Origin of the sequence: Geobacter grbiciae (assembly GCF_018531165.1) — a bacterium.
Taxonomy (GTDB): domain Bacteria; phylum Desulfobacterota; class Desulfuromonadia; order Geobacterales; family Geobacteraceae; genus Geobacter; species Geobacter metallireducens.
In genome coordinates, this window is record NZ_JAHDIW010000007.1 from 1 (window position 1) to 114,583 (window position 114,583).

Annotated in this window: 105 protein-coding genes (1 of these 105 cut by a window edge); 71 read left to right on the plus strand and 34 right to left on the minus strand. The window is 60.8% G+C overall.

What is annotated here, in order from left to right; translation table 11 throughout:
• Positions 1–88: 88 nt before the first annotated feature.
• Positions 89–1,546 carry a carbon starvation CstA family protein gene (locus tag KJB29_RS19695; RefSeq protein WP_425514113.1) on the plus strand — a complete coding sequence of 486 codons (1,458 nt, stop codon included), beginning with the start codon at positions 89–91 and terminating at the stop codon, positions 1,544–1,546.
• Between the two features lie 124 nt (positions 1,547–1,670).
• Positions 1,671–2,669 (plus strand): D-2-hydroxyacid dehydrogenase, encoded by a 999-nt coding sequence (locus KJB29_RS09980; RefSeq protein WP_215734446.1) that lies wholly within the window; start codon positions 1,671–1,673, stop codon positions 2,667–2,669.
• Between the two features lie 27 nt (positions 2,670–2,696).
• On the opposite strand, the gene pnpS is transcribed toward KJB29_RS09980, so the two are convergent.
• Together pnpS and KJB29_RS09990 are read right to left on the minus strand one after the other, a co-directional pair.
• A complete protein-coding gene (gene pnpS, locus KJB29_RS09985) occupies positions 2,697–4,466 on the minus strand; it encodes a two-component system histidine kinase PnpS (RefSeq protein WP_215734447.1) in 1,770 nt (589 codons plus the stop codon).
• A complete protein-coding gene (locus KJB29_RS09990) occupies positions 4,463–5,143 on the minus strand; it encodes a response regulator (protein ID WP_215734448.1) in 681 nt (226 codons plus the stop codon). The genes pnpS and KJB29_RS09990 overlap by 4 nt, the downstream gene beginning before the upstream one ends.
• A gap of 462 nt (positions 5,144–5,605) precedes the next feature.
• Between KJB29_RS09990 and KJB29_RS09995 the strand changes: the two genes are divergently transcribed.
• The 4 genes from KJB29_RS09995 (at position 5,606) to KJB29_RS10010 (ending at position 10,386) form a co-directional block, all read left to right on the plus strand.
• On the plus strand, positions 5,606–7,264 hold the full coding sequence (locus KJB29_RS09995; RefSeq protein WP_215734449.1) for an AMP-binding protein: 1,659 nt from the start codon (positions 5,606–5,608) through the stop codon (positions 7,262–7,264).
• Between the two features lie 12 nt (positions 7,265–7,276).
• A complete protein-coding gene (locus tag KJB29_RS10000; RefSeq protein WP_215734450.1) occupies positions 7,277–7,426 on the plus strand; it encodes a hypothetical protein in 150 nt (49 codons plus the stop codon).
• A 46-nt stretch (positions 7,427–7,472) separates the two neighbouring features.
• The gene (locus KJB29_RS10005; protein WP_215734451.1) at positions 7,473–8,666 is read left to right on the plus strand and encodes a M24 family metallopeptidase; all 1,194 of its coding nucleotides are present in this window, start codon (positions 7,473–7,475) and stop codon (positions 8,664–8,666) included.
• Between the two features lie 394 nt (positions 8,667–9,060).
• Positions 9,061–10,386, plus strand: a complete 1,326-nt coding sequence (locus tag KJB29_RS10010; RefSeq protein WP_215734452.1) for a citrate (Si)-synthase — start codon at positions 9,061–9,063, stop codon at positions 10,384–10,386.
• A gap of 121 nt (positions 10,387–10,507) precedes the next feature.
• Here KJB29_RS10010 and amrA read toward each other — a convergent pair whose 3' ends face one another.
• Positions 10,508–11,050 (minus strand): AmmeMemoRadiSam system protein A, encoded by a 543-nt coding sequence (amrA, locus tag KJB29_RS10015; RefSeq protein ID WP_215734453.1) that lies wholly within the window; start codon positions 11,048–11,050, stop codon positions 10,508–10,510.
• Positions 11,051–11,784: 734 nt separating this feature from the next.
• Here amrA and ndk point away from each other — a divergent pair.
• The 14 genes from ndk to coaBC all read left to right on the plus strand — a co-directional run bounded on the left by ndk (position 11,785) and on the right by coaBC (position 24,752).
• Positions 11,785–12,198, plus strand: coding sequence for a nucleoside-diphosphate kinase (gene ndk, locus KJB29_RS10020; RefSeq protein WP_215734454.1), 414 nt, complete (start codon positions 11,785–11,787; stop codon positions 12,196–12,198).
• A gap of 63 nt (positions 12,199–12,261) precedes the next feature.
• Positions 12,262–13,302, plus strand: a complete 1,041-nt coding sequence (gene rlmN / locus KJB29_RS10025) for a dual-specificity RNA methyltransferase RlmN (RefSeq protein WP_215734455.1) — start codon at positions 12,262–12,264, stop codon at positions 13,300–13,302.
• 26 nt (positions 13,303–13,328) lie between these two features.
• Positions 13,329–14,192, plus strand: a complete 864-nt coding sequence (gene mtnP / locus KJB29_RS10030; RefSeq protein WP_215734456.1) for an S-methyl-5'-thioadenosine phosphorylase — start codon at positions 13,329–13,331, stop codon at positions 14,190–14,192.
• A 20-nt stretch (positions 14,193–14,212) separates the two neighbouring features.
• The gene (locus KJB29_RS10035) at positions 14,213–15,130 is read left to right on the plus strand and encodes a carbohydrate kinase family protein (protein WP_215734457.1); all 918 of its coding nucleotides are present in this window, start codon (positions 14,213–14,215) and stop codon (positions 15,128–15,130) included.
• Between the two features lie 132 nt (positions 15,131–15,262).
• Complete coding sequence (locus KJB29_RS10040) at positions 15,263–16,006, plus strand: tetratricopeptide repeat protein (protein ID WP_004511778.1); 744 nt, start codon at positions 15,263–15,265, stop codon at positions 16,004–16,006.
• Positions 16,007–16,015: 9 nt separating this feature from the next.
• Entirely contained in the window at positions 16,016–16,858 is an 843-nt protein-coding gene (locus KJB29_RS10045; protein WP_215734458.1) for a RodZ domain-containing protein, read from the plus strand.
• A gap of 87 nt (positions 16,859–16,945) precedes the next feature.
• Positions 16,946–17,635 (plus strand): GAF domain-containing protein, encoded by a 690-nt coding sequence (locus KJB29_RS10050; RefSeq protein WP_246561107.1) that lies wholly within the window; start codon positions 16,946–16,948, stop codon positions 17,633–17,635.
• A 75-nt stretch (positions 17,636–17,710) separates the two neighbouring features.
• A complete protein-coding gene (locus KJB29_RS10055) occupies positions 17,711–18,100 on the plus strand; it encodes a response regulator (protein ID WP_011366081.1) in 390 nt (129 codons plus the stop codon).
• A 40-nt stretch (positions 18,101–18,140) separates the two neighbouring features.
• On the plus strand, positions 18,141–18,590 hold the full coding sequence (locus KJB29_RS10060; RefSeq protein ID WP_215734460.1) for a universal stress protein: 450 nt from the start codon (positions 18,141–18,143) through the stop codon (positions 18,588–18,590).
• 89 nt (positions 18,591–18,679) lie between these two features.
• The gene (locus KJB29_RS10065; protein WP_215734461.1) at positions 18,680–19,867 is read left to right on the plus strand and encodes a hybrid sensor histidine kinase/response regulator; all 1,188 of its coding nucleotides are present in this window, start codon (positions 18,680–18,682) and stop codon (positions 19,865–19,867) included.
• A gap of 84 nt (positions 19,868–19,951) precedes the next feature.
• Positions 19,952–21,553 carry an NAD(P)/FAD-dependent oxidoreductase gene (locus tag KJB29_RS10070; RefSeq protein ID WP_215734462.1) on the plus strand — a complete coding sequence of 534 codons (1,602 nt, stop codon included), beginning with the start codon at positions 19,952–19,954 and terminating at the stop codon, positions 21,551–21,553.
• Positions 21,550–22,704 carry a 3'-5' exoribonuclease YhaM family protein gene (locus tag KJB29_RS10075; RefSeq protein ID WP_215734463.1) on the plus strand — a complete coding sequence of 385 codons (1,155 nt, stop codon included), beginning with the start codon at positions 21,550–21,552 and terminating at the stop codon, positions 22,702–22,704. The genes KJB29_RS10070 and KJB29_RS10075 overlap by 4 nt, the downstream gene beginning before the upstream one ends.
• A 196-nt stretch (positions 22,705–22,900) precedes the next feature.
• On the plus strand, positions 22,901–23,530 hold the full coding sequence (locus tag KJB29_RS10080) for an MBL fold metallo-hydrolase (protein WP_215734464.1): 630 nt from the start codon (positions 22,901–22,903) through the stop codon (positions 23,528–23,530).
• A 10-nt stretch (positions 23,531–23,540) separates the two neighbouring features.
• Positions 23,541–24,752, plus strand: a complete 1,212-nt coding sequence (coaBC, locus tag KJB29_RS10085) for a bifunctional phosphopantothenoylcysteine decarboxylase/phosphopantothenate--cysteine ligase CoaBC (RefSeq protein ID WP_215734465.1) — start codon at positions 23,541–23,543, stop codon at positions 24,750–24,752.
• Positions 24,753–24,755: 3 nt separating this feature from the next.
• Here the strand turns inward: coaBC and KJB29_RS10090 are convergent, their stop codons facing one another.
• Entirely contained in the window at positions 24,756–25,673 is a 918-nt protein-coding gene (locus KJB29_RS10090; RefSeq protein ID WP_215734466.1) for a zinc dependent phospholipase C family protein, read from the minus strand.
• Between the two features lie 40 nt (positions 25,674–25,713).
• Between KJB29_RS10090 and KJB29_RS10095 the strand changes: the two genes are divergently transcribed.
• The 19 genes from KJB29_RS10095 (at position 25,714) to KJB29_RS10185 (ending at position 45,244) form a co-directional block, all read left to right on the plus strand.
• Positions 25,714–26,475 (plus strand): uracil-DNA glycosylase, encoded by a 762-nt coding sequence (locus KJB29_RS10095; RefSeq protein ID WP_215734467.1) that lies wholly within the window; start codon positions 25,714–25,716, stop codon positions 26,473–26,475.
• Between the two features lie 11 nt (positions 26,476–26,486).
• Positions 26,487–26,864, plus strand: a complete 378-nt coding sequence (locus tag KJB29_RS10100; RefSeq protein ID WP_215734468.1) for a hypothetical protein — start codon at positions 26,487–26,489, stop codon at positions 26,862–26,864.
• A gap of 25 nt (positions 26,865–26,889) precedes the next feature.
• On the plus strand, positions 26,890–27,333 hold the full coding sequence (locus tag KJB29_RS10105) for a PaaI family thioesterase (protein ID WP_215734469.1): 444 nt from the start codon (positions 26,890–26,892) through the stop codon (positions 27,331–27,333).
• Between the two features lie 351 nt (positions 27,334–27,684).
• Positions 27,685–27,981, plus strand: coding sequence for a hypothetical protein (locus KJB29_RS10110; RefSeq protein WP_215734470.1), 297 nt, complete (start codon positions 27,685–27,687; stop codon positions 27,979–27,981).
• Positions 27,982–28,112: 131 nt separating this feature from the next.
• Positions 28,113–28,577, plus strand: coding sequence for a BPTI/Kunitz-type proteinase inhibitor domain-containing protein (locus KJB29_RS10115; protein WP_246561109.1), 465 nt, complete (start codon positions 28,113–28,115; stop codon positions 28,575–28,577).
• On the plus strand, positions 28,577–29,743 hold the full coding sequence (locus KJB29_RS10120; RefSeq protein WP_246561111.1) for a radical SAM/SPASM domain-containing protein: 1,167 nt from the start codon (positions 28,577–28,579) through the stop codon (positions 29,741–29,743). Before KJB29_RS10115 ends, KJB29_RS10120 begins: the two co-directional genes overlap by 1 nt.
• Before the next feature lie 3 nt (positions 29,744–29,746).
• Positions 29,747–30,988 carry a class I SAM-dependent methyltransferase gene (locus KJB29_RS10125; protein ID WP_215734471.1) on the plus strand — a complete coding sequence of 414 codons (1,242 nt, stop codon included), beginning with the start codon at positions 29,747–29,749 and terminating at the stop codon, positions 30,986–30,988.
• Complete coding sequence (locus KJB29_RS10130; RefSeq protein ID WP_215734472.1) at positions 30,985–33,255, plus strand: ankyrin repeat domain-containing protein; 2,271 nt, start codon at positions 30,985–30,987, stop codon at positions 33,253–33,255. Before KJB29_RS10125 ends, KJB29_RS10130 begins: the two co-directional genes overlap by 4 nt.
• A gap of 36 nt (positions 33,256–33,291) precedes the next feature.
• Complete coding sequence (locus KJB29_RS10135) at positions 33,292–34,152, plus strand: ankyrin repeat domain-containing protein (RefSeq protein WP_215734473.1); 861 nt, start codon at positions 33,292–33,294, stop codon at positions 34,150–34,152.
• Positions 34,149–34,943: a hypothetical protein gene (locus KJB29_RS10140; protein ID WP_215734474.1), complete on the plus strand. Its 795-nt coding sequence runs from the start codon at positions 34,149–34,151 to the stop codon at positions 34,941–34,943. Before KJB29_RS10135 ends, KJB29_RS10140 begins: the two co-directional genes overlap by 4 nt.
• A complete protein-coding gene (locus KJB29_RS10145) occupies positions 34,918–36,297 on the plus strand; it encodes a hypothetical protein (RefSeq protein WP_215734475.1) in 1,380 nt (459 codons plus the stop codon). Before KJB29_RS10140 ends, KJB29_RS10145 begins: the two co-directional genes overlap by 26 nt.
• Positions 36,276–39,296 carry an ankyrin repeat domain-containing protein gene (locus KJB29_RS10150; protein ID WP_215734476.1) on the plus strand — a complete coding sequence of 1,007 codons (3,021 nt, stop codon included), beginning with the start codon at positions 36,276–36,278 and terminating at the stop codon, positions 39,294–39,296. Before KJB29_RS10145 ends, KJB29_RS10150 begins: the two co-directional genes overlap by 22 nt.
• A gap of 36 nt (positions 39,297–39,332) precedes the next feature.
• Positions 39,333–39,683 (plus strand): hypothetical protein, encoded by a 351-nt coding sequence (locus tag KJB29_RS10155; RefSeq protein WP_215734477.1) that lies wholly within the window; start codon positions 39,333–39,335, stop codon positions 39,681–39,683.
• Between the two features lie 43 nt (positions 39,684–39,726).
• Positions 39,727–40,797 (plus strand): hypothetical protein, encoded by a 1,071-nt coding sequence (locus KJB29_RS10160; protein ID WP_215734478.1) that lies wholly within the window; start codon positions 39,727–39,729, stop codon positions 40,795–40,797.
• The gene (locus tag KJB29_RS10165) at positions 40,794–41,903 is read left to right on the plus strand and encodes a thioredoxin domain-containing protein (RefSeq protein ID WP_215734479.1); all 1,110 of its coding nucleotides are present in this window, start codon (positions 40,794–40,796) and stop codon (positions 41,901–41,903) included. The genes KJB29_RS10160 and KJB29_RS10165 overlap by 4 nt, the downstream gene beginning before the upstream one ends.
• A 12-nt stretch (positions 41,904–41,915) precedes the next feature.
• Positions 41,916–43,043 (plus strand): hypothetical protein, encoded by a 1,128-nt coding sequence (locus KJB29_RS10170; protein ID WP_215734480.1) that lies wholly within the window; start codon positions 41,916–41,918, stop codon positions 43,041–43,043.
• A gap of 28 nt (positions 43,044–43,071) precedes the next feature.
• A complete protein-coding gene (locus KJB29_RS10175; RefSeq protein WP_215734481.1) occupies positions 43,072–44,112 on the plus strand; it encodes a thioredoxin domain-containing protein in 1,041 nt (346 codons plus the stop codon).
• Between the two features lie 20 nt (positions 44,113–44,132).
• On the plus strand, positions 44,133–44,345 hold the full coding sequence (locus KJB29_RS10180) for a hypothetical protein (RefSeq protein WP_215734482.1): 213 nt from the start codon (positions 44,133–44,135) through the stop codon (positions 44,343–44,345).
• A gap of 26 nt (positions 44,346–44,371) precedes the next feature.
• A complete protein-coding gene (locus KJB29_RS10185) occupies positions 44,372–45,244 on the plus strand; it encodes a metallophosphoesterase (protein WP_215734483.1) in 873 nt (290 codons plus the stop codon).
• 67 nt (positions 45,245–45,311) lie between these two features.
• On the opposite strand, the gene KJB29_RS10190 is transcribed toward KJB29_RS10185, so the two are convergent.
• The 6 genes from KJB29_RS10190 to KJB29_RS10215 form a co-directional block, all read right to left on the minus strand.
• A complete protein-coding gene (locus tag KJB29_RS10190; protein WP_004511812.1) occupies positions 45,312–45,683 on the minus strand; it encodes a pyridoxamine 5'-phosphate oxidase family protein in 372 nt (123 codons plus the stop codon).
• Positions 45,684–45,709: 26 nt separating this feature from the next.
• On the minus strand, positions 45,710–46,090 hold the full coding sequence (locus KJB29_RS10195; RefSeq protein WP_215734484.1) for a VOC family protein: 381 nt from the start codon (positions 46,088–46,090) through the stop codon (positions 45,710–45,712).
• A 55-nt stretch (positions 46,091–46,145) separates the two neighbouring features.
• Positions 46,146–46,367 carry a cupin domain-containing protein gene (locus tag KJB29_RS10200; protein WP_343213554.1) on the minus strand — a complete coding sequence of 74 codons (222 nt, stop codon included), beginning with the start codon at positions 46,365–46,367 and terminating at the stop codon, positions 46,146–46,148.
• 254 nt (positions 46,368–46,621) lie between these two features.
• Complete coding sequence (locus KJB29_RS10205; RefSeq protein WP_215734486.1) at positions 46,622–47,251, minus strand: flavodoxin family protein; 630 nt, start codon at positions 47,249–47,251, stop codon at positions 46,622–46,624.
• Between the two features lie 112 nt (positions 47,252–47,363).
• The gene (locus tag KJB29_RS10210; RefSeq protein ID WP_215734487.1) at positions 47,364–47,894 is read right to left on the minus strand and encodes a carboxymuconolactone decarboxylase family protein; all 531 of its coding nucleotides are present in this window, start codon (positions 47,892–47,894) and stop codon (positions 47,364–47,366) included.
• Between the two features lie 85 nt (positions 47,895–47,979).
• Positions 47,980–48,564, minus strand: a complete 585-nt coding sequence (locus tag KJB29_RS10215) for a TetR/AcrR family transcriptional regulator (RefSeq protein WP_215734488.1) — start codon at positions 48,562–48,564, stop codon at positions 47,980–47,982.
• A 399-nt stretch (positions 48,565–48,963) separates the two neighbouring features.
• On the opposite strand from KJB29_RS10215, the gene KJB29_RS19825 reads away from it, so the two are divergent.
• From KJB29_RS19825 to KJB29_RS10240, 6 genes are all read left to right on the plus strand, one after another.
• The gene (locus tag KJB29_RS19825) at positions 48,964–49,098 is read left to right on the plus strand and encodes a hypothetical protein (RefSeq protein ID WP_425514114.1); all 135 of its coding nucleotides are present in this window, start codon (positions 48,964–48,966) and stop codon (positions 49,096–49,098) included.
• A 110-nt stretch (positions 49,099–49,208) separates the two neighbouring features.
• Positions 49,209–50,117, plus strand: a complete 909-nt coding sequence (locus tag KJB29_RS10220) for a putative 2-dehydropantoate 2-reductase (RefSeq protein WP_215734489.1) — start codon at positions 49,209–49,211, stop codon at positions 50,115–50,117.
• A gap of 174 nt (positions 50,118–50,291) precedes the next feature.
• A complete protein-coding gene (locus KJB29_RS10225) occupies positions 50,292–53,942 on the plus strand; it encodes a response regulator (RefSeq protein WP_215734490.1) in 3,651 nt (1,216 codons plus the stop codon).
• Positions 53,943–53,944: 2 nt separating this feature from the next.
• Positions 53,945–54,787 (plus strand): CheR family methyltransferase, encoded by an 843-nt coding sequence (locus KJB29_RS10230; protein WP_215734491.1) that lies wholly within the window; start codon positions 53,945–53,947, stop codon positions 54,785–54,787.
• Positions 54,765–55,343 (plus strand): chemotaxis protein CheB, encoded by a 579-nt coding sequence (locus tag KJB29_RS10235; protein WP_215734492.1) that lies wholly within the window; start codon positions 54,765–54,767, stop codon positions 55,341–55,343. The genes KJB29_RS10230 and KJB29_RS10235 overlap by 23 nt, the downstream gene beginning before the upstream one ends.
• A gap of 98 nt (positions 55,344–55,441) precedes the next feature.
• Positions 55,442–56,632 carry a response regulator gene (locus KJB29_RS10240; RefSeq protein WP_215734493.1) on the plus strand — a complete coding sequence of 397 codons (1,191 nt, stop codon included), beginning with the start codon at positions 55,442–55,444 and terminating at the stop codon, positions 56,630–56,632.
• A gap of 83 nt (positions 56,633–56,715) precedes the next feature.
• Here the strand turns inward: KJB29_RS10240 and KJB29_RS10245 are convergent, their stop codons facing one another.
• The 4 genes from KJB29_RS10245 to KJB29_RS10260 all read right to left on the minus strand — a co-directional run bounded on the left by KJB29_RS10245 (position 56,716) and on the right by KJB29_RS10260 (position 60,178).
• A complete protein-coding gene (locus KJB29_RS10245; RefSeq protein WP_215734494.1) occupies positions 56,716–58,569 on the minus strand; it encodes a phosphoenolpyruvate carboxykinase (GTP) in 1,854 nt (617 codons plus the stop codon).
• Between the two features lie 134 nt (positions 58,570–58,703).
• Positions 58,704–59,183, minus strand: a complete 480-nt coding sequence (locus tag KJB29_RS10250; RefSeq protein WP_215734495.1) for a DUF2127 domain-containing protein — start codon at positions 59,181–59,183, stop codon at positions 58,704–58,706.
• A gap of 7 nt (positions 59,184–59,190) precedes the next feature.
• Positions 59,191–59,628, minus strand: coding sequence for a DMT family transporter (locus KJB29_RS10255; protein WP_215734496.1), 438 nt, complete (start codon positions 59,626–59,628; stop codon positions 59,191–59,193).
• A gap of 130 nt (positions 59,629–59,758) precedes the next feature.
• The gene (locus KJB29_RS10260) at positions 59,759–60,178 is read right to left on the minus strand and encodes an Hsp20/alpha crystallin family protein (RefSeq protein WP_246561114.1); all 420 of its coding nucleotides are present in this window, start codon (positions 60,176–60,178) and stop codon (positions 59,759–59,761) included.
• 299 nt (positions 60,179–60,477) lie between these two features.
• On the opposite strand from KJB29_RS10260, the gene cydD reads away from it, so the two are divergent.
• From cydD to KJB29_RS10275, 3 genes are read left to right on the plus strand one after another with little or no spacing between them, the layout of a single operon-like run.
• A complete protein-coding gene (gene cydD / locus KJB29_RS10265; protein WP_215734498.1) occupies positions 60,478–62,196 on the plus strand; it encodes a thiol reductant ABC exporter subunit CydD in 1,719 nt (572 codons plus the stop codon).
• Positions 62,193–63,839, plus strand: coding sequence for a thiol reductant ABC exporter subunit CydC (gene cydC, locus KJB29_RS10270; protein ID WP_215734499.1), 1,647 nt, complete (start codon positions 62,193–62,195; stop codon positions 63,837–63,839). Before cydD ends, cydC begins: the two co-directional genes overlap by 4 nt.
• Positions 63,832–64,287, plus strand: coding sequence for a DUF2141 domain-containing protein (locus tag KJB29_RS10275; RefSeq protein ID WP_246561122.1), 456 nt, complete (start codon positions 63,832–63,834; stop codon positions 64,285–64,287). The genes cydC and KJB29_RS10275 overlap by 8 nt, the downstream gene beginning before the upstream one ends.
• 36 nt (positions 64,288–64,323) lie before the next feature.
• Here the strand turns inward: KJB29_RS10275 and KJB29_RS10280 are convergent, their stop codons facing one another.
• A complete protein-coding gene (locus KJB29_RS10280; protein ID WP_246561131.1) occupies positions 64,324–64,797 on the minus strand; it encodes an RNA recognition motif domain-containing protein in 474 nt (157 codons plus the stop codon).
• Positions 64,798–65,033: 236 nt separating this feature from the next.
• On the opposite strand from KJB29_RS10280, the gene KJB29_RS10285 reads away from it, so the two are divergent.
• Together KJB29_RS10285 and KJB29_RS10290 are read left to right on the plus strand one after the other, a co-directional pair.
• The gene (locus tag KJB29_RS10285; protein WP_215734501.1) at positions 65,034–66,671 is read left to right on the plus strand and encodes an ABC-F family ATP-binding cassette domain-containing protein; all 1,638 of its coding nucleotides are present in this window, start codon (positions 65,034–65,036) and stop codon (positions 66,669–66,671) included.
• Between the two features lie 271 nt (positions 66,672–66,942).
• Complete coding sequence (locus KJB29_RS10290; RefSeq protein ID WP_215734502.1) at positions 66,943–69,405, plus strand: putative bifunctional diguanylate cyclase/phosphodiesterase; 2,463 nt, start codon at positions 66,943–66,945, stop codon at positions 69,403–69,405.
• A gap of 116 nt (positions 69,406–69,521) precedes the next feature.
• Here KJB29_RS10290 and KJB29_RS10295 read toward each other — a convergent pair whose 3' ends face one another.
• The 3 genes from KJB29_RS10295 to KJB29_RS10305 are packed head-to-tail and all read right to left on the minus strand — an operon-like array spanning position 69,522 to position 73,653.
• Complete coding sequence (locus tag KJB29_RS10295) at positions 69,522–71,792, minus strand: phospholipase D-like domain-containing protein (RefSeq protein WP_215734503.1); 2,271 nt, start codon at positions 71,790–71,792, stop codon at positions 69,522–69,524.
• 25 nt (positions 71,793–71,817) lie between these two features.
• Positions 71,818–73,110 (minus strand): hypothetical protein, encoded by a 1,293-nt coding sequence (locus KJB29_RS10300; RefSeq protein ID WP_004511834.1) that lies wholly within the window; start codon positions 73,108–73,110, stop codon positions 71,818–71,820.
• 51 nt (positions 73,111–73,161) lie between these two features.
• Complete coding sequence (locus KJB29_RS10305) at positions 73,162–73,653, minus strand: cytochrome P460 family protein (protein WP_215734504.1); 492 nt, start codon at positions 73,651–73,653, stop codon at positions 73,162–73,164.
• 14 nt (positions 73,654–73,667) lie between these two features.
• Between KJB29_RS10305 and KJB29_RS10310 the strand changes: the two genes are divergently transcribed.
• Together KJB29_RS10310 and KJB29_RS10315 are read left to right on the plus strand one after the other, a co-directional pair.
• On the plus strand, positions 73,668–73,820 hold the full coding sequence (locus KJB29_RS10310; RefSeq protein ID WP_215734505.1) for a hypothetical protein: 153 nt from the start codon (positions 73,668–73,670) through the stop codon (positions 73,818–73,820).
• Positions 73,821–74,235: 415 nt separating this feature from the next.
• On the plus strand, positions 74,236–75,534 hold the full coding sequence (locus KJB29_RS10315) for a BamA/TamA family outer membrane protein (protein WP_215734506.1): 1,299 nt from the start codon (positions 74,236–74,238) through the stop codon (positions 75,532–75,534).
• 113 nt (positions 75,535–75,647) lie between these two features.
• On the opposite strand, the gene KJB29_RS10320 is transcribed toward KJB29_RS10315, so the two are convergent.
• Positions 75,648–76,796 (minus strand): TIGR03118 family protein, encoded by a 1,149-nt coding sequence (locus KJB29_RS10320; protein ID WP_215734507.1) that lies wholly within the window; start codon positions 76,794–76,796, stop codon positions 75,648–75,650.
• A gap of 538 nt (positions 76,797–77,334) precedes the next feature.
• On the opposite strand from KJB29_RS10320, the gene KJB29_RS10325 reads away from it, so the two are divergent.
• From KJB29_RS10325 to pgl, 7 genes are all read left to right on the plus strand, one after another.
• A complete protein-coding gene (locus tag KJB29_RS10325) occupies positions 77,335–79,797 on the plus strand; it encodes a c-type cytochrome (RefSeq protein WP_215734508.1) in 2,463 nt (820 codons plus the stop codon).
• A 23-nt stretch (positions 79,798–79,820) separates the two neighbouring features.
• The gene (locus KJB29_RS10330; RefSeq protein ID WP_215734509.1) at positions 79,821–81,722 is read left to right on the plus strand and encodes a GMC family oxidoreductase; all 1,902 of its coding nucleotides are present in this window, start codon (positions 79,821–79,823) and stop codon (positions 81,720–81,722) included.
• Positions 81,723–81,867: 145 nt separating this feature from the next.
• Entirely contained in the window at positions 81,868–82,440 is a 573-nt protein-coding gene (locus KJB29_RS10335; RefSeq protein WP_246561133.1) for a thioredoxin fold domain-containing protein, read from the plus strand.
• 49 nt (positions 82,441–82,489) lie between these two features.
• Positions 82,490–82,942 (plus strand): RpiB/LacA/LacB family sugar-phosphate isomerase, encoded by a 453-nt coding sequence (locus KJB29_RS10340; protein ID WP_004511840.1) that lies wholly within the window; start codon positions 82,490–82,492, stop codon positions 82,940–82,942.
• Between the two features lie 2 nt (positions 82,943–82,944).
• Positions 82,945–83,955, plus strand: coding sequence for a phosphogluconate dehydrogenase (NAD(+)-dependent, decarboxylating) (gene gnd, locus KJB29_RS10345; RefSeq protein WP_215734511.1), 1,011 nt, complete (start codon positions 82,945–82,947; stop codon positions 83,953–83,955).
• A gap of 43 nt (positions 83,956–83,998) precedes the next feature.
• Positions 83,999–85,525 carry a glucose-6-phosphate dehydrogenase gene (zwf, locus tag KJB29_RS10350; RefSeq protein ID WP_246561135.1) on the plus strand — a complete coding sequence of 509 codons (1,527 nt, stop codon included), beginning with the start codon at positions 83,999–84,001 and terminating at the stop codon, positions 85,523–85,525.
• Complete coding sequence (pgl, locus tag KJB29_RS10355) at positions 85,522–86,247, plus strand: 6-phosphogluconolactonase (protein ID WP_215734513.1); 726 nt, start codon at positions 85,522–85,524, stop codon at positions 86,245–86,247. The genes zwf and pgl overlap by 4 nt, the downstream gene beginning before the upstream one ends.
• Positions 86,248–86,257: 10 nt before the next feature.
• Here pgl and KJB29_RS10360 read toward each other — a convergent pair whose 3' ends face one another.
• The 8 genes from KJB29_RS10360 to KJB29_RS10395 all read right to left on the minus strand — a co-directional run bounded on the left by KJB29_RS10360 (position 86,258) and on the right by KJB29_RS10395 (position 99,588).
• The gene (locus KJB29_RS10360; protein ID WP_215734514.1) at positions 86,258–86,545 is read right to left on the minus strand and encodes a barstar family protein; all 288 of its coding nucleotides are present in this window, start codon (positions 86,543–86,545) and stop codon (positions 86,258–86,260) included.
• Positions 86,536–87,057 carry a ribonuclease domain-containing protein gene (locus KJB29_RS10365; RefSeq protein WP_215734515.1) on the minus strand — a complete coding sequence of 174 codons (522 nt, stop codon included), beginning with the start codon at positions 87,055–87,057 and terminating at the stop codon, positions 86,536–86,538. The genes KJB29_RS10360 and KJB29_RS10365 overlap by 10 nt, the downstream gene beginning before the upstream one ends.
• A gap of 60 nt (positions 87,058–87,117) precedes the next feature.
• Positions 87,118–87,441: a protealysin inhibitor emfourin gene (locus KJB29_RS10370; RefSeq protein WP_215734516.1), complete on the minus strand. Its 324-nt coding sequence runs from the start codon at positions 87,439–87,441 to the stop codon at positions 87,118–87,120.
• Between the two features lie 152 nt (positions 87,442–87,593).
• Positions 87,594–88,637 (minus strand): M4 family metallopeptidase, encoded by a 1,044-nt coding sequence (locus KJB29_RS10375; RefSeq protein WP_215734517.1) that lies wholly within the window; start codon positions 88,635–88,637, stop codon positions 87,594–87,596.
• A 34-nt stretch (positions 88,638–88,671) separates the two neighbouring features.
• Positions 88,672–92,175: a sialidase family protein gene (locus KJB29_RS10380; protein WP_215734518.1), complete on the minus strand. Its 3,504-nt coding sequence runs from the start codon at positions 92,173–92,175 to the stop codon at positions 88,672–88,674.
• A 55-nt stretch (positions 92,176–92,230) separates the two neighbouring features.
• Positions 92,231–96,220, minus strand: coding sequence for a PLL family lectin (locus KJB29_RS10385; protein ID WP_215734519.1), 3,990 nt, complete (start codon positions 96,218–96,220; stop codon positions 92,231–92,233).
• Between the two features lie 225 nt (positions 96,221–96,445).
• On the minus strand, positions 96,446–97,069 hold the full coding sequence (locus tag KJB29_RS10390; protein ID WP_215734520.1) for a hypothetical protein: 624 nt from the start codon (positions 97,067–97,069) through the stop codon (positions 96,446–96,448).
• A gap of 113 nt (positions 97,070–97,182) precedes the next feature.
• Positions 97,183–99,588, minus strand: coding sequence for a hypothetical protein (locus KJB29_RS10395; protein WP_215734521.1), 2,406 nt, complete (start codon positions 99,586–99,588; stop codon positions 97,183–97,185).
• 482 nt (positions 99,589–100,070) lie between these two features.
• Here KJB29_RS10395 and KJB29_RS10400 point away from each other — a divergent pair, with 482 nt between their 5' ends.
• Positions 100,071–100,349 carry a hypothetical protein gene (locus tag KJB29_RS10400; RefSeq protein ID WP_215734522.1) on the plus strand — a complete coding sequence of 93 codons (279 nt, stop codon included), beginning with the start codon at positions 100,071–100,073 and terminating at the stop codon, positions 100,347–100,349.
• Between the two features lie 5 nt (positions 100,350–100,354).
• Here KJB29_RS10400 and KJB29_RS10405 read toward each other — a convergent pair whose 3' ends face one another.
• Together KJB29_RS10405 and KJB29_RS10410 are read right to left on the minus strand one after the other, a co-directional pair.
• The gene (locus KJB29_RS10405) at positions 100,355–101,164 is read right to left on the minus strand and encodes a GAF domain-containing protein (RefSeq protein WP_215734523.1); all 810 of its coding nucleotides are present in this window, start codon (positions 101,162–101,164) and stop codon (positions 100,355–100,357) included.
• A gap of 52 nt (positions 101,165–101,216) precedes the next feature.
• Entirely contained in the window at positions 101,217–101,702 is a 486-nt protein-coding gene (locus tag KJB29_RS10410) for a class II SORL domain-containing protein (protein WP_215734524.1), read from the minus strand.
• A 135-nt stretch (positions 101,703–101,837) separates the two neighbouring features.
• Here KJB29_RS10410 and KJB29_RS10415 point away from each other — a divergent pair, with 135 nt between their 5' ends.
• The 3 genes from KJB29_RS10415 to KJB29_RS10425 are packed head-to-tail and all read left to right on the plus strand — an operon-like array spanning position 101,838 to position 103,253.
• The gene (locus tag KJB29_RS10415; RefSeq protein ID WP_215734525.1) at positions 101,838–102,398 is read left to right on the plus strand and encodes an RNA polymerase sigma factor; all 561 of its coding nucleotides are present in this window, start codon (positions 101,838–101,840) and stop codon (positions 102,396–102,398) included.
• Positions 102,395–102,754, plus strand: coding sequence for a DUF3619 family protein (locus KJB29_RS10420; RefSeq protein ID WP_215734526.1), 360 nt, complete (start codon positions 102,395–102,397; stop codon positions 102,752–102,754). Before KJB29_RS10415 ends, KJB29_RS10420 begins: the two co-directional genes overlap by 4 nt.
• A 10-nt stretch (positions 102,755–102,764) precedes the next feature.
• Complete coding sequence (locus KJB29_RS10425; protein WP_215734527.1) at positions 102,765–103,253, plus strand: DUF3106 domain-containing protein; 489 nt, start codon at positions 102,765–102,767, stop codon at positions 103,251–103,253.
• Positions 103,254–103,303: 50 nt separating this feature from the next.
• On the opposite strand, the gene KJB29_RS10430 is transcribed toward KJB29_RS10425, so the two are convergent.
• A complete protein-coding gene (locus tag KJB29_RS10430) occupies positions 103,304–104,011 on the minus strand; it encodes a YkgJ family cysteine cluster protein (RefSeq protein ID WP_215734528.1) in 708 nt (235 codons plus the stop codon).
• A 259-nt stretch (positions 104,012–104,270) separates the two neighbouring features.
• On the opposite strand from KJB29_RS10430, the gene KJB29_RS10435 reads away from it, so the two are divergent.
• Positions 104,271–104,987 (plus strand): PEP-CTERM sorting domain-containing protein, encoded by a 717-nt coding sequence (locus KJB29_RS10435; protein WP_215734529.1) that lies wholly within the window; start codon positions 104,271–104,273, stop codon positions 104,985–104,987.
• 201 nt (positions 104,988–105,188) lie between these two features.
• Positions 105,189–106,016: a UDP-3-O-acyl-N-acetylglucosamine deacetylase gene (gene lpxC / locus KJB29_RS10440; protein WP_214184760.1), complete on the plus strand. Its 828-nt coding sequence runs from the start codon at positions 105,189–105,191 to the stop codon at positions 106,014–106,016.
• A 69-nt stretch (positions 106,017–106,085) separates the two neighbouring features.
• Here the strand turns inward: lpxC and rnk are convergent, their stop codons facing one another.
• Positions 106,086–106,514 (minus strand): nucleoside diphosphate kinase regulator, encoded by a 429-nt coding sequence (rnk, locus tag KJB29_RS10445; RefSeq protein WP_004511855.1) that lies wholly within the window; start codon positions 106,512–106,514, stop codon positions 106,086–106,088.
• 376 nt (positions 106,515–106,890) lie between these two features.
• Here rnk and KJB29_RS10450 point away from each other — a divergent pair, with 376 nt between their 5' ends.
• Positions 106,891–107,169: a hypothetical protein gene (locus tag KJB29_RS10450; RefSeq protein WP_215734530.1), complete on the plus strand. Its 279-nt coding sequence runs from the start codon at positions 106,891–106,893 to the stop codon at positions 107,167–107,169.
• A 102-nt stretch (positions 107,170–107,271) separates the two neighbouring features.
• Here KJB29_RS10450 and KJB29_RS10455 read toward each other — a convergent pair whose 3' ends face one another.
• The 3 genes from KJB29_RS10455 to KJB29_RS10465 are packed head-to-tail and all read right to left on the minus strand — an operon-like array spanning position 107,272 to position 108,558.
• Positions 107,272–107,958, minus strand: coding sequence for a PTS sugar transporter subunit IIA (locus tag KJB29_RS10455; RefSeq protein WP_215734531.1), 687 nt, complete (start codon positions 107,956–107,958; stop codon positions 107,272–107,274).
• Positions 107,959–107,963: 5 nt separating this feature from the next.
• Entirely contained in the window at positions 107,964–108,329 is a 366-nt protein-coding gene (locus KJB29_RS10460; protein WP_215734532.1) for a type II toxin-antitoxin system PemK/MazF family toxin, read from the minus strand.
• Positions 108,322–108,558, minus strand: a complete 237-nt coding sequence (locus tag KJB29_RS10465; protein ID WP_004511859.1) for a hypothetical protein — start codon at positions 108,556–108,558, stop codon at positions 108,322–108,324. The genes KJB29_RS10460 and KJB29_RS10465 overlap by 8 nt, the downstream gene beginning before the upstream one ends.
• A gap of 194 nt (positions 108,559–108,752) precedes the next feature.
• On the opposite strand from KJB29_RS10465, the gene KJB29_RS10470 reads away from it, so the two are divergent.
• The 5 genes in view from KJB29_RS10470 to KJB29_RS10490 are tightly spaced (at most 43 nt apart) and all read left to right on the plus strand, a layout consistent with a single transcriptional unit that may run on beyond the window.
• Positions 108,753–110,735, plus strand: coding sequence for a proton-conducting transporter transmembrane domain-containing protein (locus tag KJB29_RS10470; protein WP_215734533.1), 1,983 nt, complete (start codon positions 108,753–108,755; stop codon positions 110,733–110,735).
• Between the two features lie 43 nt (positions 110,736–110,778).
• On the plus strand, positions 110,779–111,687 hold the full coding sequence (locus KJB29_RS10475) for a respiratory chain complex I subunit 1 family protein (protein WP_215734534.1): 909 nt from the start codon (positions 110,779–110,781) through the stop codon (positions 111,685–111,687).
• Between the two features lie 4 nt (positions 111,688–111,691).
• The gene (locus KJB29_RS10480; protein WP_004511862.1) at positions 111,692–112,333 is read left to right on the plus strand and encodes a hypothetical protein; all 642 of its coding nucleotides are present in this window, start codon (positions 111,692–111,694) and stop codon (positions 112,331–112,333) included.
• A gap of 6 nt (positions 112,334–112,339) precedes the next feature.
• Entirely contained in the window at positions 112,340–113,776 is a 1,437-nt protein-coding gene (locus KJB29_RS10485; RefSeq protein ID WP_215734535.1) for a proton-conducting transporter transmembrane domain-containing protein, read from the plus strand.
• Positions 113,773–114,583, plus strand: partial view of a hydrogenase large subunit gene (locus KJB29_RS10490; protein ID WP_215734536.1) — the 5' portion only. Its footprint extends 710 nt past the window's final position; the window shows 811 of its 1,521 coding nt (coding positions 1–811); it begins with the start codon at positions 113,773–113,775; the stop codon falls past the right edge of the window. The genes KJB29_RS10485 and KJB29_RS10490 overlap by 4 nt, the downstream gene beginning before the upstream one ends.

The following is a 114,583-nucleotide window of genomic DNA, read 5'->3' on the forward strand; positions in this document are numbered from 1 at the left end:
CGTATTTGCCATGAACTTCTCCGCAAACACGGCCGCCGCTTGAGTTGGGAGTGTCTACTATTGACAGGACACCTCAGCCGCGGGGAAGGTGGCTTCCGTGGCCATTCTCTTCATTCTCATCCTGACCCTGGCCGGCCTCTCCATCGCCGTCGTGAACGCCATGTTCAACAGCCCCTGGGGAACCTACACCGTCTTCTGCACCATTCCCATCGCCATGGTCATGGGGGTTTACATGCAGAAGATCCGGCCGGGGGATGTGAAGGGAGGGAGCATCATCGGCGTTGCGCTCCTCGCCCTGGCGATCCTGACCGGGCCCTACGTGGCTGCCAGTCCCGAGCTGGCGGCGTTCTTCACCTTCTCCAAGAAGCAGATCGCGCTCCTCATCCCCATCTACGGATTCTTCGCCTCGGTGTTGCCGGTCTGGTTCCTCCTGGTCCCCCGCGACTATCTCTCAACCTACCTGAAGATCGGCACCATCGCCCTGCTGGCCCTCGGGATCGTCGCCGTGCATCCCCAGCTCCAGATGCCCGCCATCACCAGCTATGTGAGCGGCGGCGGTCCGGTGATCCCCGGCGCGGTCTTCCCCTTCATCTTCGTGACCATTGCCTGCGGCGCCCTCTCCGGTTTCCATGCCATCATCGGCTCCGGCACCACCCCGAAGATGATCGCCAACGAGCGGGACATCCTCTTCGTCGGCTACGGCGCCATGCTGACCGAAGGGTTTGTGGCGATCATGGCCCTCATCGCCGCCTGTGTCCTGGTCCCGGCCGACTACTTCGCCATCAACGCCGCCCCCAAGGCGTTCCAGGCCCTTAATATGGCCCCCGTGAACCTGCCGGCACTCTCCCAGGCGGTGGGCGAGCAGGTCCAGGGGCGGCCCGGCGGCGCGGTCTCCCTGGCGGTGGGGATGGCCTACATCTTCTCGTCGATTCCGGTCATGAAGAGCATGATGGCCTACTGGTACCACTTCGCCATCATGTTCGAGGCGGTCTTTATTCTCACTGCCGTCGATGCCGGCACCCGGGTCGGCCGCTATCTCCTCCAGGAGATGCTCGGCAAGCTCTATCCGCGCTTTGCCGATAACACGTGGACGCCAGGGGTCATCGTTGCGAGTATCCTCTTTACCTCCGCCTGGGGCTACCTGGTCTACACCGGCGACATCACCACCATCTGGCCCCTGTTCGGCATGAGCAACCAGCTCCTCGCCACCTGCGCCCTCATCGTCGGCACCACCATGCTCATCAGGCTCGGCAAGGCCCGCTACGCCTGGGTCACCGCGGTCCCGGGGATCTTCATGATTCCGGTCACCATGACCGCAGGGTACCTGAACATCACCAAGAACTTCCTGCCCAAGGGGCTTACCCTGCTCGTGGTCCTGTCCGTCGTGCTGATGGTGCTGATGGCCATCGTCTTTATCGAGGCGTTCCGTAAATGGTATGCGTTGTTGCAGATCCGGGAGAAGGTGCTCGATGCCAACGGCGACCTGGTTCTGGTGCCGGTGGAGTCGCCGGCCGAGAGGTACGAGCCGCTCCCCTTGCAGGAGTAACGGTTTCCGTCCCGTTGCGGTTGCGGATGGTTATGGCATGATTGCGGGGAGGGGAGGAGAAGGTTCCCTCCCCGTGGTCATCGGCGGTGTTGAAATTTGAATATTCTTGCAAGGAGAGGAATCAATGGGAGAGAGGACCCGCATTGTCATTCTGGACGGCTACACCATCAACCCAGGAGACAATCCCTGGACGCCGGTGGAAGAATACGGCGACTGCACCATCCATGACCGTACCCCTCCCGAGCTGAAACTGGAGCGAGCCCGCGATGCGGAGATCATCCTCACCAGCAAGGTGAAGCTGGACGAGGCGACCATCGCGGCGCTGCCGAGGCTTCGTTACATATCGCTCCTTGCCACGGGGTACAACAACGTGGACGTGGCGGCCGCGGGCCGGCGCGGCATTCCGGTTTCCAACGTTCCGGCCTACTCGACCGAATCGGTGGCCCAGACCGCCTTTGCCCTGTTGCTGGAGCTCACCACGCGGGTGGGGCTCCATGACGCCGCCGTTCGGGGCGGCGAATGGAGCCACTGCCCCGACCACTCCTTCTGGAAAACATCGATCGTGGAGCTGGACGGCCTTACCCTGGGCATTGTGGGCTACGGCGCCATCGGCCGCGCCGTGGCCCGGATCGCCCAGGCCTTCGGGATGCGGACGATCGCCCATGCGCCCCGTATTCCCGCCGATCCGGGGCCGGGGCCGGTTCCGGTGCGTTTCGTATCCCTCGAAGAGCTCTTCGCCACCGCCGACGTGGTGACCCTCAACTGTCCGCAGACCCCGGAAAACACAGAATTTGTCAACGAAGGGCTCCTCTCCCTCATGAAGCGGAGCGCCTACCTCATCAATGTGGCCCGGGGAGGGTTGGTGAACGAAGCCGACCTGGCCCGGGCGCTTCGGGATGGCACCCTGGCCGGCGCGGGGCTCGATGTGGTAGCCCATGAGCCGATGCTTCCCGACAACCCCCTCCTGGCGGCACCCAATTGCATCTTCACGCCGCACCTGGCCTGGGCGTCGCTGGCGGCCCGCCGGAGACTCACCGGGATCGTTGCGGCCAATGTGGCTGCGTTTCTGGCCGGTTCGCCGATCAATGTGGTGAATGGCCCGTGGCTGGCCGAGGGACGGTGACGGCAGCGGACCAGCCCCGCCTCGGCATCAGGCCTTCTTGATGGTAAACCAGAATTCCGATCCCTTGCCGGGCTCGCTCTCCACCCCCACGGCGCCGCCATGGAGCTGGACGATGTGCTTCACGATGGAGAGCCCGAGGCCGGTCCCCCCCTCGTCGCGGCTGCGGGCCGTGTCCACCCGGTAGAAGCGCTCGAAGATCCGGGGGAGGTCCTTGGGAGGGATGCCGACGCCGGTATCCTTTACGCCGATGCGGACCATATTCTCCTTGACTGCGGCGGAAAACGAGATTGCCCCCCCCGCCGGGGTATATTTGATGGCGTTGTCGAGGAGGTTGACCAGCACCTGCTCGAGCCGGCCCGGATCGGCCAGCACCGACTGCGCCCCGCTCAACCCCGAGCAGTCGATGGTAATCCCCTTCCGGGCCGCCTTCGGCTGTAAAAGCTCCATGGCACGCTTTGCCACCTGCTCCGGTCTGACCGTCGTCTTTTCAAGGTTCATGCTCCCCGCCTCCAGCTGGGAGAGGGTGAGGAGGTCGCCGATCAGGGCGGCGAGCCGCTCCGAGTGGCTGAGGATGATCCCGACGAATTTCCGCGCCCGCTCGGGATCGGTTTCCATGGCGCCGTCGATGAGCGCCTCGGCATACCCCTTGATGACGGTAACCGGCGTTCTCAGCTCATGGGAGACGTTGGCCACGAAATCCCGCCGGATGTTTTCCAGCCGCGTCAGATCGGTGATGTCATGGAAGACCGCCACGACCCCCTGCAACTCCCCGTTGTCCACAAGGGGCACCCAGTGGGTCAGGACATGCTTCTCCTCCCCCATGGTGAGAGTCATCTTCTCGACCCGTTCGTCCCCGGAGGCGACGATGGCCTTGAAGGCATCGTTGAGGACCGGATGCCGCGCGATCTCGATGATGTGTCTTCCTTCCACGCTTTCATTCAGGGAGAAGAGACCGAGAAAGGCTGGATTGACCAGGGTGATCAGACCGTTGGCATCCGTTACCATAAGCCCTTCCCCCATCCCCCGCAGGATGGTGTCGAGCCGGTTTTTCTCTGCCGAGGTTCGCTCCAGCTGCTGCTCTATCCGGGCCGCCATGTCGTTCATCACCCGGGCCAGCTCCCCCACCTCGTCGCGGGTCGGGACCGGGATCCTCCGGTTGAAGTTCCCCTTGCCGATCTGTTTCGCCAGCGCCGTGATGGTGCGCAGTGACCGGGACGTCACCCGGGAGAGGATGTAGCTCAGAACGAGGGCAACGAGGAGTGAGACCGCCAGGGATGCCCCCAGGAGTGTTCTGATGCTCCCCTCTGCCTTCTCCAGGGCGGTGAGGGGAAGGGAGAGCCGGACAAATCCCTCTTCGCCGCCGGCGGTCTGCAGCGGAACCGCCACGTAGAGCATGGGGGTCTTGATCGTCGCCGAGTAGCGGATTGATTCCCCACTGCCGCTCTTCAGCGCCTGCTGGACCTCCGGTCGATTCAGGTGGTTCTCAAGTTCCTTCAACTGGCCGGGAGCAATCTCCGAATCCCCGACCACCTCGCCGCCGGCGAGGATGATGGTCACCCGCGCCCTCGTCTCCCGCGAGATTGCGGCGGCCACTGCCGGGGCATCGTCCTTCATTCTGCCGATGTCGCGGTGGGCGATCATCCGGGTCAGCCGGGCCTCAGTGGCGAGGTTTTGCCGGATCTCCGCCGTCAGGTGCTGGTTCAGGGTGTGGTTCAGGTAGGCGAAGAAGACCCCGCCGATGAAGAGCACGAGAAGGAGGTAGGAAGCCATGAGCTTCCACTGGATGGTGAATCTCACGGCTCCTCCATCTTGTAGCCGAAACCGCGAACCGTCCGGATCAGGTCGCCGGCCGGGCCCAGCTTCGTGCGCAGACGCGTGATGTGCGTGTCAACCGTGCGGGTGTCCCCCACGTAGTTGTATCCCCAGACGTTTTTCAGGAGAAGGTCGCGGCTCTGGACCCGCCCCAGGCGTTCGGCGAGATTGAGGAGCAGCTTGAATTCAGTGGTGGTAAGGACTATCTCTTCCCCTGCCACGGCCACCGTGTGGCGGTCCGGGTCGATGGCGATCGGCCCGATACTCATGGTTTTTCCCGAGGGTTCGTCCGGCAGCGAACGGCGCAGCACCGCTTTGATCCTCAGGAGCAGTTCCCGGGTGGAGAAGGGCTTCACCACGTAATCGTCGGCGCCCACCTCGAACCCCACCACCCGGTCGATCTCTTCTCCTCGGGCCGTCAGCATGATGACTGGGATTTTCGCGGTTTTCTCCGACTTTTTCAGTATCTTGCAGACTTCGGTTCCCATCATGCCCGGGAGCATCAGGTCGAGTAAGATAAGGTCCGGGACCTGCCTCTGTGCCTCGTCGAGGCCGCTGATGCCATCGGGGGCCGCGATGGTCCGGTATCCTTCCTTCTCCAGGTTGAAGGAAACGAGTTCCGCCAGGTCTTTTTCGTCTTCGATGATCAGGACGGTTTGCATTCGTTTGGTATCTCCTTGCCGGAGATGGTATGTTCTGAATATTGCATTCGTGTTACAGATGTGAAAAAAAGCCGTAAAAACGGCCTGTAAGCGGACTTTCCACACAAAATGTGGATACCCTTGTGGAAAAAAACAGAAACGAAATGCAAAGGGTCATTAATACGGCCACAAATAGCATAATGCATAAAAAATGTGCAGTTAAAGTCGGCGGCTGCAGATGATAAAAGTCAATTAAATCAGGCTGTTGCTGTAAGTGTCCGAAAGGTGGACCTTACTTGCTGTCAAGCATTATTTTCGGAAATGTGTACCACGGAAATGGTGAAGAAGCGTACTAAATAATACTCCGTTCTAATTCCTTGACTTGCCGTCTGTAGCGTGATAATTCATCAAAACTCCATTAAATCAAATGGTTGTGGTTTGTCAAAGGTGGGGTCGACAGAATGAAACAATGGAGGGGGTTCCATGGCGCAACATCTTGATTTTACGATCGGCGGACTGCTCGACCACATGGCTGTAACGTTTCCCGACAATGATGCCCTTGTCTACCCGGAACGGGGGCTCCGGTACTCCTACCGGCAGTTCAACGACATCTGCCGCCAGGTGGCCAAGGGGTTGCTGAAGCTCGGCGTCAGGAAGGGGGACCATGTGGCCATCTGGGCCTACAACGTTCCCGAGTGGGTCATTCTCCAGTTCGCCACCGCCAAGATCGGCGTCGTTCTGGTGACGGTCAACCCTGCCTACAAGTCGGCGGAACTGGAATACCTCCTTGACCAGTCCGATTCCACCACTCTCTTCATGGTCCGGTCCTGGAAGGACACGGACTATGTGGCGACCCTTTCCGAGGTGGTGCCAGAGCTGGCATCGGCCGAAGCGGGTCTCCTCACTACTCCCAAGCTCCCCTTCCTGAAAAGAGTTGTCTTTATCGGTGAGGATACGCCGGCCGGGATGCTCAATTTCGAGAAGATCGCGGAGATGGGGAAAGAGGTGCCCGATGAGCAGCTGGCGGCGGTTGAGTCCTCCCTCGATGTCCACGATGTCATCAATATGCAGTACACTTCCGGCACCACCGGCTTTCCCAAGGGGGTCATGCTGACCCACTACAATCTGGTCAACAACGGCTATCACGTTGGCGAGTGCATGAAGTTCACGGATAAGGACCGGCTCTGCATCCCCGTTCCCTTCTTCCACTGCTTTGGCTCTGTGCTGGCTGTCATGGCCAGCGTAACTCACGCCACAGCCATGGTGCCGGTGGAGATTTTCGACCCGCTCAAGGTTCTTCAGACCGTTGAAAAGGAGCACTGCACCGCCGTCCATGGCGTGCCGACCATGTTTATTGCCGAGCTGGAGCATCCGGATTTCGCAAAGTTCGATCTCTCTACCCTCCGCACCGGCATCATGGCCGGGTCGGTCTGTCCCATCGAGGTCATGAAGCGGTGCGTCAAGGATATGAACCTGACCGAGATTACCAGTGTCTATGGGCAGACCGAATCCTCCCCGGGAATCACCCAGACCCGCACCGATGATTCGGTTGAGCTGCGCGTCTCTACTGTCGGGCGGGCGCTCCCCGGCGCCGAAGTAAAGATCGTCGATATCGAGACCGGCGCCACGCTGCCGCCGGGGAAGCAGGGCGAGCTCTGCGCCCGGGGCTACATGGTCATGAAGGGGTACTACAAGTTGCCGGAGGAGACCGCCAAGGTCATCGATGCCGATGGCTGGCTCCATACCGGCGATCTGGCGGTGATGGACGAGAACGGCTACTGCAAGATCACCGGCCGCATCAAGCAGATGATCATCCGCGGCGGCGAGAATATATATCCCAAGGAGATCGAGGAGTTTCTCTACACCCACCCGAAGATCTCCGACGTGCAGATCTACGGCGTGCCGGATCGCAAGTACGGCGAGCAGGCCATGGCCGCCATCATCCTGAAAAATGGGGTGGAGATGACCGAGGACGAGGTCAAGGAGTTCTGCCGGGGGAAAATTGCCAACTATAAAATTCCCAAGTACGTGAAGTTTGTGGCTGGCTATCCCATGACCGCCAGCGGCAAGATCCAGAAGTTCAAACTGCGGGAAATGGCCATCAAGGAACTGGGCCTCGAAGGTGCGGGCGATGCCGCGTAGGGGGGCTCGGTTATGAGAGAAAAGATACTGGGCACACTTCTGGTTCTTTTTGTCGCCTGTTTTGTGGCGATCATCGTCGAGGAGGCCTTCCTCGGGGGCCGGAAGCGCCGTCAGCTCCAGCGCAAGGCGCGGGCCGCCGCTTCAGAGCCGGAACAGCAGTAGATATAAGCAGTGATTTTCTGACGATTCAGTCCGGGAGAACCGAACCATGCGCCTTACCCCGAGGGATGAACTCGAATATCGCATCAAGAAGCTCCAGGCTTACATGGCGGAAGCGGGGCTCGATGCCGTCATCGTTGTCCAGAATGCCGACCTCTTCTATTTCACCGGCACCATTCAGAACGGCGCTCTCTACGTGCCGGTGGCGGGCGACCCCATCTACATGGTCCGCAAGGAGATCTCCCGGGCTCGGATGGAATCGGGGCTGAAAGAGATTGTTCCCTTTGCCTCCATGAGAGAGATTCCCGAGATTCTGGCAAAGTACGGTTATGCTACGCCCACCCGCATCGGCATGGAATTCGATGTCGTGCCGGTCAACTTCTTTGCCCGTTACCGCGCGGTCTTCCCTGCTGGCGATTTTGTCGATGCATCAACCCTTATCCGGCGTGTCCGGATGATTAAAAGCAAATACGAGATTCACCTGCTCCAGGATGCGGCCAATCAGGTCGACAAGGTCTACCGCCGTGCCCGGGAGGTTGTCCGCGAGGGGATGACCGATCTGGAACTGGCAGCAGAGCTTGAGTTTGCCGCCCGCAAGGAAGCGCACCAGGGGTATGTCCGCATGAGGGGCTTCAATGCCGAACTCTTTTTTGCCCAGGTCTTCTCGGGAACCGATACCGCAGTTCCCGCCTATATGGACACCCCTCTTGGGGGGCTCGGGCTCAATCCTTCCTTCGGGCAGGGGGCTGGGCTGAAGCGGATAGAGAGGGGGGAGCCGATCATTGTCGACTTCGCCGGTTGCGTTGACGGCTACCTTGTGGACCAGACCCGCGTCATTGCTCTCGGCGCTCTCTCCGATCACATGAAAAAGGCCTATGATGACATGCTTCGGGTTCAGGACCGGATGACCGAAGTGGCCGTGCCCGGCACACCCTGGAGTCACGTTTACGATGTCTGTGTCGCCCTTGCTGCTGAACTCGGCTATGCCGACAATTTCATGGGGGCGAAGGGGGCGCGGGTTTCCTTTATTGGCCATGGCATTGGTATAGAGGTGGACGAATACCCCTTTATCGCCAAGGGGTTTACGGACATGGTTCTCGAGCCGGGGATGGTTTTCGCGTTCGAACCGAAGGTCATCTTCCCCGGAGAGGGGGCCATCGGCATTGAGAACACTTTTTATATCTCCCATTATGAAGGGTTGAAGCAACTCACGTTCTCTGACCAGGAACTGCTTATCCTCTGAATTTCTCCCACCGCTAGCCGCTCTCTTTACCTGCTCCGTGGCTGTGTGTCCGCAGTCCACGGAGTCCTCGTCGCCTTCAGGCGACTGTTGCCCTATTACGCATTCCGTCCGAGTCCCTTTTTTCCATAAAAATTATGTTGAGTTTAATCAAATTGAGTGGTATAAATTTTTATAGAAAATTGTATACAGTATACTAAAAAAATATTTCTGCCCTGCTAGTAATTCTGTAACTCGTCGAAGCAATACGTGATTTATGGGTGTTAATGGTGTAGGGTCAACGGTTTAGCGGTTCCAGTATACTACCAGTGGAAAGGAGGGGGGAGAAAAGGTAGTCGAGGCTTATGGTTTGTTTTTGTTTATTAAAACACTATAACGTGAAAGGAGAGTACGTAACATGGCACTCAAGGAAACCCTGAAGCAAAAAATTGAGGAGTTCCGTCCCCGTACCACCAGGCTTGTGAAAGAGTTTGGGAAAGTGGTTATCGACCAGGTAACAATTGATCAGGCCATTGGCGGTGCCCGTGACATCCGCAGCCTGGTAACCGATATCTCCTACCTCGACCCGCAGGAAGGTATCCGGTTCCGCGGCAAGACCATTCCCGAGACCTTTGAGGCGCTCCCCAAGGCCTCTGGCTCTGATTATCCGACTGTTGAGTCCTTCTGGTACTTCCTCCTTACCGGCGAGGTTCCGACCCAAGCCCAGGTTGACGAGGTGGTTGCCGAGTGGAAGACCCGTCAGGTAGTCCCCCAGTATGTATTTGACGCAATCAGCGCCCTGCCGAAGGAAAGCCACCCGATGGTGATGCTCTCTGTTGGCATTCTCGCCCTGCAGAAGGATTCCAAATTCGCCGGCTTCTACAACTCTGGCAAGTTTAACAAGATGACTGCCTGGGAATACGTTTACGAAGATGCCAGCGATCTCGTTGCCCGTATCCCCATCATCGCCGCGTTCATTTACAACCTAAAGTACAGGGGTGGCAAGCAGAATGCCATAGACCAGACTGCAGACTGCGGCGCCAACTTCGCCCGCATGATCGGTCAGTGCAAGGAGTACGAGGATGTTGCCCGGATGTACTTCATCCTCCACTCCGACCACGAGTCCGGCAACGTGTCGGCCCACACCACCCACCTGGTGCACTCTGCCCTGTCCGACCCCTACTATTCATACTCAGCTGGCCTCAACGGTCTTGCTGGTCCTCTTCATGGTCTTGCCAACCAGGAAGTCCTCGACTGGACCATCAAGTTCCAGGAGAAGTACTGCAAGGATGTGGAGCCGACTAAGGAACTGGTCACCAAGGCCCTCTGGGATACCCTCAATGCCGGCCAGGTCGTCCCGGGCTACGGCCACGCCGTTCTCCGCAAGACCGACCCGCGCTACATGTCGCAACGTGAGTTCTGCCTCAAGACCCCGGGTCTCAAAGATGATCCGCTCTTCAAGCTTGTTGCCATGATCTTTGAGACCGCCCCGGGCGTCCTCATGGAGCACGGCAAGGCAAAGAACCCCTGGCCGAACGTCGATGCCCAGTCCGGTGTCATCCAGTGGTACTATGGCCTCCGTGAGTGGGACTTCTACACCGTCCTCTTCGGTGTAGGCCGCGCTCTCGGTTGCATGGCGAACATCACTTGGGACCGTGGTCTCGGCTACGCCATCGAGCGTCCGAAGTCCGTTACCACCCCGATGCTTGAGAAGTGGGCTGAAGAAGGTGGCCGGAAGTTCTGATACTTCCTGTGTGCGGGAGTCTCCCAAGGACTCCCGCATGTAGCCAGAAGTGCAGAAAAAGGGGAGATGTCTAGACATCTCCCCCTTTTCGTATGTGCGGTTTTCTTGAAGGTGTAATTGCTTAGGAAATTATCTGGGCACTGAATACATAGAGGTCGGCACCTTCTTTCCAGTCATCGGGTTTCAGGCCCGCTTTGAGACATGTTTGCGACAGAAAGGTATCCTTGTCCCAGTTGTATTCGACTGCCACCTGGGGAAGGAGTACGCCGCGGCAGGAGTTTTTCTCTATGTAGATGCCATGGGTTCCCACCTTGATACCTTCTGGTGATGAAATTTTTTCAAGGGGGCCGAGGACGGAGATTTCAATCGAAAATCCTTCAAGATCTGCCGGTTTCATAGGGTAGAACCGAGGATCGCGGGTGGCGGCGGATATGGCCATATCTTGAACGAGTCTGTAGAGCGGCTTGTCTGATACAAAGCTGCCAATACATCCGCGGAGGGTGCCGTTCATCTTGATGGTGACGAAACAACCCAGCTGACCTTGGAGGGAGGGGGCGGTCTCGAGACGATGCGGTAAGTTCCCTTTACGGATGTAATCAATGATTGCTTCTCTGGCAAGAGAGAGAAGCTTCTTCTTCTCTGTGAGGGTTAGATTCTGTGACACATTCTCCCCCCTTCTTGAAGGTTTGTCCATTTCGTACGCTACTAACTTTTCCCGTTGGTGACAAGAGCTAATTCCTGTTATCTGAGAGGAAGCATGGTCAAGCGGGATTGGGCCCTTTGGGGAGAGGAATGGAACAGGGATGCTGGTCAGGAAGAGAGGACGAATACAAAAATGGTGTGTATTTATTTATAATTTATAGCAGCCACTGTTGCTTTTGCGTTATAATATCCTGAAATTGTTGCACGAATACGAAATAATGTGGCGATTAAAAAAATCTTGACATAATTTTCAAAGCCAGTATATTCTCCCTTCGTTGTGTTTATAAACCATGCGCTGTGCGCGAATATGGCAATCAAAAAAAGGAAAAGAGGTGAAACGTCAATGAAAAAACTGCTCTCTCTGACTCTGTGCCTTGCTATGGCTGTAGCTTTTGCTGCTGGCTGCAAGAAAAAAGAAGAAGCTCCGGCTCCGGCTCCTGCTGAGCAAGCTGCTCCGGCTCCGGCTGCTCCGGCTCAAGCTCCGATGTCTTCTGCTAAGGCCCCGGCCCCTGAAGCTGCTCCGGCTGCTCCGGCTGAGCACAAGTAATCAGCTTACTTCTGCAAGTATAGAAAAAGGCCTACAGAACGTGTTCTGTAGGCCTTTTTCTATTTGAGCTTCCGAACCGGATTGACACAGGACCAGTTACGTGGTATCTAGTGAGGTCATTTTATCTCGTATATATACTGGAGGCCATGATGGAAAGAACATTCGCTATTATCAAGCCTGATGCGGTTGAGAGGAATATTGTCGGCAAGGTTCTCGAGAAGATCGAGGCTGCGGGCTTCAGGATTGTGGGCATGAAAAAGATTCAGCTCTCCAAGAAGGAAGCCGAGGGATTCTATTATGTTCACAGTGAGCGTCCCTTCTTTGGCGATCTCTGCTCCTTCATGTCGCGCAGCCCAGTGGTTGTGCTTGCTCTTGAGCGTGAGAACGCCATTGCCAAGTGGCGTGAAGTTATGGGCACCACCAATCCGGCCAACGCCGATGCCGGCACGATTCGCAAGGAATTCGGTCTCAGCATTGAGGAGAACACGGTTCACGGTTCCGATTCACCCGAGTCGGCTGCCTTCGAGATCCCTTACTTTTTCAGCCAGCTTGAACTCCTCTAGGTCATCCCAAGATTGCGAGGAAAAAGCCCTTCCCTTGAAGGGCTTTTTTATATTCAATAAACCATGATGAACGGCAAAATTGATATTAAGAACCTGACCCTTGACGATCTCATTGCATTTCTTGCCGGTAAGGGGAAGGAGCGCTATCGGGCGCGGCAGATATTTAAGTGGCTCTATCAGAAGGACGCCCGGAGTTTTGCCGAGATGACCGATCTGGCCAAGGACCTTCGGCGGGAACTGGAGGAAACAGCGGTCATCAGCGATCTTGAGCCCGAGGCGATGGAAGTATCCCGGGATGGTACGCGGAAGTATCTGTTTCGCCTTGAGGACGGTAACACCGTCGAGTCGGTCCTCATCCCCGAAGAGGACCGCACTACCCTCTGTATTTCGAGCCAGGTCGGTTGTGCCATGGCCTGCGAATTCTGTCTCACCGGCACGTTCCGGCTCACCCGGAACCTGACCGCAGCCGAGATCGTTAACCAGATATGTGCGGTGCGAAGGGACGTACCGGTTCGCAATATCGTCTTCATGGGGATGGGAGAGCCGCTGGCCAACCTTGATAATGTCGTGAAGGCACTCAAGATCATTCTTCACGATGACGGGCTCCAGTTCTCGACCCGACGGGTCACGGTTTCCACATCGGGGCTTGTTCCGGAGATGGAGCGTTTGGGGCGCGAGGTAACGGTCAATCTGGCTGTCTCCCTGAACGCTACCACCGACGAGGTGCGGGACCGGATCATGCCCGTGAACCGGCGTTATCCTCTCCGGTTGCTCCTGGACGCCTGTCGAAGCTATCCCCTGCCGGGGCGCCGGAAGATTACCATCGAGTACGTGATGATCAAGGGGCTCAACGATTCTCTGGAGGATGCCAAGCGGCTGGTGAAGCTCTTGAGCGACATCTCCTCCAAGATAAATCTCATTCCCTTCAACGAGCACGACGGTTGCTCCTTCAAGTCTCCCGATCAGGGAGCAATCGATGTGTTTCACAGCTATCTCTTGAGCAAGCATTTTACGGTCATCACCCGATCAAGCCGCGGCTCCGATATTTCCGCGGCGTGCGGCCAGCTCAAGGGTAAGCTGGACAAGAACGTTTCGGGCATCTAATTTCTGCAGCCTGGGAGGACTATGGCATGAGTGAGCAGGTTATCGGCGTCATTGGAGGAAGCGGTCTCTACGAGATGGATGGGCTGAGCGATGTCCGGAGCGTGGCTGTGGAAACCCCCTTCGGGGCCCCGTCGGACGAGTTCATCACCGGTGTTCTTGACGGGGTGCGGATGGTGTTCCTTCCCCGTCACGGTAAGGGACACCGCCTCCTGCCGTCGGAGGTGAACTACCGGGCTAACATCTACGGGATGAAGAAGCTTGGTGTAACGCGGATCATCTCCGTCTCTGCCGTCGGGAGCATGAAGGAGGAGATCGCGCCGGGGCACATCGTTATCCCCGACCAGTTCATCGACCGCACCAACGCAACCCGGGCCAACACGTTCTTCGGCAACGGCGTGGTGGCCCACGTGCAGTTCGCCGACCCGGTCTGCGCCGATCTCTCCGGCTGGCTGTACGAGGCGGCCTTGGCCGCCGGAGCAACCGTTCACCGGGGAGGGACCTATATCTGCATGGAGGGGCCGGCATTCTCGACCCGGGCCGAGTCGAACCTTTATCGTTCCTTCGGCGTCTCGGTCATCGGCATGACGAACATCCCCGAGGCGAAACTGGCCCGGGAGGCCGAGATCTGCTACGGGGTCATCGCCCTCTCCACCGATTACGACTGCTGGCACGAGTCCCACGACGATGTCTCGGTGGATGCTATCCTGGCAATCATTCGGCAGAACGTCGCCATGTCAAAGTCCATCATCGGCCACGCCGTGAAGCGGATCTCCGCCGAGCGGGCGTGCCCCTGCGCCTCGGCCCTCACCTACGCCATCATCACCGACCGCAGCGCCATTCCCGCCGAGGCCAGGGAGCGGCTCGACCTGATCATCGGCAAGTATCTGTAATACAAGACAAGGAGATTGTTATGGGCATACTCGTCGTCGGTTCCGTGGCATTTGATTCGGTGGAGACCCCCTTTGGCAGGGTGGAGAACGTTCTCGGCGGCTCGGCAACTTATTTCTCGACGTCGGCGAGCTTTTTCACCGATGTGAGCCTTGTGGCGGTGGTGGGAGAGGACTTCCCCCAGGAGCACGTGGAGTTCCTCAATTCCCGCAATATCGATCTGCGCGGTCTTGCCCGGGAAGGGGGAAAGACCTTCCACTGGAAGGGGAAGTACGGCTACGATCTGAATGAGGCCCAGACCCTGGAAACCCACCTGAACGTGTTCGAGAGCTTCAAGCCGCAGATTCCGGCCGCGTACCGTGATGCCGAATTCCTCTTCCTGGCCAACATCGATCCGGAACTCCAGATGGAGGTTCTCAGCCAGGTGGAGAAGCCGCGGGTCATCGCCTGCGACACCATGAACTTCTGGATCTCCTCCAAGCCCGAGGCCCTCAAGGCGGTCATCGCCAAGGTGGATATCTTCATCATTAACGAAGGTGAGGCCCGGCAGTTTACCCAGGAAGCCAACCTCACCAAGGCGGCCCGGAAGATTCTCGCCATGGGGGTAAAAACCCTGGTCATCAAGCGGGGCGAGTACGGCGTCCTCATGTTCACCGATCATTCGGTCTTTGCCGCTCCGGCCTTTCCCCTTGAGGACGTGTTTGATCCGACCGGGGCCGGCGACACCTTTGCCGGCGGTTTTATGGGGTATCTGGCCAATACGGGTGACACCTCCGAGACGGGAATCCGTCAGGCCATCATCTTCGGGAGTGTCATGGCGTCGTTCAATGTGGAGGATTTCAGCCTCAATCGCCTGAAGCGGCTCGAGTATCGGGAGATCGAGGACCGCTACCGCAGTTTCAAGGCCCTGACCCACTTCGAAGGGCTTGCTGGAGGGTAGGGAGCGCGGCGCCCTGCGTTGACAACACAAGGCAAATCTGTTACGGTTCACGGGGCGTGAACAGGCTTTCTGAGCCGGTTTTCGCTCCTCACAGACAGCTCTGCTTTCAATTTCCCGGCTTGAGGTGATAACGTGAAACGTCTACTTGTGCTGATCGTCATGGCGCTCTTTTCCCTCACAGCCTGTGCCGTAACCGACGCCTCCCGGAAGCAAGCATCCTATCACTTTCAAATGGGTCTTTCCTATCTAGGGGAAAACGATGCGACCCGTGCCCTTATCGAACTCGCTGAAGCGGAGAAGCTAACCCCCGATGATCCCGCCCTCCTGAACAGCCTCGGCCTCGCCTATTTCTACAAAAAACGGTACGATCTCGCCGAACTCAAGTATCGTAGGGCTATCGAGCTGAAGCCCGATTATTCCGAGGCCAGGAACAACCTGGGGGTGAACTACCTGGAGATGCAGCGGTGGGATGATGCCGTGGCCCAGTTCACGTTGGTTCTGGCCGATCTGTTCTTCATCAACCATGAGGACGCCCGGATTAACCTCGGTCTCGCCTATCTGGGCAAGGGCGATTATCCGAAGTCACTCGACATTCTGCGTCAGGCGGTTGCAACCTCTCCCCAGAACATTGTCGCCCGGGTTGGCCTCGGCCGGGTATACTTTGCCATGGACCGCAACGATCTGGCGATTCAGGAATTCACCAAGGCCGTTGAGCTTAACAAGAATTATCAGAACGGATACTACTATCTTGCCCTTGCCCATCTGAAGGGTAAAGACTATGTGTCTGCAGCCGATGCGTTCCGCGAGGCGATCCGGATAGCACCCGATTCGGAGAAGGGGCGTCTTTCCCGGGAATATCTGGAATCAATGCGCTGAGAGGTTCACTTGTCTGACGCGCTCACCCCCGGAAAAGGGGGAACATCCATCGGTATCCTGCTGCGAGAGACCCGCGAGTCCCGTGGGGAGTCGCGGGAGGACGCCGCCCGCGTCACCCGCATCGGCAAGAATTATCTTGCCGCCCTCGAAGAGGAATCCTTTGACAAGCTTCCGAGTCCCGCCTATGTAAAGGGGTTTCTGCGGGTGTACGGAAAGCACCTGGGACTCTCTCCGGATGACTTGGTCGCCAGGTACGAGGAACAACTGGTTCCTGCACCTGCCACGGAGCAGGAGGAGGACGAGGGAGGGGCGCCGCCTGTTGCCCGCGTAGCGATCCCCCCCATCCGTAACCGCTGGATGATTCCCCTGGTTCTCCTTGCCCTGGTGCTCGTCACCGCTACGATTATTCCTCAGAGAGAGCCCGCACCGGTGCGGCCTGTGCCCGAGCCGGTTCCCGCCAAGGTGCTTCTTGCCCCGCCACCTGTTCAGTCACCCTTATCCTCGGTTGCAGCGGCTCCGCTGTCAAAGCTGCAGGAGGCACCGGCGGAATCCGCTGAGGCAACTTCCCCGGAAGCGGCCGCTCCTTCAGCCAAGCCGGGTGGGATGGTTCTCAAGCTCAAGGTGAACCAGGATTGCTGGCTGGATATAACCATCGACGGCGCCGTCTCCCAGCAGTACGACCTGAAGGCCGGCGACCTGATAGAATGGAAGGGGGAGCGGTTCTTTTCGCTTGATCTCGGCAATGCCGGCGGGGTGGAGGCCGAATTCAACGGCAAGGTGCTTCCATCGTTCGGAGAGGCAGGCAAAACTGCCCATGTGACACTTCCTGCAGAATATACTGAGGAGCAGTAGCCTCGGCAAAACTACGGCACACTGGAGATTATTTCAAGGAGAGGGTTTTTCATGCATATGGTACGCTGCAGAAAGTGCGGAAGAGTAATGAAGAGTGAACGGATCGATCCCTACAGGGTGAAGCTGTCCTGTGTCTGCGGCTTTTCCGATTTCCGGGCCGTTCCCGACAAGGCCAAAACGGTGAATCCCTTCTACCAGAAGGCGAGTTTGACCCCCTTTGTCGAGAGTGAAAAGGGGAAGATGGTTCTGACCATGCAGCGGGCCAACCGGGAACATCTGGAGATTATCTCCCTGGAAGAGATCAGCATGCTCGTCTCCTCCGACTTCAACCTGCCGGAAGTTCTCCAAAACGTGACGAAAAAGGTGGCCGGGCAGCTTAAGGTGAGCGTCTGCAGCATCTACCTCCGGGAGGGGGACGACCTCGTGCTGGCCGCCACCCATGGCTTCGACCCCGCCTTCATTGGCAAGATCCGGCTCAGGATCGGCGAGGGGATCACCGGCACCGTTGCCAAGGAGGGGAGCCACATATCCCTTACCCATGCCTCTCGCGATTCCCGTTACAAGCATTTCTCCGAGCTCCAGGAAGAAAAATACAACTCCATGCTCTCCTTTCCCATCAGCGACAAGAATGAGGTGTATGGAGTCATCAATCTCAATACCACCTCCATCAAGTCGTTCCAGGAGGATGAGATCTACTTTGTCTCCATTATTGCCAACCTGATCCTTACAGCCATTAAGCTTCGGCAGCAGGTGGCCACGGGAAAAAAAGCGCTGTGACCGTCTGCTTGACAGGGGGGGACACCATGCTAGACTCAGATTCATCGTACCACGCGCCAGAAGCGGAGTTTATCATTGGCAGAGCAGGCAAAAAAACGGATACTGGTTGTTGACGACGAAGAGAATGCCCGGATAGGTCTGTCGAAACTTCTCGAACGGGAGGGATTCGAAGTCGAAAGCGTTTCGAATGGCTATGAAGCCCTTAACTATCTGAACCAGCGGCAGGTGAACGTTATTGTCACCGATATCAATATGCCGGAGATGAACGGCATCACCTTCCTCAAGGAACTCAACAAGAATTTCCCCGCGAGCAACGTCATCATGATTACTGCCTATGGCGGTGTTGAGTCGTATATCGAGGCCATGAACCTGGGGGCCTTTGAGTATATCAACAAGCCCATCAAGATCGACGAGCTGAAGTCGATCCTGAAGAAGATTTTCAAGGAGAAGGAACACCGCCACTGATCTTGTCCACTCAAGCCAGATTCCTCCAGGGGGTAGAGCAATGAAAACCTTTTCCACCATTGTCTTTCCGACCGACTTTTCCGAAAACTCGGAGTACGCCTTTGACCATGCCCTGACCCTCGCCCGGCAATTCAACGCGCGGCTTGTCGTCGTGCATGTCATCAACGAACCAGTGGATCTGCGTGGTTTCTACGTCCCCCATGTCTCCTTTGAGAAGCTCGAAGAAGAGATCGTTGCGGCGGCCGAGAAGGTGATGGAAAAGTTCTGCAGGACCAAGCTCAAGGACTACGCCAACTTCACCAGCAGCATCGTGTCGGGCATCCCCTACGACGAGATTCTCAAGAAGGCTGATGAGGAGAATGCCTCCCTTGTCGTGATGGGAACCCACGGCCGCCGGGGGATTGACCACTTCCTTTTCGGGAGCACGGCAGAACGGGTGGTAAGAAACGCCAAGTGTCCGGTGATGACGGTCCGCCCCCCCGAAGAGTAGTAATGTGGGCTCTGTTTCATGCAGGGCGGACGAAGGGCAGCTTTGGCTGCCCTTTGTTTTTATTCTGACAGGAAGAGATTTGCCACTCCATGACTACGGTAACTAACGCCTCTAAGGGTACCATTCTCATCATCGACGATGAGAAGGTAATCCTTGACCTCACCTCCATAGTCCTCAGTAACCGTGGTTACACGGTCTACACCGCTCCGGACGCCATGGTCGGCCTGGAAGAGTTGGAGGAGCATCATCCAAGCCTGGTGCTCCTCGACTACATGATGCCGGTCATGGACGGTTTTACGGCCCTCAAGCAGATCCGGCAGCGATTCCCCGATACCTATGTCATCATGTTCACCGGCAAGGGAAACGAGGAGATCGCCGTAGAACTCATGAAGGCCGGCGCCTCCGATTACATCCTCAAGCCCTTCAATAACCAGGATCTGGTGGAACGGATCGAGAGCGTCCTGCGGATCAGGGCGGTGGAGATCAGGAACCGCGAGCTGATGGAGGAGCGGGACAAGCTTCTGGCCGAGATTGCAGAGTGGAACCGTGAGTTGGAGGAACGGGTGCGGGAGAAGACCGAGGCACTCCAGAAAGCCCAGGCGGAAATCGTCCAGTCGGAGAAGCTCGCTTCGCTGGGGTATCTTTCGGCCGGCATGGCCCATGAGATCAGAAATCCCCTCAACTCCATCAATCTCTTTGCCCAGCTCCTGAAAAGCGGCTGCGAAGAACCGGAGAAGCTTGACTATATCGACAAGATCCTCAAGGAGGTGGACCGGATCGACGACATCATGCGCAAGCTCCTCGATGCGTCCAAGCGCCCCCGCTTCCAGTTGAGCGAGGTGCGGCTCGACCGGGTCATCGATGCCACCCTGGAGGTGTTCAGACCCCAGACCACCCTCTACGGCATCGAGGTGGTGAGGGCCTTCCGTCGTGTCCCTCCCCCCTTTCAGGCAGACCCCTCCGAGATCGAGCAGATCTTCACCAACCTTTTCCTGAACGCCATCCACGAGATGCAGGAAGGCGGGACCCTTGCCGTCCTGCTCGACCATGACGACCGGGAGGTCATCATCCGGATCTCCGACACCGGCAGGGGAATGCCGCCGGATAATGTGAAGAAAATCTTCGATCCCTTCTTCACCACCAAGACCAGCGGTAGCGGCCTCGGCCTTGCGGTGGTGCTCCGCATCGTCAAGACCTATCAGGGGAAGATCACCGTGGAGAAGAGCGACGAAACCGGCACCACCTTTGCCATCAGGCTCCCCCTTCTCCCTTCCTGACCCTGCCCCCTTTCTCCTTTTCTTTTCCACCCCGATTTTGTATGATGGCGCCCTGTTTTTCAGGGCTTTTGACGAATTAATACGATGCCGATTCTGATACGAAACATTGTCCTCGCCCCCGGAGAGGGGGACGACGTTCTGGGTACGCGGGTTGCCGAGCGCTTCGGGGTGCCGGAGCGGGATATCCAGTCGTTGCATCTGGTCCGCAAGAGCATCGACGCCCGACGCAAGCCCCGCGTAATCATCGTCTGCACCGTCCAGTGCCGGCTGCTCGATGAGGCGGGGTTCCTCGTGCGGCATGGCCATGATCCTGACGTGAAGGCCGTGAAAGAGGAGCCGCAGCCGGTCTTCCCGCGGCTTGCCGGGGGAGGGCGGATCGTCATTGTCGGCATGGGGCCGGCGGGGCTTTTTGCGGCCCTTCGGCTCGCCGAGTACGGCCTTGCCCCCACCATCCTGGAGCGGGGACGGCCGGTGGAGGAGCGGACCCGGGACGTGCAGGCCTTCTGGAGCCTGGGCCAGCTCGATACGGAGAGCAACGTCCAGTTCGGCGAGGGGGGGGCCGGCACCTTCTCCGACGGGAAGCTTACCACCCGGGTGAACGACTCCCGGATCGGCTACGTCCTCCAAAAGTTCGTAGACTTCGGCGCGTCGCCGGAGATCCTGCATCTGGCCAAGCCCCACGTGGGGACCGATCAGCTGCGGCGGGTGGTGGCGGGCATCAGGCAGGGGCTCCTGGCCGCCGGGTGTGACATCCGTTTCCGGAGCAGGGTGACCGACATCGTCTCCCGGGAAGGGCGGGTCGGCGCGGTGATCGTGAACGGCACCGACGAGATTGCCGCCGATGCTCTCGTTCTCGCGCCTGGCCACAGTGCCCGCGATACTTACGAAATGCTTGCCCGCCGGGGAGTTCACCTCCAGGCGAAGCCCTTTGCCATGGGGGTGCGGGTGGAGCATCCCCAGAAGCTCATCAACGGGATCCAGTACGGCAAGGGGCATCACCCGGCCCTGACCCCGGCGGACTATGCCTTGGCCCATAACGACCGGCGCACCGGCCGCTCGGCGTACTCATTCTGCATGTGCCCCGGCGGCGTGGTCGTGGCGGGAAGCTCCGAAGAGGGGGGCGTCGTCACCAACGGCATGAGCGCCCACCTGCGCAATACCCCCTTTGCCAACAGCGCCCTGGTGGTCACCGTGGGGCCCGATGACTTCGGCTCCACCTCTCCCCTGGCAGGGGTAGAGTTCCAGCGGCATTGGGAGCAGCGGGCCTTTGAGGCCGGTGGCGGAGGATACCGTGCCCCGGCCCAGAATCTCCTCTCCTTCCTTGGCATGAAGGGGGGGAAGGGGGTATCCTCCACGTACCGCCCCGGGGTAACGGAAACCGACCTCTCCCGGGTCCTTCCCGCTGCCGTGACCGGGACCCTGCGGGAGGCACTGCCAACCTTCGACCGGAGGATGCGGGGCTTTGTCACTGCCGAGGCGACCCTCACCGGCGTTGAGACCCGGACCTCGGCGCCGGTGCGGATCGTGCGGGGAGAGAACTGCCAGTCGGTGAGCCTGCAAGGGCTCTATCCCACGGGTGAAGGAGCCGGCTACGCCGGGGGAATCATGAGCGCCGCCTTGGACGGCATCCGGGTGGCCGACATCATTGCAGGGAAGATAACCGCCGAGACAAGGAGCGCGATTTGAACAAAGTGTACGTGAGCAGCATCAAGGACCGGGACCAGCTGGAGTCGGTCTTTCTCGTAAAAGACAAGATCATGGCCATGGCCAAGAACGGCAAGCCGTACATGACGCTGAAGCTCATGGACAAGACCGGCGAGATCGAGGGGCGGGTCTGGGACAACGTGGACGAACTCTCCGCCATCTTCGACCGGGACGACTTCATTGCCATCCGTTGCAAGGCCAGCGTCTACCTGGGGAAGATGCAGCTCATCATCTCCGAGCTGGTGCGGGTGCCAGACGATCGGGTGCAGCTGGCCGACTTTCTTCCCGAATCGGACCGCCCTGTGGCCGAGATGGAGCAAGAGCTTGCCCTGTTGCTGTCGAGCTTCACCGATCCGCACCTGAAATCCCTCATGGATGCTTTTTTCGGTGATGCCGAGCTCATGGCCCTCTACCGGATCGCGCCGGCGGCCAAGGGGATGCACCACGTCTACCTGGGGGGGCTCCTGGAGCATTCCCTGGCGGTGGCACGCCTCGTGGACACCATCATCCCCCTCTACGGGGGGCTCAACCGCGACCTCCTCGTGGCCGGCGCGCTCCTCCACGACGTGGGGAAGGTGCGGGAGATGACCTACCAGCGCTCCTTCGACTACACCGACGAGGGGAAGCTCCTGGGGCACATCACCATCGGCGTTGAGATGGTGCAGGAGCGGATCGCCGCCATCCCCGGTTTCCCCACGGAGCTGGCCATGCTCCTCAAGCACATGCTCCTCTCCCACCACGGCCAGTACGAGTACGGCTCACCCAAGCGCCCCAAGACCGTAGAGGCCACGATCCTCAACTACCTTGACGACCTGGACTCCAAGATCAACGGCATCCGGACCCACATCCGGAAGGAAGCCGAGAGTCAGAGTCGCTGGAGTTCCTACCACCGCCTCTACGACCGCTACTTTTACAAGGAGAATTACAGCAACGGGGAAGAGTACGACGAGGCAGCCGAGGCTGAAGCCGAAGGAGCCGCCCCCGAGCCGCCGGCCCAGCAACCGGCAACGGCGCCTGAGTCGCCGGCGGCACCAGCACCGCACCCCCGGCGGGAGGAGCAGAAGAAAAAAGGGTTCCACAACAACCCCTTCGAGCAGCTCCAGGGGAAGAATCTCGATCTGTTCAACCAATAGCAATAGTTGCAGCAAAAGCATTTGAAACACAGAGCAACTGAGCAACTGAGTAAAATTCGAGAGACGAATTCCTTTAATACCGTTTTTGAAACAAGTTTTCTAAAGTCAGGTCCAAAATGGGTTGATGTATTGATTTCTCTGTTGCTCTGTTGCTCTGTGTTATTCCAATTACTGATTTGCGTGCGGGAGATACACTATGATCTTCGACATCGTTGTCGTCGGCCCCCTGGGGGTCAACTGTTTCATCCTCGGCTGCGAGGAGACCAAAGAAGGGGTGGTGGTGGACCCCGGCGCCGATGCGGGCCGCATCCTCGACCGGGTCCGGGCTCTCGGCCTCACCATCCGTACGGTCATCAACACCCACGGCCACTTCGACCATATAGGGGGGAACAAGGCGGTCCTGGAGGCCACCGGTGGCCGGCTCATGATCCATCGGGATGACGTCCACTTCCTCTCCCGGGCCGCGGACGTGGCGGCCAACTACGGACTTTCCACCGAGAACTCCCCCCAGCCGGACGAGCTTCTTGAGGACGGGATGACAATCACCTTCGGCAAATGCGCCATGAAGGTCTTCCACACGCCGGGTCACACGCCGGGGGGATGCTGTCTCTACCTGGAAGGGGAGGGTAAGGTCATCACCGGGGACACTCTCTTTGCCGAGTCGGTGGGACGGACCGATTTCCCCGGCTCCTCCCACGAGGCCCTCATAACCTCCATCCGCACGAAGCTCCTCCCCCTCCCCGACGAGACCCAGGTCTTCCCGGGGCACGGCGAGTCGAGCTCCATCGGGCGGGAGAAGCTGTACAATCCGTACCTGAACGGGTAGGAGACCATCCATGCTCAACGGCAAGCAGATCATCCTCGGCGTTACCGGCGGCATCGCCGTCTACAAGGCGGTGGAGCTCGTGCGGCTCCTGACCAAGGCGGGGGCCGACGTCCACGTCATCATGACCCGTTCGGCCACGGAATTCGTGGGGCCCCTCACCTTCCAGACCCTCACCGCGAACCCGGTTCACACGGAGATTTTCAACCTGATCGCCGAGCGGGAGATCGGCCATATCGCCCTGGCCGACCGGGCCGATCTCTTCATCATCGCCCCGGCCACGGCCAACGTCATCGGCAAGATCGCGGGCGGCATCGCCGATGACATGCTCACCACCACCGTCATGGCCACCAGGGCGCCGGTCCTCATTGCCCCGGCCATGAACGTGAACATGTGCACCAATCCCATCTACCGTGAAAACGAGGAGAAGCTCCGTCGCCACGGCTACCGCTTCGTGGCTCCGGTCAAGGGGATGCTCGCCTGCGGCTGGGAGGGGGAGGGTAAGCTCCAGGACCCGGCCATCATCATGGAGGAGGCGGTCTGCGCCCTCACGCGGCAGGACCTGGCTGGTGAGCGGGTTCTCGTGACCGCCGGCCCGACCCTTGAGGAGATCGACCCGGTCCGCTTCATCAGCAACCACTCGTCGGGAAAGATGGGATATGCCATTGCCCGGGCCGCCCGGCGCCGCGGGGCCGAGGTGGTTCTCGTGGCCGGACCCACCTGCCTCGACGACCCCTGGGGGATCGAGACGGTCCATGTCTGCTCCGCCGCCGAGATGCGCGACGCGGTCATGGAGCGGGTCGCGGCGAGCACCGTCATCGTCAAGGCGGCGGCCGTGGCCGACTACTGCCCAAAGAGTCGGGCCGCGGGGAAGATCAAGAAGTCAGCCGATGCCATGGTGCTGGAGCTGGAGAAAAACCCCGACATCCTGGCGGAAGTGGGGCGGGTGAAGGGGGATCGGGTTCTGGTGGGATTTGCCGCCGAAACCAACGATTTGGTGGAGAATGCCCGGAAGAAGCTGACCGGCAAGAACCTGGACCTGGTGGTGGCCAACGACATCGGCCAGCCAGGGGCCGGTTTCAACGTGGATACCAACATCGCCAAGCTCCTCCACCGGGATGGCCATGTCGAGGAACTCCCCCTCATGGGGAAGGATGAGATGGCGACGATTATCCTCGACCGGGCGGCCGGGCTGCGGAAGCAGGGAATGCGGGGGGAGGAGTAGGGGCTATCCCCTGGACATGATCTGGAGGAGCTTGTCCGGCTCACAGATGGCTTCCCGAAGTCGGATTCGCATAGAGTCCACCTGGGCGACGGCATCCTCCTTGGTGATCTTGCCGGCGTTGTAGAGGAGCCGGAGGTTCTTCCTGACCGCCTCGGCGGTGGCCAGTGCCCGCTCCCCCGTGGGATCGGCCTGGAAGTAGCGGGACTCCTCCAGCCGGTTCAGGAAATCGAACACCGCCTCCTCGGCCAGGTCCAGGTACTCGCTCCGATCGTCCTCCTCCAGGGTGTACCGGGAGGTGTCGGAGAGGGTCTTGAGCACCTGCTGCCACTTTTCCAGGCGGCTCACCAGGAGGATGGAGTTGAAGATCCGCTTGTTGGTGCCGAAGGAGAAGAGGGTGTCCGAGAGGACGTTCCGCAAAAGCGCGTCGTTGGCCTTGTAGTTCTCCGTGGCGACCTTCTTCCCCGTCTCCCATATCTCCTGGTCCACATAGGTCTCCAGACGCATCTCCCAGTAGGCGTGCTTCAGGGTGAGGGTTGAGAAACTCTCCATGGTCTTGGCGGGGACGTAGTAGTTGTGGGCCACGGTATCGGCGGCCAGGTGCGCGAGGTAGCCGTAGGCGCAGGCCTTCTGGGGCGGGTTCCAGGCGTACTCCAGGACCTTCATCCCGATCCGCCAGCGGTGGCAGTGCTGGAGGTAGTGGGTGAACTTCTTGCCCAGGGTGATGTCCGCCGCGATGCAGCCGTAGAGGAAATCGTGGGGGAAGGCGCCGACGACGGCCGCTACGGCGGGGCTCACGGCCTGGAGGTTGTTGATGACGGCAGTGCCGAGCTGGAGGTGGATGCCGGCACCCCAGGCAAAGGCATTGGCGGGTACGAAGAGGATGATGAGCAGAAATATCGGCAGGATAGGCATGGGAATCATGGTATGAAACCGTCGGAAAAATGTAAAGGAATTTGCCACCATGGGCGTTGACGGGGAGACGATCGCTTCCCTCAGGCGCTACCTGGAGGAGCTGAAGGAGACCGGCGTGGACGAGATTCCCCGGGCCGCGGCGTCGCGGGAAGAGCAACCGGTACCGCCGCCGGAGGCTGTCGCTCCCGCTTCAGTTCCTGCTTCGTCAGCGCCCGTTGCCGAGCCGCAAGCGGCGACCGCCGGCGAGACCCTGGACGATATCCGCCGCGATCTCGGGGAGTGCGTCCGCTGCCAGTTGGGAAAACAGCGCACGAACCTCGTCTTCGGGGTCGGCAATCCCCGGGCCCGTCTCGTCTTCATCGGCGAGGCCCCGGGCAGGGACGAGGACCTCAAGGGGGAGCCCTTCGTGGGGGAGGCGGGGCAGCTCCTCACGAAGATCATCCAGGCAATGGGGTTTGCGCGGGACGAGGTCTACATCTGCAACGTGCTCAAGTGCCGCCCGCCGGGGAACCGCAACCCCCACCACGACGAGATCGTCCAGTGCGCCCCCTTCATGCTCCGGCAGGTGCGGGCCATCGGTCCCGAGGCCGTGGTGGCGCTGGGTACCTTTGCGGCCCAGACCCTCCTGGCCACCAAGGAGCCGATCTCCGCCCTCCGGGGGCGGTTCCACGACTACCACGGCATTCCCCTCATGCCCACGTTCCATCCGGCGTTCCTCGTGCGCTACCCCGAACGCAAGCGGGAGGTGTGGGATGACATGAAGCAGGTCATGGCGCTCTTGGGGAAGAAAATGCCGGCCAAGAAGGGATAGGAACAGGAACGATGGCAAAAGGGTATCAGGCCAACAGGGAGCGGCAGGAGCAGGTAGGCGCGCTGGGGAAGGCCCTGGCCAAACGGGCGGGGTTTGCCTGCGAGTGGTGCGAGGGGAAGGAAGACCTTCGCCCCTGGGACTACCGCCCGGATGAAGAGCCGTCAGAGGAGACCCTGGCCCTTCTCTGCGGCCGCTGCCGCGAGATGGCCGACGGGCGCCGGGGAGACCTCCACGAACTGCGTGAGATCCGCAATGCTCTCTGGAGTCCGGTCCCTGCCGTGGCCGAGGGGGTTGCCCGGGTGCTGGCAAAGAGCAAGGAAGCCTGGGTCCGGGAGGCCATCGAGGAGAGCTTCATCGACGAGGCCGTGAAGGCCCAACTGCTCAAGTAAGGCCCTAACGGAGAGAGGAAAGACCATGTACGAGCATCTCTACGACGAACCCATGGGAGAGGATGTGGCGCTCCCCTTCGAGCTTCCCGAGTGGATCGCCTGTGCCCCCTTCGAGGAATACCTGGGGATGACTATCGAGGAGGCCGAGGGGGGGAAGGCGCGCCTCACCATGCCGTTCCAGGTGAAACACGCCCAGGGAAAGGGGCTCATGCACGGCGGCGCCGTCACCGCCCTGGCCGATACGGCAGTGGCCATGGCCATCAAGAGCATGCTCCACGAAGGGAGCCACTTCGTGACCACCGAGCTCAATCTGAAATTCCATGCCCCCATCCACGGGGGAACGGTCACGGCCAGGGCCGAGGCCATCAGGGAAGACGAGCGGACCATCAGGGGGGTGGCGGAGGTCTTTGACGAAAAAGGGGTGAAGACTGCCACGTTTACCTCGGTCTTTCGGATCAAACGTAAGTGATCTGTATTCCCCTCCTGGTTGCCACGGCGGGATGACTAAACAAGGTACTGTTTTTGCAGCGTCTTTGAAATCAGATCAAAGACGAGGTGGTACCCATGGTTACCCGCTGGCTCGCCCCATTTTCCCCTCCAGTTTCCGTATTTCCCTCTCTTTTGCTCAATCAACCGATAACCTTCCCGAACAGTGCCGGCCCGCTCCGTCCAACTCTTCAGCCTCCCTGTGCATCATCCCGTTTATCCAACTCCGTTCTGACAGATCAAGTCAAAAATTCCTCAGCTACCAACGGCGCTTATGTGGATGGGACGCGCTCCATGGATGTGGGGTTCCCGCAATAACTGCAAAGGAGGAGGTATGGTTAAGAAAATTTTCAAGCTGGTTCTGGCTGTTATTGCTGTGACGTTTCTAGTCGGCGTGGCAGACGGCTACCGGACCAAGAAGAAACTGGTTGGCTACTGCCGCGAGACGGTTGCCGGCACTTCGCTGGTTGCCGCGAAAGAGAAGGCGCTGCAAAGCGGTTTCCGGTTTTTTGACAGCACTTCCCCCACCAAGGCCCTGGTCACAGCCAGCGGTGTCATGGGGCGGTATGTCTGTGAGATCGAGCATGATGGGGAACGGGTCGTGAAGGCAACATTACTCTTCAAGGATTAGGGCCGGAAGCACTGATCGATGGACAAAACCGTAGAATCCGGTCAAGAAAAAATTGCGCGGACCGAAAAGAAATACAGGATCATATGACCTGGCCGACGGAAAATTATGAACAGCATGTGGGGGGTGAGACGATGAACAAAAAGATTGCCCGTATCGGGAAAAAGGCGGGGCTTGGAGAAGGCGAGATCAGGAGCTTCGTCAGGATCGGCATGTCGGGGCTTATGGCATTGATCATTTCCGCCTTTACTGGTTCGGCCCAGGCTGATGCCACGGTTCCTCTTCAAGATCACGTAAAATCCCAGGCCAAGGAGCCGCTGCCGGAGAAGTGCCGCCTCAAGCCGGACGGCGGTCCCTGCAAGGCCCTGTTCTGGGAATACTATTTCGACCCGAAGACCAACGAGTGCAAGGAGTTCGTCTACGGGGGATGCGAAGGTGTGGTTCCCTTCGATACCAGGGAGGAGTGCGCACAGGAGTGCCTCGCCCAGCAGGCGGAGCCGGTGATTCCCGATGACGACTGTGGCGGTCCCTTCCCCGGTTATCCCTGCGGCACCAAGTACTACACCGTGAGCGTCCGGGATTTCCGGCGCCTCTCCTGATGACAGGGCGGCTCGTGAGCGGCGCCTGCACTCTAGAATGCGCGGTCTGGGAGTTTACCCTGGCCTGTAACCTGAATTGCATCCACTGCGGGTCGAGCGCGGGGAGCAGGAGGACCGACGAGCTGACGACCGACGAGGCCGTGGCCCTGTGCCATGATCTGAAACGGGCCGGCTGCCTCGGCGTTGCCCTCATGGGGGGCGAACCGCTCCTGAGGAAGGATTTCTGGCAGATCGCCGGCCTCATCAGGAAGCTCGACATGGAGCTCTCCGTCATAACCAACGGGACGATCCATGACCCCGAGACGTTCGCGCGGCTCAGGGAACTGGACCCCCGCGCCGTTGCCGTGAGCCTTGACGCGGCAACCCCCGCCATCCACGACCATATCCGGGGGCGGAGCGGCGCCTTCCGGGAAACCTGGGATTTCATCCGGGCGGCAGGGGAGGCGGGACTGCCGGTGAGCGTCATCACCACGGTCCACAGGATGAACCTGACGGAACTTACGGCACTGCGGGAGCAGTTGCTGAGGAAAAACATCGCGTGGCAGATCCAGGTGGCCGGGGCCGAGGGAAAGAGATTCCCCCGGGAACTGCTCCTGGACGAGGAAGAGTTCTATTCCGTGGGGCTCTTCATCGCCTCCACCCGAAAAACGTACCCGATCCACGCGATGCCGGTCATCGGCGCCCATGACATGGGCTACCACTCCCTGATGCTGGACAGCATCTCGTTGACCGGTGAGTGGACGGGGTGCCAGGCCGGGGTGTCGGTCATCGGCATCCAGAGCAACGGCAACATCAAGGGGTGTCTCTCCATGGACGACAGCACCATTGCCGGCAATGTGCGGGAGACGTCGGTCCGCGATCTCTGGCGGAGCGCCGGGGCTTTCCCCTATTCGCGCGGCTTTACCGCCGATGACGCCGGGGAGAACTGCCGCGGCTGCCCGCACCTGGCCACGTGCAAGGGGGGATGCAACGAGATGTCCCTCATGAAGACCGGGGGATTCCACAACGATCCCTACTGCTTCCACCGGATCGAGATGCGGATTTTCGAGAAGGAGCTGCGCAACCCCTGGTACCGGCTCCTGCTGAAGGCGCGCGGGAGGCTCGCGGCCCTCGGCGCCCGGGGGAATGAAAAAAGGCTGAGCGACTCGTTTCTCGGTCATCGATAGACCATGAAACTGAACATCGGCTGCGGCCATACCTACCTGAAAGGGCACCTGAACATCGACGTCAGCGGCGATTCTGTCGCCGACGCCATCATGGAGGCCCATGACCTGTGCCTGGACACAGCCTCCGTTGACGAGATCGTGGCGTCGCAGCTTATGGAACACCTCGGGTTTTTCAAGGGGAAGTACTTCCTTGCCGAGTGTTTCCGGGTGCTGCGGCCGAGTGGGACGCTCCGCCTTGAAACGCCCCATCTGGAGCGCTCCTTCGAGATTTTCCTGGCCGGAGACCGGACAGCCCGGGAGGACGCCCTGACATGGCTCTACGGCGCCGAAACTGCCGGCATGCAGCACCGGTTCTGCTTCCCCCTGGAACTGCTGCGGGAGCTGGTTGCCGAGGCCGGGTTCGCCCTCATGCACCATGAATCCTTCCTCTATCAGGATAACCGGCCCTCCCTGCGGCTGATCCTGCGAAAGCCGGCCGACCGGAAACAGCACGAGTTCATGGCCGAACTGAGGAAGCGGCTCGTGATGCAGGAAATTCCCGCCTTCGAAGACGAACTTGTCATGGCCGGGCAGGAGGAGCTGCTGACGCGCCTTGCCGATGCCTTCCGGCGGGACGCCGCCGAGACCATGGGGCTTACCGTGTACAGCGCGGAGATCGTCCGTGAGTATTTCACCCTCAAGGGGAAGAGTGATGCCAATGCCGGAAAATGCCGCGCCGTTGCCGCCCGTCTGGCAGAGAGCCGGTTCCAGGGGGCTCTCCTGGCCATGCTGAAGGCCCGGCCCGAGGGGGCCGGCCGGCAGGGGGCCGCCTATCGGGGAACCCTCCGGGACGGCATTGCCATCATTTCGGCCGTGCTTGCCGGTAAAACCGTGGAGTTGCCGAGGGGCGAGGGGAGGCCGGTGACGGTGTTCTCCGAACCGCTCCTGAAGTCCCTGGCGGACAAGGTGTTCGCCAGGGGGCTCAAGCAGTTCCATCTGGGGGAGTACCGGGAGGCCCTTGACAGCTTCGGGGAATCCTCCCGCATCTTCCGGGACAACCCCTTTGTCTACTGGAACAGTGCGCGGATCCACGGCCTGCACCGTAATGCCGATGCGGTGCGGCTTAATTACGAAATGGCTCTGGCGGCCCTCGACGCCTCCCCCAGCGAGGTGAAGCGCGCGCACCGGCAGGCGCTGATGGCTGAAATGAATGGCATCCCCCCACGGGAACCTGTCGCCGTCATGGGAAAGGAAGGATCAGCATGACTATACGGATGAATGGCCCCCTTCTGCTCGCAACGCTGCTCATGGCGGCCCCGGCCTTTGCCCTGACCATGCTGCCGCCGCCGGACATGGACCACACCCCCCTCCACGCGGCCGCCAAGGAATGCGATCTGGCATCGGCGCGCACATGGGCCGCCAATCCCGCGTATCGCGACCGGAAAGACCGCAACGACAGTACTCCCCTGTCGCTGGCCGCCGAAAACGGTTGTCTGGAGGTGGTCCGGCTGCTGGTGGAAAGCGGCGCGAAGGTTGACGCGAAAGGGGCGTTTGAGCAAACCCCCCTGCTCCATGCCGCCGAGCAGGGACACGCGAAGGTCGTCGCCTATCTCCTGGGAAAAGGGGCCGATGTCAACGCCTGGACGAAAAAGGGGGATACCCCCCTGATTCTTGCCATGAGGGGAGCGTTTTTCCACAGGGGGCCGGAAGGAGACCCGCGGGAAACCCTGGAAGCTCTCCTGAACCATGGCGCCGAGGTGAATGCCGCGGGCGAATACGGCCGTACCGCGCTCATCTGGGCCGTGCGGCACGCGGATGCCAGGCTGGTCTGGCCGCTCCTCCGGAAGGGGGCCGATCCCGCCGCAAAGGATAAGGATGGCGACACCGCGATTACCCTGGCCCAGGAGTTGAAGCTCGACTACCTGTCGCAGCTTCTCAAGGATCCGAAGCGGTCCGACCTGGCCATTCTCGGGGCGAATACCCTTCTTTCCGACGCCGTCAAGAGAGGTAACGCGGCTGACGTAGTCGCGGTCCTCGACAAGGGTGCCGACGTCAACGGGCGCTTCGGCAACGGGAGCACGGCCCTCATGCAGGCCGCGAGCATGGGGCGGGCCGATATGGTTGATCTCCTCCTGAAGAGGGGGGCGCTGATTGACGCCAAAAACGGCACTGATTTCACCCCCCTCATGTTTGCGGCAAGCACCGGCCACGGCGAGGCCGTCAAGGCTCTGCTGGCGAAGGGGGCCGACGTGAACGCCCTCAGCATGGGGCGGACGGCCCTGGTCTTCGCGGCCATGAACAAGCATCCGGAGATCACCAGGCTCCTGCTGGACAAGGGAGCGAACCCCGACATCACCATTGACGGCACCCCGCTGCTGACCATGGCCATCAAGGACGGTCCGCCGGAGATGGCCGGACTCCTCATCGCCAAAGGGGCGGCAGTCAATGCCGTTGACGGCGACGGGAAGACCCCTCTCATGCAGGCCTGCGAGAAAGGGGATATGACAACGGTCAAGGCCCTCCTTGCCAGGGGGGCCGATGTCAACATCCTGGGGAAGGATTCCGAGGCGGCGCTGACCATCGCCATTGCCGGAGGGCATGACGGGATCGTCCGCCTGCTCTTGGAGCGGGGCGCAACCGTGCGTGCCGACGATTTGCAGGCGGCCATCAAGGCACGTAACATTTCCCTCGCCTCCCGGCTTATCGACCAAGGGGCCGATGTGACCCATGGGCTCCTCACGGCCCTTCCCAAGGCCGATCTGGAGATGGTTAAGCTTCTGGTGAAGAAGGGGGCCGACCCGAACGCTCGGGATTACTACCAGAAGACCCCCCTCATCCTGGAGGCGGGGAACTGGTCCGACGCCAACCCCGAGGTGGTGCGCCATCTCCTGGAGCACGGCGCCGACATCAACGCCCGGGACGACAAGGGGATGAGCGCCCTGCTGATGGCGGCGGGGCAGGGAAACACGGCCGTGGCCCAGGTCCTGCTGGCCAAGGGGGCTGACGTCACCCTCACGAACAGGGACGGGAAAACGGCTTGGCGCCTGGCGGCGGAGCGGGGCGACCGGAAGATGCTGGAGCTTCTGGAAAAAGCGGGCGCCGGGCGGGACTATGCCGGCATGTCCTGGACAGGGTACGACGCCGCCATGAAGGAGCCGTTCATCACGGTGGTGGACGACCGCGCCCAGTGGGAGGATCTCTGGAAGCGGGCCTTTACCAAGCCGGCGCCCATCGTAGATTTCGATAACTTCGCCGTGGCCTGCGTCTTCCTGGGTGACGGGGCGGAGTGGCTCTACCACATTGCTTTCGAGACCCCCTACGTGAAGGATTCCGTCATACACATCCCCTATCGGCTCCTAATGAACATGCTCGGGATGGATGGCGAGCTCCGCGCGGGGCGGGGCTCCTTTGGCGGCCAGTACCGCATGGAGGTCTACGCGAAACAGAAGGGTGTCACCATGCAGATCGACAAGGTGAAGGGTGAGGCCGACCGTGAACCGTTGCCTCTCACCCTCCCTCCGTGGCGGGAGTGAGTTCCAAAGCGTGAGACTGAAAAGGAGGTGCTGAAAATGGCCATAGCAGTCATGACGCTCCGTGCAGCGGTAGTATTGATGACGCTGTTGTTTCTTGCGGCGGGTCCGGCCGCTGCCGCCGATGGAGGAGCCGACCTTCTGGAGCAGTTCCTCGGCAGAAAGTACGAGCCGGTAGTGAAGCCCCTGGAGATTCCGGAGGGGACGCCCCCCTCGGAGGCCCTCTTCCTCTACCTCAACCAAGGATACGGCGATGCCGGCGTCATCGGGGATTTCCTTGGCAAGGGGGCCGATGCGAACTACGCGGACAAGGAGTATCGCATCACGCTCCTCCACAACGCGGCCCATTATGGTCATGCCGAGGCAACGCGGATTCTGCTCGCCGCCGGGGCCCGGGTGAATGCCATCAACGGCGAGGGGAATACCCCTCTGTACGCCGCCATTCACGAGGGACACGACGACGTTGCCCGGATTCTTCTCGATGCCGGGGCCGATGTGACCATCGCCAACGTCTATCGGTACACCCCCCTGCGGGAGGCCTGCCGGAGGGGCAACACCGGGATGGTGCGCCTGTTGCTGGCAAAGGGGGCCGATCTGAACGTTACGGACGACAAGGGATACACACCGCTCCATGCCGCCGTTTCCGTGGCTGCGCGGGAGGCCGCGACCCTCCTCCTCGACGCCGGCGCGGACATCAATGTGGCCGGTCGGTACGGGGACACGCCGCTCCATTACGCCGTCGGCTTTGGCGATGAGGGATTCGTGAGGCTGTTCCTCGCCCGGGGGGCCGACACGTCCATCAGAAACGAGAGAGGGTTGACCCCCCTGGGGCTGGCGGAGGAGCGCGGCTTCGAATCGATCGTGGAACTGCTCAAGGGGTGGGGGAAAGACACGATATGAAGGCATCGGCAGCCGTGACGAAAAGAGGCAATCCGCGGCTCCTGCTGACGGGCCTGGTGCTCCTGGCGGCGCTTGCGGCGGGGAGCGGACCGGTTTACGGGGGACCGCCCCCTGCTCCTTCGGGGGCACTCTCCAGTCAGCCGGGCGTGCCCGCCGACCTCCTCCCGGAGATTCCCGATCCCGACGGGTTTGTGACCGTGGAGGTGGGGGACTACTTCACCTGCGACATCCCGCCCGACTGGTCGCGGTTTGACAATTACGGATCCGGTTTCGGCCTGAGCAACGAGGAGAAAAAGACCTATGGCTTTTACCTGAATGCCCCGTCGCAAGGCGGAATTCCCGTCACCATGGCCATCTTCTACTATGCGGAGGGGAATCTGATGTACAAATCGGTGGACCGCTACATCAGGACGCACGCGCCCCTAGAGGGGAGCAATTCCGGGGGTGTCAAACCCGCGATGGTTGCCGGCAGGAAAGGGATGGTGTTCGAGAGCGTACGGAGTCAGATCGATCCGGGGAGCCTCGGCAACGCAGTTTCCGATGATCCCCGTGTGCACATCCGGCCGGGACTCAATGCCAGGAGGCTATCGGTGAGGGAGCGGTTCATGGTGCTTCCCGCGAAGCCGGGATTCTACGCCCTGCGCTACACCGCCCCGGAGGGGAAATTCCGGGAGTTCCTCCCTGTTTTCGAGAAGGTGACGCAAAGGTTCTTCCCGGGCGGCAGGTACATCAATCAACCGAGAGACACGGAGAGGGGGACCTCCCATGACTATGGACACGAGGTTTACTAAAGGACTTCGCGGACAGGGGCTTCTGCTCCTGGTGGCGTGCCAGTTGTGCGCCGCTGCCGCGTTCACCACGGAGGCGTCCGCCGGCGCCTTCGACCAGCTCCGATCCATGACCGGCGGAGGGTCGGTGTATATCCCGCCGGTCAGCGGCCCGGAGTGTGTTAGCGGGTGTGGAGGCTCCGGCGGCGATGACGGCGGGAACAGCGGTTACGAGCGGGGCCCGAGCCTGTTTGAGCGGATCAACCATTGGCAGGAGCAGCGGGAGCAGGCACGGCAGCAGGAGGAGCGGCAGCGGAAGCAGGAGGCCTTCAACCTCAACGAGCAGGGGAACCGGGCCTATGAGAAGAGTGATTGGGCAAAGGCCGTGGAGCTTTACAAGAGTGCCGTGGGCAAGTCCCCCAACGACAAGGTGATCCAGGAAAACCTGCGTCGCGCCGAGCAGGAACTGAAACGGCAGGAGGAGCTGCGGAAGGAACGCTCCGAATACCGCCAGCGGATGGGAAAGCTGGTTACACTCATGCCCGCCGCAAAGCCCCTGAGCAAGACGGTCCAGGCCCCGCGGCCGGTGGTCCCGCTCCCCGGCTTCTCCCCGGAGCAGTGGCAGGAGTATCTGACGGCACAGGATAAGGTCGCCGAGCTCTATGCCAAGCTCAACCGGGACGGGGTGCTCTCCGACGCGGATGCGGAGGTCTTCTATGCGGCACTGCGCCGGCGTAACGAGTTGTGGGCCATGGCCACGGAGCAGCCCCGCACCGACGAGGAGCGGGATAATCTCCGCCTCCCGCTTCCCAGTGTGGTGAGCAAGACCCTTCTGAACGCAGTCATGCGCACGTTCCAGCAGGACAGTTCGGCTGCCAATTCGGCGCAGGCCATCAAATCCCCTGACCGTCGGCTCGCCTCTGCTGCAGATCCGAAGTCCCAGCCCGGTGACCCCATCACCACGGCGTTTGCGGCCGATTTTTTCACCGACAAAATCACGAAGATTATCGAGTCGGAGACCGGCGACGCCATCGAAGAGGCCCGGGGCGAGAAATTCAAGGGGTACTACGAAAAGATGCTCGCTGTGGGGCGCATCGCGGTCAAGGCCGGGGAGGGGGGCGCTCCCGCGGCCGGCGCCGAGACGGCGGATCTGATTATTTCCAAGATACCCGAGCCGGTGGGGCCCCATGCGGAGTTTGCCGTGGAGGGGGGGCGGATGTATTCGAAGGTCGCCTACCAAGCCCTCAACCGGTTCATGGTGGATGCGACGGCCGCGACCGGCACCAGTTTCGATGCCGAGGGCTTCTGGAAGCGTTTCAACGATGAGTTGTCCGCATCACGGAAGGGGGTGAAGGCATGGATCCAGTTCGGCGAATGATCAGGCGGAAGGCCGCGTTCCTCATAACGGCGGTACAGATTGCGGTCCTGCTTCTGGGCATGCCGGGGCTAGCCGCCTCCAGGCCGCCAAAGTCGCAGCAGCAGGCACCTAAGCAGTCGCAGCAGGCATCCAAGCCGCCGACGGCCCCGGCACCCGCGCCGCCAGTGGAGCAGCAGCCCGCGCCCAGCCTCTTCACGGAGGCCACCTTCCTGCTCCCCAAGGGGGCAAAGGTTAGCCCCCGCTGGGTGCTTCCCCCCACGGAAAAGGCCAGAACCGACGCCATCTTCAGCGTCAGTGCCGCCGGGGCTCCCGTCGTGGCGTTCAGCGGCGATTCTGATACGTATCACCTGCTCTACCCCGACAGAAACTACCTGGTGGCCGTGAATGCCGCGATTTCGGGGATGACCCACCTCTCTAACGGCGTGCTCCTTCTGTCGTCCGGCAATGATCTGCTGCTCCTTGCCGAGCCCAGGGAGAAAACACTGGACAAGAAGGGGGTCCCCCGCGCGGCGCTGCAGCCCGTGACGAAGGTCCCTCTGCACAAAATCGATGTCCTGACCAGCGTCGGCACCACCGTCTACTGCGCCGGGATCGATGCCCGGAGCGGCCGCCACGCCCTGTATCTCCTCCGCTCCCTCAAGGGGGGCGGCATCCTCGACATGGAGCTGGCCTACGAGTCGGGCGAGCCCATCACCGCCGTTACCGGCGATGCCGAGGCCCTCTACGTGGCCAAGGGGCGCACGGTCGTCCGCTATTCCGTGAAGGACGGCTCGGAAACCACCTTCTACACCCACCCCTCGGCATCCGTGACGGGGCTGGACATGACGCCGGCCGGCCTTGCGGTCAGCACCGGCAGGGAGATCGTCCTCGCCGGCCAGGGCGGAGCCCTGGAGATCATGCGCTCGTCGAGGTTTGGGCATCGGATGGCCATGGCCGGCGATACCCTGTACGTGCTGTTCAATACCTCCCTGGGGGTGCTGGCCCTCGACAACCTGGCGGACCTCAGGCGCTTCAACCTGGCGGTGAGGCCCGTGGCCTCCGGCGAGGCGGCACCTTCCCTTGCCATTGCCGGCGTCAGCTTCTATGAGAGCGATACTCTCGACAATACACGGGGATTCGCCGAAAGCTTCGACCGCAAGGATGTGCGGCGCATCGTGGCCCGGATCGAATTCGATAGGGCCTCTCTTTCCCGAAGCCGTGGGGGGCATTCGGTTACGGTCTCCTGGCATGAGCCGACCGGCGGCATGCTGAAAAGCGCCAACTACCAGGTGACCCAGAGCCCCGGTGACCCCCTTTTGGCCGCCATCGGTGGAAAAACTGAGCATGGTTACTCTCCTCCCCATTGGATGAGGAATGGAGCGGCATTTATCAAATACACCGACGAACTAGGGGGTAAATATCCCGGCCGCTATCGAATGAGGGTACAGGTGGACGGTATCCCCGCAGGGGAGTGGTCCTTCACGCTTGCCGGACAGCCAGACCCCTGGCAAGCCATTAGCTACGATGACATGGCAACCCTCACGACCCTGCTGGATCAGGGGCTCAATCCCAACGCCACCTCCGAGAGCGGCGAACCACTCCTTTCCGTGGCCGTGCAGTTCGGTTCCGTCTCGGCGGTGCAACTGCTTCTGGAACGGGGCGCCAATCCCAACGCAGTCGACAAGGAGGGGAAATCGCCACTAGCAAGGGCCGAATACGCCGGCGACTGGCGGCCCAAGGCCGAACTGCTGGTGCGTCGCGGCGCCAACGTCAACGTCCGGCGGTTCCCTGGCGGCCCTCCGCTGGTGACCAGCTATTCACCCGACTTTACCGCGTTTCTGCTGAAAAGCGGGGCAGACTTCCGGTACGAAATGAGTTATGGCAAGCAGAGCCTCCTCAGTGAAATGAGCGACAGCATCTGCACAGATGAAATCCTGTCGCTTCTCCTCCAGCGAGGGGCAGACCTGAACGAGACTGATTCGATTGGACAGTACACCCCTCTTGGCAGCGCCATCTTCTCCGGTCGGGAAAAATGCATGCAGCTCCTCCTGGAGAAGAGGGCTTCGACCGCCGTGGCCCAGAGGCAGCCGAACCGCCCGCCACGCTCCGCGCTCTATGTGGCATTGAACACACTCGATGGGCGGAAAGACCCCAAGGACAAGATCGCGCTGCGGCGCATGGTGCGCCTGTTGCTGCAGAAGGGGGCCACCTTGAGGCCGGGGAAGAAGCTGGCGACTTCGGCATTCTTCGATATCTCGAGAGATGATTACATCCGCCAGATGGATGAGACCAGGTCCATCAATGAGGGAGAGGGGCGCATCATGTTCCTTGGCGAGGGGCCGTCGTTCTTCGGGACGGTGGACATGATCAGGACCCTTGAGCAGGACGATGCGGCCCTGGAGGCGGCCACCGATTCAAAGGACCCGGCGATACGGGAGCTGGCCCTCGGCACCCATCTGGCGAGGGTCCGGGAGCTGGCGGCCAGGGCAAGGAATCAATACGACATGGGATATGAAGTCCATAAGCACTGTGTGCAGGCATTCAAGCTGTCCGAGGCCGGCTACCGCCCCGCCCAGGTGGATATCGTGCCCGAAATGTCGCCACCCCAGGCAGGGGGGCAGGGGAAGCCGCAGATGGGGCTGAAGCTGCTGAAAAGGGCCGAGGGGGGCGCCTACGTCCAGGGGGTGGTGCCGGGAAGTCCCGCCGAGCGCTCCGGGGTGCAGGCCGGCGATATCATCCTTGCGTTGGACACCCAGAAAATGAAGGATGTGGATGAGGTTTTAACTACCGTTGCCCGGCTGACGCCGGGAATGCCGGTGCGGGTCACCTTCCTGCGCGACGAGCCGATGCGGCTGCCGGACCTGCAGCTTACCTGTGGTCTGGTGGAGTATGAATACCAGGATCATTGGGGATACGCGGAGATGAACCTGTCCCGCTGGCTGGCCGCGCACCCCGCTGAGGCCGTTTCCGATGAGGTGCGGGAGAGGCTCAAGGATAGTGCGGCGGGGGGACGGAAGTAGCACGACAGTCCCGGGTATGGAAAAAAGGGAGGGAGCATGGGAGAGATAACACGTCAGACCAGGGCGGAACTGAGGCAGTTGCCGCAGATGCTCGGCAAGCTGGCGGGGGGGATCGCGGCGGTAATTGGCTTCACGGCAGCGGTTGTCATCATCACCCGGAAACCCGGGGCGTTGCTGGGGGATATCCTGCTGTCGCTCCTTGTGGGGATGGTCGGGGTTGTCATTTTTGTTGTGTCGGCGAGATCCCTTGCCAGGCACCTGTCCGCCCACAATACCGAGGAGCCGCTATCCGCAGCCGGCAATGTCCGCTCGAGTCTCCTGTCATGGGGGCTGCTCCTCCTGTTTGCGGTGATTTTTCTGGCAGGCGTCTGGTTTGTGACCAAGTGATGCGGCCTCGGGTTGCAGGCCGCATTGGCAGAAAGGAACATGTATGAAAACGATATCGCGCACAATCACCCGGAAACTGCTCCCCGCAGCCGGCGCTCTGCTGCTGTCTGCCGCGACCGCACCGGGAACTGCCATCGCCGGTTTCGAGGTGGACTGCAATGCTTCGGCGCGGGCCTATAAGGACCAGGGGATCCCCTGTGACTGCGTGGATGGGCAGATTGTGTGCAATCAACCCTCCGGCGGCGGCTCCTACGGATCGTCAACGGGGAAAGGGCTGTCCTTCAAGAACCAGATGAAGCTGCAGATTATGCAGTCCATAACCGACATGGCCGCCAATGCGTTCATCCAGTGGCTCAATGGCCCCTCTCCGTCGCAGCCGTCCGGCCCGACTCCCCAGCAGATCGCCGAGCAGAAAGCGGCCCAGGAAAGGGCTGCCGCGGAATGGCGCGCCAAGGTGGAACAGCAGATCAGGGAGATGGAGAACCAGTACGAGCAGCAGAAAAAGCAGGAATTCACCGACAAAAAGAAAAAGCTCCTGGCCGGGATACGGGGGCTGGACGCAAGCTCTCCCGGCCGTGATTCGACGGCCTTCCGGCAGTTGCGGTGCAGCGCCTACTGGGGAGGCCAGGTGGCCAGGGCCCTGGCGGCAGGCGACGAAAAACGGGCTGAGGAATACAGGAAGTTTTCTGAAAAACCCACCGGGGAGTCCATGGCCAGGTGCGACACGGAGTTCCCGGAGCCTCCCATGCCGGATGGATCCGTTGAAATCCGCATGGGCCTCTATCAGACCATGATCGAGGAGGTTCACCAGCGCCTCCCCATGATCGAGCAGGCCAAGGCAAAGCAGCAGGACGCCGTGGCGCAGGTTGCCGAAAAGCAGCACAAGGTGGACGAGTTGAAAAACCAGGCCGTAACCCTTCCTCCCGAGAAAAAAGAAGAAGCCGACGATCTCCTGGCGGCAGCCCTGAAAGAGCTGGAGACGGCCACCACCCTCAAGAACGAGGCCGATGCCGGGGTCAAGAAACTTGAACTTGAGATTGATGCCCTGAACGAAGTGGGCAAGATGGCCACGGCGCCAAAAGCCGGCCAGGCCGCGAAAGGATCACAGCCATGAAAAAAGCCATGCGACAGATCATCATTACGTCACTCATCTCCCTCTTTGCCGTTTCGCCGCTCCTGGCCCAGGAGGAAATCCCCGAGGCCGCCATGGAGCGCTTCAAGGCCGGCTTCGCCCTGATCGAAAAGGCGGACAAGCCCGCAGACTTCCTTGCTGCAATCGGGGAGTTCGAGGCGGCCGCAGCCCTGGCGCCCCAATGGGCCGACATCCACTACAACCTGGCAAAACTGGCGGCGGAAACGGACAAGCCGGCCAAGGCCATCAAGGAGTACCGCACCTACCTGGCACTGACGCCCGACGGCGCTGAACGGGCCGCCGTCGAAGGGGACATCGCCCGCCTCAAGGAAACCATCGCCCGGAAGCGGAAGCTCGGCCTGCCCGGGGTGGTATTCGCCGCAATGCCCGATGGCATCTGGGTCATGGAGCTTTCTCCTGGTTCCAGGGTGGGGAAAACCTTCTTGAGGAAAGGGTACAAAATCCTCGCAGTCGAGGATCAATCGGTTGTGGGCGCAAAGCTGGACGATTTTTTCCGGGCCATTGAGACCCAGTCCGCCAAGGTGGCCGCGGCCAAGAGTGAGGAGAAGAAACAGCCGGGACAGATACCGGCCGGTTTCATGGCGGAGATTGGCTACATCCGTTCCCAGAAGTTTATGCGGACGAGTCAGCCGAACAACGTCGGCAATACGGTGGAAGAGACGGGGCCGGCCATCGCGTTTACCATCATCCCTCCCGGTTCTGGCAAAGGCTATCTTTATTTCAAAAAGAGCATGTTTCACTCCAACGTGATCGAGATCGAAGAGGATGAGTTCGAGGATGAAGTGCTGAAGGAGAGCTTGCCGGTGGTGGTCACATTCTGGGGGAGCGACTGCGGTCCCTGCCAGGACTTTGTTCCGGCCGTGGAGGCCCAGGGTGCCAAGTATGCCGGCAAGGTGAAGTTCGTCAACGTCAACGTGAACGAGAACCGGAAGCTTGTGAACCAGTTGGCAGTCAAGGGTGTTCCCACCATGATGGTCTACAAGGGGGGAAGTCCCGTTTCCACCACGACCGGCAGGATCGACAATGCCAAGCTCGCGGAGCTCTTGCAAGGCGTTGCCGCACATTAAGGGGAAAACCCGATGGGACGATTCATTGTCAGTTCAGCCATGGTAGTTGTTTTGTTCGCCTCTGTTTCCGTCTCCCAGGCCCAGATGACCGGCGCGGAACGAAACGCGCTGCTCGGCGAGATCTTCAAGCTTGAAACCTCAAAGGAAAAGATAATCGCGGAGATCAGGAAATTCGATGACGCGATCAAGAAAAGCGCTGCCTCGATCAGTAAATCGGAAACCATTATCGGGCTCGCCCGACAGAAGGGGAACGCCCAGGCGGAAGCGGTTGCCGGCAAGGCTTTGGCTGAGGCAAAGGCGTCGCAGTCCCGCAGCCTGAAGAACAAGAGCGACGCTGAACTCATACTGCGGCGGCTGGAGCGGACTCTGTCTCTGGCGAAAAGCGGCGACAAGAACATCGACGCGATCCGGGAACAGGTGGAGTTCGAGACTCAGTACGCCGCATGGGAGAAGAAACAGCAGCAGCTGGTCCAGCAGAGGCTCCAGGAGCCGAACAAAACCGCCGGCGCAATCCACCGCTCCCTCATGGCGAACGTCCCGCCGCTGCCGGGAAAGACCTTCAGCCAACTGCAGCCCGGCGACGTGCTCCTCGTCGAGCCGGAGGACGGCCGCCTGAAGGGCTTGAATCCCATAACCCTGGGGGACAATAAAGTCACCGGGGGGAACAAGTCATTTGCCTCCCATACGGTCCTCTACCTGAAAGAGATCAACGGCACGAAGCTCTTCCTGGACAACCAGCCGGGCGAGGGGCCGCGCATCATCACGGAAATTGATTTCCAGAACAGGTACGGGCACCGCGGTATGGACGTGGCAACGCTCGGGAAGCTGGCTGAACCGTTGCGGCCCAATGAAGGGGAAGATCTTTTCCGGGCGGCGATGGAGATGCACAAAAAAAACTCCGATAAAACAGCAAACAGCTTGTGGGGGGATACGAACTACGGCGTGGTGGGCAAGGATGAGGTGGTCTGTTCGGAAGCCGACTGGGCGTTGCTTAAAAATGCAGGGAAGTTCCTGCCGAAATCCTTTGACCGCGTAAAGGTCGAGAACGGCATAGATTTCAGTCCGGCCGACTATTACAATTCTCCCTACTTTGTCGTTACCCCGCTGCAGCAGCACAAGGATTATGGGAACAACGATTGAAACCACTCGGCCGCGAAAGGATCAAACCATGAAAAAAACCATGCGACAGCTCATCATCATGTCGGTTCTCTGTCTCCTGACCGCTGTGCCGGCCTTGGCCCAGGAGGAGATTCCCGCCGCGGCCGGGGAGCGTTTCAAGGCGGGGCTGGCCCTGATCGAGAAGGCGGACAAGTCGGCCGATTTTCTGGCCGCCATGGCCGAGTTCGAGGCGGCCTCCGCCCTGGCTCCCACATGGCCCGACATCCACTACAACCTGGCGCAGTTGGCTGCCGAATCGGACAAGCCGGCCAAGGCCATCAAGGAGTACCGGGCCTATCTGGCCCTGAAGCCGGACGCGGCCGACCGGGCCGCGGTCGAAGGGGAGATGGCGCGGATGAAGGAACTGATCGCCCTGAAGCGGAAGGTGGGCCTGCCGGGGGTCAGCTTCGCCGCCATGTCCGACGGCTTCTGGGTGCTCCAGGTCCTGCCGGGGTCGGCTATCGAGAAAACCGGGCTGAGGAAGGGGCACAAAATCGTCGGTGTCGGCGGCAAGCCGATTGCCGGCACCAAGCTGGAAGATCTTTTCAAGGCCATCGAAGCCAACAACATTACCGACACAATGTCCAGAGGGTCCTCTGAGCGCATATATACCCGGATGAGCCGCGACACCACGACACCAGGGCCGGTAGTTATTCTCAATGTGAAGCAGTCCAGCCAGCAGGAGAAGCCTTTTCTTATTCCCTGCAAAAAAGAGATGTTCCGCTCGAAGATCATCGAGATCGAAGAGGACGAGTTCGAGGATGAAGTGCTCAAGGCGACCCTGCCGGTGGCGGTCACCTACTGGGGTGATTCGTGCGAGCCGTGCAAGGAATTCATTCCCGTTCTGGAGGCGGAGAGCGCCAGATACGCCGGCAAGGTCAAGTTCGTGAACATCAACGTGGACGGGAACAGGAAGCTTGCCGAAAAGCTGGCGGTCAAGGAGGTTCCGGCCCTGATGGTGTACAAGGGGGGAAGTCCCATGACGACCTTGACCGGCAAGACGGCCAGGGAAAAGGTTGCGGAGGCCCTGCAGGGCGCTGCCGGCAGGTAGTTGAGAGAGAAAGAGAAGCGATGAACATCGAATGGCTGGTGCCGTATCTGCTGGTCGCCGTGCTGGTTTTCCTGATACCGAAACTGTTCGGGATGCTGGGGAAGGGGAAGTCCGCTGCCAGCGGGAAGTCGACCTTTGTCCCCCATTACACCTACGTCGTTGCTGGCATCATCGTGGCGGGCATTTTGCTTTACACTGCCGCGAAGGTTATCATTACGGTCGTCGGCGGTTAGCAGGGTTTTTTCGTAGGAAACCTGATGTGAACAGACGAGACTTTTTAAAATTCGGCCTTAGGGGCATCGTTGTCGCCGGTCTTGGCAAGGGTTTCTATAACACGACAAGTGAACAGGTGGAGCTCGTTCGGACATCGGTGAAGATCAGGAACCTGCCGGCTGCGCTGCAAGGGCTCAAGATCGGCCTGATGACTGATCTCCACGCTTCCTTCATTGTCTCCAGCGAGACAATCCGTTCCGCCGGCCGGCTGCTCATGGCGGAGAATCCGGATCTGGTCGTGATGACCGGAGATTTCATCTCCGGCTCCACCAAGTTCCTCTCAGGAAGCGTCGGACAGTTTAAACACGAGCATCTGTCAAAGTGCGTCGAGGCCCTTGCAGGTTTGCAGGCGCCCCTGGGGATTTACGGTGTTCTGGGGAATCACGATTTCTGGAGCGGGGTGGAGTCTGTCGAGACAATCTGTGAAACGTTCGCACGGCAGATCGGGATGGTCTGGCTCAGAAACCGCAGCGTTACGCTAACCAGGGGCGGGGCGTCGTTTCACCTTCTCGGTGTCGACGACTACTGGGAGCCAAGCTGCTCGCTCGCGGCCGCCTGCAAGGGCGCAGGTACGGACGGAATCAGGATCCTTCTCAGCCACAATCCCGACATCAACGATGAAATTTTCCTTTTGCGCGAACGGATTGATCTTGTATTGTCGGGTCATACCCACGGCGGACAGGTTGTTGTGCCGTTCCTTGGTCAGCCGGTCATGCCTTCGAAGTTCGGTCAGAAATACCGTGCCGGGCTGGTCCGCGACGGAGACCGACAAACGTACATATCACGCGGCGTTGGATGCCTGCTCGCGCCAATCAGGCTGAACTGCCCGCCTGAGGCGACGGTGTTGACGCTGACCTGAGTAACCTTACTCTGTGCTTTTTTAGAATGTTAAACCTACAGACCTGCACCCCATTCTCCGCAAGGAGTTATAGCGTCTGCGTGGCAGAGGTGATGGTAACTTCCAATGCCGCCCTTGCCCAGGGAAACTTCCCCTTGACCACATCGAACAGCGGGCCTGACGTTACAAATACCGCAGTGCCTTCAACGAGAAAGCCCGTCCCTGGGCCGTGGGCACCTTCCACCTCGCGGCTTCCCACGGTGATGAGACATCTGCTGTCCTTGGCCAGATTTGCTTCTGTCGTATTCATGTAGCCGGCGGGAATCAACAGTTTCCCATCCTGGGTAATCTGGATGTAACTGTTCCAGGTGTTAACCAGATGGGGACCACCGTCACCCTGTGTGGCTATGGCCACAACCCCCTCGTGTTTCAGTACTTGCAGCATTTTCTCTGGAATCATTATCGTGCCTCCGTTTTCTTGTGTTTTTACCACTGCCTCAATTCGATGGAGAATCCATCGGCGTCCTGTATCTCGGCCCTCTTGGATGTCCCCAAGGTCACCGGTCCCCAGGTGATCGCCACCCCTTTGCCGGCAAGATAGGCCACAGCCCGGTCCATATCTTCCACCTCCAGGGCCATCATCCGATAGCCGATCTGCCATGGATTTACCACTGCCGGCGTGGCATTCCTGACCTGCATCAGCTCAATGACCGTGTCGCCAAGCTCAAGATAGGCGATTTCTTCGAGGGGAGGGGCTTCCACCTTCAGCCGTTGCCTGACCTTGAATCCCAGTACCTCCGTGTAGAAGCCGATAGCCCTTTCGAAATCGCGGGGGATGATTTCCACATGGTCAATCCGTTTGAACATGGTTAGCTCCTTATCTTCGGTTACCCGCGCAAATGGTTATGCTCCGCCATCCTATTCACTTAACAACCGGCACCAGGAATGAAGCGACACAAATCTCGTCCGAAGATCTTACCGTGTGCATGACCCCGGCCGGGACAATGAACACCTTCCCCACGGAAAGCTCTATTTCACCCCTTTCAAGAACCCCGACACCTTCTCCTTTTATACAGTAGAAGATCTCGTCGTGGTCCGGGTGCTTGTGGAGCGCCCCTTTCTTGTCGGCTGTGAGATGGTACACGTTTGAAACCAGTCCTTGCTTGATTTGTTCTAACTCCATAGCGTCTCCCTTGTGGCTGTCAGTTCGTGTCAGCACAGAATGTTTTGAACGAAAATCGTTTAACTTTAAACTACTTGATATTTTCCTTATTTTCAATTTTTTTTTGCAGCCTAACTTGTTAAAGGGAACTTGCCTGCTTCACTCAGTGCGCTTCTTTGCGCAGCTGCCGCTCGCGCAGGTCATCTTTCCAGGTTTTCCTTCATTGTCGCACATCCCTATCCCTGCTTCAGCCGCTGGGTGAGCTTTTCTCCCAGCATTCTGGCTGCGGTAAGGCTATCCGGCTGTTTGGAAAGATTAGGGGTCAAGTCGGCAGTAATCTTCGTTCCCGGACCAAAGACCCTGTGGATGGCTCCTTCCCGGCACTCCTCGCCGTGGCCGCAGTTGAAACAACTGGCGGGACCTATTGCGGTTACGTTCCCGACCGGTTCAATGCGGCTGAAGCTGAAGAACTTTTCTATGTCACGTACCGCTGAATCCGGCATGGCGCTGCCTACCCCGACCGCAACCCCCAACTTGCCGTGCAGTGCTCCCCCTTCCTGGTGACGAAACTGATAAAGGCGCTCCAAAAAGCAGTGTGCAAGCCCGTTGAGCATGCCGAAATAATTGGGCGCCCCAATTACCAAGGCATCCGCCTCGACAATAAGGGGACGTAACTCGCCCATGTCGTCCCGGACCTTGCAGACGTTGTCCGCCACACAGCCGAGACAGCCCAGGCAGGGACCTATGCGACGACCGCTCAGGGACACGAATTCGGTTGGAGCTTCGATATTATTCAGAACTTCTTGAACGAGACGGTCGGTGGTTTGCCCTGGACGAGGGCTGCAAGATATGCCAAGTACCTTCATGGGAGGCTCCTTCCATGTTGTAGTGCCGATTATTCAGGCTAATGCCGGTAAACGGCCGAAGGCGCTTCGAGCACTTTCAGCCGCACGAATCTCCCCATCTTTCTCCGGCTGTTTAAAAATCGATATCCACCTGCAGGGAGTCGAGAAACTTATTGAAAGCGGTGAAAAGTTCCATCACCCCCAGCGCCTCCACTATCTCGGCGTCCGATACCCCTGCCTGACGCAGGGCGTCAAACTCGGCATCCTCTATTCTGGAGGGATTTGTATTCGCTTTCCTGGCAAAACCGATGAGCGCCTTTTCTTTCACGCTGAAGTCGGCCTGTTCGATGTTCTGCACAATAATACCGATTTCCTCATCGGAAACCCCGACCGCCTTCAGCGCACCGGTGTGCGCAGCAACGCAGTAGGTGCAGCCATTGTCCCTGGAAACCAGCACCGCTATGGTCTGCTTTACCTTCTGGCTCAGGACCCCTTCCATCATCACCGCCTTGACCTTGTTCCAGTTGGCCTTCAGCAGGGGCGGGTGATGGGCGTAGCTCTTGAAAAGATTCGGCACCATGCCGAATGCCCCCTCGATCTCCTTAAATATAGCCGCCGTCTCCCCTGAAACCGCACTCACTTCCACCGTTGTCAAACGCGCCATCTGCCTCTCCTTTTCAGCTGTATTTATTTGCCCCTGAGGGCCAACAAACCAACCATTTGGTTTGTTGTTATTGAAAAAAATTTTGCTACTGCACTCGCATCATTGTCCGTAAGGCGCCGAGGGCATCGCACAGGGGCTTCTCATCCTTTTCCAGACGGGACAGCATTATACCCCCCTCGATGGCGGCCAGCATCTGGCAGGCCAGGATGTCTGCAGGGATGTCGTTGCGTACCTCACCAGTGTTCTGGGCGGCGGCGATAACCGTCTTCAATTTGCCCATCCATGTTTTAAAGACCTGCCTGATTATATCCACTAAACGATTGTCCGTGTCCCCCATTTCCAGGGCGGTATTTCCAAAAATGCACCCCCCGACGAATCCCCTCCCCTTGTGTACATCTGCGACTGTGGCGAAAAAATTATCAAGACACTCCCCCGGTGTGGTGCCGACCAGGGAGGTCTCCAAAACATCGAGGAAATCATCCCGCATCTTCTCCAGTACGGCCAGCCCCAAGGCATCCTTTCCTGGAAAATGGAAGTAAAGACAGCCTTTCTTGATATTGGTTGCCTCAAGCAAGTCATTGATGCTCGTGGCCCCGAAGCCCTTGCGGTGGATGAGATCCGTCGCCGTATCAAGTATTCTGCTTCTTGTTTCTTCGCCTTTGGTTTTCATTATGCATTTCCTTAAAAACCAACCGTTTGGTCTAATATAGCGGATAAACAAATGTTGTCAAGGTGGAATATATGCACTGGAAGCATAAAAGGGTCACAGCAAAAGCCGCCATGCTCAGGGCATCAAAATGTAGTCCAGGGCCTGATACGCCGTCATCGCTCAGAGGCGTTACCTCAATATTGGTGGCGTTAAATGGCTGTTTACGGCGAGCGGCGAAAGTTTCCTTTGCACCCTCCTTTCGGAATCAGGTATGGTGATCCGGTGTTCTATCGCTTTTGAAAAAGAGAGCGTTTCACGGCAAAGACTCTGTCAGATCAAAGGCATACGACGTCCCCGTCCTGTAGCCATCGGGAACACATCCGTCTCAGCTCCCAGGACGGTGCCGCCTTCCTTGAGGTGATGCCGCTCCAATGCCGCGCCTGCGGTTTCGTCTTTGCAAAGAGGGATCGCTTTACCCCACCCGGTAGATGCCCCGTCTGCTGCAACGAAGGGATCTTCGCACCACTTTTCTCTGTCCGAACGACAAGGCCATAGATCCGCAGCAAGGCCCGAAATCCCCCTGCACGGAGCGAAGGCCTCAGTCCCTAAACCGTCGTCAGGCCCCACCTTTCGAGGGGGCAGGACACTCGCGCAAGGAGACATTCATGCGAATAGCAATTGTGGGCGCCGGAGCCCTGGGGCTTTACTACGGCGCTTTGCTGCAGCGGAGCGGCGAGGACGTCCATTTCCTCCTTCGCCGCGATTATGAGGCGATCGCCGGGAACGGCCTGAAGGTCTTTTCCATCAACGGCGATTTTACATTGCCCCACGTGAAGGGATACCGCGCTCCCGAGGAAATCGGGCCGATGGACCTGGTGCTGGTGGGGTTGAAGACTTTTGCCAACAGCCGCTATGCGGAGCTGATCCGTCCGCTGGTGGGGGAGGGGACGCAGATTCTGACCCTCCAGAACGGACTGGGGAACGAGGAGGCGCTGGCCACCCTTTTCGGGGCCGAACGGATCATCGGCGGGGTGGCCTTTCTCTGCTCTAACCGGGGGGAGCCCGGCGAGGTGCACCACCTCGGGGCGGGGCGGATCATCCTGGGAGAATTCCTGCCCCGCGACAGAGAACGGATCGAGGTGCTGGCCGCCATGTTCCGCCAGGCCGGGGTGGATTGCCGGACAACCGATGACCTGAAGCGGGCCCGGTGGGAGAAGCTGGTCTGGAACATCCCGTTCAACGGCCTCTGCGCCCTCCTGCAGCAGCCGGTGAACCTGATTCTGGCGCGGGATGCGAGCCGCAAACTGGTGCGGGGAATTATGCTTGAAGTCATCGCCGGCGCCAATGCCCAGGGGCTTGCCACCTCCATTGCCGATGGCTACGTCGACGACATGCTGGAATTCACCGACGCCATGGGAGAGTACAAGCCATCCATGGAGATCGACCGCGAAGAGGGGCGCCCCCTGGAGATTGCCGCCATCTTCAGGACACCACTTGCCTACGGTGCGCGGGAGGGGATCGCCATGCCGCGGGTTGAGATGCTGGCGACGCTGCTGGAACAGGCCACAGGATGAGCGGGGATATGTTGACAGGGGCCCGTCAGACTAATCTGACGGGCTTTTCTGCGCGTGGGCACCTATTGTGTGGTAATGCAATGTATATTGTGTGGCTTGTTCATTAAGTAATATGTGCTAAGGTTAACAATTGTTGTTTCATGGACAGAACGTGAGTGAGCGGGGGAGAAACTTATGGGGTGGTATGCAGATCTGAAGATCAGGAACAAGCTGCTTCTCGGCTACGGAACGGTCATCGCCTTCAGTTCCCTGATCGGTTATTTCGGCATAACCGGGCTTTCGGAGATCAAGTCGCACCTGGATGTCATGCACGACCACCTGCTTCCAAGCATGGAAGTAGCAGGAATGATCGACCGCCATCACCAGCAGCATCGCCGAACGTTTTTGAACTACCTGGAGGAGAATCGCCTGCACCGCAAAGAGCTGGAGTTGAAACTCCACCATGAAGCGATAGACATACAGGAGTCCTTGGAACGTTACGCCAAGCTTTCGATTTATCCTGCGGAGAGACGACTTCTGGATGACGTCATCACTGCCTCGAAGGAATACATGGATGAGACGGCAAGACTCAAGTCAGCGGCCGATTCAGGCGCTGACTACGAAACGCTGACTGTCGACAATGCGCACCTGAGGACTCTTTTCGGCGATGTTGAAACCCGTGCGAAGCTGCTCACACAGTACAGCCTGAAAGAAGGGGACGAGCATCTCGATCAGGGCACCGCCGGCTACTTCAATATCCGCTCGTGGCTGATATCGCTCCTTCTCGGCGCTATCGCCATTGCACTGGCCATGGCGTTCTTCATCACGCGGAGCGTGGCCGACCCCATCCGGGTGGTCCTCGATGCCGTGCGCCGAATGGAGGAGTCGGGGACGGAAAAGGCCCGGCTGGCGGAGGCCATTGCAGCCGGCGACCTGACCCAGGACGTGGCCGTGTCGGAGCGGCTCCGGATTGATCCTGAAACCGTTGCCAGGGACGAGGGAGGAATGATGCTCAGGGCGGTGGCCGGCATGAGCGGCATCCAGGCATCCCTCGACGCTGCATTTTCACGGATGACGGACTCGCTGCGCCGGAACCGGCAGGAGGAGCAGGCACGGGACTGGCTGAAAAGTGGCGCCAATGAACTCGGCGCCATTCTTCGGGGGGACCGGCGGCTGGAGGAAATGGTTGAAAAGAGCCTCTCTTTCCTCTGCGAATACCTGGGGGCTGGCGTCGGTGCCCTCTATCTGTACAACGACAGGACCCGTGATCTGGAGATTGCCGCCACCTACGCCCTTGCCCGCCGGGAGGATATGAAGAAGCGGTTTGCCCTCGGGGAGGGCTTGGTGGGGGAGGCGGCCAAGGAGAGGAGGATTATCCGCCTCGCCGATGTCCCTCCCGGCTATCTCCCCATAAGTTCGGCCATCGGCGAGGCGAAGCCCCTCAACATTGCCGCGGTGCCGCTGCTCCATGACAACCTTCTCGTGGGGGTCGTGGAAATAGGCTCCTTCAGGGAATTCACGGAGCGGGAACTGGAGTTCCTCAGCCGGGCCCAGGAGGGGCTATCTATCGGGATCAGCGTCAACCGTTCGCGGAAGCTCGTGGACGAGCTGCTTGAACAGACCCAGGCCCAGACCGAGGAACTTCGGGTCCAGCAGGAAGAGCTCCAGCAGACCAACGAGGAGCTGGAAGAGCGGGCCCAGATGCTGGAGCAGCAGCGGGAGCAGATCCGCGCCAAGAACCGCGAGGTGGAGGAGACGAGCCGGGCGCTGAAGCTGAAGGCCGACGAGCTGGAGCGGATCAGCACCTACAAGTCCGAATTCCTGGCCAACATGTCCCACGAACTGAGGACCCCCCTCAATAGCCTGCTGATCCTCTCCTCTCTGCTGAAGGAAAACCGGGAGCACAACCTGACCGACAAACAGGTGGAGTACGCGGCCACCATCAACAGCTCCGGCAACGACCTCCTTACCCTCATCAACGATATCCTCGATCTCTCGAAGATCGAGTCGGGAAGGCTGGAGTTCAATTACGAGCAGATTCCGCTCCGCGCCCTCTTCGACCAGCTCCGCACGATGTTCTCCCCCCTCGCGGAGCAGAAGGGGCTGGACTTTGATGCGATCATCGAGGAGGGGGTCCCGGAAGAGATAACCACCGACGGCCAGCGGACCCAGCAGATCCTGAAGAACCTCGTTTCCAACGCCTGCAAGTTCACCCGGGAGGGGAGGGTGGCCGTCAGGGCGCATCTGCCCAATTCAGAGGAAAATCCCCTGCCGGCCCCGGCCATTGCCATTCAGGTTTCCGACACGGGAATCGGGATTTCTCCCGACAAGCATGACCTTGTGTTCCAGGCGTTCCAGCAGGCGGACGGCACGACGAGCCGGAAGTTCGGCGGCACCGGGCTGGGGCTTTCCATTTCGCGGCAACTGGCGCGGGGGCTCCATGGCGACGTCCTTCTCGAAAGCGAAGAGGGGAAAGGGAGCTCCTTCACCCTCTATCTCCCGCTGGACCACGCTGCCCATGGGGAGGAGAGTCAAACGGCCGTGCCGCCGCCGGCGCCCCGGCTGCCTCCCGTCACGGTGCCGCGGGGGAAGGAAGCCTCCGGAAGGGAGGCGGATGTTCAGCTCCCGACGCCGGTTCTGGCGGACGACCGCGAGAAGCTTCGTCCCGGCGAGAGGAGCATCCTGATCATCGAGGACGATCTCTCCTTCGCCGCCATCCTGATGGATATGGTCCGTGATCGTGGCTTCCCGGCACTCGTTGCAGGTGATGGCGAAAGCGGAATTGCACTGGCCGATCATTACCTGCCGAGCGCCATTGTTCTCGATGTGATGCTCCCCCATATCGACGGTTGGGGGGTCATGAGGAGTCTCAAGGACAGCCTGAGGACCCGGCATATCCCGGTGCACTTCCTCACCTGCCTGGAAGACCGCCAGAAGGCGCTGACCATGGGCGCCATAGGATTTGTGACCAAGCCCGTGAACAGTGCTCAGCTTGACGAGGTGTTCAGTACGATCGAGACTTCCCTGGCCAAAAGCGTCAAGAAGCTCCTGATCGTCGAGGATGACAGGAACGAGGCAAAGAGCATGGAGGCGCTGCTCGGGGTGCGGGATGTGGCCATCACGGTCGCCTCGACCGGAAGCGAGGCCATGGGGCTCCTGGCCGCCGAACCCTTCGACTGCATCGTGCTCGACCTGGGGCTTTCCGACATGTCCGGATTCGAGGTGCTGGAGAAGATCCAGTCCCTTGACGAAAACCGCCGGATTCCGGTTATCATTCATTCCGGCCGGGATCTTTCCCGCGAAGACGAACAGCGGCTTCGCCACTACGCCGAGAGCATCATCATCAAGGGGGCCAAGAGCCCCGAGCGGCTTCTGAACGAGGTCTCGCTCTTTCTGCACCTGGTGGAGAGCGGCATGGGACCCGAGAAGAAGAGGATGATCCGCGCGGCTCTCGACAACGAGGCGCTGCTCGAAGGAAAAAAGGTTCTGATCGTGGATGACGACATGCGCAACATCTTCTCCCTCTCCAGCGTTCTCGCGGAGAAAAAGATGATCGTGCTTGAGGCGGAAAACGGCAGGGAGGCCCTGGAGCGTCTCAATGGAGAGCCCGGCATCGATGTGGTGCTCATGGATATCATGATGCCCGAGATGGACGGTTTTGCGGCTACCCGCGCCATCAGGAAAGACCCGCGATTCGCCCGGCTCCCCATCATCGCCCTCACGGCCAAGGCCATGAAGGGTGACCGGGACGAGTGCCTCAAGGCAGGGGCCAGCGATTACATCCAGAAGCCGGTGGATGCGGACAAGCTCCTTTCGCTGCTGCGGGTATGGCTCTACGGTAGCTGACCATGGAACCGGATGAACTCTTCGACATCGAGATGCGTCTGCTCCTCCACGGTGTCCGTCAGGTGTACGGCCATGACTTCACCGACTACTCCGAGGCATCCATAAAGCGGAGGATTACCCAGTGGTTCGCCACCTCCGGCTATGGGACCCTCTCCGAAGCCCAGGCCGCCATTTTGCGCAATCGCGAGGCCTTTGACTCGCTGCTCCGCGGTATCACGGTCAACGTGTCGGAGATGTTCAGGGACCCGGCATTTTTCCGGGCGCTGCGGGAAGAGATCGTACCCCACCTGAAGACCTATCCCTTCGTCAAGATATGGCATGCGGGGTGCTCATCCGGCGAAGAGGCGTACTCCCTTGCCATACTCCTCGAAGAGGAGGGGATGAAGGGACGTTTCAGGATGTATGCGACCGACATCAATAACGAGGTGCTTCAGAATGCCCGGGAGGGTATATTCCCCCTGAAGGAGATGCAGAAATACACCAGGAACTATCAGGCCGCCGGGGGGAGGGGGGCGTTTTCCGACTACTACTTGGCACGGTATGAGCATGCAATAATGATAAAGCCCTTGCGTGAGCAGATCGTGTTCGCCTCCCACAACCTGGCGGTCGACGCTGATTTCGGGGAGATGCATCTGATTCTCTGCAGGAATGTGCTCATCTATTTCAAGCCGACCCTCAAGGAGCGGGTACTACGGCTTTTTGACACTTGTCTCATTCCCGGCGGCTTTCTTTGTCTTGGCCTCAAGGAGTCCCTCGACGGAAGGCGGATCGCTTCGCGCTATGCCGAAACGGCGGAGAGGATGAGGATTTACCGGAAAAGCTATGGACAGGAACAGTCAGCATAGATTCCGCGCTGTGGTTGTCGGCGTATCGTCCGGAGGGGTCGATGCGCTGAAACAGGTGATCGGCTCCCTGCCGGCGGATTTCACCCTTCCGGTCATGGTTGTTGCCCACATATCCCCTGAAGCCGACAACGGCCTCGCGCTCCTGCTGGACGAGCTGAGCGCCATCAGGGTCAAGGAGGCCGATGAGCTGGAGAAGGCTGCGGCAGGGACCGTGTACCTGGCCCCTCCCAACTACCATCTGCTGGTTGAGAAGGACGCCACCCTTTCCCTGTCGGTGGACCCTCCGGTCAAGTTTGCCCGACCATCGGTGGATGTGCTGTTCGGGTCCGCGGTGGACGCCTTTGGGCATGCGCTCATTGGCGTCGTGATGACCGGGGCGGGATGCGACGGGAGCGAGGGGCTCGGGCGGATAAAGGATGCCGGCGGGGTGACGGTGGTGCAGGACCCTGCCGGTGCCGTTGCCGATTCGATGCCGAGGAGCGCCATCGAGGCGGTCGGTCCAGACTACATCGTGCCCCTTGAACAGATTGCGCCGCTTCTGGTCAGGCTGGCATAGCCGGAAACATCAGGATGAATTCGGGCATGGATGCCGGCTGACGCGAGCCGTCAGCATAATCCAAGGGGCGAGCCTGTCTCGCAAACCATGGGGGAGAGATGGACAAGCAGTTCATTTCGATGAAACCGCAGATTCTGCTTGTGGATGACCGACCGGAAAACCTTTCGGCGCTTGAAGGGCTTCTGGACGAGCTGGACCTGGTGTTCGTCAGAGCACTGTCAGGCAACGAAGCGCTCAGGCTGACGCTGAAGCAGGATTTCGCGCTGGTTCTCATGGATGTGCAGATGCCCGAGATGGACGGGTTCGAGACCGCCGAACTCATGCGCTCCAATCCCAAGACCAGGCATCTGCCGATCATCTTCGTGACGGCGGGGATGAAGGATCTGAAGTTCCAGTTCAAGGGGTATGACGCCGGCGCGGTCGATTACCTGGCCAAGCCCATCGAGCCGGCCATCCTCCGGAGCAAGGTACGGGTCTTCCGGGACCTCTACCTGCAGCGCATGGAGCTGGAATCCCATCGCAGGAACCTGCAGGATCTCGTGGACCAGAGAACCATCCAGCTCCGTCTTGCCGCCCAGGAGCTTGAGCAGCGGGTCATCGAGCGGACCGAGGAGCTCCAGCAGGTGAACCGCCAGCTGGAGTCCTTCGCCTATTCGGTCTCCCACGACCTCCGGGCGCCCCTCAGGCATATCGACGCCTTCAGCCATATCCTCATGGACGACTATTCCCAGGCTCTTGACGAGGAGGCCCGCAATCTGCTCCACCGCATCGTGGCGGGGTGCGACAACATGGGAAAGCTCATCGATGCCATCCTCGCCCTCTCGCGGACCGTGCGCCAACCCCTCAACAAAATGCCCGTGTCGATGGAACGGCTGGCGCGGGAAACGTTTGCGCAGTATCGGGAGCAGTATGAAGGGAAAGAGATCTCGTTTACGGTTGCCGAGCTTCCCGAATCCCAGGCCGATCCAGTTCTGCTGCGGCAGGTCTATGCGAACCTGATCGGCAATGCCCTGAAATACAGCAGCAGGCGTGAGGTGCCCAGGATCGAGGTGGGGGCGTTTCCGGACAACGGGGAAACGGTCTACTTTGTCCGGGACAACGGGGTAGGCTTCGACATGCGGTACGCCGACAAGCTGTTCGCGGTCTTCCAGCGACTGCACAACGGAAACGAGTATGAAGGGACAGGGGTCGGCCTTGCCATCGCCCAGAACATCATCCAGCGCCACGGCGGGAAGATCTGGGCGGAAGCCGAACCGGACAAGGGGGCGACGTTCTATTTTACGCTCTGACTCTCATCTCCCTTGCAGGAAAAAGCAAAGGCCCGCCGGAGAATTCCGACGGGCCTTTGTGTGTAACAGGGTGCTGGACAATGTTACTCGTTCCACCCTTCGGGATGGACGTCGCCGATCTGCTCCCAGTGCTCCGGCGAGCGCCAGAGGCCGGAAACGATCATCTGGCGCATATGGAGGAACTCCTTGGGAAGGCGGTCATAGAGCTTGAGGAAAAGCTCCTCGTGGGAGACGAGCTCGTGTTGCCAGACCTCGCGGTCCACGGAGGTCAGCTCGTTGAACTTCTCGCGGGTCATGTCGAGCCCTTCCCAGTCCATGTCCTCGTAACGCGGCATCCACCCCAGGGGGGATTCGACAGCCGCGGCCTTTCCCTGGACCCTTTCGACGATCCACTTGAGAACCCGCATGTTGTCGCCGTAGCCGGGCCAGATGAACTTGCCGTTGGCATCCTTGCGGAACCAGTTGACGCTGAAGATGCGGGGCGGTTTGGCGATGGAGCGGCCGAACTGGAGCCAGTGGCTGAAGTAGTCGGCCATGTGGTAGCCGCAGAAGGGGAGCATGGCGAAGGGGTCGCGGCGGACGTTGCCGGTGGCCCCCACTGCTGCTGCGGTGGTTTCGGAGCCGAGGGTGGAGGCGAGGTAAACGCCGAAGCTCCAGTTGAAGGCCTGGTAGACCAGCGGCACGGTGTCCTTGCGGCGGCCACCGAAGATGAAGGCGCTCATGGGGACGCCCTTGGGGTTTTCCCAGTCGGGGTCGATGGAGGGGCACTGGGAGGCCGGCGCGGTGAAACGAGAGTTGGGATGGGCGGCAAGACGGCCGCACCCCGGGGTCCACTCGTTCCCCTGCCAGTCGGTGAGCTTTGCGGGGGGCTCGTCGGTCATCCCTTCCCACCAGACGTCGCCGTCTTCGGTAAGGGCCACGTTGGTGAAGATGGTATTGGCGGAGCAGGAGGCCATGGCGTTGGGGTTTGTCTTGACGTTGGTGCCGGGGGCGACGCCGAAGTAGCCGTACTCGGGGTTGATGGCATAGACCTGACCGTCGGGGCCGGGCTTGATCCAGGCGATGTCGTCGCCCAGGGTGGTCACCTTCCATCCCTTGTCCTGCAACGGCTTCGGGGGAATCAGCATGGCGAAGTTGGTCTTGCCGCAGGCGCTCGGGAAAGCGGCGCCCACGTAGGTCTTCTCGCCGGTGGGGGACTGGACGCCGAGGATCAGCATGTGCTCGGCCAGCCACCCCTCGTCCTTCCCCTGCTTGGAGGCGATGCGCAGGGCCAGGCACTTCTTGCCGAGAAGGGCGTTGCCGCCGTAGCCGGAACCGAAAGACCAGATGGCGCGCTCCTCGGGGAAGTGGACGATGTATTTCTCCTTGTTGCAGGGCCAGGTCACGTCCTTCTGTCCAGGCTGAAGGGGGGCGCCCACCGAGTGGAGGCAGGGGACGAACTCGCCGCCGCCGAGGACATCGAGAACGGCTTTGCCCATGCGGGTCATGATCCGCATATTGGCGGCAACGTAGGGTGAATCCGATATTTCAACGCCGATCTTGGCAATGGGGGAGCCGAGGGGGCCCATGCTGAAGGGGATGACATACATGGTGCGCCCCTTCATGCATCCCTTGAACAGGCCGTGGAGTTTTTCCTTCATCTCTTTGGGGGCCATCCAGTTGTTGGTGGGCCCTGCATCCTGCTTGGAGATGCTGCAGATGAAGGTGCGGTCCTCGACCCGCGCCACGTCGATGGGATCTGAGCAGGCCAGATAGCTGTTGGGGCGCTTTTCCTGGTTCAGCTTCTTGAAGGTGCCATTTTCCACCAGCAGATTGCACAGCTCGTCGTACTCCTCCTGGGAGCCGTCACACCAGTGAATCCGGGACGGTTCACAGAGTGCCCTGACTTCGTCCACCCACTTCAAAAGCTGTTCGTTTGCTGGTAACTCGTAGCTCATGCCGACTGCCTCCTTATGCCATGTTAATGAGTTAGCCCCTTCGCGATTCCGCGAAGGGATTCGGCCATGATAAGCTTTAACGGTATTTCATTCAATGCGAAAAATTCACTTTCAGCAAATTTTTTTAGCGAGGGTCAAGGTTGTTCCGGCCTGTGCCGGGCATTAAACCTCTCTCTGGCGAGCACTGTCACAACGGCAACGTTGACGAGAAAGGTGCCGAGCTTGACGGGGGTGACGGAGACGAGGAGTTCGTAAATCTCCACGGGAAGGTAGATGCCGCCGGAGATAATTCCCAGCCACTCGGCCCAGGGGCGGCCACGCCAGAGACCCCATGCTTCGGCGAAGCGAACCGATGCGTAGCCGAAAGCGCCGAGGGCCAGAAGTTGCAGCCGCCCGCCATCGGCCTTGCCGGCAGCTTCAAGGAAGATGCGGGGGATGCGGCTTGCGGGGTTCAGGTGGAGGTGCCGCACGATTTCCTCGGCCAAGGCCTGCACATCCCGGTGAATGAGGGCAAGGAGCCCGAGCCCGGCCGCGATGACAAGGGCCCCTTTGGTTGCCTCGAACAGGGCGACGGTGTGAAGCGCGACTTTTGGGTGCCGCTTGGGGGAGGTCATGGCGTCGTTAGCGGCGGAACACCAGCGCGGCGCCGGCCATGAGGAGGAGCGTCCCGGCAATCCGCTTGCCGTCCAGGGGGGCGCCCCGGAAACCGAAGAGACCCAGGTGGTCCATGAGAAGCCCGGTGGTGAGCTGGGCCGCGATGATGGCGGCCATGGCCGCTGCGGTGCCGATGCGCGGCACGACGACGATGGTGAGGGTGACGAAGGCGGCCCCCAGGAGCCCGCCGGTAAGTTCCCACCATGAGGCAGTCGAGAGTGCCCGCAGGCTGCCGCGCCCCCAGAAGGATACCGCCACGGCGAGGACCAGGGCTCCAACGGTAAAGGAGACGAACGAGCTTTCGATGACTCCGATTTTCTGGGCGAGGCGGGCGTTGATGGATGGCTGGAGCGCCACTGCGGTGCCGCCGCACATCATGAGGAGAAACAGGGCGAGGTTGGACATGGGGACTCCTTGCATGCACTGGGAGTATATGACGGCAGATTGTACGTCCCCGCGGTCCGCAGCGCAATCCCCGGATGCAAAAAAGGGGAAGCATTTCGCTTCCCCTTCTCCTTTCCACCTCCTGCCCTCATTACTCAACGGTGATCTCGCGAACCGTGCTGCTTTCGGTCCTCGGAATCCGTACCTCAAGCACGCCGTCCTTGAAGCCGGCCTTGATGTGCTCGGTATCGAGGCCATCGGGAAGGCTCAGGGTCCGGCTGAAGGAGCCGTGGGACCGTTCGAGCCGCAGGTAATTGCCCCGTTCGATCTTCTCTTTGCTGCTTCTCTCACCGGAGAGGATCAGGTTGTTGTCGACAATCCGGAGATTGAGGTTTTCTTTGGTGATGCCGGGGAGTTCGGCTTTAACCACCAGATGTCCACCTTCCTCGAACATGTCAACCGCAGGCATCAACTCGGTCCGTTCACCCACTTCCGAGAACATCTGTCTGAACGGCATCCAGTGCATGCCGAAGAAGGGACGGCTCAGAGACTCTTCAAACCACCGTTCCATCTCCCTCATCGGGGAAAGTACGCTAACCTCACGGCTGCTCCCCTCTGTTTCGCTCTTCGTTATTCCCTTCGTTTCATGACTTGTCCCGGATCCCGTTGTCCGTCTGGGTTCCACCGATTCGCCAGTGTCTTTGTGGGACATTGTCCTGAGTTCCGTATGCCGTCTCATGTATCAACACCCCTTTCTTTTTTGAAGTATTCCTGATTCCAGTATACTTAATTGAAAACGGATGTCAATATCCTGTGGCGGCGTCGTTGACAGGTGCCAGTGGTACGTGTAGATAAACCTAAGGAGGCTCCATGAGCAGAGACCACACAGCACGCCCTGAAAGATGGCTCCTCGACACAGCCCGGGGGGTGAGGGGGAAGCTTGCCCGCGCCGTGGTGTGGGCCTTCGTCGCCGGGCTTCTGATTGTCCCCCAGGCGCGGCTCCTGGCGCTGGCCTGCCATCGGGTGGTGATCGAGAACGCCACCCTGGACGCCGTGCTTCCCCTGGCCGGCGCTGTCGCCGCCCTGGCTGCTGCCCGGGGGCTCCTGGTCTTCTTCTCCGAGCGGCGGGCAGCGGCCGCCGCGGCCCGGGTCAAGGAGCAGGTGCGGAGCCACCTCTACCGCAAGCTCCAGGCCCTGGGGCCGGCGGGGCGTGCCGGCGAGGAGACCGGTCCCCTCGTGGAGGCGGTGACCGCAGGGGTCGAGGGGCTGGAGCTCTACGTGGCCCGCTTCCTTCCCCACCTGGCCCTGGCGGCGGTGCTGCCGCCAACGGCCCTCTTCTTCGTCTTTCCGGCAGAGTGGCGGGCGGGTCTCGTCCTCCTCTTTTCCGCCCCCTTCATCCCGCTTCTCATGGTCCTCATCGGCAGCGGCTCCGAGAGCCTCAACCGCCGTCAGTGGGGGCGCCTCTCCCGCATGGCGGGGCACCTCCTCGACCTCGTCCAGGGGCTTCCCGACCTGAAGATCTTCGGCGCGGCCCGGCGCGAGGCCGAGGCTGTGGCCCGGGTCTCCGAGGCGTATCGCCAGGGAACCATGGCGGTGCTCCGGGTGGCGTTCCTCTCGGCCTTTACCCTGGAGTTTTTCGCCACCGTTGGTACGGCGGTGGTGGCGGTGGTGGTCGGCTTCCGCCTCCTGGGAGGGGGACTAAGCCTCGCCGATGGGCTTTTCGTGTTGCTGCTGGCCCCCGAATTCTACCTGCCGCTGAGAACCCTCGGGCTCTCCTACCACGCCCGGATGCAGGGAACAGCCGCTGCCGAGCGGATTGTGCCCCTTCTGGCACTTCCCGAACCCGAGGGGTACGGAGGTACCCTGCCGGTTCCAGCGGGGCCGCCGGCCATCCGGTTCGAAGGGGTCACCTTCCGCTACGGCGGTGAGCGGGGCGGGGTGAGCGGCATCGGCCTGGAGTTGCCGGCCGGGAGCCTCACGGCCCTGGCCGGGGAGAGCGGCACCGGCAAGAGCACCCTGGTACGCCTCTTGGTGGGACTGGCCCGTCCCGAGGCGGGGCGGATCACGGTGAACGGCGCCGATCTCGCCGATCTGGACCCGGCCGCCTGGCGGGAGCGCCTCGCGTGGGTTCCCCAGAGCCCTTTTTTCTTCAAGGGGACGATCCGGGAGAACCTCTGCCTCGGCCGTCCCACCGCCGACGGGGCGGAGATCCGCGCCGCCCTGGAGGCTGCGGCAGCCGACGTCTTTGTGAATCGCCTGTCGCTGGGGCTCGACACGGAACTGGGGGATCGGGGTGCCGGGCTCTCCGGCGGGGAGCTCCGGCGCCTGGCCCTGGCTCGGGCGTTCCTGCGCGATGCTTCGCTGGTGGTTCTTGACGAGCCCACCGCTGGCCTTGATCCGGAGAACGAGCGGCTGGTGGGGGAGGCCCTGGAGCGGCTGGCCGCTGGGCGGACGGTGCTCGTCATCAGCCACCGGGAAAAAACCGTCCGCAGGGCGGCGCGGGTCGCCGTCATGGCTGGGGGGCGTCTTGAGCGGGTGGTGGCGCCGGCGGAGTTCCTGGCCGCCATGGCGGGAGAGGTGGCGGCATGAGGGAGCTCTTCCGGATCCTGGCCGTCTCCCGGCGCCAGTGGCCCTGGATGGTGACCGGGATACTCCTCGGCGTCGCCGTCATAGCCGCCAACACGGCCCTCATGGCCCTTTCCGGCTGGTTCATCGCCTCCATGGCCGTGGCCGGGGCAACTGCCGTTCCCTTCAACTACTTCTTCCCGGCGGCCGCCATCCGGGCCCTGGCCATCCTCCGGACCGTGGGGCGTTATGCCGAGCGGCTGGCGACCCACGAGGCAGCGTTCCGTATTCTGGCCGACCTTCGGGTCTGGCTCTTCCGGCGGCTGGAGCCCCTGGCTCCGGCCAGGCTTGAGCGCTACGCGGGGGGCGATGTGGCCGGCCGGCTCCGGGCCGACGTGGACGCCCTGGAGAGCCTCTACCTCCGGATCGTGGCGCCGCTTGTTACCGGCGCGGCCTCCATCGTCCTGGCGGTTCTCGTTGCCGCCCGATGGAGCGTGCCGACGGCCCTGGCGCTCCTCGCATTCCTCCTGGTTGCCGGGGTGGCGCTTCCCCTCGCGGCCCGGCGTCTGGCGCAGGAGCCGGGGCGACGCTCGGCGGAGCTTTCCGGGGAGCTCCGCACGGCAGTGACCGAAGGGCTCCTGGGGGCCGAGGAGCTGATTCTCCTAGGCGCGGCGGAGCGTCAGGCGGCTCGGGTCGATCACCTTTCGTCCCGTCTCGTGGCCGAGCAGGAGCGCCTCGCTGCCATCGGCGGCCTTACCCTGGCCGGCGGGGTTGCCTGCGGCGGCCTCGGCGTGGCAGCGGTCCTTGCGGCCGGGAGCGTCTCGGTGGCCGCGGGGCTTGTCTCCGGACCGGCCCTCGTGATGCTCGTTCTCTTCGCGGCAGCGGCATTCGAGGCAGCCGGCGGCATGCCGGCGGCCCTGCAGCTGGTTCCTTCAGCCCGGGAGGCGGTGCGACGGATCCGGGAGCTGGCCGACGCGCCGGTGCCGGTCCTCGATCCCCCTGCTCCGGAGCCGCTACCTATCGGAACCGGCATCGCCTTCCACAACGTCTCCAGCGCCTACGATCCGGCCCTGCCGGTCCTCCATGGGTTCAGTCTCGAAGTCCCGGCCGGGGAGAAGGTGGCCCTTGCCGGCCCCAGCGGCGTGGGCAAGAGCACTCTGGCCGAGATACTGCTCCGTTTCAGGGACTATGCCGGCAGCGTCACCGTCGGCGGTATGGAAATTAGCCACCTGGCGGCCGACGAGTTGCGGGGCCTGATCGCCGCGGTTCCCCAGCGGCCCCATCTCTTCAACGACACCATCCGGGAGAACATCATGGTGGGGAATCCTGCGGCGGGAGATGCGGAACTGCGCCGCGCCCTGGAGGATGCCGGTCTTGCGGCGTGGGTGAACGCCCTTCCCCTGGGGCTCGACACCCCCGTGGGGGAGGGAGGAAGCGCCGTCTCGGGGGGAGAGGCCCGGCGGATCGCCCTGGCCCGGGCACTGGTGAAGGATGCGCCGATCCTCCTGCTGGACGAGCCCACCGAGGGGCTCGACGCGGCCACCGAGCGAGAGGCGGTGGCCCGCCTGGCTGCCCGGACCGCGGGGAAGACCGTGCTGGTCATCACCCATCGTCCCGCCTGTTTCGTCCTGGCCGACCGTGTGGTGCGGATGGAGAAAAATGAGTAGAAGACAGAAGGGAAATCCGATGGTCCGTTTTACTGCCTTACTCGTGGTTAGCCTGCTGATCCTGCAACTGAAGCCTGCTGCAGCCGAAACCCTCCTGGTGACGGTCACGGGTTTTCGGGGCATCAAGGGGACCCTCTATGTAACCGTCTGGCGTGACGAGGCTCATTTTCTCACCGATCTCCGTCACGCCGCGGCACGGAGGGTACTGCCGGTCTCCGGGCCGGAGATGACGGTGGCGGTGGATGGGCTTTCCCGTGGCGTCTATGCGGTGACGGCTTTCCAGGATGAGAACGGCAACGGTGAACTGGACAGAAACTTCATTGGCATGCCGAAGGAGCCGGCAGGGGTGTCGAACGACGCGAGGGGGGTGATGGGGCCGCCGAAATTCAGGGATGCGGCGGTGGCGCTGAATGGGGCTTCACGGAATATGACGCTCAGGCTCAGGTAGGCGCGGGGGGCTCACCCCGAGCCCGAGCGTTGTTCGCTACTTCTTGCCTCGTCCGGATCTGGGGCCTGAACCGCTCTTTCCATGGGAGGCGCCGCCGGTAGCGGGGCCGCTTTTCCCGCGGCTCCCCCCTCCGGGCCCACTCTTCCCTCGGCTCCCTTCGGAGGTAACCGCGCCTGGTCCGCTCGCTCTGCGGCCGCTTCCGGGTGCGCTCGCACCACGGCTGCCGCCGGCCGGGCCTCTGCCCGGTCCCCCCTTGCCGCGCCTGGCTCCACCGGGGGCGGGTTTCTGCTTTTGTGGCCGCGCAATGCTCACGGTGATGGCGCGATTTCTCAGAAGCGCCCCGTCCAGGGTCTCGACGGCTTCTTTGGCCTCTTCGGCCGTCGCCATCCGCACGTAGCCGCACCCCTTGAACTCGCCGGTCTCGGGATCGGTGATCAGGTGGACCGACGTGACGGTGCCGGCCACCGTAAACATCCTTCGGAGATCGTCCTCGGTCGCCTCGTAGGACATGTGACCCACATATAATTCCTTGTTTGCACTCATGCTGTCGCCTTTCTTTGAAACCTTTGCCCGATGGTACCAGATTGCGGCCGGAAAGGGAAACGGGCTTTTCCGAAAAAACCGCGGCGGAAAAAGGGATTGCCGCCCAAGCAGTAGAAATGGTATAACCAGTCCAGTACGTGAACCACAGGGTCACCCCTGTGGTTTTTTATTTTACCAGAGGATAGAAGGAGTCACACAAGAGCATGATCAGCGCATCGAACGTCACCCTCTCCTACGGCAAGAGGGTTCTCTTCAAGGACGTGAACATCAAGTTCACCCCCGGCAACTGCTACGGCCTCATCGGCGCCAACGGCGCCGGGAAATCCACCTTCCTCAAGATCCTCGCCGGCGAGGTGGAGGCGGACAAGGGGGAGATCTCCGTGGGCTCAGGCGAGCGGATCGCGGTGCTGCGCCAGGACCAGTTCGCCTTTGACGAGGAGGTGGTCTTCAACACCGTCATCATGGGGCACGAACGGCTCTACAAGGTAATGGCGGAGCGGGAGGAGATCTACTCCAAGGGTGATTTCACCGAGGAGGACGGCATCCGCTCGGCGGAGTTGGAGGGGGAGTTCGCCGAGATGAACGGTTACGAGGCCGAGAGCGAGGCGGCGGTGCTCCTGAACGGCCTCGGCATCCCCGAGGAATTGCGCCATAAAAAGATGAAGGAGCTGGAACCGGGAGAGAAGGTGCGGGTGCTCCTGGCCCAGGCCCTCTTCGGCAATCCCGACGTGCTGCTGCTGGACGAGCCCACCAACAACCTGGACCTGAAATCCATCACCTGGCTGGAGGATTTCCTCTCCCGCTTCCAGAACACGGTCATCGTGGTCTCCCACGACCGCCACTTCCTGAACCAGGTCTGCACCCACGTGGCCGACATCGACTTCGGCATGATCAAGGTCTACGTGGGGAACTACGATTTCTGGTACCAGGCGAGCCAGCTGACCCTGCGGCAGAAGCAGGAGGAGAACCGCAAGTCGACCGAGAAGGCCAACGAGCTGAAGGAGTTCATCCAGCGCTTCAGCTCCAACGCCTCCAAGGCCAAGCAGGCCACCTCCCGGAAGAAGCTCCTCGACAAGCTGACCCTGGAGGAGATGCCGGTCTCCTCCCGCAAGTACCCCTACGTGGTCTTCAAGCCCGAGCGGGCCTGCGGCGACATCATCCTGGAGATCCAGGGGCTCTCGAAGTCTGTGGACGGGGTGCAGGTGCTCAACAACCTGGACCTCATCGTCCGCAAGGGGGACAAGATCGCCTTCGTGGGGGCCAACAGCCAGGCCAAGACGACCCTCTTCCAGATCCTGGCCGGGGAGCTGGAACCGGACGCCGGGACCTTCCGCTGGGGGGTGACCATCACCCATTCCTACTTCCCCAAGGAGAACAGCGCCTTTTTCGAGGGGGACCTGAACCTCATCGAGTGGCTTGGCCAGTACTCACCTCCCGCTGAGGGGGAGAGCTTCGCCCGGGGGTTCCTGGGGCGGATGCTCTTCTCTGGGGACGAGGCCACCAAGAAGACCAGTGTCCTCTCCGGGGGGGAGCGGGTCCGCTGCATGCTCTCCCGCATGATGCTCGCCGGCGCCAACGTCATCATGCTGGACGAGCCCACCAACCACCTGGACCTGGAATCGATCACCGCCCTCAACAACGGGCTCATCGCCTACCCGGAGGTGATCCTCTTCGCCTCCCACGACCACGAGTTTGTTTCCACCGTGGCGAACCGGGTCGTGGAACTCACCCCTGGCGGGGTCATCGACCGGGTCATGAGTTTCGACGACTTCCTGGAGGATGAGGGGGTTGCCCGGGAGCGGGACGAGTTGTATCACGGCCACGTGGAGGCGAGCCTGTAATCGGAGCGGGAATTGCCCGGTCGAATAATAATAAAATACACCCTTTGGCGTGACAAAATCCCCCTTTTGCAAGGGGGATTTTTTTTGAAATCATAATAAAATACGTCAATTAGTTGCGGAAATAGCGTTGAAGTTGCTGAAATTTAGGGTGAAATTATATGTTTTTGCTTTAAGAAATAATATTGGAATCACTTTACTTTATTTTTATTTGTGATATCTAATTCAATTGGTGTGTATGTTTTAATTATGCAGCTTGCTGAAAGGGTCGCTCATGCAAGAGGCTCTGCTGGGGATTCTTGATTTTGTTGCCCGCTTCACCGGCGGGCACGGCGGCATTGATGACGAAGTGGCAGTGTATTTCGTCCTTGCAGGGGCGATGTGGCTGAACCTTCTCTTTTTCGCGTTATGGAGAAGGCGCAATGAAGCCAATTCCCGGGAGGCACTGCTCGTCCTGGGGTTCAGTGCCGGCCTGGCGCGGGAGCTCTTCATGCTCGCCATGGCCATAGGCCAGAAAGCGCTGATGGTCGATCCCCGTCACCTGCACGCGTTCTTCCCGCCGGTCGAGCATGTGCTTTCGGGGGTGGCGACCGTTATTGTTGCCGCCGCGTTCATGCGTTATCTCACCGGCAATTTCTCCCTTGCCCGCAACTATCTTGGCATAGGCATCGTTCTCACTCTCTCCTGTTATGGCGCCACGTTCAAATGGTGGGCACACTACATAATGGCCAATCCGGCATCCAAATTCGGCCAGACCTGGTGCGACGTCCTTTTCCACACGGTCGCGGCGTTGCTCATCGTTTTTCCCACCTGGCACCTCTTCCGCCACCGTACCGGCTGGCTTCGAAACATCATCTGCTTCGCTCTCGCCTGTTTCTTTCTCACTGAAACGCTCAAGCTGGTCGATATTGCCTGCGGAGAGCGGTACGAATACATTTTCACCCCCATCCGCCGCAGTTTTAATCTCATCGGCATCTATGTGCTGGGCTACGTCTACATCCGCGAACAGGAGGCGAGGCGGAGGCGGGCGAATGCGAAAATTGCGGAGAGTGAGAAACGCTATCGAACCCTTGTGGAAAACGTCAATCTAGGCATCTCCCTCATTGACAGCAACAACCGCATCGTCATGAACAACGGCTATCTGGAGAAGATGTTCCGGAAGAATGCCGAGAAACTGACCGGACGTTTCTGCTACCGGGAATTCGAGAATCGGGACGAATGTTGCGACAACTGCCTCGGCGTCGAAGCAATGACCACGGGAAGAGCCGTATCGAGGGAAGTTGAGAGAATATTGGCTGACGGCGAGCCGTCCGGACTGCGTCTGAGTGCTTTCCCCGTCTTCAATGAGCAGGGAAAGGCGACGAAATTCATCAAGGTGGTGGAGGACATAACCGACCGCAAGCGCGCTGAGGAGAAAATCAGGCGCCTTGCCTATTATGACTCACTGACGGGGCTCCCCAACCGGCCCCTCATGATGGACCGCCTGTCCCAGGCCATCAGGCATGCCCGAAGGCACGGAGAGGTGGTGGCGCTTCTCTTCCTCGACCTGGACCGCTTCAAGGACGTCAACGACAGCCAGGGGCACCGGGTAGGCGACCGGCTTCTGCAGGATGTTGCGGCACGGCTGGCAGGCTGTACCCGCGAAAGCGACACCCTGGCGCGTCTCGGCGGGGACGAATTCGTCATCATCGCCCCCGGGGTGCGGGCTGCCACCGATGCCTCGTTGCTGGCGGACAAAATCCTGGGGGCCCTGGCCGAGCCGTTTATGCTGGACAGGCAGACGCTCCACATCGCCACGAGTATCGGAATCGTCCTCTTCCCGTCGGACGGTGGGAATGGCGAGATGCTGCTGCAGCGGGCCGACATGGCGATGTATGCCGCCAAGGATCGTGGTGGGAACTCCTACCGGTTTTTCTCGGCGGAGATGAACACCAGGGCCGTGGAGCGCCATGAGCTTGAGGAGGACATGCGGCAGGCGCTGACGAATGGCGAATTTTTCCTCATGTATCAACCCCAGGTGAATACCGGCTCGTGGAAGGTCGTCGGGGTGGAAGCGCTCATCCGCTGGAACCATCCCCGCAAGGGGGTCATTCTCCCCTCGCGGTTCATTCCTGTTGCGGAGGAGACGGGATTCATCTCCAAGCTGGGGAGATGGGTTCTTGAGGAGGCATGCCGCCAAGGGGCACAATGGCAGCGGGACGGACTGCCGCCGCTGCAGATCGGGGTGAACCTCTGCGCGAGGCAATTCACCCATGAGGAGATCGTCGGCACGGTTAACGACGTGCTCCAAAAGACGGGGCTGCCGTCAGAGCTGCTGGAGATTGAGCTGACCGAAACGATGCTGATGGATTCGGAGACCGCGGTTTCCACGCTCGGGCAGCTCAAGGCTCTGGGGGTGCGCCTGGCGATAGATGACTTCGGCACGGGATACTCTTCATTCAACTATCTCAAGCACTTCCCCCTCGACCGGATCAAAATCGACCAGTCCTTTATCCGTGACATCGGCCAGAGCCGCAGCAACGGGGCCATCATCGAGGCCATCATTGCCGTGGCGCGCAGCCTCGGCCCTGAAGTGCTGGCCGAAGGGGTCGAAACCGAAGAGCAGCTCCGCTACCTGATGTCGATAACCTGTGCCGACATCCAGGGGTTCTATTTCTCCCGTCCCCTCCTGCCTGACGACGTTTCTCATCTCATGCGCGAATCACTTCCCGGCTCCGGGACGCACCGCTACACCTGAATGAACAACTGAAGCTGTGAAGTGTCTTTATCCTGAATCCGGCAGTTGAAGCCATCCTCCGTTTTGCTTCGAGGGCTCTCTTCGGATTGCTCCAACTGCCTTATCTCCCTTGATTCCTAGATCGGCTTGAATTCCTCGTTGAACGAGTTCTGGTTCTCCCGCCGCTTTGCGGCGCTGCTCCCGGTGTCGATGGATGCCTTCGTCAGTTCGTAGGCGTCGTTGAGCATCTGGACAAAGCGCGTCTCGACTTCTTTCTGTCGCCCCTCGTTCAGCTTTTTGTCGACTCCGTACTTGGCCATGATCTGCCGGAAGGTGGCCAGGTCCTCCTGGAGCATCGTGTCGCGGGGAGTGGCAGTGAAATAGTCGTTGAGCTTCTTCGTCCGCGCCGGGTCGTCGAGGAGCCGCTGCACGAAGGCGGTGTACTCCGTGAGGAAGCCGGGGGCGTTGCGGACGAACATGACGTTGTTGCTGTCCATCATGAAGCTGCGGACGTCGGCGTTGGCCGAGCCGATAGTGACGTCGTCCCCGAACACCGAGACCTTGGTGTGGAGCGAGAGGGGTTCATCGGGCCGGGCCTGGTACTCGTAGTAGTCGAATTTCGCCCGCTTGGCCGGGTCTCCCTGCTGCTGGTAGAACTCGGTGAACGCCTTGAGGGCGTGGCGGGCGGCGAGGTTCACCACGTTGAGGTCGGTGGTCTGGATGGAGTTGGTGAGGACCGTGACGGTGACGTTGGAGCAGTCGTAATCGCCGTTCACCATCCGGCTCAACTCATGGGTGAGGTTGGCGGCGGGGAAGAAGTAGGCGTTATGGAGAATAAGCCGCTTCGGGGCATCGGGGGTGGCAGCGGCGCAGACCTGCGGAATCTCTTTAAGCCAGACGTCGTGGATGTACTTCCCGCTCTTTGCCTCCTCGCCGGCAGGGGCGCCGTAGGTCCGTACCCGCTTCTCCGGGGGGAGCGCCTTGTTGAACGGAATGTTTTCGAGGTAGGCGAGGACGCTGCCGCTATCCACGGCGAAGGTTTGCGCCGGCTGTTTCGGAATCGTGGGAAGGTAGGTCTCGTTGTAGGCCCGGGCGTTATCCTCCATGGTCTTGCGGCAGTCGGCCATCCGTTCGTCCAGGGAAGGAGCGGTCTTCTGCAGCTCATTCTTGATGCAGGCGTCGCGCTCCGCTTTTCCCGTCTCCCCGTCACAGGCCTTCTCGGCATATTTCATGGCGATGACGAAGTCGTTGGGGGCATGCTGGCGCACCTCGGCCAGCGGGGCCACCATGGTATCGAAATTCCACAGGGAGTCGAACGCCGTGGCGACCCCCCCTCCCCCTTGGGAAAGGAGGGCATGGATGTCGGTGTCCATGAAGACGTACTTGCTGGTCAGGGGATTGGGGCGCATGTGGTAGGAGTTCTCCACGTTTCGTCCCCCCATCTGGAGCTCCTTGTGGTCCACCAGGAGGAGCTTGTGGTGGAGGTAGTCGGTCAGGTGGTCCCAGTCCCGCAACTCGTCATCCGAGAGCTTCCTGTCGACCGGCAGAAGCGAGGTGACGGTCTCCTTGATGGGGTTGAGCTGGGCACCGTACATGGCAAAGGCGAAGAAGAGCTCCGCATCTGATGCCAGCCGCTGGAAGGGGGCGCCGGTCCTCGACTCCCAGTAGGTCTTGCCGAGACGCTTTAGCTGCTCCTCCTGCTCGGGAGTGGTTGCGGAGGCTCCACCCTTCAGGCTCTGGACGTCGATCTGCTGCCCGCTCTGGGCGGCGAGCGCCATTACGTCGCCCCGCTTCGAGCAGAGGCCGGAGAGGAAGAGCCCCGAATTGCCGATATCGAGGTTTGATATGTTCCGGTCCGCCGCCGGCATGCCGTTGATCGTCTCGTCGGCGAAGAGCTTGTCGATGGCGGCGAATTTTTCGGCGCTGCATGCCTCGGGTCTGGCCGCCGCGGTTTCGGGGGAGCAACCCATGGTCAGATAGACGGCGTCCTTGATGATGTTGCGGGTCGGCCGGTTGTAAAATCGTACGTGGAGGTTCCCGTTCCCCTCCTTCTCCATGAGGGAGAAGAGGTCGAGGTGCTTGTAGTTGGTGTGGTAATCCACGAGGAGCCTCACGGTAACCCCACGCCGCGCCGCGTCCATGAGGGCTGAGGTCAGCACCGACGAGCTGTGGTCGTCGGCATAGATGTAGTACATCATGTCGATGGAGCGCTGCGCGCCCCGGACCATGCGGAGCTTGGAGAGAAACGCCGCGTCGTTGTCGGTGATGACCTGGGCCTCGGTGATGGAGAGGGGGCCGGCGGATGCCGCCTGGCTGACGGTGTCGAGGGGAAGACCTGCCTGCTTCTGCGTGGCGCAGCCGGTCATGGCGAGGGCAAGGAGCAGGGGGGCGACGAAACGGGTTTTCATGGGGGCCTCCGTTAGTAGATTGCGGTTATTCTTCGACAATGGTCGTGAACAGGATGAACTGCCGCATGAAATCGATGAACCTCTCGTTCCAGATGTCGCCATGGCCGTCGATTATCTGCTTGTCAACCGCCACTACGTACAAGGGGTTGCGGGGGAGCGATTTTCCCAGGTGCGTGAGCCTGGCGTTCCCCAAGTCGAGGCTCCAGCCGTTGCGGGACGAAAGGTCGATCCACTGCTGCCGCAATGACTTGGCCGTGCGTAAATCGGCCACTTTCTTCTCAGGCGTCTCCGTGGCTTGGGGTGGAGCCGCCTCGGCCTCGGGGCGCGGGCGCAACTCGTGGGTGCGGTACGGCTCGAAATGCCCCACGGCGTGCCGGTCTGCCTGTTTCTGCTTGCCGTCGTCGGGACGGTATTTCTCGAAGAGAGTCGAGAGCGTGCGTCCAACGGGGAACGCCGTCTTGGTCGCCTGATCCGTTTCCGAGGTGAAGATCGCCACGAGGGGGAGCTGCCCGTCGGCGTACCACTTCCTCACCCCGGCCAGGTCGTGGAGTGGCGTGAAGCGGGACGCTTCAAAGGCGGGGTTCACGAGGATCACGAGATCGCCGAAGGTCTGCGGTGACTCTGCATCCCCCGAGAAACGGTCGACAAGGATCTGCGAGAGGGCAGAGTAGACCATCTCCCCGCCGAAGCTGTGGCCGACGATGATTAGCTTGGTCTGGGCCAGCCTGCTCTTGGTTTCGTCGTAAACCTTCAGGTGCGAGAACTGTACCTCCTCAAGCTGCACCAGGAGGTCGGTCAGGGCGCCGTGGCCAACCTTGTCGGCCGTGTTCTTGCGGTCCCAGAAGGAGAGGGTCCTGAACGGCTCCACGTTGGCGGAGAGCCCCCGCCACCCGACATAAATCCCCGCCACCTTCCGCTCCGGCCGTCCTTCGCTCTGGCTGGCAAGGTGCTCATAGGAGTAGATCCGTTTGAGCGTCTCCCTGAATGACGCCACGTTGTCGTCGTCGAACGAGGCGTTGTGCCGCCATCCGTGCACATAGACGACCATAAGGAGGCCGGACTCCAGCGCATCCTTCTCCAGGAGGCGGTCGATCAGCACATTGGCCTGTTTCCTGTCCCAGAACCACCCCTGGTCGTCGAACTCCACGAAGCCGAGAAGGTACTCGTCGTTCTGTTCCAGGGACGACTTTCTGCATTCGGCCCCTTGCTGGGCGACGTTGCAGGGCTCGTACGAGGTCCGGTACTGGTCGTTGCCGACACAGCCGGTCAGGAGGGCAGCAAGCGCCAGGCTGATAATTCCCTTGGAAAACCATCTCATAACAGCACCTCCGGGGAACTTGCGAAATAGTTTGCTTTACAATGGCGGTGTTCAGGGGACAGGGGCAAACCCTGTAAACACGTAGTCGTTACCCTTCACCGGCTGATGGCAGCCAAAGCACTCCTGCGCGAAACCGGCATCCTTGCCGTAGGGCTTGAGCCCGGTCCCCACGAAACGGGCAAAGCCCCATCCTCCCGTTGCCTTGTACTTCTTGGCATCCTTCACCATGAATTCCACCTGGGCGAACTCGCCGGGGATGGTGGCCACCGGGAACTTCGGGTGCTTTACCGCGGTCCATGCCACCTTTGCCATTATCGTCCCGTCGGGGAAGGGGCGCGTCCCCTCCTTCATGGCTTTCATGGCCGTGTCGTTGCCGAAAATGACCCGGATGTGTCCCTTGTCATCCCGGTAAGAGGGGGCGATCACCTGCCAGTTGCGGTACCCCTCGATCAGGGGAATGCCGTTGGGTGCCACCGGCCGGTCTTTCCCCGGGGTAAGAACGGGCAGCAGCATGATAATGAGGGTTCCGATCATGGTTTTCATATGGACCTCCGGGGGTGAATTTTGTGGAGGATGGGGTGGCCGAGGCGGTGAATTCAGGGCGGCGGATGGAGAAGGTCGGGGACGGGGAAGGAGAGTCAGAGGGGGAGAAATCAGGTGCCGTCCCTGGCAAGCCCCTGCCGTTCAGGCAGGGAGCCGGCTCGTCCTGAGCGTTTCATTGGTGAAAGTATATCGCCCGAACTCTCCTGGGCAAGTGCTCAACGGGCTGCGGGAGAAGCCGTGTCAGAAGGAGTGGTGGAGGAGTTCCCTGCATTGCCTTGCTTGTGGCTGCATTTTGAAACGCCCATCAACAGAACGCCAACGATAAAGACCAGGACCATTATCTTTCCCATAGAGATTCAAATTCCTCCGTAACGTGCGGATCAAGGGCTGGAAGCGCTTGAGTGAAAGCAGACAAATTAGAACCGGTTAAATGCACGTTGTCAAGAGTTAAGAATATCAGCCCCATAGCCGGTATTGCCTTTCTCCGCCTCACCTGACAAAACGCGGGAATGTGCTACACTCTGGACACCGGGCGACCATCGGCGTCCCCGCTCAATTCCATCAAGGCTGTCACCTGCTCCCATGGATAATGGATCCCCTCTCATCGCCAGGGTGAAAAAGCATGCCGTTGCCGTCTGCTGCGTCCTTCTCTCCGTCCTTGCCCCGGTAACGGCTACCTGCTCCGAGGAGGCGGAATACCACACCCCCCTGGCCGGCGAACCCCTCAGTGGTGTGCTGTGGGGGCACCGGTTCGATATCCCGGCCAGGGACCGGGACTACGTCCGCTCTTTCACTCTCGGCGGGGTCTTTTTCTCTCCGAAGGTGGGGAGCGACTGGGGGGTTCCCTTCGGCGCCTTCTACTGGAGGAAATACAAGGAGCCGTGGCGCTCCCGGGCGGTCATCGGGGGCTTCGTCAACGATCTTGACCTAGCGCGGGACTTCGGCCGCTTCCAGCTCCTCGGTCACTGGGACAATAACACCATCCCCTTTCCCTCCGACGAGATTATCGACGGGAAGGAGGTCAAGTCGACTTCCATCATCTACGGGAGCTTCAACGGCGGCGTCGGGGTGGGGTACCGGCTCCCGGTGGAACCGTTCCAGTCGGACAACGCCCTGAGGGTGAAGCTCCTCTACAACGCCGGCTATCTCTACACGGGGAGGGTGTCCGATACCGGCGCCGACGTGAAGCTTCCCCCGAGCACCTTCGTTCACGGTTTCAAGCTCTCTGCTGACTACGACTCCATCCGGCGCAACATCATGGAGCTCCCCCACGAGGGGTGGGCCGGGGGGATCGCGGTTGAGCTGGGCAGGCGGAATCACTGGAGCGACCACACCTTCGGGGGAACCGTCTTCAGGGGGGACAGGACTCGGGACTATCTCAAGGTTTCCGCTTTCTTCACCGGGGCCACCGGCATCCCCGGCCTCTCGGAGCGCCACCGCCTCATCGGCATTCTTCACGGCGGCTTTGCGCCCAAAGACAGCATCGACCGCTTCTCCGCCTTCCGCATCGGCGGCGGGCCGTTCCCGAGCGAGACTGACGACCTCTACCGTTACTGGTATCCGGGGGCCATGTTCAACCAGTTCCCGGCCTCGGATTTCGTCGTCGCCTCCCTTGAATACCGCTATGAACTTCTCTTTTTTCTCTACCTCCACCTGCGGGGGACCGTCGCCGAGGTGAACCGTCCCTTCTTGCGGCAGGACCGGTTCAATATCTCCCGTCTCGACTTCACCCACGACTACAGCGGGGCGTTCTCGCTGGGTCTCACGAGCGGACTCCCCTGGGATTCCCAGCTCTATCTGGAATACACCTACGACACTCGCATCCTGCGAAACGGCGTGGGAGGAAGCAGCTTCCTCGCCCAGTGGTCAAAGTCGTTCTAGAATCCGGCGCTACAGTTGGGAAAGCAGCATGATAGGATGGGGGAACATGTGCCTTGACGACTTCCCGGTGAAGTCGATCAATTCACCATGTCCCCCCTGATGTCTGGTGAGGGTTAGTCCTTATCGTCCATCAACTCTTTCAGGTGATCGGACAATGTGAAAGGAGCAGGCTCGATCCTGCCGTAGAGCCCGTGGTTTTCGTCATCGGGACCGGCGGTGAAGAAGAGGGCATTGGTCGCTTGATCCAAGTGGCCGTTGCCGAAGCTCAACCCCCAGAGCCCGTCGATCTTGAGGGGATGACCGTCGGATTTGCGGAGTTGGCCGCGGAACGTGCCGTTGGCGACGTCATAGGCGTTGATCGTGCCGTCGCCGAAATTGCCGACCAGGAGACGATTGCTGAAGCGGCCGAAGTCCGCCGGCGCCATTGCCAGGCCCCAGGGGGCGTTCAGTTGGCCCCGTGTGGCGATGCGGCGGATGAGCTTGCCGTTGGCGTCGAAGACGTTGACGAAACCGAGCCCTTGCCCGGCCACGTCATCATGCTGCGCGGCGTCCTGCTTGGCGTAGGTCACGTAGATATTCCCCTGCAGGTTCTGGATGCCGAACGGGGCAAAGCCGGCAGGAATCTTCGGGTCGCTGAACGAGCCGGTAAGGGTTGCCGGCTTGAAATCCTTGTCGAAGACGTCGATCCTGTTGTTGTGAAAGTCCGTGGCGTAGAGGAAGTTGCCGGTGCCGTTGGCGGCCATGGCGAGACCCTTGTAGACGGCCCCCGACATGGAGTTGTCCACTTTGAGGATGGCGTTGGTCGGGTCCACCGTAGGGGACCATCCGGAGATCGTGCCGTCCTCGGTGGCGAAGATGAAGCGGCTCGGTCCCGAAGCGGTTCCTTTGCTGACCTCGAAGTCGTTGGAGCCGTTGAAGATGATGCCGGTGGGTTTGCTGGTGCCGGTGCTGCCGGGAGGGAGCGGGATGGTGACGACGAGGGACTGTTTTTGTCCAAGGCCGTTATAGAGTGTCGAGACGCCGGTGCCGTTGTCGGCGATCCAGACGACAGCAGTGGGATTGAAGACAATCCCCCAGGGGTTGACGAGGTCCGGATCGGTGTGGTCCGCAGGGATGGTTCCGTCGGACACCAGGTTGTGCTGCTGGTAGAACAGCTCCATTGCCTGGAGCGGCGGCGCGAAGCAGAGGGCGAGCACCGCCACCAGGGCGAATAAAGGTGACCACAGTTTCCGCGCAGGGAACATCGTTGCCAATCTCTTCATCGTGTACCTCCTTTTTCCTCTGATACCTTTGCCTCTAAGAATCCTTCCGGTCCAATGGGGATTGTTTTTATTCATCACCTCCTTTCTCCCAGGTGCGGCCACCACAGGAGTTAGTTCAGGGACAGCCTTGTTTGCCGGTGAGGAGTTGTCTTGGTGAAAAGGATGAAGTGGTCGGGGTACTGACCAGAGAAAAAAAGCATGGGAGAGGGTGTGAGGAGAATGGAATTACATGGTGTCATCCCTGTCATACCGCCTCGTGCGTCGCGCACCGAAGCCGACTCATCCTGAGCCTGGGGAAAGTATATTTCGGCGATCTTTCCCCGCAAGGAATCGGCGTATTTTTTTCCTCTAACCTTCGTAATCATCCTTCGGGTCTGAGAAAGAGTGAGATTGTCCGATGGCTTCCTCTGTGGCGCAACTGCACAGAATGATTGTGGGAACCCCTTTGATATCTCCCGGAATATGGTAGCCTTTCCGCAGTGAGACCAACGAAGCTGCGGAGAGGACGCTTCGCGGTAGGCCGCAAGGAGTGGAGATCATGAAACAGATCGTGTCAAATCGTGGTTTTCTGGTCAGGTTGGCGGTCATGGGACTCTGCCTTGCCGTTACGTCCGGGTGTCTCCACAGGACGCCGAAACCGGGAACCGTTCCCGATGAGGCGAAGCAGGCGAACCGCACCGCGGAGACGTTTCCCGCCGCCGCCGAGGATTATTTCCACGACATGGACGGCGGCATCCCCCTGACACCGGAAGAGGTTAAGGGACGGAACACCTGGATCGTCTGGACCGGCGGCAATGACCGGTTGTGGGACCGACTGACCGTCAAGAGCTTCGGCGCCCTCGATCTTCTGAAGGTCATCTCGTCCCACCCGAGCCTGAAGGCCAGCCGGGACAACCGCTTTTACTACCTTGGCCTTATCAATGAGCCGGGTTTCGAGAAGGCCACCGGGCCGGACCCGGAGCGCTTCGGGCTCTGGCTCGATAGGCGTCTCCCCGGTCAGCCCCCCGACCCCTTCGCAAACGATGCCAGGTATCCCGGCGTGAAGGTGGGTGCCCGGGGCAGCACCCTGCCGGTCGGTTCCTATTATGGCTGGACCACGGGGATCGTCGGACTCCGTCTCTTCCCGAATCCCGATTTCGACGGGGAAGCGGCCAGCAAATGGGACCCGGTGCGGTACTACACCGATCCGGACTACTACAACTCCCGGGACCTGGTTCGCCCCTACCGGGTCGGCATGTCGTGCGGTTTCTGCCATGTGGGCATGAACCCGGTAAATCCCCCAGCAGACCCGGAGAACCCCAAATGGGAGAACCTCTCCTCCAACGTGGGCGCCCAGTATTTCTGGGTTGACCGGATCTTCGACTGGCAGGCGGATCCGACCAGCTTCGTTTTCCAGCTGTTCCACACCGCCCGCCCCGGCACCCTGGATACCTCGCTGGTTTCCACGGACAGCATCAACAACCCCCGGACCATGAACGCGGTCTATTACCTTGGCCCTCGCCTTGAGCTGACAAAGCGTTTCGGCAAGGAGACCCTCGCCGGCGGAAGCCTCGACAACAGGCAGCTCAACGATTACGTGCCGGCCGACTCCCCCCTGGCGGCGTTCTTTGTCCCACCGGCCACCGTCTACACGCCGCGAGTCCTCAAGGACGGCTCCGACTCGGTGGGTGCCCTCGGTGCCCTGAACCGCGTCTATCTCAACATCGGCCTCTTCAGCGAAGAGTGGCTCCTCCACTTCAACGCGCTTGTCGGGGGGAAACCGCTCTCGCCGATCGAGATCGCCGTGGCCCGCAAGAACTCGGTCTACTGGCAGGCCACCGAGGCGCAGACCCCCGACATGGCGCTCTTCTTCCTGAAGAGCACCGCCCCCCACAAGCTGAAGGATGCCCCCGGCGGGAGCGCCTACCTGACCAATGACGCCGCGGTGCTGGAGCGGGGGAAGGTCGTATTCGCCGAAAACTGCGCCCGCTGCCATTCCAGCAAGCTGCCGACCCCGGCTGCGGGACTCGATCCGGGTGGATGTTCGGGAAAGGATTACCTTGACTGCTGGGACCGGTACTGGGAGTGGACCCGGACCGAAGACTTCAAGGCGAAGATGCGCGCCATCGTCACCGCCCCCGATTTCCTGGAGAACAACTTCCTCTCCGCCGAGTTCCGGGTTCCGGTGACGCTCCTCCAGACTAACGCCTGCAGCCCCCTGGCGACCAATGCCATCAGAAACAACATCTGGGATAACTTCTCGTCCGAAACCTACAAGGAACTCCCGTCGGTGGGGACCATCACGGTCTACAACCCCATGACCGGCGAGCCGGTCCGGTACAAGATGCCGGCGGGGGGACGGGGCTACACCCGCCCGGCGTCCCTGGTCAGTCTCTGGTCGACGGCGCCGTTCCTCCTGAACAACAGCATCGGCAAGTTCAACCCCAGCCCGTCGGTGGCGGCGAGGATGGAATCGTTCCAGGACTCCATCGAGAAGATGCTCTGGCCCGAGAAGCGGGAGAAGGATGCGGTGCTGGAGGACAAAGTTCCGGGGACCATTGACCGGACCACCACCCGCAGCTTCCTCCGGGTAGCCCCCGGTTATGTGCCCGAGGGGCTGGAGGGGCTTGTCAATTTCAGCGAGCGCTTCTTCCCGTACCTCTTCAGCGGCGGCGGCATCGAGATCGGCCCGATTCCGGCGGGAACGCCGGTGAGCCTCCTGGCGAGCCTGAACGTGATGCCCGACGATCTGACCCTGACGGAGCGTATCGCCTACCGGAAGAAGCTCCTCAAGCTCGCCCTGAAGATCAAGCATGACCTCAAGGCGCTGCCGAAGGACGCCAGCGACGAGGAAGGGCGGAAAGTCTTTGCGGACGTGGTGGGACCGCTCATGGAGATGAGCAAGTGCCCCGATTACGTGGTGAACCGGGGCCACTACTTCGGGACCGGCTACCTGACCGACGAACCGGCGCTCAGCGACCAGGACAAGCGGTCGCTCATCGAATTCCTGAAGACCTTCTGAACGGAGTCCATGGAGGGGTGAACATGGGTGCTGACTATGACTACATCGTGGTAGGTTCAGGAGCGGGGGGCGGGCCGCTGGCGGCCAATCTCGCCAAGGCGGGCTTCAAGGTGCTGTTGATGGAGGCCGGCGGAGACCACTGCGCGGAGAGCGAAACGGGACGCCTCATGTACGAGGTGCCGATCTTCCACGGATGCTCCACCGAATACAAGCCGTGTGAATGGGATTACTTCGTACGCCACTACACCGATGACGCCCAGCAGGCAAAGGACAGCAAAAAGGTGAGCGTGAACGGAAAAGACCATGTCTGGTACCCCCGCGCCGGCGCCCTGGGGGGATGCACCGCCCACAACGCCATGATCACCGTTCTCCCCCAGGATAGCGACTGGGACTACATCTCCCGAATCACGGGCGACGATTCCTGGCAGGGCGAGAAGATGCGCTCCTACTTCACCCGCATCGAGGACTGCCGCTACGTTCCTCCCCCGGGGTCGCCGAAGGCCCTCATCAGGGGTATCCTCTCGTCGCTCATCGACGTGGTCAAGGGGGACCTGGACTGGTTCGAATCCGGCAAGTCCCACGGTTTTGGAGGGTGGCTCGCCACGAGCACGGCCGATCCCGATCTGGTCCTGAAGGATCCCCAGCTCCTTGTCACGGTGCTGAAATGCGTCAAGGAGGTCCTCCATGATCATGTCGGACACCTGATAACGGGAATCGAATCACGCTTCGACCCCAACGACATCAGAACCGCCACGGAGAACCCCGAGGGGCTGGCAATCACCCCCCTGGCGGTGAAGAGCGGCCAACGGAACGGCCCCCGGGAGTACCTGCACCGGATACTGGCCGCGTTTCCCGACAACCTGACGATCATGACGAACACCCTCGCGACCCGCATCCTCTTCGAGGGGGCCCGGGCGGTGGGGGTGGAGTATATCGACCAGGCCCACGTCTACGGGGCCGACCCACAACGGATTGCAGACCCTTCATCCCTCCACCGTTCCGAAGTCCGCGCGAAACGCGAGATCATTGTCTCCTGCGGCGCCTTTAACAGCCCGCAACTCCTGATGCTTTCCGGCGTCGGCCCGCGCGCCGAACTGGAGCGGCTCGGCATTCCGGTGATCGCCGATCTCCCCGGGGTCGGCGAGAATCTGCAGGACCGCTATGAAGTCTGCGTGGTCTCCGAGTTCGCCCATGATTTCGAGCTGCTTCAGGGGGGGACGTTCGCTCCTCCCGGGCCGGGGGAGGCGCCGGACGAGTTCCTCGCGCAGTGGGAGAAGGATGGCACCGGCGTCTACGCCTCCAACGGTTCGCTCATCGGCATCATCAGGAAATCGAGCGCGGAACTGGCCGACCCCGACCTCTACATATTCGGCCTCCCCGGCTACTTCAAGGGATACGAGCCCGGCTATTCCGCGAACTTCTGCCACTACGGCAACAGATTCTCCTGGGCCATACTCAAGGCCCGTACCCAGAATACGGGGTGCGTGCAGCTCACCTCCACGAATCCGTGGGATCGGCCGACGATCAACTTCCACTCTTTCGGCGACGGCAAGCGTCCCAACGACCCGGACCTGGACGCGGTGCTCAGTGGCGTCCAGTTCGTCCGCTCCATGAACCAGCGGCTCGCGGACCGGGGAGTGATCACAGGAGAGGAAATCCCCGGGCCAGCCTGCGCCAGCGACGACCAGATCCGTGAGTTCATCATGAACGAGGCGTGGGGGCACCACGCCTCCTGCACAAACAAGATCGGCAACGACTACGACCCCATGGCCGTGCTCGACAGCCGCTTCCGGGTCCGTAAGACCGAGGGGTTACGGGTCGTGGACGCCTCCGTGTTTCCCAAGATCCCCGGCTACTTCATCGTGACGGCCATCTACATGATCAGCGAAAAGGCTTCGGACATGCTGATCGAGGATGCGAAGTGAGGACACGCGGCTACTTTTTAGCGAGATAGCTGGTGATAAGGTTCCGGTAGTTCGGGATGTAATTGGTGTGCACCGGATGGGCGGCCCTTTTCCGCGGGCGGCCCGGAAACGACAAACCCACCCATGATTGAAAGGAGCGAACAGTATGGCACAGATCGAATGGATCACCTCTCTTGCAGAGGGACTCTCAAAGGCTGGCAGGGAAAAGAGGCTCGTTCTCCTCGATTTCTTCAACCCTGGCTGAATTGGCTGCAAGCAGATGGACGCGGTCGCGTACCCCGATGCAGCTGTCATCGCATTCATCAACGACAACCTCGTACCCGTGCGGGTTCCGGCTGACGACCCGGTGCTCGGCCCGCAGTTCAAGGTCAAATGGACGCCGACTATCATCGTTCTCGATGCACAAGGGGACGAGCATTACCGCACTCTCGGCTTTTATCCGCCAGCAGACCTCATCCCGTCGCTCCTCCTCGGCATGGGGAAAGCCCGGTTCAACCAGCCCGACCGTCAGGCCGCCTGCCAGTGTTTCCGCAGGATCATCTCCGATTACCCGAAGAACTCCCTGGCACCGGAGGCCATCTACCTGAATGGCGTCGCCCGCTACATCGAGACCCACGACGTGACAAACCTGATCGGCATTTATGACCGCCTTGCAGCCGAATATCCCGACAGCCCCTGGCTGACAAGGGCAGATCCTTACAAATTGTTGAAGAGATGACCCTGAAACTTACGCCACTCATTCTGAAAAGTGGCCAGGAGTGACGACCATGCGGATAGGCATCGCCGCCGACCACGGCGGTTTCACCATGAAGGAGCGGATGGCTGCCGCCCTCAGGGAGGCGGGGTACGAGTTGACGGATTTCGGCGCTGAACGGCTGGACCCGGACGACGATTACCCCGATTTCGTCATCCCCTTGGCGCAAGCGGTTGGCGAAGGGAAGCTGGATCGGGGGATCGCCTTCTGCTCGAGCGGCGTGGGGGCTTCCATCGCCGCCAACAAGGTCCCCGGAGCACGGGCGGCCCTGATCCACGACGACTACTCCGCCCACCAGGGAGTGGAGCACGACGACATGAACATCATCTGCCTCGGCAGTCTGGTGGTGGGGTACGCCCAATCCTGGGAGCTGGTCAGGGCCTTCCTCGCCGCCACCTTCAGCGGGGCCGAGCGCCACCGTCGCCGCCTGGCCAAGGTGGCGGCCCTGGAACAGTGCGGGAGGTGACTATGCAACTTGGCATGATCGGCCTTGGGCGGATGGGTGCGGACATGGTGCGGCGCCTGCGGAAGGGGGGACATGAGTGCGTCGTGTACGATCTGAATGTCAATGCGGTCCAGTCGCTGGAGCGCGAAGGGATCGCTGGAGCGCGATCAATTGAGGAATTCTGCGCCAAGCTCGTCAAGCCGCGGGTGGTCTGGCTGATGGTGCCGGCCGCCGTGGTGGATTCGATGCTCCAGGACATTACCCCCCTGCTGGCGGCCAACGACATCGTGATTGATGGCGGCAACTCCCATTACCAGGATGATATCCGGCGTGCGGACCAGATGCGGGCACAGGGAATCAGCTACGTGGATGTCGGGACGAGTGGCGGCATCTTCGGTCTGGAGCGGGGTTATTGCCTGATGATCGGCGGCGAGAAACAGGCTGTGGAGCGGCTCGACCCGGTTTTCAGAACGCTGGCCCCCGGCATCGGCGCTGCCCCACGCACTCCCGGCCGCGAGAAACGGGAAGGAACCGCCGAACTGGGCTATCTCCACTGCGGACCGAGCGGCGCCGGGCACTTCGTCAAAATGGTTCATAACGGGATCGAATACGGTCTGATGGCAGCCTATGCAGAAGGATTGAACATCCTCCACCATGCCAATGCCGGCAAAGAGGGACAGGGTGCCGATGCCGAGACGGCGCCGCTCCGTAACCCCGACTTCTATCGCTATGACCTCGATCTCGCCGATATCACCGAGGTCTGGCGGCGCGGAAGCGTGATTTCCTCCTGGCTCCTCGATCTCAGCGCGACGGCACTGCTCGACAGCCCCGATTTGCAGGAGTTCCGGGGGCGGGTGTCGGACTCGGGGGAAGGGCGCTGGACCGTCGCTGCCGCCATTGACGAGGGGGTCCCGGCCCATGTGCTCAGCTCCGCACTCTACGAGCGCTTCAGTTCCCGTGGCGAGGACGACTTTGCCAATCGGCTTCTCTCTGCGATGCGCCACCAATTCGGGGGGCACCGGGAAAAGTCCTGACTGTCTGAGCATGCCCAAGGGGTAGATGGCGATGGATACAACAATGAACTCTCGGATGGAACCGACCGTGATGGTGGTCTTCGGCGCCGCGGGCGATCTTACGTGGCGCAAGCTTGTGCCGGCGCTCTACAACCTCTACCTTGACGGTCGTCTTCCCGAGCGGTTCGCCATCGTCGGGGTCGCCCGGCAAGAGATGGATGATGCGGGATTCCGTCGAAAACTCCGGGAGGGGGTGGACCTCCACTCACGGCGCAGCGTGACGGACGAGTCAACGTGGAGTGGCTTCGCCGACCGGCTGTCATACCTTGCCGGGGACTTCACCACGGCGGAAACCGGGGCGCTCCTCAGCCGGAGACTCGAAGAATTGGACCGGGAGTGGAACGGCCGGGCGGTTCGGGTCTTCTACTTCGCCATTCCTCCCGGCCTTATGGAAGCGGCGGCCCGCCAGTTGGAGAGCCTCGGCGTTTGCAGGGACTGCTCCCGGGACCGACTCGTGGTTGAAAAACCCTTTGGCCGCGACCTCGCTTCGGCCCGGCAGTTGAACGGGCTTCTCACCTCCCTGTTCGCCGAGACGCAGATCTATCGGATCGACCACTACCTGGGCAAGGAGACGGTGCAGAACATCCTCGCTTTCCGTTTCGCCAACTCTCTGTTCGAGCCGGTCTGGAACCGGCGCTACATCGACCACGTGCAGGTCACCGTCGCCGAAGCGGTGGGGGTGGGGAAGAGGGGAGGATACTACGATACATCCGGCGCCTTGCGTGACATGGTGCAGAATCACCTCCTCCAGATCCTCTGCCTGATTGCCATGGAGCCGCCGGTGTCGTTTTCCGCCGACGAGGTGCGCAACAAGAAGGTGGATGTCTTGCGGGCCATTCGTCCCATTCGCCCCGAAGAAGTCCATCGGGTGGCGGTCCGCGGCCAGTACGGCAGGGGGATGGTGGCCTGCGAGGGAGTGACAGGATACCGGGAAGAGCAGGGGGTGCCACCCGGCTCCGCCACCGAAACCTTTGCCGCCCTCAAGCTGTGGATCGACAATTGGCGCTGGCAAGGGGTGCCGTTCTATCTCCGGACCGGTAAACGCCTGCGCGCCAAGGTCTCCGAGGTGGCCATCCTCTTTCGTCCGGCTCCGCACCAGCTCTTCCCCTCCGCGGCCGTGGAGAGCTGGCAGCCGAACCGGCTCGTCCTTCGCATCCAGCCCGAGGAGGGGATTGCCTCCCGCATCCAGGTCAAACAGCCGGGAACGCGCCTGCTGCTGGGAGCGGTGGACATGGGATTCCGTTACCATGACGCCTTCCGCGCCGCCTCTCCGGAAGCCTACGAGACTCTGCTCCTGGACGTCATCTGCGGCGACGCTACCCTCTTCATGCGGGCCGACCAGGTGGAGAGCGCCTGGGGAGTCATTTCGCCGATCCTCGATACCTGGGAATCGGTGCCGCCGGCCGATTTCCCCAACTACCAGGCCGGCGGCTGGGGGCCGGAAACTGCTGATCTCCTCATCGCCAAGGAGGGGCACAGCTGGGTCCAACCCGACCTTCCAACGGAAGAGGGAGAGACGGAGGCTCCATGATCAGGGTCTGCCTCGACCGGGAAGCCTTGAGCATGGCTGCTGCCGAACTCTTTGCAACTGCGGCGCACTCTGCCGTGCGGGACACGGGGAGGTTTGCCGTTGCCCTTGCCGGAGGAGACACACCACGCCGTACCTACGAACTGCTCGCCCATGATCCATTCCGGAACCGGGTGCCATGGGAGAAAACCCATGTTTTCTGGGGTGACGAACGCTGCGTGCCTGCCGCTGATTCCCGCAACAATGGTCGAATGGCGGGCCGGGCGCTCCTCGACCATGTCCCGGTCCCGGATGGGCAGGTCCATCCCATGGTTTGCGGCCAGGCCCCGCAAGATGCCGCAAAGGAGTATGAAGCGCTCCTCCGCAGCTGGTTTCCCGGCGAGTTGCCGCGTTTCGACCTGATCCTGCTGGGGCTGGGGGAGAACGGTCATACCGCTTCCCTCTTTCCGGAAACACAGGTACTGGATGAACGGCGGCGCTGGGTGGCTGATGTCTCCCCGGCCAATGACGGGATGCACCGGCTCACCCTGACGGTTCCCGTCATCAACCAGGCATCCCGGGTCGTATTCCTGGTGTCGGGAGCCAACAAGGCGTCGATCCTGCGGGAGGTGCTGGAAGGCTCCCCTGACCCCCATCGCATTCCTGCCTGTCTGATCAGGCCGGCGGGGCAGTTGGTGTGGCTGGTGGACAGCGACGCCGCCCGCCTGCTTCGAAATGCCGCGTGACAGGGGCGTTTTATCGGAACACGATCCGGAAATCCTCCCGCTCCTTCGCCAGGTCCTTGAGAAGAGCAACGACCCGCTCGTAGTCCTTTCCCATTGATCGTTTCGAGTGTTCGCTATCCTCCCAGATGAGCTCCACCGGCCCCTCGATGTCCGTCGAGAGGACGTCCCAGAGGGCATCGAGGTTGCGGCCAAAGTAATCGGGAAGGGGGAGTTGGCGGGCGATCTCGTCGTACAGCTCGTCGAGGGAGTGGACAGTCCGGCCAGAAATGGTGCAGCGCTTCACTCGCTTTACTGGCATGGGGGGACCTCCGTGAAGGTGCGATAATGGTCAACTGTCACCATCCTCAGGCCGTCATTGGAGTAAATCAGGCGCTTTGCTCCCCGGTGTCCCCCCTTGTAGTCCAGGTCAGCCTCATGCCATTTCTTGCCGCCGGCCGGCAGCCGCCCCTCCCTGTTGGCAAACCGGTCGCCCCCGATGCTCTTCCCTTTGAGCCTAGTGGAGGCCCAGAGGTCTCTTCCCGGTCTCCATCCCATCTTTTTCGCCTGACTTTTGGTCACGAATTTCGGGGGAAGGTTCCTGTTGTTGCTTCCATTGAGGCTCTGGAGCATGGCGGCCAGTTCCCCTTCGTCGATCGTGGGTCTGAGCTGCCGGTTCACCTGGTGAACCACGTCGGCGCAGCTGTCGGCGTATGCTGGTCTGTCGCCGAAGCCGGCTGCGGGGAGTGCCAGGATCATCAGGGTTGCGAGGACGGGGACCTTCCGGTGATGCCAGGGTGAGGTCAGTTCCTTGGCTTCGACAGGGGTGTTCATGGTCTGTCTGCTCCTGTGCATGAATGAGGTGCAAGGCCGCGTTGAGCGGGGCCATTGCAACTATTTGCTCAGGCCCTTTTCACGCGTCTTGCGGCGGGCCTCTTCTCCCAGCCATTTGACAAGGGGGGCCAGACTCGCCGGCAGGGCCTCTTCGCTCACGATTACGGTGTGCTGCCGGCTGCTTTCCTGCACCTGGATCTTGTACTGGAAACGGTCGGGCTGGGGGCGAGGCGAGACAATGCGTGCGGGGAGATTGAAGAAATCCGTTTCTTCGACCATCCGGCGCAGTTTCTGGGCATCTTCCGGAGGGAGACCGGCAGTATCCAGGGTGGTGGCAAACCGCAACCCGGCAATGCCGCCGCTCTGTTCAAACGATATCTTCAATGGTTCACCCTCCTTGGCATACTGTTGTTGATGTGTCGCGCAGCCTGAGACAATGATACCGGCAGTGAACGATACCGCAACAGCGGAGACAATGCGGCGGAGCATCCGCCACGGATGCAAAGCGCCACATTGTCTTCCAAGGCTGCTCACGGTTAAATCACCCCCACGCCTTTCCAGGCATTCTGCACCGCCTTCATCTCGTTGCTCCCGTCGCCGAAGAGTTCCTTGGTAACGCTTATGGTGGCAGTGGCAGCCCGCTTGAAGGTGGAATTGCTGCGCAGCCGGTCCCGCAGGGCGACGTACCAGATCTTTCCGGCCTTTTCCCAGGCATTGCCGCCGATGGCGGTCGCTGCCAGGTAGAAGGCGCGATTGGGGATGCCGGAGTTGATATGCACCCCGCCATTGTCACTGGAGGTCTTTACGTAATGTTGCATGTCGGCCGGCTGGGGATCCTTGCCGAGGGTGGGGTCGTCGTAGGCGGTACCCGGCGCCTTCATGGAGCGCAGGGCCTGGCCCTGTATCTTCGAGGTGAAGAGTCCTGCCCCGATGAGCCAGTCCGCCTTGTCCGCCGTCTGGTTGAGGGCGCGTTGCTTCACCAGGGAGCCGAAGACGTCGGACATGGACTCGTTCAGCGCCCCTGGCTGCCCCGAGTAGGCAAGATTCGCCTCGTGCTGCGTCACGCCGTGGGTCAGTTCGTGACCGATGACGTCGATGCACTTGGTGAAGCGATAGAAGATCTCGCCGTCGCCATCGCCGTAGACCATCTCGCTCCCGTCCCAGAAGGCGTTGTTGAAGTTTGATTCGTAGTGGACGAAGGAGACAAGGCCCATCCCCCTGTTGTCGATGGAGTTGCGCTGGTAGACATCGTAGTAAAGGTCATAGGTGGCTCCGGCTCCTTCGTAGGCCTCGTTGACGGCCGGATCCGCGCTTGCCGGATCCCCTTCCTTGAAGACTAGGGCACCGGTGGGTGGATTGCCCCCCTCATGCTTGTTGTCATTGACCGTGCGGTACTTGTGACCCACCGCCGCGGCCGTTGGAAACGCTGCCAGGGCTTGCCGCTGCCCCCGGACGAAGCCGGCGAATGCCAGGTTGTGGAGAGCCCAATCTTTCTGGCGCGTGGAGCCGCGCTTGGCGATCTCTTCCAGCATGTGTGGGGGAATGATGCCCCTGATGGGCGAGTTTGTTGCGTTTAACATGGCTTTCTCCTTTGTTGGGGTGGTGGTGGCTCACTCAGCGACCGAAGGGAGCCGGCGGCTGGCGGATGATGATCGACAGGGGCCGGTGCGGTTCGTGGCGCTCGGCCCACACTGTGATCCGCAGCCGCTCGCGCCAGGCGCGCTCGGCCAGTTCTTCCACGTCCTTCTCGCGACTGCAGAACTTCCGCTCTCCATCTTCGGTATCCAGCAGGAACCCCTCGAAGTCGCCGAAACGATCAAAGATGAGGCCGGCAATCTTGCCGGTGAAAGCCCTCAGTGCTTCGTGTTCGGGTTCTTCATGGTGGTGATGCTTCCGCCTGCCGTCGCCGGTGGGCGAGGGGAGAATCTGGCCCGGATCGCCACCAAACGATATCACCCTCCCCCCGATCTGCTCCAGGTAGCGGAGGAACACCGGGTACCAGCGGCTGGTGGCAGGAATCGCTTCGCCGATCCAGCGCAAGACCGACAGATCCCGCTCCTCCCGCAACAGCAGCGATTGCTTGGTATGGACCGGGATGGTGAGCTGGAAGGCGCCCAGGATGCGCCGCCATTCGATCTCTGCCGGTGCCGCCGCAACGGCAGCGGTTGCCTTGCGGCGTGCCTTGATCTGCGGTGGCGGCGGAGCCACTGTGCCGAAGGCGTTCGTCACCTGCTGGACGGCAACGGTATAGACGTCACCCCGAGGCAGGTGGTCCGGCAGATCGACCGACAGCAAGCCGGCGTAGTTGACGGTGCCGCCGGGCGGAATCGGGACATAGGTGATGCCGCCGGTCTTGCAGTGCAGCGTATGGGCATCGGCGCGCGTCAGGCGATGCGAGGTGTACATCCGGTCCGCCATCGCCAGGACGGTGTCGGCGCCGACCGCGGGGAGATAAATCGAAGCCGTTCTCCCCTGGGGTGTGTTGCCCCAGTCTATCATCAGCTCATCGGGCGTCTGACCGACGGGGAGTCCCATCGGCGTTGGCCGGATTTCAAAGGTGGTCACCGCTTGCGCGGAACCGGCGTCACTCCACGAAATGTTGCGCTGGGCCAGCTTGTCCCAGTTCGAGGAGTCCTTGCCTATGGGGATTGGGGTCAGATCGAAGGCGAGCTCCGCTATGAGGCACTGATGCAGATTGCGCAGGATCGCCTGCTGAATCGGCAGGGGCCGGAAGGCCGGGTTGGAATCGTTGGGATCGAAAGGACCATCCTGTTTCGGCGGCACCTGGCTGGGGAAAACGTTGTTGTGAGTCACACCATCAGGCTTGAACGGCTGGTTGATGTCGAGCCAGCAGCCGAAGATCGCGTCCACCTCGGAGCCATCGGCGTGGGCCGTGATGGTCTGGACGTTGTAGGGGTCATCGGTCTGCTGATCCATGCCGTTCAGGGTCGTGTCGATGCGGGGCGCCGCGAAGCACGGAATGGTCACGTATTCGTTGCCGATGATCCCTGCCAGGGGAATAGGCTGACCATGGGGATTGCTCGTTGCGCGCCGGTACTGGGCGCCGGGCGGATAGTCATACACCGAAGTGGTGCTCTGCGCCTGGAACAGGCGGAAAAATACCCGCACGTTGGCCGCGCCGATCAGGCCGATGTAGTGGACCTTGGCCAGCGCGAAGTTGAAGACCGGGACCTGATGCTCGTCCTTCGGCTGGGTGTAGAGCTTGGAATGGTCCTCGTCCGGCGGGAGGCTGTCGAACTGGGCGGGCGTGATGGTTGCCATCAGTTGCTGGATAAACCTCGGGGCATCCGCTGGTCCGGTGATTCCGGGCACGCCGAACATGGAAACCCCTTGCCTTACCACAAAGACGCGCAGATCAATGCTGAGCCAGGAAGGATCGCCGTGCAGCAGGAACGGGTCGGGCTGCTTGATCAGGGTGAGCAGCGCCGAGGCGGGAGGTATATCGTCAACCGTCACGCTCAGCGTGAGATCCTCGGTCTGCGCCGAAAAACCAAAGGCGGCATCGGTGGCGCCGAAATCGATGTCGTAATAGAAGGTGAAGCGCTGGACCTCCGTGCCGTAGTCGCCGTTATCCGGCGTGTTGGCGATCGGTGAACTTGGGCTGATGGTGATGCCGGTTGCGGGTGAAATCGACGGCAGGCTCGCCAGAGTCGAGCCGGACCCGCTAAGACCCAGTTCGGCAGCGGTGAAGCCATCGACCACGACCCGGAATGCGCCCTGGATGGGGAGTCCGCCGGGAGAACCGTGCGGCTGCTTGCGCCGCGCATCCACCTCGTCCTGACCGATAGGGTTGCGGTTCAGGATGATGGCGCATTTTTTCTCAGGAACGATGGCGGTCCACAGTTCCTGGATGCCCGTCCGGGTGTCGGTCCAAACCGGGTAGAATCCCTGGCCGCTCGAATCCAGGCCGAAGTATTCGCCAATGAAGGTAATGACGCCATCCGGAGGAGTGGGCGGACTGTTTTCATAATGGCTCCATGGTGCATCCACGGATGGATCCCACGGTTGGTCGGTCACGGTAAAGTGGTCGAATGAGGCACCGCCATCAAGGGACTGCGCCATGATCACGTCTATCAAAAACGTGCTCGGCTTGGGCCCGAACTCGTAGAAAGCGCACCCGACAACGCCGTTGGGATCAATTGTGATCTGAGGATGGAAGTGCTGAAAATTTGCTGGAAGTGCACCGGTCAAGAGAGGCTGTCCTGAAAGACCGGTTGTCCAGCTCGAACCGCCATCATTGGAAAGGGCGTAATAAATGCGCGAAATCCCTTCGCGCAAATCGGCCCACGCCACTGCTACCGTTTGCCCAAAGACGCAGGCGGAAGGCACGGTGATGACGCGGAAGCTTCCCCCGGGGAAATGGAACCAATTTATGTGAAAGGGAAGGGGAGAGCCGAGAGGCGTAATGCCTGTGGCGGGGGACACAGTCGCGTTAAAGCTGTCGCCGCCATCGGTGGAGACAATCATTTTGACTTCGGTTCCGGAAAGCCAAACGATATAAATATTGCCATTGGCAGCGACATTGATCTCAGGTGAAAACGAATTGCTCACAAGGACAGAACCCGGCTGGGTTCCTGCCCCCGCCCCTTCCCAGGTAACACCGTGGTCTCTGGTGCGGGCAAAGCGCATGACCCCGTCGTCCCATACGGCATAAACGCGGCCATGGAAGGGGCTCGCGGGATTGGCGTCCCCGGCGGCCCATTGCTTGTCGTCGCCGGTACTGGTATGGATGCGGTTGGGATTGCTCCAGGTTTTCCCTCCATCGGTGGACTTGTAGATCTCGATGCCGATGGTGTCGAAGGTTGGCGGATTGGTGCCGGAAAGGCCCACGAGAAATACGTTTCCGACGTCGTCCCAGGCCAGGGCCGGATCGGTCAGGAGGGTGAACCCCGGCATGGGCAGGTCCGCCGAGTCGTGCCACGAGAGGCCCCCGTCGGCGGAATATGCTGTGGCCAGGGTGAAGTCGTAGTTATGGATATCTTTGAACTTCTTAGACCCGGCTACGATCTGCAGTGGATTGTTCGGGTTGATGACGACGCTGCTTTCGCTCCTGGCGTTGTTAGGGTTTGAGGAATGAGTGACTTGAGTGTTTGACATGGCCATCTCCTTCGCGCGCATGTGAAATCGTTATGCGTTACGGTTGTTTTTCCCGTTAGTTGAAACCGCCAACGGCAATGTGCCTGGTTTTGGGGTTGTCATCGAGCATGCGCCAGCCCGGGCAGCTGTTGCCGGTGCAGGCCGGGCCGGTATAGCGCCATATCCTGCCGTTGTTGTGCCGTTGGTAGATGTGGCTGCCCGATACGGCGATTTCCTGGGTCCTGATGTTGTTGTCGAGCAACTGCCAGCCGGGGCAGCTGTTGCCGCTGCAGGGGGTGCCGGTGTAGCGCCAGATGCGCCCGTCGTTGTGGAGTTGGACGAGTTGACTCCCCCCGGCGGCGATCGTCGCAGTCCTGGGGTTATTGTCCAGCAACTGCCAGCCGGGGCAGGAATTGCCGCTGCACGGGGTACCGGTGTAACGCCAGATAAGACCGTCGTTGTGGAGCTGGAAGAGCTGGTTCCGGCCGGCCACGATAGTCTTGGTTTTCGGATTGTTGTCGAGCATCTGCCATCCAGGGCAGGAATCGCCGCTGCACGGGGTGCCGGTGTAGCGCCAGATCATGCCGTCGTTGTGGAGCTGGAAGAGCTGGTTCTCCCCGGCGGCAATGGCTACCGTCTTGGGATTGTTGTCAAGCCGCTGCCAGCCGGGACAGCTCTCGCCGCTGCACGGGGTCCCTGTCCAGCGCCAGATCATGCCGTCGTTATGGAGTTGGAAAAGTTGGGTGCCGGCGTTGGCGATGGCAACCGTTTTCGGGTTGTTGTCGAGCATCTGCCAACCGGGGCAGGAATTACCGCTGCACGGCGTACCCGTGGAGCGCCAGATGCGGCCATCGCCGTGGAGTTGGAACAGTTGGCCGTCGCCCCCCACGATGGTTCTCGTCTTGGGGTTGTTGTCGAGGCGTTCCCATCCGGGGCAGAAATCCCCTTCGCACTCCTGGCCCGTGTAGCGCCAGATCATGCCGTCATTGTGCAGCTGATAGAGCGGATCGGTGTGAAGCTGGTAGAGGTCGTTGCCCGGGGCGATCATCCCGGTGCGGGGATTATTGTCAAGGCGCTCCCATCCCGGGCAGGAATTGCCGCTGCACGGGGTGCCGGTATAGCGCCAGATCCAGCCGTCGTCGTGCAGCTGGTAGAGCCGATCGCCCGCCGCCGCGATGGCGACGGTCTTGGAGTTGTTGTCGAGCCGCTGCCATCCGGGGCAGGAATTGCCGCTGCACGGAGTGCCGGTGTAGCGCCAGATCCAGCCGTCGTTATGGAGTTGATAGAGGTTGTTCCCTGCCGCAGCGATGGCGACCGTCTTGGAGTTGTTGTCGAGCCGCTGCCAGCCGGTGCAGCTGTTGCCGCTGCATGGGGTGCCGGTGTAGCGCCAGATCATGCCGTCGTTATGGAGTTGATAGAGGTTGCTCCCCGCGGCCGCGATGGCGACGGTCTTGGTGTTGTTGTCGAGCCGCTGCCAGCCGGGGCAGCTGTTGCCGCTGCATGGGGTGCCGGTATAGCGCCAGATCATGCCGTCGTTATGGAGCTGATAGAGGCTGTTCCCCGCCGCCGCGATGGCGACGGTCTTGGAGTTGTTGTCGAGCCGCTGCCAGCCGGGGCAGCTGTTGCCGCTGCAGGGGGTGCCGGTATAGACCCAGATCATGCCGTCGTCGTGGAGCTGGTAGAGCTTGCCCCCCGTAGCCGCGATGGCGACGGTCTTGGGATTGTTGTCAAGGGCCCGCCATCCCGGACAGGAATCGGCATCGCAGGCGCCATGGGTGGATTGCCAGATCATGCCGGTGTTGTGGAGCTGATAGAGCTCCCCCCCGTCGGCGACGATGGCCACCGTCCGGGGGTTATTGTCCAGTCGGATCCATCCCGGGCAGGAATCGCCGCTGCAGGGGGTCCCCGTGTAGCGCCAGATGGCTGCTCCGTCCCGGGCGACAAACTCTGTCGAGGAATAGACCCTGAGCCCCGTTGCCGCGGGGAGTCCGGCAGGGGCCGTGGCTGAAGCCCAGGCAGCGACCACGAAGTCGCCAGCGCAGGCGATGCCGTTGTAATCGCCGTATTTAGGGCAGCCGCCGCCGGTGCGGCAAGTTTCGCCCGGTGGACACCCGCCGGCGCTGAAGTCGCACCGGGTGCCGCTGTCGCCGCCGGCGGCGTTGCGGCACACGCCAGCCAGTTGGGGCTGGGCGCTGCATGCCTCGGAGTCGTTGGTGCTGCGGGGGGCGCAGGGCCAGCCCGAGGCGCACTGGGGATCGGGATTGGCAGTGAGGTTCCAGAGCGTCCCCGAGGTGGAGCCGAGGAAATAGTCCGTAAGATCGTTGTTCGCTGCGGTGGCGGCGCCACGGTCGTACCAGCCGACCCAGGCACTGCCCCGCGTGGTGCAGGACCACGGCATGAAGCGGCGCACGGACGCGCTGGCACTCACGTTCCTCCGGGTGGGAAACGATGCGCCGCTGTTGGTCGATTCCATGGCCACGATCCGCTCGCTGGTACCCCCGTTGTTCTCGGCGAAGGTGACGAACAGATGACTGGCATTGCCGGGATCGGGCGCCACCATGGGGCTGCTCAGGGTATTGCCGTCGTTGCAGCGGTCGAGCCCGGCCACAGGGCAGGCGACCCCGCCGCTCAAGGTTGCGACGGTCACCGGAAAACCAGTGGCCGGAGTCAGGCCGGTGGCGCACGAGGAGAAGCGGTTCAGCAGGACCGAGTTGCCGCTCAGGGTGACCACATACACGGAGCCATCCCGTCCCACGGAGACACGGGGGAAATCCCCTGCGCCGGGGATTGCCGCCCGGGCGGTCCAGGTGGTGCCATTGTTTTGTGAACAGGTGATCGAAGCTGTGACGAAACCACTTCCGATACCGCTACAACTGGCCACGGTGCCGCTGGGGGTGAAGTTGCGCCACACCGCATAGAGTTGATCGCCACCAACTGCAGCGTTTCGGCCATCGCCGGCGATATGCTCCTGGTCCGGGAAGCAGAGGCCGGCACCGGTAGTGGGACAGGTGGCACTGTACCCCTGCAGCGCGAAGCCGGCTCCGTTGTTGGTGGAACGGCTCACCGCGTTGGTGCAGCCGGAGACGTTGAGCTGCGCCGGTGTGCCGGTGGGAATGGCGATGACCCCCAGATAGAAGTTGCCGCTGGCGCCCCGGGCGAGAGACGGGTCATTCAGGCCGAAGACGCCGGTCGTTCCCGCGGCAAAGCTCGTGCCGCGGTTGGTCGAAAAGGTGAGGCCGCTGTTGCTCGCGATGACCACGGTGGAGGCATCGGCGCTGGTGGCGATTTCCAGCTCTCCGACGCCGGTCTGGACCTGTACGGGCGCGCCGACCGCCGACGCCGTGACCGCCGAAGCCGTTGCTGCACCCGGTTCCGGTGTCGAACTCTGGGGCTTTTTGAACAGCAACTGCCGCTTCTTTTCCGTGCTCTGCAGCGACTCAAGGGCCTTTTTGACTTCGCCTGGTTTCCCTGTTCGAGCAAAACGGACGCTTCGGGTAATCTCCCTCGCACCCTTCATCAGGTCCTGAGGCGCTTCGGGGAGGACGGAGCTATCAAAGATTACCACCTTGTCGCCCTGGGCGATTGCCGTGACCGTTCGCTGGACCGTCACCTCGGGCGCCCATGGCTCTTCCTCTTCCTCTCCCTGTGCTCCCCGCCGGGGCAATTTCTCGGTGAACGTCACCTCAACGGCGGGCCAGCCGCCGACTTCGACGAACTCCGCCGGAACGTCCCGGGCCTCGGCAATGGATTCGAGCCGCTTCAGCGCGTCCACATGGTCGCTGCGAGCCTCGGTGGTAATGAGGAGGCGCGCGACCGGATATTCGGCGACGCTTTCAATCCCCTTTTCGGCAGCCTTGGTCGGAGCCGTGCCCATGACCACGAGTTCCTGTGCATTGGTGTATTTCACCGCCGACAGTTGCCACGGGGCAGCAAAACGAATCTCGGCCTCGGGAGCGACGGTGAGCACTCGTGCCTGTTCAGCCTGTTGCGCCAGGCCCACAGTCACTCCACAGAAGGCTGAGAGTGCAATCACGGCGACGGTAAGAACATGTTTCGTGAGATTCATGGCAACCTCCTTGCTTTGTGGCTGGTGGCGTGTAGCCTGCTTCTCGATGGCGTTTTTTCGCGGTGTCTCCTTTGCCCCTGGCTCGTTGAAGATTGCCGCACGATCCCGGCAAGATCTCCTTGACGATGTTCATGGTGTACAGGTCCCATCAAGGGTGGCGGGGTAGCCCCTGGAGCCGATGCCGTCGCCAGTTGCGCCCTTCGGAAGACCTTTGGTAGTGTTATGTCACTTCCCGGTCCGTATCAGCGTTCCGCTTGAGGTGCAGACTCGGTCGAAGGACTGGACTGGAGTTCCTCCGATTGCCACGGTCACTGCCTGGATATTGCCGCCGGTTTCGCTTATGGTGAGCATGTTCTGGGTCACGTCCACGGAGCCTTGGTACGCGGCGGGGCCAATGGCGAGGGAGAGGCCATTGCCGAGCTGCGACGTGCAGGTGAGTGTGGCGGAGTAGCTGCGGTTCGGGTTTACGGAGTAGGTTCCGGCGCATGACGATGTTATGCCGTTCTGCATCGGTGCCGATCCGGCGATTGCCTTGGCGGGCTCCATGACAGCAACGGTAATGTTGTCACCCTTTACACTTCCCGTGCCGCTGAAGGTGAGGGTTCCGCTCTCGATGAAGCCAACCGTCTCCCCATCGGTCAGGAGCTGCCGAGTTGTCTGGTCGAATCCCGGCGAGTAAGGGGTCTGCACACAGGTGCGCGATGCGGTGAAGGCGTAGCTTCCCTTGAGAAGCGTGTTGAGCAACGCCTGTTGCGCCGACGTATTAGCCTGGATCTCTACGGCGCCTACGGTGACGGGGATGAGGGAAGCGAGGCCTGCGGCGAGGCTGACGATGGTGTTCCGTTTCATGGGGTCTCCTGATGATGTCGTATTGTTGTAGAATTCTGCCGGAGTACGGTACTGATACGGGGGCGCGCCCCCTCTTGGCAAAAAAGGGGGCGAGCCGCGTTGCTACAGAGTTATTACCCGTTCTCCCCTTCCGGCAGGTCGTTGCAGATGCAGACCGCCCATGGCGGGGTCCACGCCTCGTGGCAGGAGACGGTGTTGCTTCGGGTTTTGTCCCGGGCGTAGAGCTGGAACGCATAGCCGCAGCAGGTCCCCCGCTTGAGGGGGAAGCCGGCCGGGATCACGTAGGGCGCCGGCACGCTGGGGGCGCAGGTGGCGTCGAAAATCCGCAGGTCGAGGAGCGTCAGGATGCCGTCGAATTTGGGCGGAATCGGCGGAGGGGGGGGACATCCTGCCACGACCGGCATCGGATCGCACCGCACTCCTGGGTCACCCACCCGCTGGGTTCCTTTGTACGGGTCGGGCCCATAGTTGATGAGATCCGGCGTGATGGGGATTTGGAGCGTCGGCCCCCCTTGGCGGGTGATCGAAAGGACGTAGTAGTCGAAGTTGTCACTGGGGGGATTGAGGTCGGACTCGTCGATGTACTCGTCGTAGGCGATTCCCAGGAGCCCCACGGGCCAGGGGACGTTGCAGGGTGCCCCCGGCGGCACGAACTGCGTGTTCGGCCCCAGGTGGAGGTCGGTACACCCCGGCAGCCCGGCGAGACCGGCAAATTCAACGGTGAGCGGCTTGTTGTCGAACCAGACCTGCTGGGTGTCGTAGTAATCGTTCCCCAAGGTATCGGTCACGTGGAGAAGCAGGGTGTACTTGCCGCTCCGGCACCGGTGGTGCGAGTCGGGGCAGGGGCCGTCCATGACGTTCGTGGGAAGACCCGAGTCGCTGGGCCAGCAGAAGGGCCTGAGTTTCCAGAGGTCGTGGATGGTGATGTTCCCCAGCTGGATGTCGATACTGTCCACCAGGGTCGTGGTCAGGGGCTTGCCGATGACCTGGTTCCACTGGGCCCGCTTCCCCGCCTCGATCTGCGGGTCGGGGTCGGTGTAGCAGACCGGGCCTGAGAGGAGGGTGGAGTAGGCCGCCGGGTTGAAACCCATCTGGCCCGGGCCAGGGAGGAAACCGACGGCTGCCCGCAACTCGAAGCACTTGATCTTCCGGTTGTTGCATTCGCCCACGAAGGCGCTGCCGCTGACGGTGACGCAGCACCCCACCGACGCCACGTCGTTGGTGGCCGGTATGAGGAGCGGCGAGTCGGGGTTGAAGGGGCCGAAGCCGGCGCCGGTCTTCACGGGCGCGTCGGCCACGTGGTCGATCCAGACCAGCACCTTGAAGAGGCTGAACTGGGTGCAGCAGCAGCTGCGGGCCACGTTGGGGAGCGACGAGTAGACGCAGAGCCGGATCTCGTAGGAGCCAGCCGGGAGCACCGTAGTGTTGATCCACCCCAGGACCCCGTTGACCACCGAGACGGTCCCCGTGGGGGTGCCGCCGGGGTAGACGACACCGGTGGACTGCCAGCCGGTATCGTCCGCACAGGGAAGCCCCTCCACCTTGCGCCATTCGAGGGTGTAGTGGTCGAAGAAACCGCCGGTGGCGGTACCGACGGCGGTTACCGCCAGGCCACCCACGTTCTGGTTCACTTCCTCGTCGGTGCACCCCACGGGCTTCGTGATCTGGCAGGTGAGGGGCTGGAAGCAGCGGCGCAGACAGACAAAGTAGGCAATGAGGCAGCGGACCAGGTCGAAGAGGGTACGGGCCCGCCCGAGGCACCAGCCGAAGCGGAAGGCGCAGAGGCACCAGCAGCGGCAGAACCAGAAACGGGGATCCTGGCTCAACTTTGCAAAGGCCTCTTTACCCATGAGGAGCTCGGCGTTCACAGGAGTCAGGAACTTCTCGAAGAGCGCCTCGGCCGCATCCCCGCCGGCGTGGCAGTCGAGATTCCCGGCTGTGGCGTCGTCGGCCAGTTCACTTGCCCGGTCCGTGGTGCGGGCCTCGTTCTCCAGGTAGGGCTTGAAGACGGCGGCAAAGTTGGCCACCAGTTGGCGGAAGTCGGCCCGCTCCTCCACGGTGAGGGGGCGGTTGCCGATGGAGTCGTCAAACAGGCGCCGGACGCAGAGCCAGTAACGGTAGAGGTAGTAGACCGCCACCGGGAAGGTGCGGGCCCGGGAGAGGAGCCAGCCGAAGCGGAAGCAGCAGAGGATTTTCCGCAGGCACCAGTTCCACTGGTCGATGGGGCCCAAAACCTCGCGGGCCTTGGCATCGAGGGTGCGCAGTGCCACCGCTTCCGTGGCCAGGGGGGCGAAGAGCCGGTCGGCCAGGAGCTGTTCGTCCTCGCAGGCGTGGGGGTGTTGTTCGGTCTCCTTGATGAGCCTTGCGGCCGACTGACTAAGCTCCAGATCCTCCTGGAGGATGGGGCGCCAGGCGTCCAGAAGCTGCTGGAGGACGAACTGGAAGTCCTCCATGGTTACGTCGTCGGGAAGTTCGGCCTTTATGGCCGCTTCGGTGGGCTTCTTCGGTTCTTTTGCCATCCCTGGATTCTCCTTTCGTGTCCGCGTCCGTGCGGTTTTGAGGCCTATGCTGGACCTTCGCGTGGGCCTTGGTTGGTTGTCAAATAGGTGGATGGCGTTTGCTTTTCAAGGGAGGGTCCGGTCGCGAGGGCAAACCCCCTGCACTTCTTCATGACGTCCGTCTTGAAGTCATCGAGCCGGAGAAGGGAATGCGCTCAACCGGATGAGCAGCAGGGGGGGAAGGTTGAGTGCGCCATCCCTGGCGCGATGCGCTCATCCTTGAGCATACTGGTAGTCAAATGTCGTGTGGAGTTGCTTACCGGAGGGAAGTATAGCGTGGGCAGTTTTGCCTGCAAGCGGCAGAGGCAATTAAATTCCGTTAGTTACCGATTTGTCGACAGTCGGATGGGAATGGCCTTTTAGCTTGCATTCGGGGGGTGAGCTTCAACGCTCTGTTCTGCTATACTTAATAAAAAATGGTGAGCTCCATAGGAGGTTGACCAATGGCCGAATTCGTGAAACCGGCATATCTGGCGTTTCTTCTCGTCATTGTCATCCCCGGGGTGGCCGGCGGCATCCTTGCCGCCAACCGGGCGAGGAATTTTGTGGGGTGGAGCATCCTGTGCGCCGTTTTTCCCATCTTCCTTCTGGTTATCTACTTCCATAAACCCCTGCGCGAGGTGGAGGGGAAGTTCTGGAAGTGCCGCTCCTGTGGCGAGTATCTCCCGTGGCGGGAGGAGTCGTGCAAATACTGCAACGCCCCCCGTGCAACGGGAGGCTGAGCCTGTCAGGCCGGCGTTCCCGGCGGTGCTTCGATGACCTGCTCCTGGGGCGCCGCAGCCTGCGTATCCACCAAACGTTTCTTGTGCTTTTTCAGGTTTTCGCCCAACAGTCCGACGATCTCGGTGGCCGCGTTGATGATGTGTTCGGTGCCGAGGCCGGCCCGGGTCATCTCCCGGTAAAAGGTCTTGGCAGCGATCCTCGAGAGCCGCACCGGGTCCTGGTAGAATTCGGTCACCTTGCTTGCCACCAGGCTCTTCGTTTCCCGGGAGATGGCCATCTGGGCAAAGCGCGAGCGGAGCACGTTCTGGAGCTGGACCACCTGGATCGATTTTCCCACCAGGAGCGCCACGAAGGTGGCAAGGGCCAGGTCATCGTCGGTGAAACAGCGGCCATCCCGCGGGTTGGTCAGGTTGATGACCCCCACCACCTTGGTGCCGATCAGGACCGGCACCGAAATGAAGCACTTGCTGGTCCCCTCCGGCGTCCGGGCAAGGGGGAGGTATGGGGAGCGGGTGATGTCCTCCACGAGGATGGCCTGACCCGTGGCCGCCACCCGACCGGCGATGCCGTCGTTCACCTTCACTGCCTCGCGGAAGGCATTTTCAGGGAGATAGCCGGTCTTGGCGAAGACCCGCAGACGGAAGTCCCCCGGCTTGTCCCCCTCCCGGAAGAGCATGATGGAGCAGTTCTCCACGTTGACGATATTCGCGGCCATTGCGGCGAAATCGTTGAGGCTCTCGTCGAGGTTCTCCTGCTGTTCCAGGAACGTGGACATCCCCACAAGTTTTACAAAAAAATTGCCATCGGTCTGCATAGGTCATCTCACTTCCTTGCGGGTTACGCCGGGCGTTGGCGATTGGCTCCAATCAGCCGGTCACGGCCACATCGAGGCTTCCTTCCCAGTAGCCGTGGAGGTTGCACCGCTGGAAGGCCACGAGGGTGATCTTGCCGGCGGGTGCCGCCTCCTTGGGCACCACGACGGTGAACGTCACCTTCGGATGCAGGAAGCCGCGGGGTTGCATCGCGATCCGGCCGGCGGGCTCGTTTCCCACATTCAGCTCGATATACTCGATCCAGTGGGTCGGTCCCATGGGGTGGACCTGCTCACCCACTGTAACCTCCACGGTGAACGGTTCACCTGCTTTCACCGTGTGCGGAGCCCTGATGACCGGCACGTGCTTCTGCTCCAGGGGACTTTTCTTTGCCGGGTCCTTGGCGCGGTTGATGGTGGCGAAGAGGCTCTGGTCGGCCTTGACGGGAAAGTACTTTTCCGCGGCAGCTGCGGCCTCGCGGGTAATGCCGGCAGCCACGGCCCCAAGGGCCGCCGTCTTCAAGAAAGTTCTCCTGTTCATGATTCCTCCCTGATCCATGTGGGTTGCGAACATTGAAAAGTTTAAATCCTGGCATCTTAAAGTCAATGGACCCCTCTGCGTTTGATGTGATGTCAACTCCTTTAACATTCGTGCGTTTTTGATTAGTATAAGGCGATGAGAATCAAGGAGGAGCGGCTGGACTCCACTGAGATATTAAACCGATTTCTGGCGGGGATTGAGCGGCGGGCCTTCCGCATGGCTCGACTTGCCACATCGGACGATGACGAGGCCCTCGATCTGGTGCAGGACGCCATGCTTGCTTTCGTGAACCGCTATGCCGGCAAGCCCGAGGGGGAGTGGGCGCCGCTGTTCCACCGGACCCTTCAGAACCGCATCGTTGACTGGCACCGCCGCACGGGGGTCAGGAACCGTTTCCGTGCATGGTTTTTGGGGGGAGAGAGCGAGGAGGAGATTGATCCCCTGGAAAACGTGGCTGATCTCTCCTCTCCCGATCCTTTGGCGAGCCTCCAGCGGCACGATTTGGGCGAAGCCATCGAGTCGGCGGTCCGCCGGCTTCCTCTCCGTCAGCGGCAGGCCTTCCTTCTGCGGGCCTGGGAAGGGCTCGACACGGCCCAGACGGCCTTTGCCATGGGATGTTCGGAGGGAAGCGTGAAGACCCATTATTCGCGCGCGGTCCATACGTTGCGCGACTATCTTGAGGAGTACGCACCATGAGCCCTGAAGAACGTAACGAGCGGATGGTGGCAATGGTTAAAGAACATCTTGACGCACGTGCGGACGCCCTGGATGACCGGACGGCCGCCCGTCTCCGGGCCATACGGTTGCAGGCCGTCGAGTCGGCAGAAGGGAAGAGGGGGTGGTTTCGCTTCCTCCGCTGGATCGCGGTGGGAGGGCTTGCCACGGCTGCCGTTGCTGTCCTGGCCGTAAGCCTCTGGATGACCGGCCCCCGGCGGGAAAACACCGTTGCCACCGCCGACGATATCGAAATTGTTGCCGCCCAGGAGCAGATGCAGTTTTATGAAGATATCGAATTCTACCGCTGGCTGGCGGCCCAGGAGAACGGCGGGTAAGGAGCGGGCGATGAGGAAGAGGATAGGAGTGGTTGCTGCTGCAGGTCTGCTGATGGCGGCCCTTCTGGGAGAGGCCGCGGCCGCCCCCTGGGAGCGGCTCACCCCGGATGAGCGGCAGGTCCTGAAACCCTTTGAGGGGCGATGGGAGTCGCTTCCTCCGGAGCGGCAGGAGAGGCTTCGCCGGGGTGCCGAACGGTGGCGGACCATGACGCCGGAGGAGCGGGAGCAGGCCCGGGAACGGTCCCGAAAGTGGCGTGAGTTGCCACGGGAGGAAAGGGAACGGATCAGAAAACGGTTCGACGAGTTCAGCAAGCTCCCCCCCGCAGAACAGGAGCGGATCCGGCAGAGATACCGCTGGTTCAGGGAGCTGCCTCCCGAGGAGCGGGCGGCACTGCGCGAGAAGTGGCGGGGCCTGGGCCGCGAAGAGCGCCGTGAACTCCGGGACCGCTACCGGGCCATGACCCCGGAGCAGAGAAAGGATTATCTGAAACAACCATAGATTTAAGAGAGAACCCCGACGGAACACGTCGGGGTTTTTTCATGGTGAAGCTACGATTCGGGGAATCTGATGCGTTTCCCGTCAAGAAAATCGTCCGCAAGGCGCGGATCCAAGAGGCATCTGGTCACCGACCGGCAGAGTTCGCGGCCGGTGGTGTCGAGGCCGGCCCGTTCCATCGCCGTTGCGAGGGCCCGGAAGGTTCCTTCCATCAGAAATTTCTGGAAGATGTTGACCACAATCGTTTCCTCCTCGTCGGAGCAGTGGGCTGCGAGGGCGCGGCGGCACTGTTCCGGATCGGTGGATGAAAGTGCCCGGCAGGTGAGGGGTCGCACCGGGTATATGGCGCACCATCCACGCCCGTCGAGGAAGGGGCAGGCCACGCCGGCCCGAATCCGCTCGTCGTCTTCCATCCAGCGCACCCGGGCGGCCGTGTCGGCGACCCGCATCGTTATGGCGTTGGTCTCATCACCCTTGCCAATCTCTTCAAGGTAAGCCGCAATGGCGATGGCCTCGGGGAGGAGCACCGTCACATTCACCCTGCAGCAGTCGGCGCAGCCCGGTCCGCAGGCAATGAGGTTCTGCTCGTTCGCGGACAGTCGGGAGGCCTGCACCTCCTCTGCCCGTCCGGTCACCCGGGCCATGGCGGTCCGGATACCCTCCGCACCCGCAGCGTCGGCCAAGCCCCGTGTCGCGAGGTCGTCAATTTCCCCGCCATACGACGAAAAATCAAATGGTACCGTGCTGCCGGCTTCGGACATGGCCACTCCTCCTGTAACGTGAAGTGTAGTGCAAATCGGGATGCCGTCAACGGCAGGGTAATCTCTTCAAATAATACATACAGTCGCTTCGGCTCGCGTACTGTAGGAAAAACGAACACTTTGTCGAAAAATTTTACAATGTTTCCGGGCCTTCGGCGCCAGCCAGCGATGACCAGTCATGATATTAGTAGGTTATGCGGAGGCACATTTCATGCAGATGCATGGACAAAATACCCCAATTCTCCGCTGAGGTAACACTATGAAATCCATTTTATGCCTTCTGGCTGCCGGCCTGTTCACCGCCCTTTCATTTGCGTCCGCCGAGGCAATCTCTATCACTGCTGACAAGGATGCCTACATTCAGAGCGGAACCTCGGCCAATACTAATTTTGGGAGTGCCCTTGTCGATCAGGTTAAACGTCAGGATAACTCCATTTATACCCGTAAAAGCTACATCGGGTTTGATCTCAGCGGGGTGGGACCGTTTTCTATTGCAACGGCGACTCTCGATTTCAATTTTGTCGATAGTGGGGCGGGCACTACTCTCGCAGGCACAACGTACCAATTCGAAGTCTTCGGCCTGATCAATGAACTGTTCGACTCCTGGTCGGAATCCACCATAACCTGGAACAATGCCCCCGCGAATCGGACCAACAACGGTCTGAGCAGCATGATGGTTGCCTCTCTCGGGACATTCAGCCTCACGGGCAAAGGGCTTGGCCTCTACTCCTTCACGAGCCCGGAGCTGATCGACTTCCTGAACAGCGACACAAACGATATGGCCACGTTCATCATCCGCAGGAATACCAATCAACCGAGTAATTCACAAAATTACGTTCACGCGTTCGCGTCCAGTGAAAACACATCCATAGCAGGCCCGACACTCAATGTCACGCCGGTCCCTGAGCCATCCACGCTTCTGTGCGTTGGTGCTGGCCTCATTGGCATTGGACTCCTGAAGAGGCGTAGAGGCTAAAGAGTGGCGGTTTGACACTACGTTGCCAGATATCTGGTGCAGTTCGGGCGAGAAGATAGCCCCGCTTCGCACCAGTTGAAGAGAAAGCCCGACCGGATTTCCGGCCGGGCTTTCGTGTATCCGGCACCCGTAACCGATGCCGGTTTTCTGCGGTTTTTTTCTTCCCACCATTGTCCCTTTTGTGGTACCCATGGGCAAATCATGATCAAACGACAGACGACCATCAATAGAATCTTCAAGCTGAGCGGCATAGGCCTCCACACGGGGCGGACCGTGACCCTCGAATTCCTCCCCCGGCGGGAGTTCGGGATAGCCTTTGTCTTCGGAGGCCGCCTCATCCCGGCCCGCTACGACATGGTGGCGGATACGCGGCTCTCCACCCAGATCGCCGCCGAGGGGGCGTCGGTGGCCACCATCGAGCACCTGATGGCCGCCTTCTATTACTCGGGCATCACCAACTGCCTCGTCTACATCGACGGTCCCGAGGTGCCGATCATGGACGGCTCGGCCTGGGAGTTCTACCATGAGATGTGGCGGGCCGGGGTCTACGAGTTTCCCGAGGCAGGGGTCTACCTGAAGGTCCTCCGTCCCGTGGAAGCCACCCTCAAGGATGCCTGGGTGCGGGTGAAGCCCCTCAACACCCTCGACATCACCATGACCATCGAGTTCCGCCCCCCGGTGGGGAAGCAGCGCAAGCGGGTCATGGACGTGGAGAATGCCGTTTCCATCATCAATTCCCGCACCTTTGTCCTCCACGAGGAGATCGAGGCGATCCGCAAGGCGGGGCTGGCCAAGGGAGGGTCCCTGGACAATGCCGTGGTGATCGGCGGGGAGAGCATCGTCAATCCCCATGGCCTGCGCTACAAGCAGGAGCTCGTGAACCACAAGATCCTGGACCTTATCGGCGACCTCTACACCTGCGGCTACCGGATGCTCGGCAAGGTGGAGGCGCACAAGACCGGCCACCACCTGAACAACCTGCTGTTGCGGGAGATTTTTTCCGACCCCGAGAACTACGCCATCTATTGAGTGCCCGTCTGGTACCCCAAAAAAAAGCCCGCGGAGAGCGGGCTTTTTCGTGTCGATTCCGTCAGATTCCTATAAATGGAAATCCCCCGCCGCTTCCGGCTGGTAGAGGATCTTTTTCACCTTCAGCCGGCGCGTTCCGCCCGGCACCTTCCAGGTAATTGTGTCCCCCACGCGGTAGCCGAGCAACGCCGTCCCCACCGGCGCCAGGATGGAGATGCGGTTATCCTCCAGGCGCGCGTCGCCGGGAAAGACGAGGGTATAGTGCAACTCCTCGCCGCTGTCCAGATCCTTCAGGCACACCCGGGAGTTCATGGTTATTACGTCGGCAGGGATGTCCTGTGGTTCAACGACTTCGGCGCGCAGCAACTCGTCCTCCAGTTCCCTGAGGTGCTTGCTGTCTCGGGAATCTTCCGTGTTGACCTGGTCCAGCAACTCTTCGAGGCGGCTCTGGTCAAATTCAGTGATGTAGATGGCTCGTTCTTCCGCTGATCTTTTCATGGTTCAACTCCCTTTTGCTGATGCTTACCGGAGGGTAGGGCCTGCTGGAAAATAAAGTTTCCATTATATATCCTCCCTTACGCTTATCAACCTTCGCGGCGTAACTGGCCGGATTATGGCTGCAATTTGCCAGCTGATCCCCGGGAGAATTCGGGCAGCATCCTGACGTTATTGCGCCATTACCCCTGGATGTGGATGTCTCATTTGCGGTAGCCGGTGGATGGAATGGGGCTTTGCGGCGAGGGTGTTGTTGCGAGTTTGATGGGCTAACCTGCGTGATATCAATGATATAGCTGTTGTGGTGTGGTGTGGCACGGTTGCTGCTCTTAGGAAATTCAAGAAGTAGTTATCTCGTTCCACTAAGAGGAGCACATCAATGAAAAAAATTCTCTCAAGCATCACCGCAGCCCTCGTAGCCGTTGCCTTCGCCGGTATCGCATTCGCCGCCGAGCCCGCAGCTAAAGCCGCTCCTGCCCTTCCTCCCGGCCACCCGCCGGTGAAAGTTGAGGAGAAAAAGGCCGTCGAGAAGAAGGTCAAGAAAGCCAAGAAAGCGAAAAAAGCCGTGAAGCAGGAAGAAGCCAAGCCCGGCGCAACCCCGGCTGTTCCGGCAACCCCCGCGACTCCGGCAGCCCCGGCTGTACCGCACAAGAAGTAATCAGTACTTTTACTGACGCAAAAAAAGCCGCATCTTCGGATGCGGCTTTTTTTGCGCCTGACTTACCGGCCCGGTGCCCGAGAGGGGGCAGGACGTTTTCGGTCATAGGGGAGCGCTTCCGATGTCTTTCTCGATCTCGAGGATTACGTCCATGATCGCCCTGGCGTTGCATTGCTTGCCGAGGATGTCGCGCAGGCGTTGGTCCCGCAGGCAATAGGCCAGCCTCGAGAGCAGGTGCAGATGCATCCTGATGGTCGGCGAGATAATGGTGAACAGTATCTGCACCGGCTTGCCGTCCAGGGCGCCGAAATCAACCGGCTGTGCGAGAAAGCTCAGGGAAATCTTCGGGACCGGCAGCTGCACCAGGATGGGGTTGCGCACATGGGGGATGGCGATGCCGTCGCCAACCGCCGTGGTGCCCATGGCCTCCCGGGCCAGCAGCACCTGCAGTATGAACTCGGGATCGATCTCGGGCGGCAACTCCAGAGCGGCAACAACGTTGCGCAATACGGTTTCCTTGTCATTGCCCGGGAAGCCGCAATGGATGCCACCGGCCTGGAGCGCCTGGCACAGGGTCGGCAACGGACGGGTATCCGCATCGTGCATCTTGTAGAGGGCCGGATTGACCTTGATGCCCCGCTCCGTTGCCCATTCCAGCAAGTCCACCGGATTGATCCGGTAATCGCCGTGCATGGATTCAGCGGGCAGGTTGTCCTTCCTGATCCAGCGGACTATGGTTTTTTCATCGACATTAAGGGCCTGGGCGGCTTCGGATGGTTCAAGCAGCATTGACGTTATCCTTTGAGGTGTCCCGGCGGCTCCTCGATGCCGAGCTGTAAACAGAGCGCCTTATTCACCTGACACATGAGGGATTTGTTGATGAAGCCGAGACGCTCGCCAACCACGGTTGCCTTGTCGATGGTGATCAGGATGTGGGAACTGATCTTGGCGTCCTTTTCCAACCCGCTCCCGGCCGCCGGCAGGAACGTCTCGAAGTCATAGATCTTTTCCAGGTGGGTAAAGCTCAACGGAATGATGGTTACGACCGGAGAGTACTCGTTGCTGATGTTGTTGCTTACCACAAGGCAGGGGCACACCTCCGGCTCGTGCCTGTCCCCATGGGGCAGATTGACAGCATAGATCCCGCCGCGCTTAAACATCCCGTTTCTCCGTTACCGCCGATTCGAATTTCTTGAGGACCTCTTTCGTTTCCTCCGCAGTTGATTGATATCCTTCGATCAATCCTTTGTGCGCCTTTTTTTTCAGCTCTTCGAGTTTTTCCCGGGCAGCTTCTTCGAGAAACTGGCTCAACCCGCGCTGGCCGTACAGAGCCTTGATGTCGTCAACTATGGGGGTTGGCAGCGTGATGTTCAATCGTGTGTTCGGCATGACGGCACTCTCCCTCGCACATGTATGTGTTGTGTGTCGTTTGGGTGTCTCATAATTTTATTGACGTATGATATTTTATAACATATATTTTTTTAAAGTGTTATAAAAATATAGTAACTCATAATGTTTTTGTGTCGCCCAGTAATCAAGTCAGCGGTTGACGTGAGATAGGGGGCAGGCGTAAGGCAGGCGTGATGTTCCTCCTTGATCCAACGTTATTTCTACTGGTTGCGGCGTCCTGTATTGCCCTCTCGGGTATTCCGGGGCTGTTGGCGCGCCGCTCTGCCTGGGGGCAACGGATCGCGGCCGTACTTGTAATCGCTGCGTCGTGCCTTGGCGAAATGGCTGTCATCTCGCTCCTGTCCGGCATTCCCGCTTCATCATACCAGATTGACTGGCCCCTTCCTTTCGGTTCGGCGCTCTTTTCCGCCGATCATCTTTCGACAATTTTCCTCTTTCCGCTCTTCCTGGTTACCGGTGCTGTCGCTCTGTATTCCGTGGCCTACTGGCCGGCCAGGGAAAAGGCGAGCGCCGGAAGGCTCACCTTCTTTCTCGGACTCTTTGCCGCCGCGATGATCATCGTGGTCATGGCCCGTAACGGGGTGCTGTTTCTCATGGCCTGGGAGGTCATGGCGCTCTCTGCCTATTTCCTGCTGACCACCGAGCAGCAGAGTGCCGACGTCCAGCGGGTCGGAACGGTCTACCTCCTTGCCACCCACACCGGCACCATGGCGCTGTTTGTCATGTTTTCCCTGCTGCGCGGGACTGTCGGCACGTTCGCGTTTCCAGCCACGCATGCCCTTTCCTTGACCGTGCCTGTTGCGACAACGGTCATCATAACCGCCCTGATCGGGTTTGGCGGCAAGGCGGGCCTCATGCCCCTGCATTTCTGGCTTCCCGGCGCCCATGCCAATGCCCCCAGTCACGTGTCGGCGATGATGTCGGGGTTGATGCTCAAGATGGGCGTGTACGGCATCCTGCGGACCTTGTCGTTTTTCGATCAGCTGCCGGTATGGCTCGGCTGGCTCATACTCCTGCTCGGTGCCTGGTCCGCCATTAACGGGATTGCCCTGGCAGCAGGACAGCGCGACCTGAAACGCCTGCTGGCCTGCAGCAGTATCGAGAATATCGGCATTGTCTTTATCGGCATCGGCCTGGCACTGGTCGGCCTGCAGCAGCACGCGCCATACCTGGTGGTGTGCGGCCTTGCGGGGGCCTTTATCCATATTGTCAACCATGGCCTGTTCAAATCGCTCCTCTTCTTGGGAAGCGGAGTGCTGATACATGGAACCGGAACCCGGGAGATCGACCGGATGGGGGGGCTTGCCCGGCGCATGCCGGTAACAGCGCCGCTCTTTCTGGTCGGATCGCTCGCCATATGCGGTTTGCCGCCGCTCAACGGGTTTGTCGGCGAATTTTTTCTCTATATCGGTGCCATCACCGATGGCATCCTCGCTCCGTTGCCGCTGGCGGCCCTGGTTGCGCCTGTCCTGGCGCTGGTTGGCGGGCTGGCGGTCCTGACCTTCGTCAAGCTTTTCGGGATCGTCTTTCTCGGCTCTCCCCGCTCGGCCGAATCCGCCCATGGCCATGAAGCATCGGTGGTGATGACCGGACCAATGATGCTGCTGGCCGGCGGATGTCTGGTTGCCGGCATGGCCCCGGTGCTGTTGGTGCGGTTGGTTACCCCGGTTGTCGGCTTCTATGCCGGGCTTCCTCCCCAGGATAGTGCCCAGGTTATGGGGCAGATCCCCCTTGTGGCGCTCACCTGCGCCAACGTGCTCCTTCTTGTGGTCATTCTGGCTGTCGGCGCGGCATACCGCCGGCGGCTGCGTACATCTCCCCGTTCCCAGGGAAGCACGTGGGGGTGCGGCTATCTCGAGCCTACACCCAGGATGCAATATACCGGCACATCGTTCAGCGAGATGGCGGTGAGCCTGCTGGGGAGTATCGTTGCCCCCAACCGTCGCAGGCCCACGCTTGATACGCCCATTCCTCCCGCCGACGCCCGTTTCAGCTATGAGACAACCGAAACCGTGCTGGACCGGATTCTGATTCCCGTCTTCCGGGTCGTCGGCACGGCATTTTCCTACCTCAGGAAAGTGCAGCACGGCCAGCTTCATATTTACGTGTTGTATATATTCGCTACGCTCTGCGTCCTGATGATCTGGAAGCACTGAACGAGGACAGCGGCGTTTCCGTCTCCTTCGAGGATGGCACGTTATGACAGACATTATCATCCACTGCGCAGTGGCGCTCCTGTTGCCGCCACTGTTGCTCGGGGTTATCGGCAAGACCAAGGCGGCCTTTGCCGGAAGGGTTGGAGCGCCCTATCTGCAGCCGTATTTCGACCTGATCAAGCTCTTCCGCAAGGGATCGGTCTTTAGTGAGACCACCACCTGGGTTTTCCGTGCCGGCCCGTTGATAACACTCTCTGCAGCGCTTATCGCAGTGTTGCTGATCCCGCTGGGCCGCCATGTCGCGCCACTTTCTTTCAGTGGCGATCTCATCCTCTTTGCCTACCTTTTCGGATTGTCCCGGTTCTTTACCACCATTGCGGCTCTGGATACCGGTTCAAGTTTTGAAGGGATGGGAGCGGCACGTGAAGTTACGTTTTCCTGCCTTGCCGAACCGACCCTCTTCTTTTCCCTGCTGACGCTGGCCCGCATAAGCAAGTCGCTTTCCCTGTCAACGATACTCACCCATCCCACGCCCGCCATCTGGCTTGCCGCCGGGGCGAGCATGCTGTTGCTGGTGGGGGCGCTGTTCATCACCCTTCTGGCGGAGAACTGCCGTATCCCCTTCGACGATCCCAACACGCACCTCGAATTGACCATGATTCATGAAGTCATGGTCCTTGATCACAGCGGTCCCGCCTTCGGGATCATCCTTTACGGAGCGGCGCTGAAACTGTTCATCCTCGGAGCGGTCTTTGTCAACATCGCCTTCCCTGTCGCCACCGGAAATGCGCTTCTAGACTGGGGCATCTTCATTGTCGCCATGCTTGTGCTGGCAGTGGCAATCGGCGTTGTCGAGTCGGTGATGGCCCGGTTGCGTCTGGTCCGCGTTCCGCAACTGCTGGTCGGAGCCACTATCCTGTCCGCCTTTGCCATGCTGCTGGTATTGAGGTAGCCCCATGAGTTCATTCGCCGATCAACTGCTGGTACTGGTGATGCTGATCAATCTGATCATGCTCGGCACGAGCCGGCTGATGTTTTCCATCCGTGCCGTTGCCGCCCAGGGGGTCATCCTCGGTATCCTCCCCGGCTTGATACACCCGTTTTCCGGACACCTGGCCAGCATCACCGTCGGCATCATTCTGGCCAAGGGAGTGGCGATTCCCTACTTCATCGGCGGCGCCGTCCGCAAGGCTCAGATCAGGCGGGAAGTGGAACCCTTCATCGGGTATGTGCCGACCTTGCTCCTCGGCGCCGTTTTCACCGCCCTGTCGTTCGTTTTTGCCGAACGCCTGCCTCTGGCGCCCGAACACAGGGATCTCCTGTTTGTGCCGGCCTCCATTGCCACGCTGCTGTGCGGTTTTTTGATCCTGACGACCCGCCGCAAGGCCATTTCCCAGGTCATCGGCTATCTGGTGATGGAGAACGGGATCTTCGTATTCGGTCTTCTCCTGACCGAAGCGATGCCGGTCATGGTTGAGGCTGGCGCCCTGCTCGACCTTCTCGTGGGGATATTCGTCATGGGTATTGTCATCAACCATATCAGCCGGGAATTCTCGTCGATCGACACCTCCCGCCTGCGGGCCCTGAAGGAGGAGTAGCCGCACATGTTGTATGCCCTTGTTCTGCTCCCCCTGGTGGGGGCGTTATGCGCCTGGATCGTGCCGGACAACCGTCTCAGGCCCATTACCCTGCCGGCTGTTGCGACGGTTCACCTTGCACTGACGGCGTTATTGCTGGTGAACACGCCGCCACCATCCCCCGGAGGCTGGATCTGGCTTGACCCCCTGGGGAAGGTGGTGCTCCTGTGCATCAGCCTTCTCTTCACCGTCTGCGCCTACTATGCCGTCGGCTACCTCTCCTACCGTCAGGAGCGTTCGAACCGGGTCCTCTGCATGGGGCTGCTGGTCTGCCTTTCGGCCATGGGACTGGTCACCATGACCCAGCATCTGGGACTGCTCTGGGTCGCACTGGAAACAACCACCGTATCCATGGCCCCCCTCATCTACTTCAACCGCAATGCCCGTTCGATAGAGGCCACCTGGAAGTATCTGCTCCTCTGTTCCGTCGGCATCGGCCTGGCGTTGCTCGGGCTGCTGTTCCTCGCCTATTCGACCTACGTGGCCCACCGGGACGCCACCCTGCTGCTCGGCCCGTTGATGCTGTCCGCCCGTGAGCTGAACCCCGGCTGGCTCCATGCGGCGGCGATTTTTCTCCTGGTGGGGTATGGTTCAAAGATGGGTCTTGCTCCGCTGCATGCCTGGAAGCCCGATGCCTATGGCGAAGCGCCCGGACTGGTGGGGGCCCTGCTTGCGGGGGGGCTGGTCAACTGCGCATTTCTGTCGATACTGCGGGTGTATCAGATCTGCCTGGCATCCGGTACTGAACTTGCGTTCTTTCAAGATGCTCTGGTTGGCATGGGGCTCATCTCCATGGCCTTTGCCGCCGTATTCATGGCGCATCAGGCCGACTTCAAGAGGATGCTGGCCTATTCGAGCGTCGAACATGTGGGGATTCTCGCCATCGGTCTCGGGCTTGGCAAGGGGGCGCTGTACGGCGCGCTCTTTCATCTCCTGAACAACGGTCTGACCAAGGGGGTGCTGTTCCTCTCCTCCGGCAACATCCACCGCTCCTACGGAAACAAGACGACCGATGTGGTCAAGGGGGCACTGGCACGGCTCCCCTGGTCGGGGGGGCTCTTCCTGGCCGGTTTCATTGCCATTACCGGCTCACCGCCGTTTTCGCCGTTCATCAGCGAGTATACGATTGTCAGCAACGCCTTCATCGACGGGCGGCATCTGGTGGGGTGGCTGTTCCTGCTGTTTCTGGTCATCGTGTTCATCGGCATGGCCCTGACGGTGCTGCCGATGGTCATGGGCACCCCACCTGCCGGCCTTGAACCATCCGATTACGAGGACCGTCTGCTGACCGTGGGCCCGCCGTTTCTCATGATGGCGATCATCCTGCTGCTGGGGATATGGCCGCCTGCTTTCCTTGTCTCGCTCCTGACAGAGGGCGCTGCGATGCTGGGGGTGCAACCGTGACGGATCCATTCCGCACCATATACAACGGGGCCTCCGTCCCCCTGACGGAGATTCCCCCCGTGGATATCAACGAGTTTCTGCAGGGGATTCTCGATTCCGTAGACCGGGGATGGCGGATTGTTTCGTATTTTGGTGTCCCGGCGCCGGCCTCCACCGCGCTCGTATGCATCCTGGCCAACAAGGCCGAGGGGCGGCTTGCCGCGGCCCGTACGGAAACAAGCGACAATCACGTCCCCTCCCTCGCCTCGCTCATTACCCAGGTGCAACTGTTTGAACGCGAGATCGCCGAACAGTGCGGCCTGATATTCGATGGACACCCCTGGTTCAAGCCGGTTCGTTTCCACCAATCGTTCGTGCCTGGACGCGATGCCTGGGACCGCACCGCGGACGAGCCGCTCCGCGTTGGCGTCATGGACTATTTCCAGGTGGCGGGCGACGAGGTGCACGAGGTTGCCGTCGGCCCCGTCCATGCCGGCATCATCGAGCCGGGACACTTCCGCTTCCAGTGCCACGGTGAGGAGGTCTTTCACCTGGAAATATCCCTCGGCTACCAGCACCGGGGGATCGAGGCGGGTCTTGTGGGCGGACCTCACCCGCGCACCGTGCAGGTCATGGAAACCGCCGCCGGCGACACGACCATCGGCCATGGCCAGGCCTACTGCATGATCATGGAGTCGTTGGGAGGGATCAAGGCGCCTCCCCGGGCGGAAGTGTTGCGGGGCATTGCCCTCGAACTGGAGCGGCTGGCCAACCATACCGGCGACCTGGGGGCAATCGCCGGCGATGTGGGGTATCTGCCGACCGCAT

Coding starts and splice junctions, on each gene's coding strand:
- KJB29_RS10245 (WP_215734494.1), bottom strand. CDS start 58,569: ATGAGCTACGAGTTACCAGCAAACGAACAGCTTTTGAAGTGGGTGGAC.
- KJB29_RS10455 (WP_215734531.1), bottom strand. CDS start 107,958: ATGCTGCTTGAACCATCCGAAGCCGCCCAGGCCCTTAATGTCGATGAA.
- KJB29_RS10325 (WP_215734508.1), top strand. CDS start 77,335: ATGAAACAGATCGTGTCAAATCGTGGTTTTCTGGTCAGGTTGGCGGTC.
- KJB29_RS10230 (WP_215734491.1), top strand. CDS start 53,945: ATGGAACCGGATGAACTCTTCGACATCGAGATGCGTCTGCTCCTCCAC.
- KJB29_RS10395 (WP_215734521.1), bottom strand. CDS start 99,588: ATGGCAAAAGAACCGAAGAAGCCCACCGAAGCGGCCATAAAGGCCGAA.
- KJB29_RS10360 (WP_215734514.1), bottom strand. CDS start 86,545: ATGCCAGTAAAGCGAGTGAAGCGCTGCACCATTTCTGGCCGGACTGTC.
- KJB29_RS10175 (WP_215734481.1), top strand. CDS start 43,072: ATGAAAAAAACCATGCGACAGCTCATCATCATGTCGGTTCTCTGTCTC.
- KJB29_RS09990 (WP_215734448.1), bottom strand. CDS start 5,143: ATGCAAACCGTCCTGATCATCGAAGACGAAAAAGACCTGGCGGAACTC.
- KJB29_RS10095 (WP_215734467.1), top strand. CDS start 25,714: ATGGGCGTTGACGGGGAGACGATCGCTTCCCTCAGGCGCTACCTGGAG.
- KJB29_RS10060 (WP_215734460.1), top strand. CDS start 18,141: ATGAAAACCTTTTCCACCATTGTCTTTCCGACCGACTTTTCCGAAAAC.
- KJB29_RS10100 (WP_215734468.1), top strand. CDS start 26,487: ATGGCAAAAGGGTATCAGGCCAACAGGGAGCGGCAGGAGCAGGTAGGC.
- cydC (WP_215734499.1), top strand. CDS start 62,193: ATGAGGGAGCTCTTCCGGATCCTGGCCGTCTCCCGGCGCCAGTGGCCC.
- KJB29_RS10250 (WP_215734495.1), bottom strand. CDS start 59,183: ATGACCTCCCCCAAGCGGCACCCAAAAGTCGCGCTTCACACCGTCGCC.
- KJB29_RS09995 (WP_215734449.1), top strand. CDS start 5,606: ATGGCGCAACATCTTGATTTTACGATCGGCGGACTGCTCGACCACATG.
- KJB29_RS10385 (WP_215734519.1), bottom strand. CDS start 96,220: ATGAATCTCACGAAACATGTTCTTACCGTCGCCGTGATTGCACTCTCA.
- KJB29_RS10170 (WP_215734480.1), top strand. CDS start 41,916: ATGGGACGATTCATTGTCAGTTCAGCCATGGTAGTTGTTTTGTTCGCC.
- KJB29_RS10065 (WP_215734461.1), top strand. CDS start 18,680: ATGACTACGGTAACTAACGCCTCTAAGGGTACCATTCTCATCATCGAC.
- KJB29_RS10290 (WP_215734502.1), top strand. CDS start 66,943: ATGCAAGAGGCTCTGCTGGGGATTCTTGATTTTGTTGCCCGCTTCACC.
- rnk (WP_004511855.1), bottom strand. CDS start 106,514: ATGAAAAGATCAGCGGAAGAACGAGCCATCTACATCACTGAATTTGAC.
- KJB29_RS10220 (WP_215734489.1), top strand. CDS start 49,209: ATGCGAATAGCAATTGTGGGCGCCGGAGCCCTGGGGCTTTACTACGGC.
- KJB29_RS10010 (WP_215734452.1), top strand. CDS start 9,061: ATGGCACTCAAGGAAACCCTGAAGCAAAAAATTGAGGAGTTCCGTCCC.
- coaBC (WP_215734465.1), top strand. CDS start 23,541: ATGCTCAACGGCAAGCAGATCATCCTCGGCGTTACCGGCGGCATCGCC.
- KJB29_RS10255 (WP_215734496.1), bottom strand. CDS start 59,628: ATGTCCAACCTCGCCCTGTTTCTCCTCATGATGTGCGGCGGCACCGCA.
- KJB29_RS10390 (WP_215734520.1), bottom strand. CDS start 97,069: ATGAAACGGAACACCATCGTCAGCCTCGCCGCAGGCCTCGCTTCCCTC.
- KJB29_RS10460 (WP_215734532.1), bottom strand. CDS start 108,329: ATGTTTAAGCGCGGCGGGATCTATGCTGTCAATCTGCCCCATGGGGAC.
- KJB29_RS10340 (WP_004511840.1), top strand. CDS start 82,490: ATGCGGATAGGCATCGCCGCCGACCACGGCGGTTTCACCATGAAGGAG.
- KJB29_RS10180 (WP_215734482.1), top strand. CDS start 44,133: ATGAACATCGAATGGCTGGTGCCGTATCTGCTGGTCGCCGTGCTGGTT.
- KJB29_RS10435 (WP_215734529.1), top strand. CDS start 104,271: ATGAAATCCATTTTATGCCTTCTGGCTGCCGGCCTGTTCACCGCCCTT.
- KJB29_RS10005 (WP_215734451.1), top strand. CDS start 7,473: ATGCGCCTTACCCCGAGGGATGAACTCGAATATCGCATCAAGAAGCTC.
- KJB29_RS10000 (WP_215734450.1), top strand. CDS start 7,277: ATGAGAGAAAAGATACTGGGCACACTTCTGGTTCTTTTTGTCGCCTGT.
- KJB29_RS10140 (WP_215734474.1), top strand. CDS start 34,149: ATGAAGGCATCGGCAGCCGTGACGAAAAGAGGCAATCCGCGGCTCCTG.
- KJB29_RS10300 (WP_004511834.1), bottom strand. CDS start 73,110: ATGAGATGGTTTTCCAAGGGAATTATCAGCCTGGCGCTTGCTGCCCTC.
- KJB29_RS10035 (WP_215734457.1), top strand. CDS start 14,213: ATGGGCATACTCGTCGTCGGTTCCGTGGCATTTGATTCGGTGGAGACC.
- KJB29_RS10410 (WP_215734524.1), bottom strand. CDS start 101,702: ATGAACAGGAGAACTTTCTTGAAGACGGCGGCCCTTGGGGCCGTGGCT.
- KJB29_RS10155 (WP_215734477.1), top strand. CDS start 39,333: ATGGGAGAGATAACACGTCAGACCAGGGCGGAACTGAGGCAGTTGCCG.
- KJB29_RS10110 (WP_215734470.1), top strand. CDS start 27,685: ATGGTTAAGAAAATTTTCAAGCTGGTTCTGGCTGTTATTGCTGTGACG.
- KJB29_RS10125 (WP_215734471.1), top strand. CDS start 29,747: ATGAAACTGAACATCGGCTGCGGCCATACCTACCTGAAAGGGCACCTG.
- KJB29_RS10105 (WP_215734469.1), top strand. CDS start 26,890: ATGTACGAGCATCTCTACGACGAACCCATGGGAGAGGATGTGGCGCTC.
- KJB29_RS10080 (WP_215734464.1), top strand. CDS start 22,901: ATGATCTTCGACATCGTTGTCGTCGGCCCCCTGGGGGTCAACTGTTTC.
- KJB29_RS10190 (WP_004511812.1), bottom strand. CDS start 45,683: ATGATTCCAGAGAAAATGCTGCAAGTACTGAAACACGAGGGGGTTGTG.
- KJB29_RS10115 (WP_246561109.1), top strand. CDS start 28,113: ATGAACAAAAAGATTGCCCGTATCGGGAAAAAGGCGGGGCTTGGAGAA.
- ndk (WP_215734454.1), top strand. CDS start 11,785: ATGGAAAGAACATTCGCTATTATCAAGCCTGATGCGGTTGAGAGGAAT.
- gnd (WP_215734511.1), top strand. CDS start 82,945: ATGCAACTTGGCATGATCGGCCTTGGGCGGATGGGTGCGGACATGGTG.
- KJB29_RS10365 (WP_215734515.1), bottom strand. CDS start 87,057: ATGAACACCCCTGTCGAAGCCAAGGAACTGACCTCACCCTGGCATCAC.
- KJB29_RS10205 (WP_215734486.1), bottom strand. CDS start 47,251: ATGAAGGTACTTGGCATATCTTGCAGCCCTCGTCCAGGGCAAACCACC.
- KJB29_RS10405 (WP_215734523.1), bottom strand. CDS start 101,164: ATGCAGACCGATGGCAATTTTTTTGTAAAACTTGTGGGGATGTCCACG.
- KJB29_RS10280 (WP_246561131.1), bottom strand. CDS start 64,797: ATGTCCTACGAGGCGACCGAGGACGATCTCCGAAGGATGTTTACGGTG.
- rlmN (WP_215734455.1), top strand. CDS start 12,262: ATGATGAACGGCAAAATTGATATTAAGAACCTGACCCTTGACGATCTC.
- KJB29_RS10240 (WP_215734493.1), top strand. CDS start 55,442: ATGGACAAGCAGTTCATTTCGATGAAACCGCAGATTCTGCTTGTGGAT.
- KJB29_RS10165 (WP_215734479.1), top strand. CDS start 40,794: ATGAAAAAAGCCATGCGACAGATCATCATTACGTCACTCATCTCCCTC.
- KJB29_RS10470 (WP_215734533.1), top strand. CDS start 108,753: ATGTTCCTCCTTGATCCAACGTTATTTCTACTGGTTGCGGCGTCCTGT.
- KJB29_RS10295 (WP_215734503.1), bottom strand. CDS start 71,792: ATGAAAACCCGTTTCGTCGCCCCCCTGCTCCTTGCCCTCGCCATGACC.
- KJB29_RS10150 (WP_215734476.1), top strand. CDS start 36,276: ATGGATCCAGTTCGGCGAATGATCAGGCGGAAGGCCGCGTTCCTCATA.
- KJB29_RS10375 (WP_215734517.1), bottom strand. CDS start 88,637: ATGTTAAACGCAACAAACTCGCCCATCAGGGGCATCATTCCCCCACAC.
- KJB29_RS10400 (WP_215734522.1), top strand. CDS start 100,071: ATGGCCGAATTCGTGAAACCGGCATATCTGGCGTTTCTTCTCGTCATT.
- KJB29_RS09980 (WP_215734446.1), top strand. CDS start 1,671: ATGGGAGAGAGGACCCGCATTGTCATTCTGGACGGCTACACCATCAAC.
- cydD (WP_215734498.1), top strand. CDS start 60,478: ATGAGCAGAGACCACACAGCACGCCCTGAAAGATGGCTCCTCGACACA.
- KJB29_RS10320 (WP_215734507.1), bottom strand. CDS start 76,796: ATGAAGAGATTGGCAACGATGTTCCCTGCGCGGAAACTGTGGTCACCT.
- KJB29_RS10415 (WP_215734525.1), top strand. CDS start 101,838: ATGAGAATCAAGGAGGAGCGGCTGGACTCCACTGAGATATTAAACCGA.
- KJB29_RS10225 (WP_215734490.1), top strand. CDS start 50,292: ATGGGGTGGTATGCAGATCTGAAGATCAGGAACAAGCTGCTTCTCGGC.
- KJB29_RS10260 (WP_246561114.1), bottom strand. CDS start 60,178: ATGGAACGGTGGTTTGAAGAGTCTCTGAGCCGTCCCTTCTTCGGCATG.
- KJB29_RS10160 (WP_215734478.1), top strand. CDS start 39,727: ATGAAAACGATATCGCGCACAATCACCCGGAAACTGCTCCCCGCAGCC.
- KJB29_RS10475 (WP_215734534.1), top strand. CDS start 110,779: ATGACAGACATTATCATCCACTGCGCAGTGGCGCTCCTGTTGCCGCCA.
- KJB29_RS10330 (WP_215734509.1), top strand. CDS start 79,821: ATGGGTGCTGACTATGACTACATCGTGGTAGGTTCAGGAGCGGGGGGC.
- KJB29_RS10120 (WP_246561111.1), top strand. CDS start 28,577: ATGACAGGGCGGCTCGTGAGCGGCGCCTGCACTCTAGAATGCGCGGTC.
- KJB29_RS10090 (WP_215734466.1), bottom strand. CDS start 25,673: ATGATTCCCATGCCTATCCTGCCGATATTTCTGCTCATCATCCTCTTC.
- KJB29_RS19825 (WP_425514114.1), top strand. CDS start 48,964: ATGCCGCTCCAATGCCGCGCCTGCGGTTTCGTCTTTGCAAAGAGGGAT.
- KJB29_RS10195 (WP_215734484.1), bottom strand. CDS start 46,090: ATGTTCAAACGGATTGACCATGTGGAAATCATCCCCCGCGATTTCGAA.
- lpxC (WP_214184760.1), top strand. CDS start 105,189: ATGATCAAACGACAGACGACCATCAATAGAATCTTCAAGCTGAGCGGC.
- KJB29_RS10380 (WP_215734518.1), bottom strand. CDS start 92,175: ATGTCAAACACTCAAGTCACTCATTCCTCAAACCCTAACAACGCCAGG.
- KJB29_RS10285 (WP_215734501.1), top strand. CDS start 65,034: ATGATCAGCGCATCGAACGTCACCCTCTCCTACGGCAAGAGGGTTCTC.
- KJB29_RS10275 (WP_246561122.1), top strand. CDS start 63,832: ATGAGTAGAAGACAGAAGGGAAATCCGATGGTCCGTTTTACTGCCTTA.
- KJB29_RS10425 (WP_215734527.1), top strand. CDS start 102,765: ATGAGGAAGAGGATAGGAGTGGTTGCTGCTGCAGGTCTGCTGATGGCG.
- KJB29_RS10465 (WP_004511859.1), bottom strand. CDS start 108,558: ATGCCGAACACACGATTGAACATCACGCTGCCAACCCCCATAGTTGAC.
- pgl (WP_215734513.1), top strand. CDS start 85,522: ATGATCAGGGTCTGCCTCGACCGGGAAGCCTTGAGCATGGCTGCTGCC.
- KJB29_RS10450 (WP_215734530.1), top strand. CDS start 106,891: ATGAAAAAAATTCTCTCAAGCATCACCGCAGCCCTCGTAGCCGTTGCC.
- KJB29_RS10480 (WP_004511862.1), top strand. CDS start 111,692: ATGAGTTCATTCGCCGATCAACTGCTGGTACTGGTGATGCTGATCAAT.
- KJB29_RS10215 (WP_215734488.1), bottom strand. CDS start 48,564: ATGAAAACCAAAGGCGAAGAAACAAGAAGCAGAATACTTGATACGGCG.
- KJB29_RS10135 (WP_215734473.1), top strand. CDS start 33,292: ATGGCCATAGCAGTCATGACGCTCCGTGCAGCGGTAGTATTGATGACG.
- KJB29_RS10070 (WP_215734462.1), top strand. CDS start 19,952: ATGCCGATTCTGATACGAAACATTGTCCTCGCCCCCGGAGAGGGGGAC.
- KJB29_RS10130 (WP_215734472.1), top strand. CDS start 30,985: ATGACTATACGGATGAATGGCCCCCTTCTGCTCGCAACGCTGCTCATG.
- KJB29_RS10315 (WP_215734506.1), top strand. CDS start 74,236: ATGGATAATGGATCCCCTCTCATCGCCAGGGTGAAAAAGCATGCCGTT.
- KJB29_RS10305 (WP_215734504.1), bottom strand. CDS start 73,653: ATGAAAACCATGATCGGAACCCTCATTATCATGCTGCTGCCCGTTCTT.
- KJB29_RS10235 (WP_215734492.1), top strand. CDS start 54,765: ATGGACAGGAACAGTCAGCATAGATTCCGCGCTGTGGTTGTCGGCGTA.
- KJB29_RS10485 (WP_215734535.1), top strand. CDS start 112,340: ATGTTGTATGCCCTTGTTCTGCTCCCCCTGGTGGGGGCGTTATGCGCC.
- KJB29_RS10420 (WP_215734526.1), top strand. CDS start 102,395: ATGAGCCCTGAAGAACGTAACGAGCGGATGGTGGCAATGGTTAAAGAA.
- KJB29_RS10430 (WP_215734528.1), bottom strand. CDS start 104,011: ATGTCCGAAGCCGGCAGCACGGTACCATTTGATTTTTCGTCGTATGGC.
- mtnP (WP_215734456.1), top strand. CDS start 13,329: ATGAGTGAGCAGGTTATCGGCGTCATTGGAGGAAGCGGTCTCTACGAG.
- KJB29_RS10145 (WP_215734475.1), top strand. CDS start 34,918: ATGACTATGGACACGAGGTTTACTAAAGGACTTCGCGGACAGGGGCTT.
- zwf (WP_246561135.1), top strand. CDS start 83,999: ATGAACTCTCGGATGGAACCGACCGTGATGGTGGTCTTCGGCGCCGCG.
- KJB29_RS10210 (WP_215734487.1), bottom strand. CDS start 47,894: ATGGCGCGTTTGACAACGGTGGAAGTGAGTGCGGTTTCAGGGGAGACG.
- KJB29_RS10050 (WP_246561107.1), top strand. CDS start 16,946: ATGAAGAGTGAACGGATCGATCCCTACAGGGTGAAGCTGTCCTGTGTC.